Below are 115343 nucleotides of genomic sequence, written 5' to 3'. Positions count from 1 at the left end.
CAGCGCCAGCGAGATTCCGATGCCGAGCGGAAAGATGTCAGAGAGCAACATCTTCATGCCGACGAATGCCAGGACCAGCGCCAGTCCGTACTTGAGCAGGTGAAATTTCGAGATGACGCCCGCCAGGACGAAATACATCGACCGGAGCCCCAGGATGGCGAAGACATTCGACGTGTAGACCAGGAACGGCTTCTGCGTGACACCGAAGATCGCCGGAATGGAATCCACGGCGAACACCACATCCGTCGTTTCCACGAGAGCCAACACCAGGAACAGCGGCGTCGCCACGAGGCGGACTGCTCCGCCCGGGGAAAGCGGCTCCCGCACAAAGAAATGTTCGCCGTGGAAACGGGCGGTGATCGGTACAATCCGCCGCACGAACCGAATGACCGGATTCGCCTCTGGCTCGATGTCCGATTCGCCACCGAATGCCATGCGAAGACCGGTAAACACAAGGAACGCGCCGAAGACGTAGATGATCCAGTGAAAATGGGCAATCAGCGCCGCACCGGCGCCGATCATCAGCCCCCGCATGACGAGCGCACCGAGAATGCCCCAGAACAGCACCCGATGCTGCAGCATCGGGGCGATTTTGAAGTAGCCGAATATCAGGATGAAGACGAACAGGTTGTCCACCGACAACGCCTGTTCGACCACATACCCGGCATAGAACTCCAGCATCGATTGCCGGCCCATGGCGCGGCCAATCCAGAGCCCAAAGAGCACCGCCAGGGATACCCAGAGCGCACTCCAGCCCAGGGCCGCCCGCACGCTGACCGCGTGTGCTTTGCGATTGAAGACGCCCAGGTCGATGGCCAGCAGCACCAGGATCAGGGTATTGAATCCAATCCACCACCAAACGTTCGGCATGCCCATGGGCTAAGGGAAATCGCGACCCGACACGCTGCGAGGAAGCGTTTGCCTTCGCGCGACGGACTTCGTATCTTACATGGCGTGAATTTTGCTGCAACTACGTTCCCATCGACTCGTCGATGCCTGTCCTGGCCGTGATCCCGGCGCGCCTCGGTGCCACGCGGTTGCCGCGCAAGCCTCTCCGCCTTTTGGCCGGGCTTCCGCTGGTCGTCCGAGTCTACCAACGCGTGGTGGCGCTCGGTGTGGCCGACCATAGTGTGGTGGCCACCGACTCCGACGAAGTCGCCGAACAGTGCGTCCTTCACGGGATTCCGGTCGTTCTGACATCGATCGAGCATCCATCGGGCACCGACCGCGTGGCGGAAGTGGCGGCCCGTCCGGAATACCGCGGATTTGACATCATCCTGAACGTACAAGGCGACGAGCCGTTTGTGTCGTTCGCGGCGCTTTCCGGGGCCGTCGCGATTGTTGCAGCGCATCGGGCGTCCATTGGCACGGCGGCCGTTCCCGCCGACGTCGGAGTGCTGGAACGGCCCGACGTCGTGAAAGTCGTGTGCACGGATGACGGGTTGGCGCTCTACTTTTCGCGGGCACCCATTCCCTTTCTGCGTGACGGCAGCGATCGCGCACTGCGGCAGCCGCTGGTCCGCCAGCACGTCGGGGTGTACGCGTACACCCGTGACGCGTTGCAGGCATGGGTGACGTGGCCGCCGCATCCGCTCGAATTGATCGAACGTCTGGAGCAACTCCGGCCGCTCGCCCATGGCGTGGCGATCGGCGTCGCCGATGTGCCCGCCGTTGATGGCGGGATCGACACCGAAGAAGATCTGGCCCACGCCAATGTGCGCTGGGCGCTGCTGAACACGGCGGGAACACCGCTGCATCGTCATCTGACCCCGAGCCAGGAACACGCCTGATGTCCACCAATCACATGGCCAGCAGCCAGACCACCGCGCCGATACATCTTCGTCACCGGCGGAGTGGTGTCGTCGCTGGGCAAGGGTATCGCCGCCGCGTCGCTGGGTCGACTGCTCGTCGAGCGCGGATTCCGCGTGACGATGATGAAGCTCGACCCCTATCTCAACGTCGACCCCGGCACCATGTCGCCGTTCCAGCACGGCGAGGTGTTTGTCACCGACGATGGCGCGGAGACGGACCTCGATCTCGGGCACTACGAACGTTTCCTTGACCGCCCGCTGTCGCAGGCCAACAACATCACCACGGGTCGCATCTACTCGAATGTCATCACCAAGGAACGGCGCGGTGAGTACCTCGGGTCGACGGTGCAGGTCATCCCGCACATCACCGACGAAATCAAGCTCGCGATCAAACGGATCGCGCCCGGCAACGATGTCGTGCTGGTGGAAATTGGCGGGACGGTTGGCGACATCGAATCGCTGCCATTCCTCGAGGCCATCCGACAGTTCCGGCGTGAGGTCGGCAAGGAGAACGCGATGTTCGTGCACCTGACGCTGGTGCCGTACATCGCGGCCGCGGGCGAAGTGAAGACCAAACCCACGCAGCATTCAGTACGGGAATTGATGGAGATCGGTATTCAACCCGACTTCCTCATCTGTCGCACCGAGCGCCCGCTGGGTGACGACGTCAAGCGCAAGATCGCGTTGTTCTGCAACGTGGACTTCGGCGCCGTGATCGAGAGCGCGGATGTCCCCACGATCTACGAGATTCCCCTGTCCTTCGAGGCACAGGGATTTGCCGAGCGCGTCATGGAGCGCCTGCGCCTCACGGCGCCCACGCCGGATCTCGCCGCCTGGCGCGCCATGGTGCAGCGCATCACCAAGCCGCGCGCGCGCGTGAAGATCTGCGTGGTTGGCAAGTACACCGACTACATCGACAGCTATAAGAGCGTGCACGAAGCCTTGATTCACGGGGGCATTGCCAATGACGTCGGCGTGGATCTCGCCTGGACATCGAGTGACGCGTTCACATCGCCAGAGCGTGCGCGCGAAATTCTGGCGGCGTTCGACGGCCTGCTCGTTCCCGGCGGATTCGGCGTACGCGGCGTCGAGGGAATGGTGGAAGCCATTCGGGCCGCCCGCGAAATGCAGCTGCCGTTCTTCGGTATCTGTCTTGGCATGCAGGTGGCCATCATCGAATTCTCGCGCCATGTCCTGGGCCTGGGCGAAAGCCATTCCAGTGAGTTCGCGCCGGAATGCGCCGATCCGGTCATTTCACTCCTGGACTCGCAACGCGAAGTCACCGACAAGGGCGGCACCATGCGATTGGGTGCGTACCCGTGCCGACTGCGTCCGGGCTCGAAGGCGGCGGAGATCTACGGGCAGCCAGAGGTCAGTGAACGCCATCGGCATCGCTACGAGGTCTCCAATCGGTATCGCGAATCGTTTGTCGAACACGGGCTGAAGCTGAGCGGTCTTTCACCGGATGGTTCGTTGGTGGAGATGATCGAACTACCCGCTCACCCGTGGTTCATCGGCTGTCAGTTCCATCCCGAGCTGCAGTCCCGTCCGCTGCGCCCGCATCCGTTGTTCGCCGGATTTGTGGCGGCGGCCGATCGTCATCGCCGCGAGGATGGCCAGGCGGCGGTGTCGGCAGCACAGGCCCAGATGCCGGCACCGTCGCCGGTCGGGGTGAACGCTGAAAGCGCGCGCTGACGTGCGCGGTACAGCCACTGGCGATTCGACCTCCGTCGCGCGGTTCCCCCACGATCAACTGTTCCTGATCGCCGGCCCCTGTCAACTCGAGGATGACACGCTGAATCTGCGCGTGGGCGAGGCACTGGCCCGACTCGCCGAGCACGTGCCGGGCGGCATCATCTACAAGGCCAGCTTCGACAAGGCGAACCGATCGAATGTCGATGGCGTTCGGGGGCCGGGCCTTGAGCAAGGGCTCCGTGCCCTTGAGCGCGTTCGCGCGTCCACGGGGCTGCCTCTCCTGACCGACGTGCACGATGCCGCCCAGTGCGCGCCGGCGGCGGCAGTGGTGGATGTGCTGCAGATCCCCGCCTTCCTGTGCCGACAGACTGACCTCTTGCTGGCGGCGGGCGCCACCGGCAAGCCGGTGAACGTGAAGAAAGGGCAGTGGATGCATCCCGAAGGCATGCGCGGCGCGTTGCGCAAGGTCGAAGCAGGGGCACACCTGGCCGGACTCGCCTGCGGCGAGCTGGCGGTCACCGAGCGCGGCACATTCTTCGGCTATGGGGACCTGGTCGTCGACATGCGCGCGTTTGTGCGTTTGCGCACGAGTTGCGAAGTGCCGGCCATCTTCGATGGCACGCACAGCGTGCAGCGACCGGGCATGGGAGCTGGCGGCACCAGCGGCGGTGCGCGCGAGTTCATTCCACCGCTCGTACTCGGGGCGATCGCCGCCGGTGCGCAGGGACTGTTTCTCGAAACGCATCCCGATCCCGATCGCGCGCCGAGTGATGGCCCGAACATGTTGCCCCTTGGCGTTTTATCAGATCTCCTCGCGCGCGCCGTGGACATCTGGGATCGGGTGCGTCGATGACCGACCACGTGCTGCCGCCGCTCATCATCAATGCGCCGCGCATTGACCCGGAACTCGCCCGCCGCATTCGCGTGGTGGGTCTCGACGTGGATGGCGTGCTCACCGATGGTGGGGTGTATCTGGGCGCGACGCGCGTCGGCGACGGTGACGTCACCGTGCCGTTTGAGCTCAAGCGGTATGACATCCAGGACGGACTGGGCATCTTTCTCCTGCGCGAAGCCGGTGTGCAGATCGTGATCATCACTGGCCGCGTTTCGGAGAGCGTGGCGATGCGCGCGCGCGAGTTGGGTGCGGCGGCCGTCGTGCAGGATCCACACGCCCGAAAGTTGCCGGCGCTGCGACGAGTGCTCGCGGACCTCAAGTGCTCGCTGGATGAGTGCGCGTTTCTGGGTGACGACTTGCCGGACTTGTCCGTGCTGCGGGCCGTGGGGCTGCCGGTCGCGGTGGGGAATGCCGTGGCCGAAGTGCGGCGCAGCGCCACGTTGCAGTTGTCCGCGCGGGGCGGATTTGGCGCCGTGCGGGAGTTTGCAGAAGCGCTGTTGCAGGCGCGCGGACAGTGGATGGACCTGGTCGAGGACTACGTCGCGAAACGCTCCGAGGATCCGGCGGCATGAGTACCGTCGAGGAGATCATTGCCCGCGGACGACGAGTACTCGAACTCGAGGCGCTCGCGCTGACCTCGGCGCACGCATCGCTGAATGAGGCGTTTGCCCGCGCGGTGCGTTTGCTGGCCGAGTGCCGAGGACGCGTCATTGTGGCGGGCGTGGGCAAGTCGGGGCTGGTGGGGCGCAAGATGGCCGCGACATTCACCTCCACCGGCACGCCGGCCATGTTCCTGCATCCGGTGGAAAGCGTGCATGGTGATCTCGGGATGGTCGGGGCGGACGACGTCGCGATTCTCATCTCGAAGAGCGGGGAGAGCGACGAACTCCTTGGGCTCATCGATGCCTTGGCGCGCATGGGGGTCCACATGATCGCCATGACGTCAGAGCCATCGTCGCGGTTGGCACGGGCGGCGGAGGTCACCCTCGACCTGGGCGTTCGCGAGGAGGCCTGTCCACACGACCTCGCGCCAACGACCAGTACGACCGTCACGCTGGCCCTTGGCGACGCGTTGGCCGTCGCGTTACTGCAGGAGAAGGGATTTCGCAAAGAGGACTTTGCCCGATTGCACCCCGGCGGGGCACTCGGGCGCCGGTTGCTGACCCGGGTGACGGACGTCATGGAGACCGATCAGCTGCCGACGTTATCCAGCGCGGCCACCATGCGGGAGGCCGTCGTCCTGCTGGCGGCCCGACGCGGCATCGCCATGGTCGTGGAACAGTCTCGCGTCATCGGGGTCGTCACCGCAGGCGATTTGACGCGCTTGCTGGAGCGGGAGCGGGATGTGCTGACCGTGCCGGTCGCGGCGGTGATGTCCACCGCGCCGCGCATGGCCCATGACTACGAATTGGGGAGTGCGGTCGTGCATCGGATGGAGACACAGGGGATCATGGCGATGCCGGTACTCAATGCGGATGGACAGCTGGTGGGGATCGTCCACCTGCACGACTTGCTGCGCGCGGGCGCGGCATGAGTGTGTGGTCACGCACGAGGTACCGGCGCCGCGGTGTGCTGGGCAGTGCGCTGACGGCGGTCATGGTGCTTGGAGCCGCGCGATGCCCACGCAAGCCCGCCGCCGTGAAGCCGGTGGTGGCGAAGTCGTCGGCGATTCCCGATTCCGCCGACCAGGTCATCTTCGGTCTCCGTACCGTGCTCACGGATCAGAGCGTGGCGAAGGGGCTGCTGCTGAGTGACACGGCCTACACCTACGACGACGGGTCGCGCCTGGAGTTGCGCCGGGTCAACGTCACGTTCTACACGGCGCAAGGACTCAAGGATGGCGTGATGACGTCGCGGACCGGCGTGTACAACTCCCGACTGTCGCGCCTGGAGGCGCGCGGTGATGTGGTGGTGATTCGCGATGACGGGAAGCGACTGACCTCCCCCCAACTCGTGTACGATCAGCAACGCAACCAGATCTTCACTGACAGTGCCTTCGTGCTCAACGAACCCGAACGGACCTTCACCGGCATCGGATTCGAATCCGATCCGCGCATGACGAACTTCCGGTGCCTCCGCGCCTGCAAGATCATCGCGCCGGTGCAGATCCCGGTGAAGTAGGCACAGCGTGCGACGCGCCCTGTTTCGTCCACTGGCCATGCTGGTTGTGCCGGCACTCGTGGCCGGTTGCTTCGGCCCACGACGCGCGCCACGGCCCCCCGCGGGCGAAGCGCGCCGCGACACCGCCGCCGCGAAACCAGCGGCCGATGTGCCGCGCACCACGGCCGACGACGCGTTGCGCGCCGCGCGCGACTCGGCCGTACGCGATTCGACAGCGCGTGTCGCCGCGCTTGATTCCGCCGCCAAGATGGCCGGTGACTCACTGGCGCGCCGCGACAGTGCCGGCAAGAAGACACCGCGCAAGCCCGCGCCGGCGGCCACGAAGCAATGCATCTTCGACACCAATGATTCACCGCCGGAAACGCGCATTCGGTATCAACGCCTTCCCGACAGCACGGGCCTGACCTTCATCGGCGGCGGCTTCGTGGGGCACTGCCAGGGCGAGAAGAACCGGATTCGCGCCGACAGTGCGGAACAGTACGAAGCCTCGGGTATCGTCAACATGTTCGGGAACGTGAACTACGAAGACCCGGGTCGCATGCGCATCGAGGCACAGCATGCCACCTACTTCACCAAAGAAGAGCGGCTGTTCGCCGACGGGAACGTGGTCGCCACGCAGCTGGCGTCGGGCAGCACGTTTCGCGGTTCAAGCATCGAGTACCTGCGGCCCCTGCCTGGTAGTCGGCCCGCATCGAGACTGATCGCCCCCAACCGTCCCACGGTGCAACTCCTCGAGAAGGACAGCACCGGCAAGCCCGGCCCGCCAATCACCGTGTCGGCAAACACGATGGTGGACGAGGCAGACAGCCTGCTGTTTGCCTGGGGCGACGTGCAAATCAATCGCACTACACTGCTGGGCGAGTCAGACTCGGCGAGTTTCGACAAGCTGACCGAACGCGCTCGGCTCATCCGCACGGCGCGCATCGTCAATCGCGACAAGGAACAGCCGTTTCGCTTGTTCGGCGATACCATCGACATCTACAGCAAGGATCGAAAAGTCGAACGCGTGATCGCCCTGCACAATGCCAATTCGTCCAACAACGATGTGGTCATGCAAGCCGAGCAGATCGATCTCCGTTTTGCCGACCAGAAGCTTGATCGCGCGTATGCGTTTGGAAAAGGGAGAGCCAAAGCCACCACATCGTCACAACTGCTGGTCGCCGATTCCATTGCCGTGCGCATGCCGGAGCAACGAGTCCGCCAGGTGATCGCCATCGGGCGCGCCGTGGCGACCGGCACACCGGATACGCTCAAGATCAAGTCCGACGATCGGGACGTGTTGAGCGGCGACACGGTGAGAGCATGGTTCGACTCCACGGAGACCCCTGGAGACACCAGCCAGCGCGCCAAAATCAGCGAAATTCACGCCATCGGGAATGCCAGTTCGCTCTTCCAGATTGCCAACAAGCAGGGGCCGACGGCGCCGGCTTCGCTGAACTACGTCCGCGGCGTCACGATCCTGGTCGTCTTCGATAGCGGGCAGGTCCGGTTCGTCACGGTTGATTCCGCCGCATCGGGACTGTATCAAGAACCGGCCCCCGATAGTCTATCCGACAGCACAAAGGGTCGACCGGCCGGTCCGACGCGACCCAAGGTGCCCCCGCCAGTCCCCAATGGGCCTCGCCAGAGGCCATTGACCCAGAGTCCATTCCTCACTGCCGTTCCCGATCCCCGTCGCCGTTCATGACCGATCCGTCCTCGTTTCAAGCGCCAGATCTCGACCCGACCGCCGCGCTCCTTGAGCGCTTGGCGGTCAGTGATCGCAATTTGACGCTGGCGCTGGGCGCCTTGATCGAAGTCGCCAACAGCCGCGGGGCTACCCCGCTGCATGCCTTGGCGTCACGGTTTCGGGAGGCGCTGCTGGACGTGCTTGTGCACGAGGGCCGCGACCGGGAGACCGAAGCGGCCAGGCTCACCATGGAGGCCGTTCGCGGCCATCTGAGCGGCACCCTGCTGCCCCGACTGGCCAATGAAGACGCGGTGCTGTTACCGGCGACTGGAATGGCCGATCCCGAAGCCGTGATCACGGTGGCCCCGGCCCACTGGGCCCGTATGGCGCACCATCGGTCGGAGGTGTCGCAGCTGATTCGAGACACCGGCGAACATCCCCAGCATGGTCGCACCGCCACGCCTCCACCGGTGGCGGCCATTCCGGCCAATCCCTCGGTACTCTCCGCCGAAGGGCTGGTCAAGGTGTACCGTGGCCGTCGGGTCGTCAACGATGTGGCCCTGCGGGTGGCCCAGGGTGAAATCGTCGGATTGCTGGGCCCCAACGGGGCCGGCAAGACCACCACGTTCTACATGTTGGTCGGGCTGATCTCGCCGCAGGCTGGCGAGATCCAGCTGGAAGGGCAGAACATCACCAACATGCCGATGTATCAGCGGGCACGTCAGGGAATCGGATATCTCTCGCAGGAGCCGTCGATTTTCCGGAAGCTCACGGTGGAGCAGAACATCCTGGCGATTCTGGAAACGCTGCCGCTGTCCGGCGCGGAACGGCGCGAGCGCCTGGAATCGTTGCTGGACGAACTGGGGATCAAGCATCTGCGTCACAGTCGCGCGTATCAGCTGTCGGGCGGTGAGCGGCGACGCCTGGAAATCACCCGGGCACTCGTGACGCAGCCCAAGTTCATGATGCTGGACGAGCCATTTGCCGGGGTGGACCCTATTGCCGTCCACGATATTCAGACCATTGTGGCGAACCTGCGCTATCGTGGCATTGGTGTGCTGATCAGCGATCACAATGTCGAGCAGACCTTGGATATCGTGGATCGCGCGTACATCATGTTTGAAGGGCAGGTGAAGGTGTCGGGAACAGTCCGCGAACTGGTGTTCGACGACACGGTGGCCGAGATCTATCTCGGACCGACTCTGACCGCGCGTTTGCGTGCGAGGTTCGCCGATGCGGATGAAGGGGTGCTGAGCCGATGAGACAGGGGCTGCAGCAGAGCACCGGGCTCCGTCAGGAGCTCAAGATCAATCCACGCCTGTATCAGGCGATGGATCTGCTCTACATGCCCCTGCTCGATCTGCAGCAGCATCTCAAGCAGGAGTTGCTCACCAATCCGTTCCTGGAACTCGTTGAGCCCGAGGATGAGGACGACGACGCGTCGGACACGGACGAGGCGTCCGAAGCGACCGACCTGACCGAGCCGGAAACCACCGCCGAAGCCGAACCGGAAAAGACCGGTGACGATGACGTCGACTGGGAAGCGGTGTTGTTGGACGGCTTCGAGACCGGCGGTCAGCGGGAGGAACATGAGCAGCGGGAATGGTACGAACCCGTCACCGTGGATACGCGTCATCTCTCTGATCATCTGACCGAGCAGTTGTCCTTGCTTGAGCTGTCGGCGCGCCAGGCGTTTCTGGCCGACGAGTTTGTCGGCAACATCTCCGACGATGGATATCTCGCGTGCTCGCTCACGGAAATTCGCGACGGGGTCAACGAGGTCCTGCGGAACGAGGAGGCGGAGCGCGACGACGAGGCGCATGTCGATCCGTTCACCGACACGGAACTGCTGGCGATGCTGCAGGTCATCCAGGAACTGGATCCGCCGGGCGTGGGCGCGCGCGACCTTCGTGAGTGTCTGCTGCTGCAACTGCGCGCTGCGGGACAGCGCGAGTCGATGGCCTATCGGTTGGTCGATGAGGCATTCGACGAGCTCATTGTCCACCGCTGGAGCGAGCTCTCCAAGCGTTTCGGTATCAGTGCGCATGAGGTGCAGACGGCGGCCGATGACATCGCCAAGCTCGACCCGAAGCCAGGCCTGCGTTTCAGTTCGGGGAGTGACAATTACATCATCCCCGATATGGTGGTGGACAAGATCGACGGTCAGTTTCACATCTTTCTGAATGATGGCAATCTGCCGCGCCTGAAGCTGTCACGGGCGTATCAGGATATCGCGCGCGACAAAAAGCAGTTCGATGCGGAAAGCAAGGACTTCATCGCCAGCAAGTTGAATTCGGCCAACTGGATGATCCAGGCCATCGAGCAGCGTCGACAGACGATGCTCAAGGTCATGCACTACATCGTCGATCGCCAGCGGGACTATTTCGAGAAGGGCGTGCAGGGCCTCCGGCCGCTCACCTTGCGCGAGGTGGCGGAGGCGGTGGGCATGCATGAGTCGACGGTCAGCCGCGTGACGAATGAGAAGTTCGTCCAGACGCCACGCGGCGTCCTGCCGCTCAAGTTCTTTTTCTCGTCCGGCTTGTCGACCTCCGATGGCGACGACGTGTCGGCGCGCGGCATCAAGGATCAGATTGAGAAATTGGTGGAGGGCGAGAACACGAAGAGCCCGCTCACCGACCAGGCCATCGTCGAAATCCTGCAACAGACGGGCGTGCAGATCGCCCGTCGCACCGTCGCCAAGTATCGCGATCAACTGGGCGTCCTGCCGGCGCGCATGCGCAAACGCGTCTGACGCCCGCCACGTCTGTGACTGGATCGTCCTTCAGCGCCTACGACGCCCGTACCATGGCGCCGCCCGTCGACGTCAGCGTCCTCGTGCCCGCCAAGGACGAGGCGGAGAATCTCGCGCTGTTTCTTGAGCTGTGTGACGCGACCTTCCAAACGCAGTCCGCGCGCTACGAGGTCATCGTCATCGACGACGGGTCGCGCGACGGCAGCTGGGCGTTGCTGCAGGAGCTCGCCGCGCGCTTTGCGTTTCTGCGCCCCGTGCGACACCGCGCGCAACGGGGCATCGCCGAAGCGCTCCGCACCGGATACCTCCATGCGCGCGGCGACATCCTGGTGTTCTATCCCGCCGACTTGCAGTTCAAGCCTGAGGACATTCCGCGACTGGTTGCCCCGATCCTCGCCGACCAGTCCGACATGGTCACGGGTTTCAAGCAAGGCAAGTACGAAAAAGCCTTTGTGTCGCGGGTATATAATCGGCTGAGTCGCGCGCTGTTCGAGATTCCCGTGCGCGACCTCAACAACGTCAAAGCCTATCGTCGGGAAATCATGGCGTCGCTCCCCATGCGACCGGATTTCCATCGCTACATGATCGTGCTGGCGGCCGCACAGGGATATACCGTCACCGAAGTGCCGGTGCCGTTGTATCCGCGTCACGCGGGGCGATCCAAGTTCGGCTTGTCGCGCATTCCCGTGGGCGTGCTGGACATGCTGGCGGTGTGGTTCGAACTGCGGTTTGGGCAGAAGCCCCTGCTGGCGTTCGGCATGCTCGGCGCGGCGTTGTTTGCCATCGGGGTGTTGGCCGGTCTCTCCGCCATCGGATGGTTGCTGGCCACCGGACAGGGCCAACGCTGGGTCTGGACGCTGATTCAAACGTGTCTGGTGCTTGGCTCGGTGTTTTTCGCGACGGGATTGCTGGGTGAGCAGATTGCGCAGCAGCGTGCCGAAGTCCGTGAATTGCGACGCGAGCTTGACGACAGCGAGCGTCGCCGTGAGCGGGTCGCGCGCGACCAGACCTGACGCGCCACCTGTCGCGTGCGCGTCCTGTTTGTAACGCACAACGTACCGCGCTTCGACGGTGACGCCGCCGGATCATTCGTGTTGCGCCTCGCGGTGGCGCTGCAGGACGCGGGGGCGCGGGTGGAAATCATCGCACCGGGCACCGCCGGACTGGCCGCGCGCGACACCATCGAGGGCGTGATCATTCACCGGGTGCGGTACGCCCCCGACGCCGACATGACGCTGGCCTATACCGGCACGATGGTCGAACAAGTGCGTCGTTCATGGAGTGCCCGACGGGCGTTGCTCGGACTGTTGCGCGCCCTGCGACAGGCCGCACGCACCGCGATCGCCCAGGCGACGCAGGCCGGTGATGCGTTTGATGTGATCCATGCGCACTGGTGGTTTCCCGCCGGGCTCGCATTGTGGCGTGGCCTGCCACGTCCGTCCAACGTCCACCCCATGCCGGCGCGCGTGCTGACCATGCATGGCTCCGATGTGCGCCTCGCGCGCACGATCGCGCCCGCGCGATGGCTCATGCGAACCGTGCTTCGCGAATACCCGGTGCGCACTGCGGTGTCGACATGGCTTGCACAGACGGTGCAGTCCATGACGGACAACCGCCGGGTGCACGTGGCGCCCATGCCGGTCGACATCAGGCACTTTGCGCTCCCCGTGACCGACGCGCGTTCTGGCGTGCTCTTCGTCGGCCGCCTGAATGCGCAGAAGGGTATTGCGGATCTGTTGTCATCCCTCGCGCAACCGGCATTGCAATCGACGACGCTTGACGTCGTGGGCGACGGACCCGATCGCGAGGTGCTCGCCGCGCAATCAGTGGCCTCCGGCATTGCCAACCGTATTCGATGGCACGGCGTGCTGTCGCAGGCCGATCTCGTGCCACTGTATCAGCGCGCGGCGGTCGTGGCGATGCCGTCGCGGGAGGAAGGACTCGGCCTGGTCGCGGTGGAAGCCCAACTGTGCGGCGCACCGGTTGTCGCGTATGCCTCGGGCGGTCTGGTCGACGTGGTGCGGCCTGAGGCCGGTGGCACACTGGTGCCCGTTGGTGACACGGCGGCCCTGGCCTCGGCGATTGCCGCGCTGGTCCGGGATCCAGGAGCTGCGGCGACGCGTGGTCGCCGTGCCCACGCCGACATTCTTGCCCGATTCAGCCCGGCATCCGTGGCCGATCAGTACCTCCAGTATTATCGCGACGCGATTGCCGCGTCGCCCGCCACCGCCATCCGACGCAACGCGTGATGGGCGGCACGCGACGCGTCTGGATCACCGTGCAGGCCGTGCTGCTGATGGCGACGCTCGTCTGGGTTGCCAGGGCCCTGGCGGAACAATGGGACAGCGTCCGCGCGGTGGCCGCCGCCACCCAGGTGCAATGGGGATGGGTGCTCTTTGCCAGTCTGATCGTGCTGGCGACGTATGCCATGCTCATTCAGAGTTGGCGCCTGCTCCTGTCTGGTTGGGGCGGGCACCTTCGCTACGGGTCGGCGGTGCGGATTTGGACAATTGCCAATCTCGGTCGCTATCTGCCTGGCAAGCTGTGGTCGGTGGGCGCATTGGGTGTTCTGGCGAAGAGGGAGGGGGTGTCGGGAGTCACCGCGGCCGGGGCCGCGATTCTCGGAACTTTGCTCAATCTCGGCGCCGGATTTGGGATTCTGGCTTTGAGCGGGACGCGGGCGCTCGGGGCATTCAGCCCGTGGCTCCAAATCATCTCACTCGCCATAAGCGCGGCATTTGTCTTGGGAACGCTGCTCCTCCCTCGGCTGCTGCCGTCGGTCCTTGCCCGAGTCGCCGCGTGGCGCGGCCTGCCGCCGCTCGAAACGCACCTGCCGGCGGGAACCTTGTGGATTGCCACGGGAATCAATGCAGCATCGTGGGTGTGCTACGGTGTGGCGTTCGCGGCGTTTGCCCGCGGCGTGGCTCCGCAGGTGCTGGCCACGCCGTCGCTCTTCATCGTGGTTTGGACCGCCTCGTATCTGATGGGTTATGTTGTGCTGTTCGCACCGGGCGGTATCGGGGTTCGGGACGCCGCCATGACGGGTGGGCTTATCGCGCTTGGATTAGCCAGTAGTCCCGATGCGACATGGATCGCGTTGACCTCGCGGGTTTGGCTGACCGTCTGGGAAATCCTCCCCGGACTGCTGGCGTTATTGTTGGCACCACGGTGGGCGCGCTCGGAAATCGGTCGCGCCGACTGAGCGTCGAAGCGAGTCGATGCCTCACCTTTTCTTTCCGCGCGCTACATGGCCCAGAACGACGCATCAGCCATAACGGACTCCACTCCGCAGCGTCCGCTCCTCTGGGCGGCGCTGCTGTCGGCCCTGGCCACCCTGCTATTGGCGTGGCCGGCGCTTGGCGGCGCGTTCCTGGTCAATCCAAACTCCGACCAATACATCGCCGGATACTCCTTCCGCGAGTTCGCGGCGCGGTCGCTTCGCGAGGGGCACGGCTTCCCGCTGTGGAATCCCTACCAGTTCGGAGGCATGCCGTACGTCGCGGCCATGCACGGCGACATTTTCTATCCGACGTTCCTGCTGCGCATGTTCCTGCCAACCGACATCGCCATGACCTGGGGATTCGTGTTGCACATGATGCTGGCGGGGTTCTTCACGTTTGGCTTCCTGCGGGCGTCTGGCGTGCGGTTCCAGAGCGCGGCCATTGGGGGAGTGGCCTATCTGATGAGCGGCGCCGTGGCGTCGTACGCATCGCCGGGTCATGATGGCAAGCTGTTCGTGAGCGCGCTGCTTCCTGCGGCGCTGTGGGCGCTTGTCCGCGGCGTGCGGGATGGTCGACGCAGCGCCTGGGGCGCATTGGCATTGATTGTCGGCTTGGCCGCGCTTTCGCCACACCCGCAGTTGCTGCAATACATGCTGCTGATGTCGGGTGCCTTTGCGCTGTTTGTCGCGCTGCGCCCGTTGGCGCTGCCGGGCGATGCGCTGAACGCTTCGAACGAGTCGAGCGCGTTGGGTCCACCACCCACCACCGGGGTCACGCTGCGTCGGTTGGGCATCGCGGCAGTGGCGATCCTGATCGGCGGTGCCATCAGCGCGATCCAGTACTTGCCCGTTCGCGAGTACACACCGTGGTCTCCCCGTGCGGGAGGAAAAGGATGGGAACACGCCATCTCGTACTCATTTCCGCTCGAGGAAACGATCAACACGTATTTGCCGCAGTTTTCCGGCATCCTGCAAAACTACTGGGGCCGCAATGGGATTCACTTCCACAGTGAATACATTGGCGCCAGCGTCTTAGTGCTTGCCTTCTTTGCGTTTGGAGGCGGCCTCCTCAACCGGCATCGCAAGCACGCGTGGTTCTGGCTTGGCGCAATGATCGTCTCGCTGTTCTGGGCGTGGGGCGGCAACACGCCGTTCTATCAATTGGTGTACGCGATCGTTCCGGGCACCAAGTTCTTCCGCGCACCCAGCACGATTCTCTACATCGTGGCGTTCTCAACCGCCGTCCTCGCCGCGCTCGGCGCCGAACGCGTGCTCGCGGGACGGGCCACGGTGCGGTACGCCGTCATCTGGGGCGGGTTCGCACTACTGGTTGGGCTCATGGCCTCGGTGGGCGGACTCACGAATGTCGCGATGGGGATCCTCGCCGAGCGGGCCGACCTCATCGAAGCGAACGCCACCAACGTGGTGCTGGGCGCGTGGCGTTCGGCGGCCTTCGTGTTCTTCACGGTGGCCGTCATGATGTTTGTCGCGCGCAGCCGACTGACGGCGTCCCGCGCCGGCTGGCTGTTGCTGACGATTGTAGCGGTCGACTTGTGGAGTGTGGAACGCCACTACTGGACATTCTCGCCGCGCGCGGAACAGCTGTACGCCGAGGATGCCATTGTGAAGTTCCTGAAGGCGCAGCCGCAGCCGGCGCGGGTGATTGCCTTGCCCCTCAGCGACAATATGGCGCCGCATGATCCGTTTGTTGCCGGCGATGCGCTCATGCATCACCGCGTACGCGGAGTACTGGGTTATCACGGCAATGAGTTGGGGCGTTACCAGGAACTCTATGGCAAGGACGATGGCTATCAGTCGCTGGCCAACCCCAACTTCTGGGCGCTGGTCAACGCGCGGTACTTCTACACCAATGCGAACACCGTACCCTTCCAGGGTGCCACGTTGGTGGCCGGACCCGTGCGCAACGCCGCCGGAACCATGACGTACCTGTACGAACTGCCAGGGGCAAACCCGGCGGCCTGGGTCGCCCCCATGATCGTCAAGCTCGACGACGCGACCAGCAGGGCGACCGTACTGAATCCGCTGTTCGATGTGCGCCGCGTGGCGATTTTCGACACGGCGGCCACCGTCCAATCCAAACCCGTCAATTCGCCGCTCCCTGACGCGGTGCCGTTTGGCGTGAAATTCACGCGCTACGAACCCGGCGCCATCGACCTGACACTCGAGGGAACGCCTCCTGCCGGGAGCGCCCTGATGGTGTCGGAAAACTTTTACCCGGGGTGGACGGCCGAAGTGGACGGCAAGCCCGCCGCCACCGGGCGAGCCGACTTCACGCTCATCGGGGTAGAACTGCCGGCTGGCGCCAAGAGCGTCACTTTGCGATTCGACAGCACCCCCCTATCACACCGGCAAACGCATCACGCTTGGCGCGCTGCTCCTGTCGGTGCTGATCCTGATCGGAGGCGCTGTGATGGACCGACGCCGCGCCCCGCTGCCTACGGCCTAAGGAGCCAAGCTTTGTCCCGTATTCCCACACCCGCGCGCGGTGCCCTGGCCATCGGCGAGCGCGGCCTCGTCATTGTTCCGACGTACAACGAAAGCGAAAACATTGCGAAGATCGTGCCCTTGATCCTGGCCCAGGATCCTCGACTCGACGTGCTGGTGGTTGATGACAATTCGCCAGACGGCACCGGTCAGATGGCCGACGACCTCGCCGCGGAAAGCCCGCGAGTTCATGTGCTGCATCGGGAAGGGAAGGAGGGACTGGGCCGTGCCTACCTGGCTGGCTTCCGTTGGGCTCTTGAGCGGCCGTACGACTTCATCTTTGAGATGGATGCCGATTTTTCCCACGACCCGGCGCATCTTCCGGAATTCCTCGCGGCGGTGCAGAACGCAGACATGGTTCTCGGATCGCGCTACCGCGACGGCAAGGTCACCGTGGTCAACTGGCCGATGACCCGTTTGATGTTGTCCTATGGTGCCAATATCTATGCCCGCGCGGTCACCGGGCTGCATCTTGGCGACGCCACTGGCGGCTTCAAGTGCTTTCGCCGCGAAGTACTGGCGGCCTTGCCGCTGGATCAGGTGCGTTCAAACGGCTATGCCTTCCAGATCGAGATCAGCTTTCGAGCGTGGAAACGGGGCTTCCGTATCGCCGAGATCCCCATCGTGTTCCACGATCGCACGGAAGGCGAATCGAAGATGTCGAAAGGCATCGTTCGTGAGGCAATCTGGATGGTCTGGCGGCTTCGGTGGTGGGGACTGATCGGTCGCGCCTGAGTCGCCGCTTCACAAATCTGACAACACACTCGATGTCGACAGACAACCGAAACGGCGGACACCTCAATGGTCTCCCGTTCGCCAAGATGACCGGATCGGGAAACGATTTTGTCTTCTTCGACGGCCGTCAGGTCGACATCTCACGTGTGATATCACCTGAGGCCATTCAGGCCATCTGCAATCGTCACAACGGGATAGGCGCTGACGGGATAGTCATACTGGAGGCGCTGAAACCGCCTGAACTCGGCATGAGCGCATTGACCAGTCAGGCGCGGATACTGTACTTCAACAGCGATGGAACCCCGGCAGATTTGTGCGGTAACGCCACGCTGTGCTCAACCGTGATGGCTGTGGAGCTCGGCCTGGCCACCGTCTCCGGCATGGGACTCGATACGCCTTCCGGTCGCATTGCCAGCCGTGTGGTGGACGGACTGCCGGAGATAGAACTCCAGCCGGTCACGTCGGTACAGGCCGACATGGCCATCGGCATTGGGGACGGAGAGCTGCGGATCGGCTTTGCCGTTGCTGGGATCCCGCATGTGGTGGTCCTGTGCGAGGACGCCGACGCGATCGATCTGGAGACGCGCGGACCGACGCTGCGACACCATCCGGCAACCGGAGCGAAAGGAGCAAATGTCAACTGGGTGTCTCGGCGCAGCGACGACACCTGGCGCTACCGCACATTCGAACGCGGAGTGGAAGGCGAGACACAGGCCTGCGGCACAGGTGCGGTGGCAGCGGCGATTCTGCTGACCACATGGGAATTGGCCAAGTCACCGATTCGCATTCGCAGCAGCTCGGGGCGTGATCTCGAAGTGCGTCTTGAACGAAGTGCTGACGCTTGGCGCCCGACACTGCGCGGTGAAGGCCGAGTGATCTATCGTGGCACCATCGGAGATTTGCCGATCGGGAAATAGAAGTGAGTTTGGCCGTCGTTTCGGTGCGCCAGCGAACTTGTCCGGAGATTCCGGTATTCATGTGGACAGGTGTACAGCTTCGATCTTTCGTGAGCATAGGCCTAATACTCCACGCGAAAGTCAAGGCGTAATCCGTTAATTCAGAATGAGTTAACACCGCCCAGATATCCTTCAACACCCAGAGAGCCAACAGGTTTCCCACAGTTATCCACTAGTATTGGTTTACATAACATGTATTATGCGCACAACTGCCGACAGAAAAACGACGACAGATGTCCTGATATTGCCCCTCTTCCGTCTCCTTACTGGCGGCTTCGCTGGCACGGCGTTCATAAAACGACAGCGGCCCTGAAGTGCGTGTGCACTCAGGGCCGCCATTCAAATTCCACCACCCAGCCGGGAGACCTACTTGCCGGCGCCCGTCAACTCGCCCAGTCGTACTTGAGCTTCCTGGGCGAACGGCAAATCCTCGTTCTTCGTGAGCTCTTCCCAGATCTTCCTGGATTCCGCCGTCTTTCCAGCCAGAGTCAGATTCCTCGCTTGATTGGCATGGTTCGCACCTTTGTCCAATGGGAATTTCGCGGCCGTCGCGGCCTTCCCGTAGTGCTCGGCAGCCACTTCAAATTTGCCCTGGGCCTCGTAGCCAACGGCGACCAGCGCCTCAATTGAGGCCTCGAACGCGCTGCCGGCTGATCCCTTGGCCTTCTCCAGTGCGGCGATTCCCTCCGGATACTTCTGCTGATCGAAGTAGACCTGACCGAGCATCATGGCGGCCTGGGATCCCGAGGGCGTGCCGCCGAAACGCTTCACCACCTTTTCCAGTTCGATCGCTGTTTCCGGTAACTTGCCTTCCTGCAGCGGTGCGGTCGCCTTGTACAGGGCGTCAGACGCGTCGGCACGCTTGCTCGCGTCCATCCACCGATACCCGAAAATGGCGGCCGCCGAAAGAGCCACGACACCAACAACAGTGAGAATGGGCTTCTGGTTGACCTGGAACCAGGCAGCGAGATTCTCGAGCGGATCGTCGGAGAGTCCGGCCGTGGAGGCCGAGGATCGTGAAGCCTGAGACATGCGAGAGGACGTAGTGAAGGAAACGGACCCGACCCCGTGTGTGAACGTATTGGTCGGTGCTACGAGTAGCCGCTAAACATAGCGGATTGGGCGCTTGGTGGCACTGGGGAGGCATCCATCAGCAATCGATTCCTCATTGAATACCCCCGGCCGGAGTCGAACCGGCGACCAACAGTTTAGGAAACTGCTGCTCTATCCAACTGAGCTACGGGGGCCTGTCGAGCGGCTCGTTCGCCGCGCTGAACGAAGCTATTCGACTCCCTCCCCCTCACGCCAGCGTCGGTGGGAGTGCCTCAATAACTCACGATGGCATGGACGGGGATTTCCCGCAAACGCGCCCGCGCCCCGAGAAACGTCAGTTCACTCAATACCGAAAGGCCCACGACCTCTCCACCCAGCCGCGCCACCAGTCGCGCCGCAGCGGCTGCGGTACCACCCGTTGCAAGAATGTCATCGACCAGCAGCACGCGCGCTCCGCGCCCGAGCGCGTCCAGATGCATCTCCAGCGTGTCCGTTCGATACTCCAGCGCGTACCCTTCGCTCGCCGTGCTCCAGGGCAGCTTTCCCGGCTTTCGTGCCGGTGCGAACGCCACGCCCAGTTCAAGGGCCATGGGCATTCCAAACAGGAAACCCCGGCTCTCGATCGCCACCACATGGGAGACTCCGGCGGTACGGAATGGGATCACCATGTCGTGGACGACATCGGCCATCAGCACGGGATCGGCGAGAATCGGCGTGATATCTTTGAAGAGGATTCCCGGCGTCGGGAAATCGGGGATGTCGCGCATGGCGGCGCGAACTCGGAGTGCGACGGAATCGGACATTCGCGACAAGCTACGGTGCGTCGCGATAACGGACTACCTGAAATGGGCTGCTGAGCGCATGTGCCGCGTCCGGCTCTCCGGACGCCGCGGTGTCCTCCACAGGCGCGATGGTCCTTACCTCCAGGCGCTGCACATGGGCACCGGGCGGGCCTTCACGGATCGCGTGCTCCAATTGCCGCAGTTGCGCGGGCGTACCGGCCGCGATCAGCGCCACTGAACCGTCAGCCTCGTTGCGCACCCATCCGGTGAGTCCTGCCACCCTCGCTCTTTCACGAACAAACCAGCGAAATCCCACACCCTGCACACGCCCGAACGCGCGAAACGCTTGAACCACCTGCATCAGGCGATGTTCACTCAGCGGCGAACGCTGAGCAACGCAGCAAGGGCCGTCGCCAGCGCGGCCGCGTCACCCATGTCCGGCGAATAGCCCGGCAGCACGATCTCGCCGTCGCGGATTCGTCGCGCGAGAGCCTCGAGGGCCTGTGCGGCCGCTTCCGGATGTCCGGCCCGCTCGGACTCACGCCGAGCGCTTGCCGCCCAGTGTTCGCCGGCGTCCGCCACTGGTCGACTGGACTTGATCGGCATGATGTCCATCATGTCGTCGTCTCCCCACATGGGCAACGGCGGCGTTGATGCCACGGGAGCTGCCGTGAAGGGCGCGACCTCTGGAGTGGAACGTGGCGGTGTCGGCTCGCGCGTCAGCAGTTCCTCGGCCAGCGCGCGCATCGATGCGCCGGCGTCGTCCAGCGGCCAGATCTCCGTGGCGTCGGGCGTCGGGATCGACTCCACGTTCTCCGTCGCGCGGGACTCGACCATCATATCCGCGGCGTCCCCGACCTTCGCGCTCACGGTGACGAAGGTCGTGATGGCCGCCACCGGCATGGCCTCGACGGCCGCGTCTGGCGGCGAGGCGTCGAGAAACGTATCGATCCACGGCAGCGCCATGGGCATGCCACTCGAGTCGGTCGGCTGGCTGCGCCATGGCAAAGGCACGTAGGGACCGACGGCGGCTCGAATCGCATCGATCAACACGGCGTCAACCGCGTGACCCGCAGACGACGCAGCGGGTCGCGCATAGGGAGCGATATCGGCACCTGCCCGAGCGGTCGCGAAATCGGTTTCGGCGGCAGCGGCGAGTTGCTGGTCAGGCATGGACGTGGATCGAGTGGTCATGACGCGCTCAGGGCGTGGCGGGCGATTCGCAGCGAAGATGCGCCACCGTTCGGTCACTCGCAAACGCGAGGCTCGCTCGGGACGACTAGGGCGGCCAACCACCCGCCCCAATCAAGGGGACGAAGCGGACCGGGGTGATGTCACGGCGATCGAGCTCATCGCCCCGGCGAATGAGCAGGGTCAGCATCTGCTCGTCCCGGTCACCTAGCGGAATCAGGAGCCGTCCACCTTCGGCCAGCTGCTCCTGCAGTGCGGGCGGAACAAACGGTGCGCCGGCGCTCACGACCATGGCGTCATACGGCGCGTACTCCCGCCAACCCAGCGTTCCGTCACCCAGCAACACCGAGACATTCCGGATTTGCAGCTGCGTCAGCAGCAGTCGCGCCCGATCGAGCAGTGCCGGGAAACGCTCAATCGAAAAGACCTGGGCGGCCAGTTCGGACAGCAGCGCCGTCTGGTACGCCGAGCCAGTCCCGATCTCCAGCACCCGCTCGCGTCCGGTCAGCATCAGCTGTTCAAGCGCGCGCGCGTGCACATACGGTTGCGAAATCGTCTGCCCATTGCCGATGGGCAACGCGCTGTCCTCGTAGGCTCGATGACGGACGCTGGGCGGGACGAACAGATGGCGTGGTACCTGATCGATGGCCCGCAGCACGGCAAGGTCCTTGATACCCTTGTCCTGCAGTGCCTCGACCAGGCGCCGGCGCGCGCCGCGGAACTCCGGCTCTACGGAGTTCGCCACCACGCGCTGGCCGTGGTAATGACGTCGCGATGCGTCAGGTCAAGATGGAGCGGCGTTACCGAGACGTACCCATCATGCACGGCGCGAAAATCCGAATCTTCGGGTCCGCTCCACTCAACGGATCCACCGCCGATCCAGAGGATATCGCGTCCCCAGGGATCCTTCATGCGCGTGATCGAGTCGCTGAACACGCGACGCCCCAGCCGCGTCAGTCGGTAGCCCTTCACCTGCTCCGCCGTGATCGCCGGCAAATTGACATTCAGCAGCGTTTCCGGAGGAAAGTCCGGCAGCGTAATCAGTCGCTTCAGCAGCGCGGTCAGCATATCCACCTGCGTATCCAACAGGGCGTCGGCGCGGAGCATGCTGCCAGCAAACGACACCGCGATACTGGGAATACCGAGTGCCAACCCCTCCATCGCCGCGGCCACCGTGCCGGAATACAACACGTCCTCGCCCATGTTCGGACCGTGATTGATGCCGCTGATCACGACGTCCGGGCGTGCGTCCATCAGCGCTTCACACGCCAGCATCACGCAATCGGTCGGCGTTCCATCCACCTGCCATCGCCGATCCCCCAGTTGCACCGGGCGCAGCGGATGATGCAGGGTGAGCGAGTGACTGGTGGCGCTCTGCTCCCGATCGGGCGCCACCACATACAGTTCGCCCAGCGGTTGACAGGCGCGCTCCAGCACGCCCAGTCCCTTTGCCAGAATGCCGTCGTCGTTGCTCAGGAGGATGCGCATGGTGTTGTCAGCGTTCGGGCGAGATCACGGTCGATGCGCGCGGCGTGGCAACGGATCGATCCTCGAGAATCGCTTGCAGTTCCGCCAGCTCGCGTTCCAGCGACTCGATGGACTGTGCCTCGAGCGCGACGCGTGCCGCCGTGCGCAGCGAGCCACCCTTGCGATGTTCATCGAGTTTCTGACGCGCGCCGTCGATGGTGTACTTCTCGGTGTACAGCAGGTGTTTCACCAACAGGATCAGTTCAACTTCACGCCGCGCGTACACGCGATTGCCACTCCGGTTCTTGGCCGGATTCAGCAACTTGAACTGGCTTTCCCAGTACCGCAGCACATGCGGCTTCAACTCGGTGAGGGTACACACTTCCCCAATCGAATAGAACTCCTGCACAGGCTCTCCGCGGGCGGCCATGCGTCAGTCCCGCTCGGCACGCAGTTCGCGCGCCATCAGCTCAGCAATCGCCTCACGCGGTGGCTGCTCCTCAAACAGGATGCGATACGTCGCCTCGACAATCGGCATCTCAACGCCGGCACGCGCCGCCAAAGCGCGCGCACTCTGCGCGTTCAGGACGCCTTCGGCAACACTGTCCTTGCCGGCCAGCGCCTGCGCCAGCGACTGGCCCTGCCCTATCGCCACGCCGACGGCGCGATTGCGCGACAATGCCCCGGTGCACGTGAGCACCAAATCACCGAGTCCGGCGAGTCCGGCAAACGTCTCGTTGCGAGCGCCGAGTGCCACCCCCAGGCGCGTCATCTCGGCCAGCCCGCGCGTCATGAGTGCCGCACGCGGATTGAACCCGAGGCCCAATCCATCGAGAATGCCCGTGGCAACCGCCATCACGTTCTTGAGTGCCCCGCCGAGCTCCACGCCGACGACATCGTCGGTGGTGTAGACGCGGAATGCCGGCGCGCTCATGGCCTGTTGAACCAGTCGCGCCGCCGACAATGACGCGCTCGCGGCCACGATGGCGGTCGGTTGACCGGCGGCAACTTCGGCGGCGAAGCTCGGGCCACTGATGGCAACGACGTCATGTCGTGGCGCCTCCTCAACCACGACATCCGTCATCAACGCCAGGGATTCGCGTTCAATGCCCTTGGTTGCAACAGCCAGGACCACGCCGTCCGCCACCGTGACGTGCGCCGACGCCACCACCGCGCGCAGCACATGTGACGGCGCGGCATAGACCACCAGTGCGGCACCGCGCAATGCCGCAGCCATGTCGCCGGTGGCGCGGAGTTCTCTCGCCAGTGAGGCCCCGGGAAGGAATCGCGGATTCTCGTGGCGCGCGTTCACCGCATCGACCACATCGTGCTCCCGCGCCCACAGCTGCACAGGATGGCCGTTGCGCACCAGGCGGTCGGCGATGGCGGTGCCCCAGGCCCCGCCGCCGATCACGGCACAGGGAATCACGGTGTGTGTCCGCGCGTCACTCATGCGCCGCGCGCTCCGAGCGCCCGATACGACGCTCCGCACCGCGACGCAATCGGCCGATATTGTCGCGATGCGTCCAGAACACAAACGCGGACACCGCGACGCTCACGATCACCAACGGCGTCAGGTGCTGCTCGCGCAACGCCAGCACCGTCGGCAGGACCACCGCACCAATCAGCGAGCCGAGCGAGACATAGCGCGTGGCCGCCACCACGATGATAAACGCCACCAACGCGCACATCGCGGGCACCGGCGTGAGCGCGAGGAAGACGCCGCTGGCGGTCGCCACACCCTTGCCGCCGCCCTTGCCCAGCAGAAACACCGGCCGGACATGTCCGAGGATGGCGAGGACACCGAACACGACGCCCCATGGCCAACCGCCTTCCACCGACGCCGCACCGGGCAGCCACATCACCGGAATCGCGCCCTTCAGCAGGTCGACGGCGTACACGAACAACCCCCACTTCCACCCCAGCGTGCGGAACACATTCGTCGCCCCGAGATTGCCCGAACCCACCGTCCGCAAATCGATACCATTGCCGCGCCCCACCAGATACGCGGTTGGAATCGACCCGATGAGGTAGGCGCCGAGCAACGCCAGCACGATCGCCCCGGTCACTCGTTCTTTCTCCGCATGATGATCCGCAACGGCGACCCGAGGAATCCCCACTTCTCGCGCAGCTGGTTGTGAATGAAGCGGATGTAGTTCTCGGGAATGAGTTCGGGATGATTGCCGAAAAACGCAAACGTGGGCGGTGCCACTTCAACCTGCGTGGCGTAGTTGAGCTTAATTTCCCGACCCGCCGCTTGCGGCGGCTGCAGCCGCGCCACGATTTCGCCCAGCGCATCGTTCACATGCGACGTGGAAATGCGTCGGGTACGCTGCTCTTGCACGGCCAGTGCCATGTCGAGCACCTTCGTGACCCGCTGGCCCGTCTTCGCCGATGTGAACAGGAACGGAACAAACGCCAGGTACGGTGCCTTGTCGATGACGTCCTTCTTGAACTTGTTGGAGCTCTTGTCGGTCTTGTCTTCGTACAGGTCCCACTTGTTCAGCACGAGGATGAGACCTCGTCCCGCTTCCCAGGCCAGCGTGGCGATCTTGAGATCCTGATTCTGCAATCCTTCAGTCGCGTCGATCATCAGCACGCAGACGTCGGAGGAATCGATCGCCCGGCGCGTGCGCAAGGACGCGTAGAACTCGACGCCATCGTCAATTTTCGACTGACGCCGCAGCCCCGCCGTGTCGACGAAGACGAGATCCTGGTCCTTGTAACGCATTGGCGCATCGATGGAATCGCGGGTCGTGCCGGCCACATCGTGCACCACCAGTCGATCTTCCCCGAGCAGCCGGTTTACGAACGACGACTTCCCGACGTTGGGCCGACCGATCACGGCGATGCGAATGGCTTCACTGGTATCTTCCGGTGACTCCGGGATCTTGGCGACGACGGCATCGAGCATGTCGCCCGAGTTCTTGCCGTTCTGCGCCGACACAGGCAACACGTCGCCCGCGCCGAGCCGGTAAAACTCATACCAGTCGGTGCTCTCGGGTGTATCGACTTTGTTGGCGACGACGACGAATGGCTTGCGCGAATTGCGCAGCAGCTCAACCAATCGGGCATCACTCGGATGCACGCCAACCTTGGCATCGACCACCAGCAGCAGCAGGTCGGCCTCGTCGATGGCCTGCATCACCTGCTTGCGGATCTCGGTGTCCATCGGCACACTCGAATCCTCAATCAGGCCGCCGGTATCGACGAGCCAGAAATGCCGTCCGGCCCATTCCGCCTGGGCAAAGTGGCGGTCGCGCGTGGTGCCCGCCTCCTCGCTCACGATCGCACTGGCCTCGCCGATGATGCGATTGAAGAGCTGGGATTTGCCGACGTTCGGGCGCCCGACGAGTGCGACGACAGGAAGGCTCATGCGACTGAACAGGTGGCCGCGTTGCCTTCGGGCACGAGCGCGTCGATGAAATCGTACGAGGGGTACACGGGCATCGGCAGCGACTCACGCAGCGCGATGAACGACTCCTCGTCGAGAAAGAGCCCGTCGTCGTTGATCGTTTCGGCGGGGATGAGGGCTAGGTCCAGATCGTGACGGTCGATGAGTGCGCGCCGGATGTCAGCGCCGACGAGCAGGCCGGCCGTGGTGGTGGTGGGGCCAAACAACGTGTTCTCCATGGGGATCAACACGAAGACCGCGCCGGTGGCCGTCCCCAACTGGTCGAGCAGTTCGGGCATGAGCGGCGCCATGGAGACACCCGTCACGATGCCAATTCGTCGCCCCTCAAGACGCGGCAATTGCGACAGGCCATCGCGCACGCGCTGTCGCAGCGACGTCACGGCACCGACCCCATTCTCGATCTGCGAAACCTCGCCGTAATGCTCGACCTCGGGCAACGGACGCTCCGCCAGCAGATACAGCTCATCCGATCCATAGACCCAGCGATCGCCGCGCTCCGCCACCCCCCGTTCCTCCCATCGAAGCACGGTGTCCAGCAGACGGCGTGCGTTGTCTTGGTCCATCGATTTTCCGGTATAGAGATGCGAAAACTGCGTGACCCCGACCGGGACCAGCGCCACGGACATCATCGCGTCGCCAAGGTTCCACAAATCGGTCAGGGATTGTTCGAGCACGGCGCCGTCATTGACGCCGGGGACGACCACCATCTGCCCGTGGAACTGAATGCCGCCCTCCGCCAAACGCGTCAGTTGATCGACGATGTTCGGTACCCGAGGGTTGTTAAGCAGCACCTTGCGGGCCTCCCACGGCGTCGCGTGCACCGACACGTACAGCGGCGAGAGCCGGTACTCGAGGATGCGCGCAATGTCCTTTTCCTTCACGTTCGACAGCGTGGCGAAGTTCCCATAGGCGAACGACAGCCGATAGTCATCGTCCCGCACGTACAGCGTTTTTCGCAGTCCTTTCGGGAGCCCCTCGATGAAGCAGAACTCGCACCGATTCGCGCATCGGCGCACCGTCGGCGGCGCAAGTTCGATCCCCATCGATTCCCCGTCGATTCGCTCAATGTCGTACTCGATCGTCTCGCCGTCAGGCAGTCGAGCCGCCACGACGAACGACTCGTCGGCCGTCAGAAACTCCCAGTCGAGGAAGTCCTCCAACGGTCGGCCGTTGACCGACAACAGCTCGGTGTCCGGCACAATGCCGATTTGGTCGGCGATTCCGCCGGCGAAAACCCGAGTGACGCGAACCATGCCTCAAGACGAAAGAGGGGACGAGCCTTCTCGGCCCTCCCCCCGGGGACACAGAAGGGCGGCGGCCGAACGCCGTCGCCCACCTGAGAAAATATACGAGGCGGACAGGCCGAAGTCAATGAACCGCATGGACTTCGGCCTGTCGATCACGTCCCCCGTGTGAGGCGCAGAACCTACTTTACGGGGGCGTACCGATACGCCACGATCTTCGGCCCATCGACCTTGAGCGAGAAGGCCGCAGACGCACCAGCGTCCACTGGACCAACCGCGACCTCCTTGGTCGCCACCACGCCGCCGACTTCGTCAAGCAGTTCGAACTTCAGCGTGTACGACCCCGCCTTTTCGCTTTCGTTGCTCAGGTTGCCCTGAACCTGGTAGCTGTTGGCCGACTTGGCCGCCAGAAAAATCGTGATCTTCGGGTTGACCGCGTCACGGGACTTGATCGACGCGATGGTGGAATCCCCAAACGCCTTCTTCTTGGCCGCATCCGTTTCGCTCCGCTGACGCAGTTGCCAATAGCCCGCATGCATGCGCCAGCTGTCGGGATTGTTCGGCTCGATGAGGATCAACCGGTCGGTGACTGGGCCCATGCGCTCCGTATCCTTCATCTGGAACAGCACGTTGGACAGGTTGAGCAACGCCAACCGATGGTTCGGGTTCTTCTTGAGTCCGCTTTCAAACAACGACACAGCATCGTTGTCACGTGCCGCAGCGGCCGCGTTCGATGCCGCCTCAAACAACTGATCAGCGGTAAACTTTTCAGGGCTCTTCAGCATCTCGGCAAACACCGACGCCACGGCGGCGGTATCGCCGGAGAGCCGCATGGCCCGCCCCAGCGCCTGCGTGGCCGCGGCCTCCCCGGGCGCCTCCTTCAGATAGGCCTCCAGCAGCGCGCGAGCCTTCTTGATTTCCCGATCCCTTTCTTCGTCCTTCGCCTGCTCCGCATTTTGCAGGTTGATGACCGCAAGGTTGTAGCGACTCTGCTGCTTGACCTTCTTGTAGGTCGAATCATCACCCGCCATGGCGATCACCTTTTCCATCGCAATCATCGCGCTGTCCATCTTGTTCAATTTCTGGTAGACAGCCGACAGCACATTCCAGGGACGCGGATCGGTGCTGGCCATCTGCAGCGCCAGCTTCGCGTAGTACACCGACGAGTCGTTCTGGTCGGCATTCATCGCGGCGACCGCCTTGTTGTAGATGTCGTTCGAAAACTGATCGCGGTACGGCCGCACCGTCTCTTTGCACTCCGGCAGCATGCGCTCGACCGAGGTGACGGCCGAATCAAGCGCCAGCAGGAGATTCTGGTCGCCGTCCTTGTTGGTTGAAAACCCCAGAGTCCCACGCTTCATCACGTAGGACGCGCCATCGCGCTTGAGCCACTGGGCGTACGTGCGCACCAGCATGTATTGGCGCCCGGACTCGTTATTGATCTTCTCCGGGTTATCCGTCAGCACGCGAATGGCGTTGCTCAGGTGCTTCGGAATCTCGTCGTCCTTGCGCGAACTGGCCGCCATGGTCACGTACTGCTTGGCACCGTTCACCTGAAACGGGCTGCTGTCGTTGATCTTGCACGCTGCCGCTTGCGCCGACAACACCGCAGGAAGCGCCAGCGCCAACGCGGAGGTCCCGACACATATCCGGATCAACTTCGAAGCCTTCATCACCGCTCTCCTGTCAGTTCGTACCGTGATCGTAAGCCGTTCCATCGTCAGGCCCGGCAGCCAATATATGTGCGGCCCTAGGCGCGATAGGAGGCGCCGCTCCCCGTATTAAACACCACGACTTCGGCATTGATCGAAATGGTGCCCTGCATCACCGAATCATGCAGAACAGACAGCGCACAGCCACCCTCAGGTGCGGCGTCGATTCCCGTGGCCGTGGCCAAGCGCAGCGTCCAATCCCGGATCGACCCTTCGCTGGCGGAGCCGGCGACACCCTGTGTTTCGCGCAGGACCCGCAGGAGCAGCCGGTCGCCGAGAGGCGACGGCACCCGCAGACCGGCCGCATAGGTCACCGGGTCCACCCACGGTTCCGCCCGCTCAGCACCAGCGGCGAACGCCCTGACAATGGGTGCGCAACCGGCCGCCTGCGCCACGACATAGCGAGGCTGCGGCGTATGCGCGGGAATCCATCCGGCCGCCGCCATTTCCGCGATCGCCTTCCAGATGCCAATCGTACCTTCGCCTCCACCGGTGGGATATACCACGACATCCGGCACCCGCCAGCCCAACTGCTCCGCCATCTCGAAGCCCATCGTCTTCATGCCCTCCACGCGATACGGCTCGCGGAGGGTGGACACGTTGAAGTACCCGTGCCCGGCCGCGTACGCCATGGCCAGCTTGCCGGCATCACCGATATGGCCGTCGATGCGGACGAGGGTGGCCCCCATGGCCTCGATCGTGTCGAGGATTGGACGCGGCGTGGTTCGCGGCGCGAAAACACGAACCGGTAGCCCGGCAGCGGCGCCGTACGCCGCAAGGGCCGCTCCGGCATTGCCGGCGGTCGGGACCACCAGCCCGGGCACGCCAGCACCGCGGGCTCTGGTGACCGCAGCGGTCATTCCCCGCGCCTTGAACGATCCGGTGGGGTTCTGGCCCTCATCCTTGATCCAGAGTCTCCGCACACCCACCGCAGCCGCCAGCGCAGGCGCTTCGAGTAACGGCGTCAGCCCCTCGCCCAGCGACACGGGAGCTTCCCCGTCGGCAATCGGTAGCAGGGCCCGGTAGCGCCAGGCATCCCAGCGGGGTGCCAACACCCGTTCAGACGCGACCGCGTAGTGCGCGAAGAGCGGCTGGCCGCATTGCGTGCACACAGAGGCACCAGCGAGTGGCGACTCGTGTCCACAGGCCGAGCACGCGAGTGTCCAGGGTGCCGTGTTCGTTATCGGAGCATTCATGGCGGTTCGGTCGGTGTGACTGGGGAATCGTCAGCAGACGCGGTATCGGGAGATGCCGACGACGATGGAACGCCAACGCGATCTGCCTCGGACGCCGCGACTGGCACGCCAAGGGTGGTGAGAATCCGAATTGCGGTCGCCGGTCCAAATCCCGGCAGGGCCGCAATCTCGTCGACGGCTGCCGACTTCACCCCCTGCAGACTGCCGAACGCATGCAGGAGCGCGCGCCGCTTCGTCGGACCGACACCGGGGATGTTCAACAGCTCCGACGTAATCGTACGCGCGGCCCGCTTCGCCCGCTGAAATGTGATCGCGAACCGATGGGCCTCATCGCGCGCCTGCTGCAACATGCGCAGCGCCGGTGAGCGTCGCGGCAGGCGCACCGAATCACTGCGGCCCGGCAGAAAGATCTCCTCTTCGCGCTTGGCCAGACTGATCAGCCCCATCTGCGTGATCCCCAGCGCCTCGAGCGCCGCGCGGGCCGCATTCAGCTGTCCCTTGCCCCCGTCGATAACGGTCAGATCGGGCAGCGGCTTGGCCTCCGCCACGCGTCTGGCGAAGTACCGCGTGACTACCGCATGCATCGATCGAAAGTCGTCGTTGCCGTCCGCCACCGCAATCTTGAACTTCCGGTACTCGCCGCGCTTCGGTCGGGCGTTTTCGAACCAGACGGCACTGGCGACTACATCCGTCCCCTGTGCGTGCGAAATGTCGAAGCACACCAGGGACCGCGGAACATGCGGCAAGCCCAACTCACGTTGCAGTTCGTATACGGGGTCGGCCGCACGTTCGTCGGCCTCCAGCGACGCCAGCTTGAACTCCTCCAGCAAATGCCGCGCATTCTGGTCGGCGAGATCGACGAGCGCGCGCCGCGGACCGCGCTGCGGTATGCGGATGCGGGTCCCGCCCAACGAGGCTTCCAGCCACTCGCGATCGTCGAATTCGAACGGCACCAGCAGATCGGCGGCACGCGCATCGGCCGTGCGATACCACTGGGCCAGGCTGGCCCCGAGGACGGCCCCATCGTCCTCGTCTTCTGCGTGCTCCAGCAGACGATGATCGCGTGCCAGCAACTTCCCTTGTCGGACCCGCATCACCACCACGCACGCATCCTCGCCGTCGCGCGCGTAGCCGACCACGTCCCGGTCGCCGCCCTCGACTTCGAGCACGACGGTCGGCTCTTCCATCCGTTCGAGGTGATGCAGCGCATCGCGCAGCTCGCCGGCCCGTTCGAAATCCAATTGTTCGGCGGCTTCCAGCATCCGCTCGCGCACCCGACGTACGACGTCACTCGTGCGCCCTTCGAGGAACCAGACCACTTCATCGATCATGTGCCGATAGTCGGCGGCCGACTGATAACCCACACACGGCGCCAGGCAGCGCTTGATGAAGTAGTCGAGACACGGGCGTTCCGGCGCTTCCTTGGGCAACGCGTAGTGGCATGAGCGCACGGTGAACAGGCGCTTCACCACATTCAGGGCGCGTCGCATGGCGCCGACATCGGTGTACGGGCCGAAATACCTGGCACCATCTTCCAGCAGGCGTCGTGTGACGAGAACGCGCGGGATCGGCTCCTGCACCGACACCTTGATGTACGGATAGGACTTGTCATCCCGCAACGCGACATTGAACCGCGGATGATGTTCCTTGATGAGCGTCGCTTCGAGAATCAGCGCATGCGCTTCGCTGGGGACGACAATGGTCTCAAGTTCATGCGCCTTGCGCATCAGTCCGCGCGTCTTCGGACTGGCGTCATGATCCTGGCTCCAGTAACTGCGCACGCGCGAACGAAGGCGTTTGGCCTTTCCGACGTACAGCACCGTGCCATCGATGGCCTTCCACAGATATACGCCTGGCGCATCAGGCAGGTGCGGCAACTTCATCGCGATCGCGGGCGGCATGCCACGCGCCAGCGCCTGTCGCGTCCACTCATCGTCCGGCAGCGGGAGAGAGGACAGCAACTGGTGCTGCTGGGCCGGCGCCCCGCCTGCCTCGTCAGTTTCGGAGGTGGCGTCGGAGTGGTCTTCGCGCGTGGATTCGGACATGGGCCTAGGCGCGCGGCGCAAGCCGCAGCAACCGTGATGCTTCGCGAGATCCCATCCACCATGCCGCCGCGAGATAGGCCACGCCGAATACGGCCAGCGTCGGTGGCCCCCCGACCATGGGATGCAGGGAGCGCACCCAGAAGCGGACCGGCAGTGCCGCGAGCACGGCAAGCAGCGCCGCCAAGACGATGCGTCGCGATCCGACCCACATGGGCCCGGTATAGAGCGCGCCGAGACGCGCGCGCAACCCGCGCACCAGAACCGCCAGGTTTACAAACGATCCAAGCGCGCTGCCCAGTGTGATTGCCGCCGCGCCCCACGGTTCATGCCGGAACGGATAGGCCAACGAGGCCGCCACCACGGCGGACACGAGCAGACTGGAGACCGACGCGCGCAATGGCGTCCGATAGTCCTGCAGCGCATAGTACGCCGATGCGAGCAACTTGACGGACGAGAAACTGATCAGGCCGATGGCGGAGCCGGCCAGGACAATCCGCACCGCTTGTTGCTCGTCGGGGCCGAAGCGTCCGTTGCGCAGCAGAATACCGACACAGAGATCACCGAAGACCAGGAAGACGACGGCGCACGGAATGATGTAAAACAGGATTCGCTGCCAGCCACCGCGCAGGCGCTCCAGTAACACACCCTCGCGCGCCGTCCCCGAGTCGCGCGAGAATTCTGGCAGCGACGACGCGGCCACGGAGACGCCAAACAGCGACACGGGCAACAGCGCAATCAAACTGGCGTACGAGATGCTCGACACGGCGCCTTCCGGCAGGAAGGACGCGATCTGCAGGTCGATCAGCGACGAAATCTGCACGACGCCCAACGCCACGATCACCGGACCGATATTGCGAAGCGTCTGCGTCAATCCTTCGGCACGTCGGTCAAGCGTGGGCCGCAGCACGCCCACCAGTCGCACAATCTCGGGGAGTTGTGCGCCGACTTGCAGCACCGAACCGACCAGCGTGGCCCACGCCAACCACCACGCCAGCTGCGAAAGCGATTCCGCGGACTTTCCCCACCACGCCAAGAGCACGATCTGCGCGGCCGACCACAGCGCCGCGCTGGCGTACGACCAGAAGAACCGACGGTGCGAATTCTGCACGCCCAGACACCAGCCACTGACCACCATCAACCCGGTCATCGGGAACAGCACGCGTGTCAGCCGAGTGGTGAGTTCGGCGCGCGCCGGATCGAAACCCGGGGCCAATACCGCGGTCAGCCACGGCGCGGCCACAATACCCAGCAGCGTCAGCACCGAGACACCAGCCAACAGGAATCCCAGGACGGCGGCCGCGAGGGCTCTGGCGCCGGCCGCATCGGACTTCGCGAGCATCCGCGAGTACACGGGCACGAACGACGCCGATAGTGTGCCTTCGCCCAGCAAGTTGCGGACCGCATTCGGAATCTTGAACGCGGTGTTGAACGCGTCGGCGTACGCCCCGTTGCCGAAGTATCGCGCGAACAATGTCGTCCGGACCAACCCGAGTATGCGGCTGATCAGGATGCCCGCGAAGACGACCGACGCGCTCCGTGAGCCGGACGAGTCCGGCAGTGCTTCAGTGGCCTTGGACAAGCCGTTCGACATACGCGTGCGCGTCACCGCGCATCGCGTCGAAAATGGCCGGGCCAAATCGCGCGAGCATCGGCACCAGATTGAGTTTGCGTTCCGGCGAATGCCCGCCGGGGCGCACGGAGGCGCGAACGAAGGCGACATCCCGCATCAGGGTCTCTTCCCGTCGTTTCACTCCCGCCGTCACCCGTCGTTCGAAACGATCAAGACGCAGCATGATGTCCTTGGAGAGTCCCGACACCACATCCGGCGAAACCACTGGCGCGGCCAGCAACACCGCTTCCCGAACCGCACGCACCTGCGTTTCCACGGCCAGTCGGAGTCTTTCGATGGCGTCCTGCAGTTCAGGCTCAACCGCCCGACGCGCCACATGCAATTCCGCCGCGTGCGGATCGCGCAGCGCCGTTTCGTCGATGCCAAGCGATTCCCGCATGAGCTCGGCGCGCACGTCGATGACTTCGCCAGACCAGCGCGGGACCGCGAGCGGAACCTCCAGGCCCAGCACCTCGGCGATTGGCGCGATCTGGGCAAAGTACGCGTACTCACCCGGTCCCGCATGATACGCAATTGTGGGCAGGAGCGCGCGTTCGATGACAGGCCTGAGCAACACGTTGGCACCGAGTGTTCCCGCGTCCGCCTCACGAACGAGTCGAGCGGCGTCGGCGACTGGTATCCGTGTGCGAACGCGGTCACGCTCCCGCCCAGTCGGGCCGGTCTGCGTGCGAAAGACCAACGATAACTCGTCCAACACGTCCACCTGCGGCGCGAATCCCTGCGCCGCGATGGCGCCCCTGCGGGCCGCCAACGCCTCGGACACCGCATGGGACTGTTGCAGCGCACGGCGCAGCAACGGATCGGCCGCCATCCGCACCGATGGATGCGAGGCATCAAGGACCGCAATACCCAGCGGCTCCAGCATCCCGCGCAACAGCTGCACGTAGGCCGCCCCCACCGTGGCGTGCGGCACATATGCCTGCTCGATCACCCGCAGCACGGCGTCATGCGCAGCGGAACCACTCGCGTCGCGCAACGACTGCAGGGCCGACGTCATCGGGCCCAGTGGCACGTCGGCCATGGCCACACCATCCGTGGCGGGGCCCTCCATTGTCAACGTCTCGAGACCGCGTGCCGACGCAACGTACGTGACTGCCGCTTCAAGCCAATCGGCGTCGTCGGTTGCCGCCCAGAAGATTGGTGCGACCGGCACGCCGGTCGCGTCCTCGAGCACGTCGGCCATGGCCAGCGCGCTCAGCGCCTTGCTGAACGTGTATGCCGGTCCCCCAAACAGGCCGGGCTGCTGTCCCGTGGTGACGACGACGCCCTGCGCCGCCGCGCGTCCCAGGCGATCCGCGGCACGTCCGGTCGCCGCAATGGCCGGTGCAAGCGGCGTCAGCCAATCCCTCGTCTGCGCCTGCGACTGCAGGCGCTGCACGCGCGCGCGCCAGTCGTCGAGCGACCCCGGTCGTGTGGTCATCCATCCATGCAGCCCGGGATCCTGCTGCAAGGCCTGCGAGAGTGGCGAGCCACCGAGCGGCACGCGGCGCATGAACCACCCTGCCGGCCGCGCAGACGCCGCGATCGATGCGTTGTCGTCGAGTGGTGGCATCACTTGTGATAGGGTTCACCGCGCACGATGGTGCCGGCGCGATAGAGTTGTTCCGCCAACACGAGGCGTGCGAGTTCGTGCGGCAAGGTCCATGGCGCAAGCGACATTCGACGTGATGCCCGGGCTCGCACCGTCTCGCCCAGGCCGTACGCCCCACCAATCACGAACGCCACACTGAGCGCCGCATCGCGCATCGACGACAACCAGTGCGCGAACGCCGTGGAGTCCAGCGTGTCACCGCCCGGATCGCACGCGATGACCCGGGCCTCCGGGGCCAGTCGTTCCACCAGCCGATCGGCTTCGCGTGCGCGCACGTGCTCCGGTGTCGCACCGCGCGCAGACTCCTCCTTCACTTCGATGACGTCCAGCGGCCAATAGCGCGCGGCGCGCGATTCATAGTCGCGTATCGCCTCGGCCAGCCCCACCTGTCGGGGCTTGCCGACCGTCAGCAGTGACACGCGCACCGTGAGCGCCGATCAGGCGTAGATGCCACGCAGACGATGCACGGTCGCGACACGGCTGATCGACAGCATGTACGCCGCCGTGCGCATATTCACGCGATGCTGCTTGGACATTTGCAGCACCTCCTGAAAGCTGCGCGTCATGATGCCGGCCAACCGCTCGTTCACGTCGGCTTCCGACCAGAAGTAGCCCATGCGATCCTGGACCCACTCGAAGTAGGACACGGTCACGCCGCCCGCATTGGCAAGGATATCCGGTACCACAAAGACACCCTTCTCATCAAGAATGGAGTCGGCGGCAGCCGTGGTGGGTCCGTTGGCGCCTTCGCAGATCATCTTGGCGCGAATCTTTGGCGCGTTCTTGGTGGTGATCACATTTTCCAGCGCGGCCGGCACCAGGACGTCCACGTCCAACGTGAGCAGTTCTTCCGCACCGATGGACTCGGCACCCGTGAATCCCTCCAGCGAACGGTGCTTCTGCACGTACGCAATCGCCAGTTCGACGTCGATTCCCTTGGCGCTGTAGAAAGCGCCGGCGCGATCGCTGATCGCGACGATCTTGCAGCCTTCGTTCGCCAGCAGCTGCGCGGTGATCGATCCCACATTCCCAAAGCCCTGCACTGCGACCGTGGCGCCCTCCATTTTGAGGCCGAGATGCTCCAGCGCCTCACGCGTACACAGCATCACGCCGCGGCCCGTCGCTTCCCGGCGTCCAAGCGATCCACCCATCTCCACCGGCTTTCCGGTCACGACCGCATTCTCGGTCCGTCCGACGTGCATGGAGTACGTGTCCATGACCCACGCCATCACGCGTTCATTGGTGTTGACATCGGGAGCCGGCACGTCGGTGTCAGGTCCCAGCAGCGAAATGATGCCCTTGGTGTACCGGCGCGTGACGCGCTCGAGTTCCCCGACACTCATGCTCAGCGGGTCACACACCACCCCACCCTTGGCACCGCCAAACGGCAGGTTGACCACGGCGCACTTCCACGTCATCCACGCTGCGAGCGCCTTCACTTCCTCAAGCGTGACGTGCTTGTCGAAGCGAATACCTCCCTTCGCCGGGCCACGTGACGTGTTGTACAGCACCCGATATCCGGTAAAGACCTCGACATCCCCGTTGTCCATCGTCACCGGAACCGAAACGATCAACTGCTTTTCCGGATTCCGCAGGATCTTGTAGATGCCGGGTTCCAGGTCGAGCAGTTCTGCTGCGCGGTCGAACCGCGACATCATGCCCTCGAACGGATTGTCTTCGTTGAGAAAGATGTCTTTGTCTGGACGGACAATGCTGTCCGTGGGAAGCCGGAGAAGGTCGATAGCCATGTCGACAGGTCTTTTTTTAAGGCCGGACTCAGCCGGCGGTGAACGTGGTGGTTGCACGGGCCGCCAGAAGCCGAGCCAGTACCTGGTCCAGCGCTTCAGCACCTCGATCAACCACAACTGATTGTGAAAGATACCAGAGGGGCGGCGCTTCGCGAGGCCAACACGCAGCAAGCTTCACGGCGTCCTTCAGTGTGCAAACCACCCCGGACGTACCGGCCGCACCGGCCGCAATCTGGGCGGCATCGCCAGCGCTGTAGTCGTGATGATCGGGGAATCGCCAGGCCTTCCCCGGCACCGCACCAAGATCGCGCAGCTGGGATTCAAACGCCGCCGGATCGCCAATGGCGCTGACGATCGAGACGTCGCGCCCGGCGAGCCATTCGGGGGAATGCGTCAACATCCCGCTCTGCGGTCCGCCATGTCCCGACGACGCGCCAACCGTGACCGCGAGACGCAATGGCCCCGGTTGCAGTCGCACCACGGCCATCGGCACATTCGGCGCGGCAGCGCGCACGGCGGCCATGACGTCGTCAACCCGCGCGGATGCGGCAGCCTTGACGGTGATGACCACGACATGCGCGCGTCGCAGTGCGGACAGCGGTTCACGAAACGGCCCGGCCGGCAACAGGCGGGCCGCCCCGGCCCAACGGTCCGCGCTGACCAACACGAGGTCCCCGATCCGTGACGCCCGGCGATGCTGGAACGCGTCGTCGAGCACGGCACAGTCGGCGCCACGTGTGCGCGCCACCAGCATGCCAGCACCACGATCGGGCGACACAATCACGGGGACATTCGGATTCAACACGCCGTGGACACGCCACTCGTCGTCACCGACACCACGCATCACGATGGACGGACGCGCACCGCGCGCGCGCAGTTGCTGCACACACCACGCGGCGAACGGAGTCTTGCCGGTACCGCCAACCGTCAGGTTCCCCACCGACAGGGCCGGCAGGGCGGCCACGGACATCGTGGCGGAATCATAGTACGCGTTGCGACGCGCGACCACCGCACCGAACGCCCGCGCTGCTGGTGCCAGCAGTCCTCGGGCCACGCGGGCCGGCAGCGTCTCCCCCTGCCACACCGCGTCGACGATGGTCGACATACTCATGGTGGTGCCACGCCCCAACGCGCCAGCCGAGCCGCCTCAGCGGTCACTGCCTCCATCGCTGCGGCGAATTCCCCGGTGCGTGCAGACACCTCGCGAACATCCGCGCCAGCGACGGGTAGCGGGGTACCATACACCATGGTCACGCGCGCGAACGGTTTCGGTATCTCGAACTGATCCCAACTCCGTAGTCGCCACGCGCGATCAACGTGCGCGCCGATCGGCACGATAACCGTCTGCGCCCGGAACGCGACGATCAGCGCGCCTGGCGCAAAACTGTGGCGTGGGCCGCGTGGGCCGTCAGGCGTTATCGCAACGTCCGCGCCGCTGCGCAAGACACGCGCACACTCCAGCAACGCGCGCGCGCCACCACGAGACGACGAGCCGCGAATACTGCCAATACCCATCAGGCCGACAATGTGGGCGATCATTTCACCATCGCGGTGCTCACTGATCATCGCGCGCGTGGGCTGGCGCTGCGCCCAGGACACGGGCAGCAGCTGACCGTGCCACAATGTCACCACCACACGGGCATCCTCCGCGCGGCGCGCCAGAAGCGCCTTGCGCCCATGCACCCGAACGCGCCACGTGCGGGCCAACGCGAAGAGCAGCCAGCCTGTCAGGCGAATCAGGACACGCGTACGAAGGTCGAAGGCCGCGGCGCCCGGTGCGGGCGCTGGAATGCTTCTCGGCTCACGAGGCGGTGTGTTCGCTTCAATCCCCCCCTGCGCATTGACCTCCTTCACGGCCCCCTCACGTCACCATCTCGAGTGCCATGGTCGCCACCCGAACGGATGCCCCCGGCGTCCCCAGTCGGTCACGGACCTCAGCCAGACCCGCTCGCGCCGTCGATGACGCCGTGCTCGACGCGTCCAATAAAGGCTCAAGCGCATCGGCCACGCGATGAGGGACAAAGGCGTCCTGCACGAACTCCTTCGACACCTCACGGCCCGCCACCACATTGACCAGGCCAATGTGCGGGATCTTCACGAGACGGCGTGCGATCGCATAGGTGACGGCGCTGGTGCGATACCCGATCACGTGCGGCAGATCGGCTACCGCCGCTTCGAGCGTCGTGGTCCCACTTTTGAGCAATCCTGCCGTCGCCGCGCGCAGCACGGTGAACGATTGCCCATGCACGAGCGGAAAAGGACAGTCCGCCGGATCGACACGCACGGTGGGGGCCACGCTGACAATCACCTGCATTCCCGGACGCCGCCGCTGCAGTTCTCGGGCCGTGGCGATGAACGGCTTCAGGTGTTGCGCCAGTTCCGCGTGCCGACTGCCGGGAAACACCGCCAGCACTTCGCCGTCGGGGGACAGCCCCAGTGCGGATCGCGCCTCGGCGACCGACGGCAGTGACGACGCGCGATCCAGCAGCGGATGACCGACGAACGTCGCGTCGATCCCGTGTTGGCGCAGTAGCGCTTCCTCGAACGGCAGGATGGGCGCGGCGCGCGTCACCAATCGCGCCAGCGTCGGCAATCGTCCGGCCCCCCACGCCCACACCTGCGGCGTGATGTAGTACAGCACGGGGATACCGGCTCGATGCGCGACTTCCGCCACTTTCAAATTGAATCCGGGATAGTCAATGAGCACGACCAACCCCACGTGCCCGCCCTCAATGCGCGAGCGCAAGGTGCGCAACAACATCCAGTGGCGCGGAATGTGGGCGAGCACCTCGGCGAATCCCATCACGGCCAGCCGCTCAACCGGTTCCAGAATTGAAACGCCGGCAGCACGCATGTACTCACCGCCAATTCCCGCCATCGGCTGATCCGGGCGCGTCGCGCGAATTGCCTCTGCGACTTTTCCCGCGTGCAGGTCGCCGGAGGCCTCACCGACGACAAACAGAATTTCACGCACGGGTGGTCGACTTCGCTCGCGCGGTGGCCGCGGCATCTTCCAGCATCGTGGCGTGCGCCGCCGCGATCGCCGTGACAATTCGCAACGCGGCTTCAAGCGCCTCGCGACCCTCAGCACCGGTCACGGCGATCGGGCGTACGCCCATCACCGCGCCGAGGAACTGCGCCAGTTCGAGCCCCAGCGGTTCGCCCTCGGGAGCGTCCAATACCACCCGTTCGACAAAGTCCTCGAGTGCACGGGGAGCACGCGCGAGCTGGCGCGGGTCGAAATCGGGCCGCAGCCGAAAGAACTCGCCTGTACCAGCCGCCAGGTCCAGCGACAGGTATCCGCTCTGCTGAAAGATCCGCAGCTTTCGCACGCGCTCGCGCGACACACGACTGGCGGTAATGTTCGCCACGGCACCATTGGCGAATGTCAGCCGGGCGTTGGCAATGTCAAGTTGCGGCGTGAGCACCGGGATGCCCATTGCCTGCACATCGACGACAGGTGACCCGACCAGCGTATGCACGAGATCCAGATCGTGAATCATGAGGTCCAGCACCACCGCCACGTCGGATCCACGCGGATTAAACGGCGCCAGTCGATCACTCTCGATGAATCGCGGCCCATCGACATAGGGCATGGCGGCGCGCACCGCGCGATTGAATCGCTCGACGTGTCCCACTTGCAGGACCACGCCGGCCACCCGAGCTTGTGCGATAAGGTCGTCGGCCTCGGCAAGCGTCACCGTGAACGGCTTCTCGATGAAGACATGCTTCCCGGCACGCAATGCCGCCGCGGCGACGCGATGATGGGCGGTGGTCGGCACCACCACCGATACGGCATCCACCTCGCCCAGCAGTGCCTCCAGCGACGGCAGTGCGCGCACGCCCAGCTGCGCCGCGACTTCGGCCGCGCGCGCCGGATTCTCGTCGACAAAGCCGACAAAACGGTCGCCCGCCAGATCGCGCAGAATGCGCACATGGTGCACCCCCAGCCCACCGGCCCCCACGACCCCAACCCGTGGTGCCGTCGCGCCGCTGTAGGCGCGCCGATCCGTCGGGTTACTCATCAGAAACCCACGCCGCGCTGACTCGCTTCGATGAACGCCAGGAAATGGCGGACTTCAAGCACATCGGCAATCTCGGCCCGCGCACGCTCCACGCCCTGCGACAAGTTCAAGTCGGAACGAAAGCAATAGCGGTAGGCGCGCTTGAGTTCGGCCACGATGGCCGCATCGAATCCGCTGCGTTGCAGTCCCACCGAGTTCAGACCAAACAGCTTGATCGGGTTCCCCGCCGCGCGTACGAACGGTGGCACGTCCTTCACCACGCGCGAGCAACCCCCGATGAACGCGTGCCGTCCAATGCGGGCGAACTGATGCACGGCGCAGAGGCCGGAAATCGTTGCGCGATCCTCGATGGTCACATGCCCGGCCAATTGCGTGCCGTTCGAGATGATCACGTGATCGCCCAGATGACAGTCGTGCGCAATGTGGGAGTAACTCATCAGGAAACAGTGCCTGCCCACCGTGGTGGTGATCGAATGCGCGGTGCCCCGGTTCACCGTCGCATACTCCCGCACGGCCGTGTCATCCCCGATATCCACCCACGTCTCTTCGCCGCGATACTTCAAATCCTGCGGATCGCCTCCGATGATGGCACCACTGCCCACCTGGACACGCGCCCCCAGACGCACGTTCTGTTCGAGCGTCGCGCGCGCGGCGATCGTGCAGCCATCACCAACCACGCAGCGCGGTCCGACGATGGCAAACGGGCCCACGCTGACGTCCGCACCGAATTGGGCGGTCGCATCAACCAGCGCCGTTGGATGGATGCGGGTGTTCATCGATCGCGTACAACAGCCGCCATTTCGGCTTCGGCCACGACCAGGCCGTCCACCGTGGCCTTCCCCTTCATGCGACACGTCATGCCACGCTGTTGCACCAATTCAATTTCCAGGCGCAGTTGATCGCCGGGTCGGACCGGTCGCCGGAACTTGATGTTGTCCAGTGACATGAAATACACAACCTTGCTGGACGGATCGGCGATCGTTCCCATGAGCAACATGCCGCCGACCTGTGCCATCGACTCGACGATCAGCACGCCGGGCATGATGGGATGGCCTGGGAAGTGCCCCTGGAAGAACGGTTCGTTGATGGTGACGTTCTTGATGCCGACAATCCGCTTCCCTTCCTCGATTTCGAGAATGCGGTCGACCAGCAGGAAAGGGTAGCGGTGCGGCAGCACCTGCATGATGTCTTCGATGGTATACACGGCGGACTCCCGGACAGCGTGTTGCACCAGGGCGCGCACCAATGCGATCGTCCCTCGGTGGCTTGGTCGGTCGGCAATGATATGCGCTCGCACACGGCAACCAGCAAGGACAAGATCGCCCACGCAATCCAAGGCCTTGTGTCGAACGAATTCATCCGGCCAGCGGAGCGCGGTGTCCACGACACCGACGTCATCCAGCACCACGGCATTCGCCGTGGACGCGCCCTGTGCGAGGCCCTTCGAGTGCAGCCATTCCACCTCGCGGAGGAAGCCAAACGTCCGGGCGCGCGCCAGTTCGTCGGCAAAACGTTCCGGAGTAATCCGATACGATCCGGACTGTCGTCCGATAAGCGGATGCGGGAACTCAATCGCGACGTCGAGCACCAGGCCCTCGCTCGGTCGCGCCTCGTAGGTCGAGTCCCCATCCACCACGTGGATCGTCTTGCGGAGCACCAGCCAATCGGGCCGCCCGCCATTGGGCTCCACGCCGGCCTGCCGCAACGCGTCAAGGAATGGTGCGGCACTCCCATCCATGATCGGCGGTTCAGGTCCGTCCATCACGATGCAGAGGTCGTCAATCGCCAGGGCGCCCACCGCCGCGAGGACATGCTCAACCGTATGCAACGACGCGTCGCCCGTTCCCAGCTGCGTTCGACGTTCCGCATCCACCGCCACTTCGACGCGCGCGGGTACCGGTGGCGCGTCCGGGCGATCGCCGCGGCGAAACGTGATGCCTGCGCCAGTTGGTGCGGGAACGAACGTCAACGTGCAGGGCCGGCCGAGGTGCAGACCGACGCCCTGTACCACGGCGGGACGCGCAATCGTGCGACGCTCTCCCGACAGTGTGGAGCGCGTCGTCTTCACGGCCTCAGGCCGGGCGATCACCGGACATCCTCCCGTTCCAGCAGTTTCTCGAGCGGACGCATGATCTTGGCAAGCCGCGCGAGAGCCGCAAGAGATCGCATCTGCTCCTTGTGCGGTCGCGCCGGATACCCCGACCACAGTTCGCCCGCCGGAACATCACCAAATACACCGGACCGCGCCGCAATTGTCGCGCCGGTGCCAATTGTTTGATGTCCGCGCGTCCCGACCTGTCCACCAATCTGCACGCCATCTTCGATCCGGGTGGAGCCTGACAGGCCCACCTGCGACGCGAGAAAACACATCCGGCCAATGCGCACGTTGTGCGCGACCTGCACCAGATTGTCGATCTTGGTTCCAGCCCCGATAATCGTATCATCGACACTGCCTCGATCGACGCAGCTGTTGGCGCCGATCTCGACATCGGCTTCCAGCACACAACGGCCAACATGCGGAATGCGCACCGGTCCCGTCGCGCCGGGAATGAAGCCGAATCCCTCACGCCCAACACGCGACCCCGCGTGAAGCACGACGCGATCACCCACATCGACATACGGATACAGCACTGCACCCGGGTGAACCCGCACATCGCGACCAAGCGTGCATCCGGCGCCAATGACTGCCGTTGCGCCGATCCAGCTGTTGGCGCCGATCACCGCGCCGTCCTGCACCACGGCATGCGCATCGATCGTTACGCCATCCGCCACACGCGCGGACGCGGCAACCACTGCCGTTGGATGGATACCCGCCAGCCGTGGTTCGCCCCGGTGGAAACGCGCCAACAGCGACACCATGGCGTCGGTCGGTTTCTCGACCACGATGCGCGCGCCCGGAACCCCCGGGAGATCGGCCAACGCGGGTGATATCAGCACGATCCCGGCGCGCGTATGCTCAAACCACGACGCGTACCGGGCATGTGCCAAAAAGCTGAGATCACCGGACTCGGCACGATCCAGCGGGGCCACACCGTATACGACAACGTTCGGGTCGCCTATGAGGCGACCACCGATCTGCGCTGCAACGGCAGCGGCGGTGATGGGCCGCGGCCCATCACCGCCGTCAACGAAAGCGGGAGCCACCGCGCGAGTCACTCCGTCGGCGGCTTCTTGGTCTGGATGCCGGCCGGCGCCGCGGCGGGACCTGCCGCGGGTTTCGCCGGAGCCTTGGGCGCCGACAGTTTCAACTTGGAAATCACGCGATCAGTGATGTCGAGGTTTTTGTCCGCCGAGACGATGAACGAGCCAGCCGCCACATCGAAGATGAACGAGTAGCCGCCATCGGCGCGGATCTCGTCAAGCACTTTTCGCACGCTCTCCAGCACCGGTTGCATCAGCTCGCCCTCGCGCTGCTGCGCCTGATCGTTGAGCTTCTGCACGCGCTCCTGGAATTCCGTCTGCTTCTCACGCAGTGATTTCAGGCGGGCTTCCTTGGCGATCGGCGAGAGCGCGACCTCCTCTTTCTTGTACTGCTCATCCATGGCGGTCAGGGAATCGGTGAGCTTGGCGACTTGTGCGCGCATGCTCTCCAGCTCCTTCTGCAGTTGCATCTGGGCTTCGACCGCGCCTGGCGCGGATTGCAGGATGGCCTGCGAGTTGATGAACGCGAACTTCTGCGCGGCGCCCTGCGCAGACGCGAGTGACGGGGCGCCAAGGAGCAGCGCACACGCGCCGACGAAAACGGGTAGACGCATCAGAAATCCTCTAGAAGAGCTGGCCAAGCCGGAAATGGAACTGCCACCGCGGGTCCGGCTTCGCGCGGAGGGTTACGGGATCGATCGCCACGCGGTCGAAGCCGTACGCCAGGTCGAGCCCGAGTGGGCCGAGCGGCGTTACAGTGGATACCCCGACACCCGCAGAACGGAACAGACGGGTCGGGTTGATCTGTCGCGCTGACGCCCAGTTGTTGCCGGCATCCGTGAACGCGTTGACGTAGAACATCTGGTTGAACCGCATGCCAATCTCACCGGTCACGGTGAGAAACGCATTGCCGAATGAGTTGGGGTCAGACCGATACTGATCGGTCGTCGGGTTGAACCCGTTCGGCGTGATCGAGAATTCCTGATATCCGCGGAGCTGCTGGCCAAACTGGACACCGCCAACGGAGAACTGCTGCTGGAAGAAGAACGGTCCGGAATTGCCAAACAGGGCGCCCGTACGGGCCGTCAGACCCATCACGAACTTGATCGGCTGACCGGCTGCCCCGCCCTTGCCACCGATTTCAGCCAACGGCGCATAGGCGCGGAACTCCCCCGTAATGCGCTGGAAGTTCACGGTACCGCCCAACGGCCCGCCGCTGAAGTCCATGGTGACCGATCGCAGGGACCCGGCACTGGCAAACGGCATGTCGACGCGCGTGTCGTAGGTATACTCGAGACCGATGTTGGAACGGAAGCAATTCTTGGTGCAACCGTTTTGGACGGTGCCCGACGTGAACGTGGCCGACTCGCCGTTGTAGGACACCGCGAACGTGGAGAAGAGCGACCACGGCACCGGCAAGCCGAATCGCAGCTGACTGCCCGTGCGGATGTTCTGCCCCAGATTGCCGACGATGAAGCGCGATTGCGTGCGATAGGCGCTCAATGCGCCGGATACGCGAGAGCCGCGCAGTGCCGGGTCGGAATAGGTCGCCGTGAAATCGTTGTAGTATCGCCCATACTGCCAGTTGAGCTGCCCCTTCTTGCACAGACCAAACAGATTGGGTTGCTCCACGCCGATGAATCCACCAAATCCCACGCCGCCCTGTCCCATGGACGCGCCGAAGTTGATGCTGCCGGTACGCTTTTCCTTGACCCGAAAGATGATGTCGACATCGCCCTGATCATTGATCGGGCGATAGTCCGGAAACGCCATCGGCGCTTCGAAGAAATTCAGGTTGGAGATGCTCTGGTAGCTGCGGACCAGCACCTGCTGATTGAATACGCCGCCGGGCACCAAGTTGATCTGCCGGCGGATGCAGTCATCGACCGTGTAGTCATTGCCGACGATCTCGATGCGATTGACGATGGCGGGATTCTTCTCGTCGATCTCCCAGCGCAGGTTGACCTCAGGCACGGAATCGGCGCCCATGCGCCGCTCCACCACCGGGTTGATGCGCGCGTACAGATACCCGTAATTGCGATACTCGGTGTTCACTTTCTCGACCGCATCATCCCACTTCTTCTGGTCGAAGATACCTTCCGGCGCGGCGGCCTCACGCTTGATCAATCCCTTCACGCGCTGCGTCAGCGTGGGATCGTTTCCCTCGAACGGATAGAGCCGTTTGAGCTCCTCGGTCGAGAATCGCCGGTTGCCCGCGATCTCGAAGCTGCCGATGCGATACCGCGGCCCTTCGTCGACGGTGATCTCCACGAGGCCCTTGCCGCGGTCACGATCGACCACCAACGTGTCCTTCGTGATGCGCATGTCCACATAGCCCAATCGGGAATACAATGCGGGAATGCGCTCGCCAAGGTCGCCAACGTACTTGTCGTCGTTGTACTCGCCTTTGCGAAACCACCAGAACCCTTCCGGACGCGTTTTCATGGCCCCGACAATGGTGCCGTCTCTGACGCGCGCATTCCCGAGCACATCGATGCCGGAAATCGCCAGACGACGCCCTTCATCAATGCGATAGGCGATCGCGATGCGCCCGTCACCCATCACGGTCGAGTCGATGGACACGCGGGCGAGATAATAGCCGGCGGCCTCATACAGCGAGTCGATACGCGCGCGCGCGCGCGCAACCTGCAGCGGATCGATCGGACGCCCGATGAGCAGGTCGACCTTTTCGCGCACCGAGCGCTCCGACACGTTCTTCGGGCCCGACACTTTCAGGTCGCCCAGCAGCAGGCGCTCCGTGACGGAAACAACCACCAAGGACTTGCCAGGCACCGACTCCAGGTCACAGCGAACTTCAACGTCGTCGAACTCATTCAACGCGTAGAGCGCCTTGATGGCCCGTTGAATGGTGGGGAAGTTCAAATCGCTTCCAACCGACAGACCGGCTTCGGTACGGATTTTTTGGTCGGCAATTCGGCTGTTCCCGCGGATCGCGATGGAGTCGGGCGTCGTACAGCGGCCGATGACGTCCTGCGCGGAGACGGGGCGCGACAGGACCGCCATGGCCAGGACAGCGGCCACGGCGGCACAGACGGCTGAGCTCGCCGCCCTCCAAAAATCGCGATTCTGCATAGCTTGGGAATATATACCGAAAGGCCGAGCGGCCGGACCTGTACGGGTCCGGCCGCCTTCGGTCAGGAGCGTCACGCCTGAGGGGTTGGCGACAACACGCGAAACTCCAGCTTGTCCTTCTCGGTCGACGAGACGTCCACCTCGATCTCGTCGCCCTTCGCGAACTCAGCGGTCAGGATCTTCTCGGACAGCGGGTCCTCGATGTATCGCTGGATCGCCCGCTTGAGTGGCCGGGCCCCGAAGTGCTCATCGTGACCGTGATCGACCAGAAACGCCGTCGTCGCGTCGGTCAGGCGAATCGTCAGTTCTTCGTCCGCCAGTCGTTTCTGCACCTCGGCAAAGACGATCGACACGATCTGCGCGATGTGCTCCTTCCCGAGCGGATGAAACACAATCACGTCGTCGAGTCGATTGAGGAACTCGGGGTTGAACACCCGCCCCATCTCCTCCTTCACTTTCTCGGAGATGCGTTCAAAATCTCCGCGCGAGTCAGACCCGGCAAATCCGAGCGACTTGCCTTTCGTGATGTCCTTCGCGCCCACGTTCGACGTCATGATCACGACGGTATTCTTGAAGTCGATGACGCGACCGTAGTTGTCGGTCAAGTGGCCCTCGTCGAGCACCTGCAACAGGATGTTGAAGACGTCCGGATGGGCCTTCTCGATTTCATCGAGCAGCACGACGCTATACGGCTTGCGACGGACGGCCTTGGTCAACGAACCCGAATCTTCGTACCCGACGTAGCCCGGCGGCGCGCCGATCAAGCGCGACACCGAGAACTTTTCCATGTACTCGCTCATATCGACGCGGATGAGGGCGGACGCATCGGCAAACAGGAACTTGGCCAACGATCGCGCCAGTTCCGTCTTGCCGACGCCGGTCGGTCCGGAGAAGATGAACGACCCGATGGGACGTCGCGGATCCTTGAGTCCCGCACGACTGCGCCGAATGGACCGCGACAACGCCTTGATGGCCTCGTCCTGGCCCACCACCGACCGATGCAACTCATCTTCCATGCGCAGCAGGCGTGACGTTTCCGCCTCTTGGAGTCGCGTCACGGGAATACCGGTCCAGCGACTGACGATGAAGGCGATCTCCTCCTCACCCAACGTCGGCCGATGCGATTGCCGGCGCTGCTCCCACTCTTCCTGCGTGCGCCGGATCTCCGCCTGCACTTCGCGCTCACTGTCGCGCAGCGAGGCGGCCCGCTCGAAATTCTGATCGCGCACCGCCGCTTCCTTCTCGGCGTTGATCCCTTCCAGCTGCTCCTTGAGCGCGGCGACTTCCAGCGGCGGTACCTGCGCCGCGAGCCGCGCCCGCGCACCCGCCTCGTCGATCACATCAATCGCCTTGTCGGGCAGGAACCGGTCGGTGATGTAGCGCTCCGAGAGCTTGGCGGCCGCCAGCAACGTCTCATCGGGAATGTTCACCCGATGATGATCCTCGTATTTCTTGCGCAGCCCCTGTAGAATCTGCACGGTCTCGTCGATCGATGGCGGATCGACCACGACCGTCTGGAATCGACGCTCAAGAGCACCGTCTTTCTCGATGTACTTGCGATACTCGTTGAGCGTCGAGGCGCCGACACACTGCAATTCGCCGCGCGCGAGCGCCGGCTTGAGCATGTTGCTGGCGTCAATCGCGCCTTCGGCGGCACCGGCACCGACCAGCGTGTGCAGTTCGTCGATGAACAGGATGACCTGCTTGTTCTGGGCGATCTCGTTCATCACGGCCTTGAGCCGCTCTTCGAACTGCCCACGGTACTTCGTGCCGGCAATGACGGCCGCCATATCCAACGACAGCACGCGATGCTCGCGCAAGGAGTCCGGGCAGTCGCCATTCGCGATGAGTTGCGCCAGCCCCTCGACAATCGCCGTCTTGCCGACACCGGGCTCGCCGATCAACACGGGGTTGTTCTTCTTGCGGCGCGTCAGGACCTCCATCACCCGTTCGATCTCCTTGGCCCGGCCGATCGTTGGATCGAGCTGCCCTTCGGCGGCCAATTGGGTGAGGTCCCGACAGAAATGATCGAGCGCCGGCGTCTTGGACTTCTTCTCGCCCTTGGCAGGAGCAGCCGACGGCGGAACGGCGCCCGACTTTTCGGGCGCGGCGGACGCACCGGTTTGCGGTACGTCGGTGCCCAGCAGCCGCAGCGTCTCCGCGCGGGCGGCTTCGAGATTCACACCCGCGTCGGTCAGGACCTGCGCGGCAATGCCTTTTTCCTCGCGCAGCAGGCCAAGCAGCAGGTGCTCCGTGCCGACATAGCTGTGGCTCAGATCCCGCGCTTCGGCCATTGCCAGCTCCAGGACCTTCTTCGCCCGCGAGGTATACGGCAGATCCGGGCCGGTGGCTTGCGCCGCCTTCCCCTTCTTGACCGTCTCCTCGATTTTCTGGGTGACATCGTCGAGGTCGACGTTGAGGTTCTGCAGCACCGCTGCCGCGACCCCCTCGCCCTCCCGAATCAGTCCCAGCAGGATATGCTCCGTTCCCACGTATTCGTGGTGGAGCCGCGCCGCTTCCTCGCGGGCCATCGCCAGAACTTTTCGCACCCGCTCGGTGAAGTTGTAGCCGTTCATCGTCCCCTCTGGGCCCTAGTCAGAGCGGGTCATTCGACGCCGCCCCCTTCGCTCACCAACGCCTGCCGCACGTACCGGGCACGCGCCAAATTCGCCTCAGCCTCGTTCAGCGCCTTCCCCTCGATATGGGACAGGTGCGCTGATTGGGCAAAAATCAGGAGCTTGTTGAGGGTGTATACACTGAGACCGGAGATCAGTTTCAGGCCGACCGCCAGTCGAACACCGCTCAGGTAGTTCATGGCTTCGTCGAACGTGAGGCTGCGGGCGTACCGCAGCGTCCCGTAGGCGCGCCACAATTTGTCCTCGATAATATAGCCAGCGTCGCGGACCAGTACACGGCGCGCTTCCTCTTCGCGCGCTATGACGTGGCGTACCACACGCACCAGCAGCTCCTGCAACTCCTCTTCGGAACGCCCCAGCGTGGTCTGATTCGACAGCTGGAAGAAATTGCCCACGACCTCGCTGCCCTCACCGTACAGCCCGCGATAGGTAAGCCCCATCTGTTGCAGCCCGGCCAGCACTTTGCCGATCTCCTTGGTGAGCACCAGCCCCGGCAGATGGATCAGCACCGATGCCCGGAGCCCCGTACCCACGTTCGTCGGGCAGGCCGTGAGGAAGCCGAACTCCCGATGAAACGCGTACGGCACGTGCGCCCCAAGCTCCCGATCGAGCTGTTGCGCCGCCTCAAAGGCCTGCGAGACCGCGAATCCGGAGCGCAGGGCCTGCAGGCGGAGATGGTCCTCCTCGTTGACCAGCAGACCCACCGCCTCGCCGAGGAATACCGCCGCACCGCTGCGCAGCGGATGCTGCTGATCGAGCCCCGCCAACTCCTTGCTGACCAGATGTCGCTCGTGCAGGAGCTGCCGGTCCTGCGCCGCCAGTTCGTCCAGACGCACCAGCACACTGCGAGTCAATGACGGAACGGCCCCGAGGGCATCTCGCACCTGCGCCAGCATGCGCAGCCGCTCGCCCTCCCTGGCGCGACCGGTGAACGCGTAGCCCGACACATTGCGGGCCAGACGCATGCGGGTTGAGATCACGATATCGGCGTGAGGACCGGACGCATCGAGCCAGCGCACGCCGCCATCGGGCAGCAGCGACAGGTCGAGGCCCGAACGCGGGGTGTTCATGCGATCGTCCTCATTCCAGCACCCGCAAGCGGTCGCGCAGTTCGGCAGCCAGTTCGAAATGTTCGGTTTCCACGGCTCGACGCAGTCGATCGCGAAGGTCATGCACGGAATCGGGCTTTTGCAGGACATGCGCGGCCGGCGTGTCGTATTGCCGACCGACATGTTTCGAACTGCCATGCAGGCGCCGCAACAATTCCCGCAAGCTGCGCTCCATGGCGTCGTAGCAATGCGGGCAGCCCAGCCGTCCCGTGGCGCGGAAATCGCGCGCCGTGGCTCCACAGAATGCGCACGCCGCCGCATCGTCCGATGCGGCCGATTCCTGCGCCTGCACCGCCTGCAGGATGTCTCCCAGCGGATGTTGTGTCACCGCGACCGTGGTCTCCACGCCCTTGTCCGCCGCACACTTCTCACAGAGGTGCAACTGGTTGACGGCGTTTTCCACGACCCGCGTCACATGGACGACTGCGTCGCGCTCCTGGCAGTGGTCGCAGAGCATCAGGCCTCCGTCCTACGTCCATCGGTGACTGCCAAACTGCCCCCCTCCAACAATAACGTTCGATCGGCACGCGCGGGCGAGCGGATTGTGCGTCACGTCGATCAGCCCGAGTGAGAGATCACGCGCCAACTCCGAGAACAAGTCGTGCAGCGCTCCGCGTTATGATGATCGAGATTGCCACTGGGTTCATCGGCCAGCAACAGTGCCGGTTCGGCCGCCAGCGCGCGCGCCACCGCCGTCCGCTGCTGCTCACCGCCGGACATCTCCGACGGCCGATGGTGCTGCCGTGCCGACAACCCGACCCGATCCAACAGCGCCGCCGCACGCGCTGTGGCGACCCGTTCGTCGGTTCCGGCAATTCGTAACGGCATCATGACGTTCTCGAGCGCCGAGAACTCCCGCAACAGGTGATGAAACTGAAACACAAATCCGACCGTGCGGTTCCTGAGCGCCGCCAGGGCGTCATCATCCATCGCCGCGATCGGGTGCCCTCCCAGCTCGATGGTGCCGGCCGAAGGACGCTCAAGGGCGCCCAATACGTGGAGCAGCGTGCTCTTACCGGCGCCGCTGTACCCCATGATGGCCACCATCTCGCCACGCTGCACCGTCAACGACACATCGTCGAGGACCCGGATGATGCCACCATCACCGCCTCGGAATTCTTTCACCAATCCCTCGGCGCGGACCACGACCGGCTGATCACTCATGCCGAATGGCCTCCACCGGATACAGCTTCGCGGCCTGCGAGGCCGGATACATCGTCGCCACGGCGGCAATCGCCAGACTGGCACCCACGATCATCACGACATCCCAGAACTGCGTGTAGACCGGCAGGTGATCGATGAAGTACACCGACGGATCCAGCGCGATCAGCTGGTAGCGCTCGAGCATGACGGAAACGGCGAGTCCGAGCAACAGGCCACCGGCCGTCCCGACCGCACCCACCACTACCCCCTGCAGCAGGAAAATGCGCCGGATCGAACGCGCCGGCATGCCCATGGCGCGCAGAATGCCGATCTCCCGCGTCTTGTCGCGCACCACCATCGTGAGCGTGCTCACGATGTTGAACGCGGCGACGATCACGATCAGCAACAGAATGACGCTCATGCCCAGCTTCTCGAGCTTGAGGGCCTTGAACAGCTGACTGTTCTGTTCCTGCCAGTCCATGGCGCGCACCGGCGACTTGAGGGTCGCCCGAATGGTGTCCGCAATCGCCGAGGCCTCGTCGCGATCACGCGTGCGCACTTCGATACCGGTCACATCCTCGCCCAACGCCGCGAACCGTTGTGCGGTCCGCAGATCGAGGTAGATGTAGGCATCGTCGTATTCGTACATGCCAGTCTCGAAGATTCCCGACACGACCACGCTGTCGAACTTGGGAATAATGGCGCCCGTGGCAGCATTCATTTCCGCCGTGCCTTCACCCAACAGCACGATGGTGTCACCCGGAAACGCGCTCAGCTTGGCGGCCAGCAACTTGCCGAGGACCGCGCCAGGCAGCGAGACGCTGTCCCGTCGAAACCGGAAATCGCCAAGAATGGCGTGCGATCGAATGGATGTGACATCGAGTGTGTTCACGCCGACCGGCTCGATGCCAACCACCTGCGCCCCCGTGCGATACGTGCCGCCCAGATTGCGCACCATCCCCTGCGTCGTCACGAACGGCGCCGCGGCCATCACGCCCTTCACCGCGCGAACCTCATCGCGCACCGTCGGCCAGCCGGTCAGTCGCATGTCCGATCCGTAGGGCAACACCCGCAAATCGGGACTCCCCACCAGAATCTTGTCGCGGAGATCCCGCTGCAATCCGTTCATCACGCCCATGATCACGATCAGCGCGCTCACGCCCACCAGCACGCCGCCAATGGCGATGACGCTGATCAGCGACAGCAGGCGCGAACCGCGACGGCTGCGCAGGTAGCGCCAGGCAATGGAGAGCTCGAGACCGCGCATGCGTGGCCCTATTCCGGCCGCATGGTCGGGAACAGAATCACATCGCGAATATTGGCCGTGTCCGTGAGATACATGAACAGACGATCGATGCCGATGCCGACGCCGCCCGTGGGCGGCATGCCGTACTCCATCGCCCGCAGGTAGTCCTCGTCCACGCCCGAAGCTTCGTCGTCGCCGGCCTCACGCAATCGCGCCTGCGCCTCGAAGCGCTCGCGTTGATCGATTGGATCGTTCAATTCCGAAAAGGCGTTCGCCAATTCCCGTCCGCGCGCGAACAGCTCGAACCGCTCGGTCAACCCGGGCTTGCCGCGCTTGGGCTTGGCCAGCGGCGAGAGTTCGATCGGATAGTCCACCACGAACGTGGGGGTGTCGATCCGGGATTCCACCAACGCCTGGAACATCTCATCCAGCACCTTGGGGCGACTGAGTGACGCCACCTTGGGAACTCCCACGCGTTCGGCCATCTGACGCAACGTCGCGTCGTCGACCGACATCACATCGGCACCCGCAGCGGATGACAACGAGCCCGACCAGTCCATCCGCGGAAACGGCGGCGTCAGGACCGGGACGTGCTCGCCGATGACCGGTAACGCGCGCAAGGCCGACGCGGCCGCGGCCATGATGGTCTCCACACGGTCCATCATCGTCGTGTAATCGGCGAACGCTTCGTAGAACTCCAGCATCGTGAATTCCGGATTGTGCGTCCGATCAATGCCCTCATTCCGGAAGTCGTGACCGATTTCATACACCCGCTCGAAACCGCCGACGATCAGCCGCTTGAGATACAGCTCATCGGCGATCCGCAGGTACAGCGGCATGTCCAGCGTATTATGATGCGTGATGAACGGTCGCGCTGACGCACCGCCGTACAGCGGCTGCAGCACCGGCGTCTCCACCTCGAGATACCCCAGGGCGTCGAGATGCGTGCGGATGGTGCGGGTGAGCACCGATCGCGCACGAAACAGCGCGCGCACTTCGGGATGCACCGCCAGGTCGGCATAGCGTTGCCGCGCCCGCTGCTCGGTGTCCGCAAAGGCGGAATAGCGCACGACCTGCCCGTCCACCACCTGCTCCTTCCCCAGCGGCAGCGGACGCAAGGCTTTCGAGAGCAATTCAACTGTCTGTACGCGCACCGTGGCCTCGCCGGTCTTGGTGCGCATCATGGTGCCCTGCGCACCGACCCAATCGCCCAGGTCGTAGTCGCCCAGCTGCGCGAACGCAGCATCGCCCAGATCATCCCGGCGCAGGTACAGCTGGACCCGACCGTCCATGTCGGCCACGTGCGCGAACGCGGTCCTGCCCTGACTCCGCCATGACACCAGGCGTCCGGCCACCCGCACCGAGGGACCCTCGTCGCCGTCTCCCAGCACTGCAATCGCCTCACGCGAGGTGTGCGTGCGATCGTAGGCATAGGCAAACGGCTCGACGCCCGCCGCACGCAACCGGTTCAGTTTGTCGCGGCGCGCCTGCATCAGAAAATTCAGGTCGTCGCTCATAGCGGACGCTCGACGCTGTCTTCACCTTCCGCCTTGAGATACGCCTGAATGAACGGGTCGATGTCGCCGTCCATGACCTTCTGGACGTCGGGAATCTTCAGTTCGGTGCGGTGGTCGTTGACCATCGTATAGGGCTGAAAGACGTAGCTGCGAATCTGGCTGCCAAACGACACGTCCTGCTTGTTCGCGTCGAACGCCGCCTTGACGGCCAACTGCTTCTCCACCTCGACCTGATACAGCCGGTTCTTGAGCTGCTTCATGGCCGTTTCCTTGTTCTTGAACTGCGAGCGTTGCGCCTGTGACGCCGTGATGATTCCCGACGGCAAATGCGTGATGCGCACGGCCGACGACGTCTTGTTGACGTGCTGTCCGCCCGCCCCCGACGCCCGATACACATCAATCTTGAGATCCTCGTCGCGAATCTCGATGTTGATCTCTTCGTTCACGACGGGATATACGAACACCGAAGCGAAGCTGGTGTGCCGCCGCGCCTGGGAATCGTACGGCGAAATACGCACGAGCCGATGGACGCCCGATTCGGGTCGAAGAAACCCGTAGGCGAACTGGCCCTTGATTTCGATGACGGAGCCCTTGATCCCCGCCTCCTCACCTTCGCTGCGATCAAGCAATTCCAGTTCGAAGCCCTTCCGTTCGGCCCATCGGATATACATGCGCTCGAGCATCTCGGCCCAGTCCTGCGCCTCGGTGCCACCAGCGCCAGCCGAGATTTCGATTTGCGCGTCCCGGAAATCGTCTTTCCCGCGCAACAAGGACTTCAACTCGAACGCGTCGAGCTCCTCGGCGATGCGTTCCACCTCGGCATCCAGGTCCTTGCCCATGGCGGCGTCCGGCTCCATCGCCAGCAATTCATCGAGTTCGCGCGCCGACGCCACGCGGGCAGTGAGACTGTCGAACGGCTCGATCCATCCCTTGAACGACTTGACCTGCTGCACGATGTCACGCGCGTGCTCCTGGTCGTTCCAGAAGGCACTCTCGGACATCTCGTTCTCGTACGAACTCAGTGTGGCGCGCTTGGATTCGATGTCAAAGATACCTCCGCATGTCCGCAAGCCGTTCGTCGGCTCCGGTCAGCACTTTCAGTCGTTCGCCGTCCTGCATGCCCGCCTCCACGAAAAACGCGAGCCGCTCTCCGCGCTGGAGAGCGGCCCGAGAAATGGTCATCGCTCGATGTACTTGGAAGCTACCCGAGACACCCGCTGGCATCCAGCGGGTCCCTCGAATGCGCCGATGTCAGAAGAGCTTTCGCCCTGACCCGAGGATCTCGTTGAGGGCTTCCTGGAAGTGCGGCGAGTTTTCGGCCGTTTCCCGTCCGACTTGCTCGACATACTCCTCGTAGCTCTTCTTGATGTCTTCGCGAAAGAGCTGACGCAGCGTTCCGTCGCGGAGCCCTTCTTCGCGCTTCTGCGGATGGTAGGCGACCAGGTCAGACACCAGCGCCCGCGCCAGACGACGGGAGCGCTGCCCCGGGTCCGCGTTGAGGAACGGATTGATTGATCGCCGTGGAGTAGGAGTCGCCGACGGGGTCGGCATCGACACCGGCAATGCGACGGCCGGAGATGGCGGGGTTGAGATGGCGACCGAATGGGGCGTTGGAGACGCGACCGGATTGAACGCCGGCGTTGCCGTTGGCAGTCGCGCTGGAGCGGGCGGCGTCATGATTGAAGGCGCTACCCCGGACGCAACCGGCGGCACTGGCATCGCCGCGGGCGTATACGGTCGTTGCGGCGTCGGATAGGCCGGGCGAGTCGATCCGGCCGTCGTCGATGAAACCGCGCTGAGTGAGGCGGGTGTCACGGAGACCGGAAGGGTTCCTCCGGCAATGGCGATCACGCCACCGCACACCGAACATCTGGCGCGTACGCCGGTGGCCGGCACTTTGGCCGGGTCCACGCGAAAGACCGATCGGCAATCCGGGCATGAGACGGTCATTGGCCCACTCCCCCGCTGCGGAGTCCGTTGCGGTCGCGGAGCAGCTCGACGCCAGGCGCACTCGCCATGGGGGTCGACGGCTCATCTCGGCGACGATCCACCGCCCATACTGATCCCGGTAGCGTTTTTGCGTAGCTCTTCATTTCCGTAGCCAACTCGCTGACCTCGACCGCTCGCGTGAAGCGGCGGCGCTGATTGGTGACGACGCCAACTGATAGGGTCATCAGCGGCACCCGATGCAGCTGACCCCGGCGATCCTTGCCGAAGAAATATCCCACGCGTCGGTCCTGCTCGGAATACTGCAACGGGATCAATTCGTCAAACACCCGGATGATCTCGTCGCAGACCCGCGGCATGGCCGCGATGGGGACCGCACAGAGGAAGTCATCACCGCCGATGTGCCCGACGAAGCCGCTTTCTTCGCACAGACCCTTCACCACGTCGTGGAGGATTCTGGCGAGGAGTCTGATGACCTGGTCGCCATTGTGGTAGCCATAGCGATCATTGAATTCCTTGAAATAGTCAAGATCGGCGTAGCACGCCGCAAACCGTTCACCAGACGCCACGCGGCGAGCCAATTCCGCCTCGATTTCCCGGGTGCCCGGCAGCCGGGTGGACGGATGGACATCGGTGTCACGGTCGCTGCGCCGAATCATGGTTGCCAAACGGGCCAACGCCTCGAAGTCGTCCACGTCCGCCCGCAGGACTTCGTCCGCGCCTGCCTCAAAGCCTTCGCCGAAGCGATGCGCCGGCACAATCATGACGACCGGGACGATCGCCGAGTATGAATCGCGCTTGAGCTGACGGCAGGTCGCCAGTACGGTATTCTGCCACTCTTCGGGCCCTCGCCCGTCCAGCACGATGGCTCGTGGACGCGTGCGCAACGCCACCGCCAACACCGCTCCGGCATCCGGAAGCTCCAGCACTCGTACATCGAATGTTTCCCACCATGCCGCCAACCAGGCAGGTGCCGGCTGACCGATGGTCAGCAGCACCGCTGTCTGCTCGTTGATTGCGCGGTCAGTCATGAGGAGATGGCGGGTGCGGCGTCGCAGGCTCGCGTACGCGACCGAAACGGACGCGCGCGAATAGACCCCTGTCTCCAGACGATCATGCAGGGGCCGACGCCACGATGTAACGGCGGTCACCTTCGGCAACGCATCGAGCCTCGGGCCGATCAGTCCGGCGACGGGACGAAGCGGAGAATGCTCACGATCTGACCGTGAGCGCCAGCCGGGTCCCCAGTCAGGGCGATTGAGCTGTGGACCCCCTCGAACTGGAGACCGGCCACCCGAACCCCACCAAAGCGGCGGACGCGAACCGTGACATAGGCGTCGATCAGGCTGGCCAGGTGATTGGCACCGACCAGGCCAAGCATGTTCACCGCGCGCTGGTAACTGCGATTGGCGCTCCGGATGGTCTGCACATAGACATCGCGCTGCAACTGGGCGTCCCGCCAGCTCCAGCGGAACTCATCGCGCACCGCCTCGGCCGTGTACACCGCAAGCGCCCGCTGATACTCAGGACTGGACGTCGGTGGCGCTGCGTCCGGATCCCGCCAATAGGTTTCGCGCGCCAGTCTCCATCGGGATCCATTATACGTGTTCTGATCGGTTTCCGGGTCCACTGCTCCGCCGGGCGCTCTGTCGAACACGCCACTTTCGTTGAACTTCTCCATCGACTCGTAGTATTCCCATGTGCCGATCGGCCGAGACGTAGCGAACGCCCGTCTCGCCACATCCGACGCCAGCACACGATATTCGTCGCGGTCACGATTCCCGTCGCGCTGCGCCGCGTGTGCCTGTAACACCAGATATCCCTCGGCGACCAGATACGCCACGCTACGCTGCTGACCCAACGCGAACTGCCCAGAGCCCGGCACGATCGCAGATGAAACCGGCGCCCACCACGGCGCCGCGCTGGTGCGACCCCCCACTGCGGTCCGTCGGGTTGCGATCGATGAGAAGGGCTCGACCGAGGTGACCGCAGCGTCCGCCTCGGTCGCGCCGCCCCACGGGACGGACGGCGTGACGGACGGCGTGACGGGCCATCGACGGGGGGCGAGCGCCACCGGCGCGGCAATCGACTGCGCCCCGGTCTTCCCAGCAACGCCCAGGATCAGGGCGAAAGCCAGCACCCTTAAGCGGGCGCCCCGCATTAGAAGCGCCCCCGTAACGTGATGTAGGTAGGCGTCTCACCAAGCTGCGCGGAGAGTCGATCGAAACGGCGAGATAAATCGATTCCCAGTGCGCCGCGCTGCAATCCGATGCCGATGGATGGCCCGCTGCCGTCGCCCTGTTGCCGCTTGTAGCCGGCGCGGAGGAAGTACTGGTCTTGATAGCCCAGCGACGCGCCAATTCCGATATTGGTCCCGCCGAGGGCGTCGGCCTTCAGGATGTCGGCGCTCACGTCCAGTGAGGCACCGGCAGCTTTTAGCGACGCAATCGGCAGTCGGCTCATGACTCCGCCCTGAATGACCAAGGGCAGCGGATCGGCCTGCGGCTTGTCCTTGATCTGCAACGCCGGGCCGATGTTTCTTGCCGAGAACCCGAGGGTCAGTGGGAATGCAGTAGGTACCACATACTGGACCCCCATGTCGAGTGCACTCGTCTTGCCCGAAAGTACCGGAGTGTTGCCACATGCACCACTGCAGGCGAATCGTAGCACCAGGAATTTGTAGGACACGCCAAGGCTGAGCCTCTTGCCTACCGGTGTCGCATACGAGGCCGCCAACAGGTAGTTGTGATTGCTGATCACGCCTATCGGCTGCCCATTGAACGGATCGGTCGCCTGCTGATCGCCATAGTTGACGTCGTAGCCGCTCAGCGCCAGCGTCCCGAAGATGCGGGACGGCACGGCGACGCTGACCATTACGCTGTTGGCGAGCAACGTCTGCGAATAGTGCAAGGCGACCTCCTTGCTCGGCAGTCGTGCAAGCGCAGCCGCATTCCACCAGATGCCCTCTGAGCCCAGCGTCGTGTCGGCGCTGATCGCCTCGCCCATGGACACCGCGCGCGCGCCGAACGGCACAAGAAGGAACAGTGCGCCGGATTGGGCGGACAGTACCGGCGCGCTACCCAGTAGCAGCGCCAGCAACGCAACCAGGAGCCGTGAGATCACGAGCGACCAGTGGGGTCGCCGTACCCCAGGCGTCGCACGGCGCCTGGATTCTTACGCCAATTCGCGAGCACTTTCACCCAGAGATCGAGATAGACGGGTTGTCCAACGAGCCGCTCGATTTTCTCACGAGCGGCTTTGCCAAGTTTCTTGATCTGCTGTCCATTGGCTCCGATCACGATTCGTTTCTGGCTGTCGCGTTCCACATGCAAGACCGCCCGAATGTACAGTGGTGACGCATTCTCGCGATACTCTTCGATCTCACACGCGAGTGCGTGCGGCAATTCATCACCGAGTTGCTCCAAGGCCGTCTCGCGCACCAACTCGGCACAGAAGAACCGCACGGGCTGAGTGGAGAGTTCGTCGTCGGGATAGAGATAGGGACTCTCCGGCAAGCTACTGGTGATGCGAGTCACCAACGCATCGACGCCCTCGCCACTCACGGCCGAGAGCAATACGGCATTGGGATGCCAAGTAAGCAGGCGAGACCGGGTTTCCTCGTCAAGCAGATCGGATTTGTTAAGCGCCAGCACGATCGGCGCGCGCGGAGCGCGGTCCAGTCCGGCGGCGATCTGAAACGATTCGGGAATGGTTGACGAGGCATCGACCACGTGCACGAGGACATCGGCATCGCGCACGGCGCCGAGTGCCGCGTGCCGCATGGCGGTGTGCAGGGTATCGCGCGGTTCCAGCAGCCCGGGCGTGTCGAGAATCACCATCTGGGCATTGTCCGCAGTGCGAATGCCAACGACGCGATGCCTGGTGGACTGGGCTTTGGGCGAGGTGATCGCGAGCTTCTCGCCGACGAGGCGATTGAGGAGCGTGGACTTGCCGGCATTGGGGAATCCGGCGACGGTGACAATCCCGGCCTTGGTCATCTGACGCACATGAGCAGTTCTGGCTATCGGATCGATTCGGCGTGAGCGCGAGAAGCCGCGCGAGCAAGACGCCCTGAGAATCGGCGGGGAAGGTACGGAAACGACGAAGCCCCCGCCACTAGGTGACGGGGGCTTCGAAAAGGTGCCGGCAACGGCCTACTCTCCCGCGGTCTCTCGACCGGAGTACCATTGGCGCTGCTTGGCTTAACGACCGTGTTCGGGATGGGAACGGGTGTGGCCCAAGCGCTCTAGTTGCCAGCGATTTTTCCGAAGGAAAAATCGCTGGGATTGAATCGGTGAAGCCGATTCAATCTTCCATGACAACGCTCCGCTGACGCGTCGCTATTGCTCTGGTGCGATTCTTCCGTTGTGCGACAAACTGCAAAAGTGATTGCAATCTGACAAACGGATGGGAGTGATCATGGGGCTTCGTCGTCTTTCGGACGATCGAAGCATGACTTCGCATATTTTGCGGAATTCTTGTGCCCCATGGAAAAACCATGGGGGAGTCAAGCCGCACGGGCGATTAGGACAGCTGCGCTCGGAACACCTCGCGGTGCTTCCACGTGCTGCCTATCGACGGAGTAGTCTCCTCCGGCCCTTAAGAGAGCTCAAGGCTCTAGGGAGAATTCATCTTGGGGGGCGCTTCCCACTTAGATGCTTTCAGCGGTTATCTGTGCCGATCTTCGCTACCCGGCGGTGCCATTGGCATGACAGCCGGGACACGAGCGGATCGTCCGACTCGGTCCTCTCGTACTAAAGTCCGCACCCCTCAACTCTCCAACGCCCACAGCGGATACAGACCGAACTGTCTCACGACGTTCTGAACCCAGCTCATGTGCCACTTTAACCGGCGAACAGCCGGACCCTTGGGACCTTCTCCAGCCCCAGGATGTGATAAGCCGACATCGAGGTGCCAAACCGCGCCGTCGATGTGAACTCTCGGGCGCGATAAGCCTGTTATCCCCAGCGTACCTTTTATCCGTTGCGCGATAGCCGATCCACACCGGGCTACCGGATCACTACGGCCGACTTTCGTCTCGGTTCGACCCGTCGGTCTCACCGTCAGGCTGGCTTCTGCCGTTACACTCTATAGGCGCGATTACCGACCGCGCTGAGCCAACCTTCGCGCGCCTCCGTTACTCTTTCGGAGGCGACCGCCCCAGTCAAACTGCCCACCTGCCACGGTCCCGGATAGGGTTTGCCTACCGCGGTGAGGCGATCATACAGCACAGGGTGGTATTTCACTGTTGCCTCCACGAGAGCTAGCGCCCCCGTCTCAACGGCTCCCACCTATGCTACACAGTCCTATGCAAACGCCAATGACAAGCTGCAGTAAAGGTGCATGGGGTCTTTTTGTCCTGTCGCGGGGACTCGGAATCCTCACCGAGACTGCTATTTCGCCGAGCGCGTGGTCGAGACAGTGTCCAAGTCGTTACGCCATTCGTGCAGGTCGGAACTTACCCGACAAGGAATTTCGCTACCTTAGGACCGTTATAGTTACGGCCGCCGTTTACCGGGGCTTCGGCTCAAAGCTTCGCCTTGCGGCTAACCTCTCCCCTTAACCTTCCGGCACCGGGCAGGCGTCAGTGCGTATACGGCGCCTTACGCGGCTTGGCACGCACCTGTGTTTTTGCTAAACAGTCGCTTGGACCGATTCTCTGCGGCCTCCTCGAGCGACCAGAGCAAGTCTGGCAACAAGAGGGGGCATCCCTTCTTCCGAAGTTACGGGATCATTATGCCGAGTTCCTTGACCACGTTTCACTCGTTCACCTTAGGCTACTCGCCTTGCCCACCTGTGTCGGTTTACGGTACGGACGTCTCTTATCCTCCACAACCAGCTTTTCTTGCCTGCTGACTCCACACGACTCGGATTAGGGTTGCCCCGCCTCCTCGTACTCGGGTCTCGATTGCTCTACGCCCTTGAACGGTCAATCCACAAGACCGCCCGCGCTTTGTTCCAGGGTCCCTGGTTGCTTCAACGAATAAAAGACGGGGCCGGAATTTTGACCGGCTGTCCATCGACTACGCCTTTGGGGCCTCGCCTTAGGGTCCGCCTCACCCTGCGCTGATTGCCATGGCGCAGGAATCCTTGGGCTTACGGTGTGCGGGGTTCTCACCCGCATTTGCGCGTACTTAATCCGGCATCCTCACTTCCCTTCGCTCCACGGGTTCGTTTCCACGCCCGCTTCAACGCACAGGGAACGCTCCCCTACCCCTGCAGCAAAGCTGCAAGACCAAGCTTCGGCGGGCCGCTTAATCCCGACCATTCTCGGCGCCATCACGCTGGACTGGTGAGCTATTACGCACTCTTTCAAGGAATGGCTGCTTCTAAGCCAACCTCCCAGTTGTCTCTGCACGACGACATCCTTCGCTATACTCAGCGGCCACTTCGGGGCCTTAGCTGTGGTTCTGGGTTCTTTCCCTCTCGCCGCTGGACATTATCGCTCAGCGACTGCCTCCCGAGGTCCATTAGACAGGTATTCGGAGTTTGGTAGGGGTTGGTAGGGACTACGTCCCCCCGCGCCCTTCCAGTCGCTCTACCCCCTGCTAACACGCCTCGAGGCTCTACCTCAATAGATTTCGGGGAGAACCAGCTATCTCCAGGCTTGATTGGCCTTTCACCCCTACCCACAAGTCATCCGAATGGTTTTCAACCCATACCGGTTCGGGCCTCCACTAAGTGTTACCTCAGCTTCACCCTGCTCATGGGTAGATCGCCCTGGTTTCGGGTCGTACCCCCAGATACTCATTCGCCCTCGTTACAGGACTCGCTTTCGCTGTGGCTCCGCTGCTGAGCAGCTTAGCCTCGCATCTGAGGAGTAACTCGCCGGATCATAATGCAAAAGGCACGCAGTCAGCCGTGAACCGGTTGCCCGGTCCCAGCCTCCTACCGCTTGTAAGTATGTGGTTTCAGGATCTCTTTCACTCCCCGCACTGGGGTGCTTTTCACCTGTCCCTCACGGTACTCGTCCACTATCGGTCACATAGGAGTCTTTAGGCTTGGAGGGTGGTCCCCCCGGATTCACGCCCGATTACTCGGGTCGGGCGTTACTCAGGAAATCCACTACGCACACCACATCGTCTTCGTCTACCGGGCTATCACCGTCTTCGGCGCCCCGTTCCAGGGGACTTCGACTGACTTCGATGTACGCGTCCGTGGCTCCTACAACCCCGCCCCCACAAGGAGGACGGTTTGGCCTGTACCCGTTTCGCTCGCCACTACTCGGGGCATCTCGTTTGATTTCTCTTCCTCAGGGTACTTAGATGTTTCAGTTCCCCTGGTTTGCTCCGCTTGCGCGGTGACGAGGCTCGCGCCTCGCCGGGTTTCCCCATTCGGCCATCTCGGGATCAATGCGTGTGTGCCGCTCCCCCGAGCTTATCGCAGCTTACCGCGGCCTTCATCGCCTCTATGTGCCCAGGCATCCCCCACATACTTTCTTTCGCTTGACCCTTTCCCAACTTTTCAAGCAAAATACGCGCTTCTAAAAACTTTTCGTGTTGCGTCAGCAATAGACACCACCGGACACGTCCGTTGGCATCCACTTCTAGCGCCTCACTGAGGTTCTTTGTCCTATCAGCTGTCGCATAACATTCAGGTTGCCCCGAACGCCATACGGCATCTGTAGTACCCACGATCACTTCCCAATTCCGTTGTCAAATAGCGAAGAACCACCCCAAGGAGTGGTTCAACAATCGAATCGAGATCGAGGATATGCAAAGCGGGCGACAAATCCGGGACTTTCGAACCGCACCCCGAAGGGCCGTTCTACTCGTCGCTCCGGAAAGGAGGTGATCCAGCCGCAGGTTCCCCTACGGCTACCTTGTTACGACTTCGCCCCAGTCACTGCGCTCGCCTTAGGCGGCTTGGCCCCTTGCGGGTTCCGACACCGACTTTGGGCGCTCACAGCTTCCATGGCGTGACGGGCGGTGTGTACAAGGCCCGGGAACGTATTCACCGTGGCGTAGCTGATCCACGATTACTAGCGATTCCAGCTTCATGCCGTCGAGTTGCAGACGACAATCCGAACTGAGGCAGGCTTTGGGGATTGGCTCCAGGTTGCCCTTTCGCAGCCCTCTGTACCTGCCATTGTAGCACGTGTGTAGCCCCAGACGTAAGGACCATGATGACTTGACGTCGTCCCCACCTTCCTCCGGTTTGGCACCGGCAGTCCCCCTAGAGTCCCCGGCATTATCCGCTGGTAACTAAGGGCAAGGGTTGCGCTCGTTGCGGGACTTAACCCAACATCTCACGACACGAGCTGACGACAGCCATGCAGCACCTGTGCATGAGCTCCGAAGAGGGGCCCCTGTTTCCAGAGGCTTTCTCATACATGTCAAGTCTGGGTAAGGTTCTTCGCGTTGCGTCGAATTAAACCACATGCTCCACCGCTTGTGCGGGCCCCCGTCAATTCCTTTGAGTTTCAACCTTGCGGTCGTACTCCCCAGGCGGGGCACTTAATGCGTTAGCGCCGGCACTCGGGGGGTCGCTCCCCCAAGCACCTAGTGCCCATCGTTTACGGCGTGGACTACCAGGGTATCTAATCCTGTTTGCTCCCCACGCTGTCGCGCCTCAGCGTCAGCAACTGCCCAGCAGGCCGCCTTCGCCACCGGTGTTCTTCCGGATCTCTACGCATTCCACCGCTACACCCGGAATTCCACCTGCCTCTACAGTGCTCAAGTCCACCAGTTCGCACGGCAGACCTGGGGTTGAGCCCCAGGCTTTCACCGCACGCTTAACAGACCGCCTACGCGCCCTTTACGCCCAGTGATTCCGGACAACGCTCGCACCCTCCGTATTACCGCGGCTGCTGGCACGGAGTTAGCCGGTGCTTCCTCACCCGGTACCGTCAGACTGGTCGAAACCAGTTGTTCGTCCCGGGCAACAGGGGTTTACACACCGAAATGCTTCATCCCCCACGCGGCGTCGCTGCGTCAGCCTTTCGGCCATTGCGCAATATTCCCCACTGCTGCCTCCCGTAGGAGTCTGGGCCGTATCTCAGTCCCAGTGTGGCTGGCCATCCTCTCAGACCAGCTACCCGTCAATGCCTTGGTAGGCCGTTACCCCACCAACTAGCTGATAGGCCGCGAGCTCCTCTAGATGCCAAAAATGTTTCCTCACCAGGTGATGCCACCCGGGGAGCGTATGCGGTATTACCCGGCCGTTGGGCCGGCTATCCCCCACATCTAGGCAGATTGCTCACGTGTTACGCACCCGTTCGCCGGTTACCCTTGCGGGCCCCCTTGACTTGCATGTGTTAAGCACGCCGCCAGCGTTCGTCCTGAGCCAGGATCAAACTCTCCAATGGATTGTTCGAAAGGCTCTTCAACGCGACTCCCGAAAGAGTCAAGCGCCGAATCACATAATTACATCATCAGATATTCTTTCTCGCTGCAACCCTGATGGAGCCGCAGGTCATAGAAACCGCCTCGCATATCCTTCGATCTCGACTTCGATTGTCAAAAAGCGTTGCTGCTGCCCTTCTAAAGACCTCGCAACCGCTTGCGGCTGCGCGACTTAGCTTCTTATGTTTTGCCGCCGTTTGACCGGCAGACTTACTATTTAACCTGCTGTCTCCGCCGAGTCAAGGCCTCGTCACGACTTCCTGTGAAGTTCGTGAAAGCACCTCATCCGGTCTGCAGCTCGCTCGCAATCATCGTTGCGGGGCTACCCGTCCGGCGAAGGGGTGGCGAAGTTATCCGGCGCGCCCCATCCGCGCAAGACCCCTTTCCACCACACATCGCGATAGCCTCACCGCGACGCGCTTACTCCAGGATCCCGATTCCTCCCCACTCACCGCGATCCCCTCGGCCCCTCGATAGCGGCCGGTAGTGCACCCTGATGGACTTGAACCATCAACCTACTGATTAAGAGTCAGCTGCTCTACCATTGAGCTAAGGGTGCTAACTAAGTACCAAGTACCAAGTACCAAGTACCAAGTACCAAGTACCAAGTACCAAGTACCAAGTACCAAGTACCAAGTACCAAGTACCAAGTACCAAGTACCAAGTACTGTCGTACGCGCCAGGAGGGACTCGAACCCCCGACCCGCAGCTTAGAAGGCTGCCGCTCTATCCACCTGAGCTACTGGCGCCTACCTCCGCCGCTGGCCCTTCCCAACGGGAAGCCCCACGGTCACCTGCTTCACCTGCCCTACACGAGCTCATCGGGGCGGCCGGATTCGAACCGGCGACCTCCTGCTCCCAAAGCAGGCGCGATACCGGGCTACGCTACGCCCCGCTGGTCGCCGACGGCGTACCAGTCCCGCAACTGCGTCCCACTACAGCCGCGTATTGTATCGCCGACGGCCCCGTGGGTCAACCGCCATCAAGGGCCAGTCACAGGAATTCCGCGCGCAATGCACGCGCCTGCATCTCCTGCACCAGCAGCGCGAATGCCCGGCCACGATGACTGACCGCTGACTTCGCTTGCGTCGTCGCCTCAGCAAACGTCGCTCCAAGGTCATCCGAGAGAAAGTACGGATCGTACCCGAATCCACCCGCGCCCCGACGCGCGCGCAATCACGCCGTCTGTCGATCCGCGCACCACCAACTCCCCGCCCGACCACACGCATGCCGCCGCACACACAAAGCGCGCGCGACGACTGGGACGGCCCGCGCGCTCCGCCGCCGACAACATCTGTAGCAGGTACTCGTTGTTCGCATCATCAAGCGCCGCGCCCTCGAGATCGCAACGGGCCGCCCAGCGTTTGCTGCGCACCCCCGGCGCTCCATCGAGCGCCTCCACCTCGAGACCGGAATCATCGGCCACCACGACACGACCGCCACTCCGCCGATGAAACCACCGCGCCTTGGCCAGCGCATTCGCCTCGAACGTATCACCACTTTCCACTGCGTCCTCATCATCCGTCTCAGCCAGTTCCGCGTCCTCCAGTGTCTCCGCATCGAGGCCGACCGCCGCCAGCAACGGCACCAACTCGCGCCGCTTGCCGACATTGCGCGTGGCCAGCAGGACCGTCGGACGATCGCTCACCATCACCGCACCGCGTCAAGAACGAAGCGTTGTGCCGCATCGAGCGACGTGATGCCGCGCACCGCGATGTCGAGTAACGCATTCAGTTCGTCGCGATCGAACGTGCCGTTCTCGCCAGTCCCCTGCACCTCCACGAAACGTCCTTCACTGCTCATCACGACGTTCATGTCCACATCAGCGCGCACGTCCTCCTCATAGTCGAGGTCAAGGCGCGGCGCGCCGTCAATGACTCCGACGCTGACGGCCGCCACGCGCCGCTTCACCGGCGATGCGGCGACCCGACCCGACGCGACCATCCAGTCGAACGCATCGATCACGGCCACGCAGGCCCCGGTAATGGCCGCTGTGCGCGTGCCGCCGTCCGCTTCGAGCACGTCGCAATCAATCTTCACGGTGAATTCGCCGAAACGGAAATCATCCAGCATGGCGCGGACGCTGCGGCCGATGAGTCGTTGAATCTCCTGCGTGCGCCTCCCACTTGTTGTCGCTCGCGATTCGTTCGCGTGCGCGTGGCGCGCGGCAGCATCGCATACTCGGCCGTCATCCATCCTTCGCCGCGACCACGGCGCCACCCGGGCACACCATCCTCCACCGAGGCGGCGCACAGCACGCGCGTGCCACCGAAACTCACCAGGCAGGAGCCCTCGGCGTTGTGCACGGCGCCGCGCTCGAGTGACACCGGCCGCATGGCATCGGCCGCACGGCCCGCTCGGGGTTGCACGACGAGCGGAATATTGGGAACGTCAGCCACGCAGTCTCTCGATGATGGAAGTGGTGGATTGTCCTTCGGTGAGCGGAATAACCACGACCCGTCCGCCGCGCGCCATCACGTGTGCCGCGCCCACGATGGTGTCGGGCGCATAGTCGCCGCCTTTGACGATGACGTCGGGATCAAGTGCGGCGACGAGTTCCCGAGGCGTGTCCTCGTCGAAGACCACCACCGCATCGACCATTTCCAACGCGGCCAGCACGTACGCGCGCGCGGCGGTGGCACGCACGGGACGCGTGGGCCCCTTGAGGCGACGCACGGAGGCGTCGCTGTTGATGCCGACGATGAGCGCGGCCCCCTCACGCCGTGCGCCATACAGCACATCCACGTGACCGGGATGCAACAGATCGAATACGCCATTGGTAAAGACCACCGGGCCCTCTACCAGCAAACGCCATTCGCGCGCGGTGGCCCAGTCCATCACCTTCGTCGCTGGCGCGCGGGGTTGCCCGGACGTCACCATTGCGACTGCATGCCTTCGACCACTTGCGTGACCAAGGTCTCGATGGCGCTGCGCCGCCCGGTCGCTTCACCGCCCTCCGGATACTGGCCCTCGCTGGACACCCCCTTCCGCGTGTACAGCGAACGCCCGGTGGTCTGGTCGAGAATCTCGATATCGATCACGAGCTGCAGCCGCCGACGCGTCGAGGTTGTTTGCCGAGGATCGGCGCTGACGCCCGCCGGCAGATCAACTTCGTACCGCACGATGGTGCCCTTCACCACGATATCGGCCTTGTCTTCCCGCGCCTCGCGCAGACTCAGGCGATCGCGCATCCCCTTGCGCACCTCGTCCAGCAGTTCGCGCTGCACATCGGACGATGCCGTTTGATTGTCGAATGGCTGCACGGCCACCGACCGCAAATTGCGCGGCAATCCACCGCCGCCGGAAAATCCGTAGAGGCAACCGGACACCAACAGCGGGGTCACCAGCAACAGGCGACGCAGACTACGGACGGCGCCAGATGGCGTCATCGAATCCCTCGACGGTAAGCGTATCGTTGACCGCAATGCGGAGGCTGCGATGCGCCCGCTCATGAACATATCGCAGTTCCCACAGCCCCGTGGGTCCCTTCTGCCGCGTCACCCATTCGAGGATCTTGCCGCCCTCGATGCGGTCCACCCGCACCAGCTCCTTGCCGGCGAAGGTGGTGCGCCACGCGCGACCGTCGGCTTTCGAGGCGTCGCCACCGCGCAGGATCCCGAGATCGGCGCGCAGCGAGTCGCCGTCAACCCGCACGATCGTGTCGCGGGTGCCGGCTACAGCGAGTCGACCCAACGTGGCCCAGAGCAATGGCACCGGCGGCAGAAAACGACGCACAAGGTCGATGCCGGGAACGGTCAGTGAATCGCCCACAAGAATGGCATACCCGCCCGCCATGCCATTGCGCAGGAAGAAATCGAGTCGTGCACGATCCGGCGACATGACCCGCACAACGCCTTCGCCGTTCGCGTCGAACGTTTCATCCTTGTAGCTCCAGGTGAATCGTAGCTGCTGCGGCTTCTCCGGCAACGCCGTCGGCGGCAGCGCGGATGCCGACGGCGTGCCTCGGAGTGGACGCACGGTTGGCGCGCAGGCGAGCATGCCCGTTGTCAGCGCCAGTGGCAGCGCATACGCCCGCGCATATGCCAGCGCGCGCCAGGTCTCCCGCGATGATCCGAACGGCACAACCACGCGTGGGGTCATCGCACCTCGATGCGCTGCATGCGATCGCCCTGCACAATGCGATCGAGCACCTCGAAGCCGTCGACGATACGACCAAACACCGTGTAGCCGCCGTCGAGATGCGGCTGTGACGAGTGGCACAGGTAGTACTGACTCCCGCCGGTGTCCGGGCCCGAGGTCGCCAGCCCCAGTGCTCCCCGATCATGACGCCGTCGAGAGTAGCTCTCGCGCAGCGCGAAGCCCGGGCCGCCACTGCCGTCACCACGCCCGTCGCCGTCCTGTGCGACGAAATTGGGCACCACACGGTGGAACATCGTGTTGCGGTAGTATCCGCTTGACGCGAGCCGCAGGAAGGCCTCAACCACGAGCGGCGCATCGGCGCCGAACAGTTCGAGCGTGATGTCACCCCGCTCGGTGTGGATCACCGCGCGTGGCTGACGCGCACCGGGAACAAGCCATTGCCGCACCAGGCGCTCGTAGTCGCCAATCGGACGGGACGCGACGGCGGGCTCGGCGCGGGCCCACGTTGCCATCGGCGTCACGCCGGACACCACGCGTCGTTCTGCCGTCGATCCCGCTCCCGAAAATGCCGACAGCCGCTGTCGCTGCGCCGCATCGATGCGGAGGCTATCACGACCCCACACAACGGCGATCACCCGCAGCGCGGCCACGCGGGCATCGCTGTCGGGGTCGTTCACGGCGCGCGAGTGCGCCGTGAACGCCAGATCCAGATCGTCGATGCGTGCGCGACGCGCCAGCACGCCGAGCGCCGCCGCCCGGACTTGCATGTCGGCGTCGGCGAGCGCCGTCACGATCAGCCCGCGGACCGCGCTGTCGCCGCCGGTGGCCGGAATGACGGCCAGTGCGCTCGCGCGCACCCGCGCGTCAGCATCTCGCGCAAATTCCCGGGCAAGCGCGAGGCGATCGGCTTTCTCATCCGCCGCACGCGCATCAAGCGCCGCCGCACGCCGACGCCAATCGGGATGCCGTGTCCACTCGGCTTCATTTGTTGCCAGCGCGGTCACTCCGGCCGCGCGCGCGCCCGACAGCACCTGCTGTCGGACGCGGTATGTGGTATCGCGATTCCACGCGCGACGCCAAGCGGCGGTATCCCGCAGGAAGACGGCCGAAACTCCCTCTGACGCAGCCACTCGAACATTCGCGTCCGCATCGCCCATGGCGCGCTCCACTTCGCGTGCAGACGCGGGGCCATACGACGCGACGCTACGGACGGCGTTCATGCGGACCCGGGCACTGGGATCCGCAAGCAGCGTCGTGAGCGCACCGCGCGCCAGCACCGCCAGGGAGTCCCCCGCTGCCGTCTTCGCGAGTCCGCGCGCCACATGTTGCCGCGTCTCGTCATCGGCGGCAGCGCGAACCGCGACCAGCGCCCGCACGCCAGCCGCCAGTCGCTGGCGCCCGATCACATACGCGGCAGCGCGCACCGATTCCGTCGCGCCATCGGCAAGCCACGGCACAATCGTGGCGACCGGAACAGGGCGGAGCTTCACGGTCGCCAGCACCAGCGCCGCACGCACGGCCGCCCCCCGCTGCGCGGCGGTGCTGGTCGACAACGGTTTCGAGACACCCTCGCCCAAGGCGATGGTGACCACCGCCCGCGCGGGCTCACCGATTTCCCCCAGCGCCCACGCGGCCTCGCGCGCCACGGCCTCAGGTGCACCCGCGACGGCCCGAGCGAGCGCGGAGACCCCTCCCGTGTCCCTGGCGATGCCGAGTGCATAAGCGGCATTGGCAGCGACCAGCGTATCCGCGTCAACCAAGAGGCGCCGCACGCTTTCGTAGCGACTCCGGAGTTTGAGCTGACCCACCGCGAGCACACCGCGGGCGCGACGTGCCCCGTCCACGTCACGCAGCGCCGCATCGACCACCGTGGTATCACCAACACGGGTGTCCAGCGTCTGCAGCAATCGCGCGTCCAGCGCGGTCCCCTGATCCGCAGCCGGTCGGCCGACGACGCCACGTGACGAACACGCCGCGAAAATCCACGCCGTCAACAGGACGACCGACGCGACTCGGCGCCGTGCATAGACCTCGTGTAGTCGCCCCGTCATGCCGTCACTCCGGTCAGGTCAGTCGTGAGGACCGCTTCAAGCATGCGGCGCATTGTTGCCGGCAACGCCACCAGCCGTCCGCTCGCATCGAGCGACACAAGTCCCGTGGTACCGGACACCAGCAGCGCATCGGTGTCGGCCCGAACAATGCGATAGGAAAACGTCAGCGCCCGAGAGCGCGCGTCCGTCAATCGGGTGTACACGCGTATGGGGTCATCATAGCGAGCGGAAGCATGAAAGCGCAGCGCGGCGTCCGAGACCGCCAGCAGCACCCCGTCACGCTCCAGTTGGGCGTACGTCGTCCCGAGGGCGCGGATGAAGTCCGTGCGACCGATTTCACACCAGATCAGATAGTTGGCGTGATACACCACACCCATCTGATCGGTCTCCGCATAACGCACGCGGAACTCGGATACGGATTCCAGAGGCATGGTGGAAGATGTCGGACCTACCGGGTCCACTCAAGGCACGCGGGGGAGTTTGTCGCCCGAAGCGCCACACGTTAGACTGCCGACGTGCTTCCCACTCCGTGCTACGTGATCGGCGACGCCCACCTTGGCGTCGCCACGCCCGAGGCCGAACGCGCGCTGCTGGACTTCCTGCGAGCGCTGCCGGCCAGGGCCCGTTCGCTCGTCATCATGGGCGATCTCTTCGACTTCTGGTTCGCATGGCGCGAGGCCATGCCTCGTCGCGGATTCCGGGTACTGGCGGCCATTGCCGATCTGCGTGATGCCGGCGTGGAGGTCCTCTGGATTGGCGGCAATCACGACTGTTGGGGTGGGGATGCCCTGATGGCCGAGACCGGTGTGCACTACACCCTCGAACCGTGGCGTGATCAGATTGGCGAATGGCCCGTGCTGCTGGCCCACGGGGACGGGTTGCGTCTCAAGGAAGATGCGCCCTATCGCCGACTTCGCACCGTGCTGCGCCATCCGTTGTCGATCAGGGCATTTGGCTGGCTTCATCCAGACTTCGCGACACGGGTCGCTGTGTCGTCGTCGGATACCAGTCGTCATCGGCGCGCCGGTGACGAAGGGCGCGGACTGCTGGCGATCGCGACCCCTTCGCTCGAATCCGTGGATGGACCGCAACTCGTGATTCACGGCCATTCGCACGTCCCGACACTGCAACCGGTTGGACGCGGCTGGTACGCCAATGCCGGCGCCTGGTATCTGGACCGCCAATTCCTGCGAATCGACGACCGTTCAATCACGCGCGCGGTCTGGACCGGTTCAGGGGAAGGAGACGTGCTCAACGTGGGCCATCGTGTCGTCGAGAAACCGTCGTCCGAGCGCGAGGAATCGGTCCGCGGCGTCTGATGCCACAAACCGAACCTGTGGTTCAGCAGGCGCCCGGTTCAGCAGTCGTGCAGAGGCGAGGACCCGATGGATTTCCAGCGCAGTTTCCTCGGCGCTGTCAATGAGTCGGACGCCAGGTCCGACCGCCTCAGCGATGACGGGTGCCAGCAGCGGATAGTGGGTGCACCCCAGCACCAGCGTGTCAATGTGCGAGTCGGCCAGCGGGGCCAAATACTCGCGCACAATCAGCCGCGTCGCCGGATGATCCATCCATCCTTCTTCCACCAGCGGAACGAACAACGGGCAGGCCCTGCCGACCACGACCATGGCCGGCGCGATGGCACGGATGGCCTGCTCGTACGCACCCGAGTTGATGGTGCCGGTCGTGCCGATCACACCGATCGGTCCACCCCTCGTGGCCGACACCGCGGCGCGCGCACCCGGAGCGACGACACCGATCACCGGCACTGTCATGACCGATTGCAGATGCGTCAAGGCATGCGCCGTGGCCGTGTTGCACGCGACCACAATCGCCTTCACACCCTCACCGGACAGCCATTGCGCGATTTGCGTCGCATACTGGCGCACGGTGTCAGGGCTCTTGGGTCCATAGGGCACGCGCGCGGTGTCACCCACGTAAATGAGCGACTCATGCGGGAGGCGCGCGCGCAAGGCGCGCACTACCGTCAGCCCACCAAGGCCGGAGTCAAATACTCCGATGGGGGCATCGGCACCCGTTATGTCCACGGTACCGCTGATCGCGACCTCACCAATGCAGCGTCGCGATGACGGTGGCGCCACCGGCGCGCGGTATCGCCGACAGCGACACGGGCACGTCCCATAGTTGTGCCGCGACGAACGCGTCCGCGCCAGCAAACAGATGGTTGAAGGCAACGACGGCCAGCCAATCCTCGACATGCAACTGTCGTGTCTTCTCAAGATCGGCCGAGTAGCGATTCGTGAAGATCCCGGATTTCGTAAGCGTTTCACCCGTTACGGTGAAATCGGAGGGGAGGGTGTCAACGCGATACCGGCGCACCTCGCGAAGATCAGAGGAACTGCGGCGCACCATCGCAATCGCGGCCAGTTCTACGCTGGCAAACAGTGCACCCGACGTCCCGCGATCGAGCCGCGATTGCCCGAACCCCGGCAGCATGAACGAGTACAGGAATGCGCGGCGCGGGGTGAGGGGTGGTGACAGCCGTGTTACGCCACGCGGCGCCGGACGGGCCGCGGCGCGCGGCTTGGGGGGGGCGACGGTGGTGTCGCCGGCCCCTTGTGCGCGGGCTGGAGCACTGGCCACGGCGCCACACAGGCTTACCAGAGCCAGTCGCGTCAGAAAGGTCCGCATGCGACGCACATACCCCGCGTGGCGTGAAAAGGCGCGCCCCCCCCTCCTGGTCACGGAATTGACGCGACGGCTTCGATCTCGACGCGCACATCCCGCGGCAGTCCGAACACGGCGACGGTCGAACGGGCAGGCCGGGCGTCACCGAGCACCCGTGCGTACACCGCATTGACCGCCGTGAAGTCGGCCATGTCGCGAAGGAACACCGTCGTCTTCACCACGTGCGCCCATCCGGTGCCGGCGGCTTCGAGCACGGCCGTCAAATTCGAGAGTACTTGCTCGGTCTGTGCCGCCACGTCGCCCGGCACCACTTCCATCGTCTGGGGATCGAGGGCGATCTGCCCGGCCGTGAAGAGGAATCCGTTGGCCCGTACCGCCTGTGCGTAGGGGCCGATCGCCTTGGGCGCGTGGTCGGTGTGAATGGTCTGAACGGACATGGAATCAGCGTGGGGAGTCGGAGTCGAGAAGGGGGACCGTCGCGAGCACGGGGAGACCGAACAACTGGCGCGTGTTCTCAACCGTCTGCGCGCCAAGCCGTGTCGGTTCAGTGTCGCGCACGGCCGCAATCCGAGCAAGGGTCATCGCGACATAGGCCGACTCGTTCCGCTTCCCGCGATACGGAACCGGCGCCAAATATGGCGCGTCGGACTCGATAAGCAGGCGGTCGTCGGGTACGAGCCGCAACTCGGCATCACCTGTCCACGACTTGAAGGTGACGATGCCGCTGAATGAGATGTACCATCCGGCGGCGAGTGCGTCTTCGGCCAGCGCCCGGGTTCCCGTGAAGCAGTGCAGTACGCCGCACACACCTGCCGAGTGGGCGTCGCGCAACACCGCGCGCGTGTCCTCTTCGGCCTCGCGCGTGTGCAGCACCAACGGACGTGAGAGTTCGGCCGCCAGCGCGATCTGCCCAGCCAACACCAGTCGCTGCTGCGTTGGCGTGACATGATCGTAGTGGTAGTCGAGTCCGCACTCCCCCACCGCCACGGCCCCCGCGCTGACCGCGGCCCGGATTGCCGCGTTGTCCCTGGCAGCGTCATAGGTGTTGGCGTCGTAGGGATGCACCCCACAGGTGTGAAACACGAAGTCGGGGAACCGCGCGGCGATGGCCTGCGCGCGCAGGGCGGCGGCCGGCGACTCCCCGATACACACGAGGGCCCGCGCACCAGCAGCGCGGGCCCGGTCGATCACTGCCGACGCATCGTCAGCGAACGCGACGTCCGCCAAGTGCACGTGACTATCGACGAACGCCGTCATGACGACGCGCGCGGAACGTGGCCGTTGACGTGTTTCCTTATCGCGCCTTGGCGCGATCGGCGCGCGCTGTCGACGGCGCGGGGGCCGAAGCGGCATCCGTTCCCGCCCGAATGGCCCGACTCTGCGCTTCCGCGGCGCCACGCGGATAGCGCGACTCGATGTACATCAGAATGGGTCCCGCCACGTAGATCGACGAGAAGGTGGCGACAAACACACCGAACGCCATCACCCACGCGAACGGGCGAATCACCTCACCGGCCACCAGCAACAGCGCCAACGTGGCCGCCAGGGTCGTGGCATGCGTCATGATGGATCGCGGCAAGGTTTCGTTGATGGAGCGATCGAGCACCTCGGGCAGCGATTCACCCTTTCGCATCTTGCGCAGGTTTTCGCGCACGCGGTCGAAGATGATGATGGTGTCGTTCGCCGAATACCCCAGCAACGTCAGGATGGCGGCCACCACCGTCAGCGAAACTTCGATGTTGAGCAACTTGATGAACGCGAGCGTCACCAGGATGTCGTGGGCCGTGGAGAGCACCGCCGCAAGCCCGAATCGCCAATCGAACCGAATCGCGAGGTAGATCAGCGTGAACAGCGAGGCGAGCAACATGGCCTTGAACGCGCCGGAGCGCAGTTCACTGCCCACCTTGGGCCCCACCGCTTCGGTACGCACCATACTGACCGCTCCCGCACCGTACTTCTGCGTCAATGCCGAGACGATCTTCTTGGAGATGCCTTCAGCACCGGCCGCTTGCGCCTCCACCTGCTTTTCGTCACGGGCCCGAATGGTGTAATCCAGCTCCGTGCCGAACTGCTGAATCTCGGCCCCGGTAATGCCAGCCTGATCGAGTGTCGAACGGATCACGGCCACATCAGGCTTCTGCTTGAACTGCACCTGCATCAGCGTGCCGCCGGTGAACTCAATGCTGTAATTCGGCCCGCCGGTAGTCACGTACGTCACCAGACCCGCGGCGATGAAGGCCGCCGTGAGTCCGGCCGCCAGGCGACAGTGCTTGAGGAAGTGATACGTGGTGTTGTGAAAGATGCGAATCATGGCGTTCTCAGATGCTCAGGGTCTGGACACCGCGGGAGCGGTTGAGCCACACCAAGAAGAAGGTCTTGCTGACGAAGATCGCCGTGAACAGCGACGCGACCAGGCCGGCGACAAGTGTCACGGCAAAGCCGCGCACTGGCCCCGTGCCGTACTGGTACAGCACCATGCCAGAGAGAATCGTGGTCGCCGACGTGTCGATGATCGCGCTGAGCGCGTGCCGGAAACCTTCATCAATCGAGAGGCGCACGGACTTTCCGTGGTCAAGCTCTTCGCGAATACGCTCGAAGATCAGCACGTTGGCATCGACCGCGATACCGACCGACAACACGAACCCGGCCAATCCCGGCAGGGTCAGTACGGCATGGAATCCCGCCAGCATGGCGAGGGTGTAGATGAGGTACAGCAGCAGTGCGGAGACCGCGAGGATTCCGGCAAAACGATAGTAGCCAATCAGGATGACGACGATCAGCAGCATCGCGATGCCCAGCGCGAGCACGCCCTTGTTGATGGAATCCGCGCCAAGACTGGCGCCAATGGTGCCGTACTGCGCCACCTTCAGCGGCACGGGCAGCGCGCCCGCGCGCAGCACGAGCGCCAGATCCTGCGCGGCCTGCAGCGATCCGCCGCCCAGCGTGATCTGTCCATTGCGTCCGATGGCACTATTGAGCACCGGTGCCGTGACCACGCGCTGATCGAGCACGATGGCCATGTTGTCCTTCACATGCTTGCCCGTCTCGCTCTTGAACCGTCGCGCGCCTTCGTTGTTCAGCGTGAACTGCACCACGTTGCCTTCGACCGGATCGGTATTGGGACGCGCATCGGTGAGGGCGTCGCCTTGGATGATCGGTCGCGAATCGAGGACATAGAACGCGAAGAAGCGTTGCGCACCATTCACGAGCGAGTCGACACCCCACCGAATGGTCTTGCCCGGTGGCATGGCATCCTGAATGGCGGGCAGTGCCAGCGCCTGCGAAATGGCCGCGTACGCGGCTTCCGGCACGACGTACATCCCGGGCATCTGCCCCGGCTGCACGTTGGTCGAGAAGAGTCCGCCCGCCACCGCCTTCGCGGCGGTGCTGTCCTTGCCCGCGCTGTCCTTCCCGACCGCCGCCACGGCTTTCCCTGTGCTGTCCTTGGTCGAGTCGGTCTTCTGCGTGAGCAACGACGTCACGCCCACCGACTTCGCGGTATCGCCGCCCGCGATTTTCGCCGAGGACACCATGATGTTGGCGTTCTTCGCGATCTCGTCGAACCGTGGCGCGACGCGCTCGAATGCCTGCGACTTGTCGACAATCTGGAATTCCAGAAACGCCGACTTCTGCACCAGTTCGAGCGCGCGTTCGGGATCGTCAATACCGGGCAGTTCGACAATGATGCGGTTGTCGCCGGCCTTCTGCACGACGGGCTCGGAAACGCCGAACTCGTCGATACGCTGACGAACCACCTTCAGCGCCCGATCAAGGGCTTCAGACTTGTTGGCGACCGCCTGCTTGGATTCGTCGATCTCGAGTTCCAGGTGCATGCCACCCTGAAGGTCGAGACCGCGCTTGAGCGGAACCCGGTTGACGGTGTCGTACACGAACACGCCGTTACGCTTGACGCGTTCGACGACGGTACGCGGAAAGAGAGACCACGCGGAAGCCGCGAGGAGTCCCACAATGAGCGCGAGGCGGTACTTCAGGTTCGCCATCGATGCCGGTGGCCAGGGGTGGATGGTGGATGGTGTTCGCAACGAGCGGACACGCCATCCGGTGAACTCGGTCGCACACCCAGCGACGTCATGGGCGCGACCGGGAAGAACGGGAACAGCAACAGCGTCGACGCATACGGGGACGGTCCCCCGAAGTACGCCAAGCCTCGTAACTTAGGGCGTATTCGCTCCTTCCGGTAGCCAGCCACGCATCCTGGTTGGCGGTTCAGTCGCGAATGGAGGGCATCAGTACCTCGCGGGCGGCCGTTTCGTCGTGCCTGAGCTGATCCTGTAGAGCCGCTGCGTCGGCAAACGACCTCGTGTCACGGAGGCGCCGGATGAGGTCAATGCGCACGGAGGCGCCGTACCAGTCGTGCGACGCGTCAAATACGTGCGTCTCGATGCGTCGGGCAGGATCCCCAAATGTGGGGCGTGCCCCGAGGTTCAACATGCCTTGGAATTCGCCCTGCGGAGTCTGGACGCGCACCGCGTAGACGCCGTCCGGTGGCAACAGCTTGTTCGGCGGAGGCGGATCGAGATTCAGGGTGGGGTACCCCAGCAAACGGCCTCGCCGATCTCCGCCGATCACTCGTCCGCTCAGGCAGTAGGGTCGACCGAGGCCCTCGGCCGCTCTCGCCAGATCGGCATCGGCGATGGCCTGTCGGATCGTCGTCGACGAAACGGCCTTCCCGTCGGGACCGGCCACGGGTTCCAGCAGCGTCACCCCGAACCCGCGCTGGCGGCCGAGTGCACGCAGCACCTCACTGTCTCCCGTTCGCCCGCGGCCAAATCCGTGGTCGTGTCCGATCAGCAACTCCGTCATGGAAAATCGCCCGCGCAACACGGCATCCACAAACTGCTCGGCACCGAGGGCGGCCAGTCCCGGCGTGAATGGCAGGACGGCGACGTACGACACCCCGGTCTGCACGATGACCTCGAGCTTTTCCCGAAAGGTCGTCAGCAGCGGTGGCGCGGCGGCGGGATTGACCACTTCCAGTGGGTGCGGGTCGAACGTGATGACCACACTGGGTCGACCAGTGGCCTCGCCGCGGGCGGCGAGGCGCCGCAAGACGTCCTGATGTCCACGGTGCATCCCGTCAAACGTTCCCACCGTAACGACGGCGCCGGTGGCACCGATCGGCAGGTTCATCGGCTCCGACCGCGCCGCCTCACTCACGCGTCGACGCCCTGAAGGACCACGCGCGGCTGCCAGCGATCCCCCAGCACCGGATCCACCACGCGATCGGCGATGCCCACCACCTGGCCGCCAGACAGTAACGCGGCGCGAGGTCCCGGGTGATGCGCCGGTACCGCACGACCGTGTGACAGCGCGAGCAGGGCCGCCTCGTCAAGCGGCTCATGGGCCATTGGCTCCAGCAGTCCGAGCGGCGAACGCAGCCCAATCGTCCCGTCAGCGATCGCCCCGGGCGTCAGCGCATCGAATCGAACCGCCTCGGTCACCAGCGACGGTCCACTGGCCACGCGACGCAGTTCAGCACAGTGCGCGGCACTCTGCAACGCACGACCCAGATCGCGCGCCAGTGCACGCACATACGTGCCACCGGCGCACGTGATGCGCACACGGATACACGCGAGTTGCTGTTCGAGCGTCTCCCACCGGTGCACGGTCACCGGCACGGGCGCGAGATCGACGTTTCCTCCACGCCGGGCGACGGCGTAGGCCCGTTGACCATCCACATGCTTGGCCGAAAATACCGGTGGCACCTGATCGAACGTCCCTGTCAGTGCGGACATCGCTGCCGCGACGGCCGCTGGCGGTGGTGGCGCAGCGCACCGCACCACGCGGCCTGTGGCATCATCCGTGTCCGTTTCGCTGCCGAATTGGACCAGTGCATCGTAGACTTTCGGTTCGCCCGCCACATAGGGGAGCAATCGCGTGCACGCCCCGACGGCCACGACCAGCAAACCGGTCGCGAACGGATCGAGCGTCCCGGCGTGTCCGACGCGCCGGGTGCGCGCGGCGCGACGCACCGTGCTCACGACATCGTGCGAGCTGATGCCCGCCGGTTTGTCGACGAACAGCACCCCCCTCACACGCCGATCACTCGGGGTTGCCCGACTCCCGCTCATTGCGCACCTGCGCGAGCAGTTGCTCGATCCGGGACGCCCGCGCGATGCTCTCGTCGGCCTTGAAGTGAATCTCCGGCGCATTGCGCAATCGCAACGACTTGCCCAGCAACGAACGCAAATGCAGCGCGGCGCTGGCCAGCCCTTCGAACGTCGCCTTCACCGCCGCGTCACCACCCATCACGCTGACAAACACCGTCGCGTGTCGAAGGTCGCGGGTCACGTCCACGGCCGTGACCGTGACAAACCCGCGAATACGCGGATCCTTCGCCCCATCCGCGAGGAAGGTCGCCACCCCCTCGCGAATGGCTTCGGCCACGCGGTCAGGCCGCCGCGGTTCGCCCATGTGTGCTCCTCAGGACTTTGCAGCCTGATCGAGAGTGCGGGCGACTTCCTCAGTCCGATAGCACTCGAAGACGTCGCCAATCTTGACGTCGTTGAAGTTCTCGATCCCGATACCGCACTCGTAACCTTCCTTGACTTCGTTGACATCGTCCTTGAAGCGGCGCAGCGACGCAATGGTGCCATCGTACATCTCGACGCCATCGCGAATGACCCGGATGCGGCCTTTTCGGTTGATGTTGCCGCTGCGCACGATGCAACCCGCGATCACGCCAACGCGCGCCACCTTGAACGTCTCGCGCACCTGCGCTTCGCCAAAGACGACTTCGCGCGATTCGGGACGCAGCATCCCTTCCAGCGCCAACTTCACATCGGCGACCGCCTCGTAGATGATCTTGTACAACTTGATGTCGACGCCTTCGCGCTCCGCCGCTGCCCGCGCGTTGTTGTCGGGCCGCACATGGAAGCCAATGATGATGGCGCCAGATGCCTTGGCCAGCAGGATATCGCTCTCGGCAATGGCGCCCACACCCCGGTGGAGGATCTCCACCTGGACTTCGGGATTCGACAACTGACCGAGCGCATCGGCGAGCGCTTCGGCCGGACCACCCTGGTCGGCCTTGATGATCAGCCGCAGCTGCCGCTTCTGGCCTGCCGCCGCGTGCGACATGAAATCTTCCAGCGACACCACGCCACGCGTCGTGCGACGGCTCTTCGATTCGCGATCGAGACGTTCCCGTCGCTGCGCAATCTCGCGCGCGGCGGAGGCATCTTCGACGACCAGCAGTTGATCGCCCGCCATCGGCACGCCTGTCAGACCGAGAATCTGCACCGGAATCGCCGGTCCGGCCTCCTTCACCGGCTTGCCACGCTCGTCAAGCAGCGCGCGCACCCGACCGGAGTAGATGCCACAGATGTAGTCGTCGCCAACCCGGAGCGTGCCGTTCTGCACGAGCACCGTCGCGACCGGTCCCTTGCCCTGATCCAACTGCGCTTCCACCACCGACCCGATGGCCCGTCGTGACGGATTGGCCGTCAGTTCGAGGATATCCGCCTGCAGCAGGATCTGGGCGAGCAACTCATCCACACCCGTTCCCTTTTTGGCGGAAATCTCCGAGTGCAACACGGTGCCGCCGAACTGCTCGAGGACGACATCATGCTGCAGCAGGTCCTGCTTCACCTTGGCGATATCCGCCGTCGGCAGATCCACCTTGTTGATCGCGATGATGATCGGCACGCCCGCGCTCTTGGCGTGGGAAATCGCCTCGACCGTCTGCGGCATCACTTGATCATCCGCCGCGATGACGATGACCACGATATCGGTGACATGTGCGCCACGGGCGCGCATCGCCGTGAACGCTTCGTGACCCGGTGTATCGAGGAACGTGATCTGGCGGTCGTTGCCCACCTGCACATGGTAGGCACCGATGTGCTGCGTAATGCCGCCAGCCTCACCGGCCACCACATTGGCCTTCCGGATGTAGTCGAGCAATGACGTCTTGCCGTGATCGACGTGACCCATGATGGTCACGACCGGCGGCCGGGGTCGCAGATCCTCCTTGGCATCCGCTTCCACCGTCTCCAGCAGATCCGCCGCGTAATCGCTTTCCTTGACCGCCTGGAAACCGAACTCGCTGGCGATCAGTTCGATCTGATCAAAATCCAATCGCTGATTGATGGTGACCATCAACGCGAGCGTCTTGAACGCAAATCCGACAATCTGGGTGGCCGAGATGCCCAGCGTCTGCGCCAGTTCGGAAACGGTGATGAACTCGTTGACGCGCACCGTCTTGCGCTCGCGCTCCACGGCCGCCACGCGCTGCGACTCCATCTCTTCGCGCATTTCCGTGCCGAAGCGTCGACCACTGCGCCCGCGCTGCACGGGACCGCGCATCGCCGTCATCGTCTTCGAGATGTTCGCCGTTACCGCTTCCTGATCCACCGAGCCGCGCTTGCCCTTCTTGCCGCGACGCGCCGACTGACTGCTCGCCGCTGCGGCGCTGGCGCCTTGACCCCCAGGTTGAGCACCTGGTGCTCCACCCTGTCCACCCTGCTGACCGCCAGCGCCCGGCATCCCGGGTCGGCGGTCATCGCGACGCTGACCTTGGCCCAGACCACCACCGGGTGCTGCCGACGCGATCGGGCGTGCCGTTCCGAAGTTCGGTGTTCCGCTTGATCCGGCGCGCGGGCGCGGAGCGCCAGGAACGACCGGACGAGGACGCGGCCGATCGGGCGACAGCGGCGGCGCCGCTGGCGACACAACCGCCGCCGCGTCTGCCGTGGGGATCACCGGTGACACCGGCGGCACCTTCGCGGACTCGATGACCGGGGCCGACGTTGGCGGAGTGTCCGCGACCGGAGGTGTCGTCGCCACTACTGGCGCCGCTGCCTTGGGCTCTTCGCTGACGTTGGTTGCCGATGCGGATGGTTCGACGGCGGTCGCTTCCCGCGCGGGAGCCACGACGGCAGGCTTCGCCGGCGTCGCGGGTTCCGCGACCGTCTCAATCGAAGACTGGTCCGACTCGGCTGACGTGTCGCGATCGGGCACGGCGGCGGAGCGCCGCACTGGTGCGCTTGTCGGCGGCGCACTGGGCGGTGGCGACTGCTCCACGACCGTTGCGGTGGGTGCTTCCTCCACTGCCTCGGCGACCGCATCCGCACCATCCAGCGCGCCATCCGTTTCCGAACGGCGACGACGGCGAACCGAATGCGCGACCGGCTCGGGCTGCACTTCCGCGACGACGGGCGCCTCGGGCGCTGCGCCCGTCCGACGTCGACGTGGCGTCGCGACGGGTGCCGGCTGCGCCTTTTCAGCGCGCACGCGTTTTTCGCGCTCCCAACGAGCACGAATACGGGAAACCTGATCGTCAGTCAGCAGCGACAAATGGCTGCGAACCGGAACGTCCATCTGGCGCAGCAGCGCGATCACCTCGTCTGCCGAGATGCCGAACTCACCTGCCATGTCATGCACACGAAGCTTGCTCAACCCGTCCTCCTACCGCGAAACGCGCGTCGCGTCGCCCGCCGGGGCTGCCCCGGCCACGGCGCCACGGATACCGCGCGCCAGCGCCTGATCTACGATACCGACAGCGGCAGTCGTGTCCCGACCCACCGCGCCGCCCAACTCGGCCGAACTCGGCCACTCGATCACTTCGATGCTACGGGCCCGGAGCACCGGGGTCACCTTGTCGAGACTGTGTCGCGAGACATCCATCGCCACCACTGCCAACTGCACGGTGCCCTTCAATGCCTCCAGACGCACCCGCTCCGCCCCCACCACCACCAATCGGCCGCGAACACCGAGCCCGAGCAAGCCAAGCACCTTGCGGCGCGCGGCCTCATCGAGTGCAGCGCCGCTGACCGCGTTCACCCCGGTTCCGTACCCGTCGACGGTCCACTGTCAGCGTCATCTTCCATCGTCAGCTCGTCGATGATCGCCATGATTCGATCGGCTTCGACCGGCGCAATGCCGGGCAACCGCAGCAAATCATCGCGATCGAGGTCGAGAATATCGTTGAGCGTCTGATACCCAGCTTCCGCGAGCACCGCGACCGTGGACGTTTCCAGTCCCTCGATCTCGTTCAGCGGCACATCGGCATCCGCATCGCCTTCTTCCGGCAGCGGCGCGAACAGTGGCGCCTCACCACCCTTCTCCATCCACTCGCGACTCGAATACAGATCGATCTTCCAGCCTGTCAGCTCGGACGCGAGACGGACATTCTGCCCGTTGCGGCCAATGGCGAGCGACAGCTGATCCTCGTCCACGACCGCTTGGATCGTTCGCGTGACCGTATCGCTGAACACGCGCGCGACGCGCGCCGGTGCCAAGGCCAGCTTGGCAAAGCGCTCAGGATCGGGCGACCACGGGACGATGTCGATGCGTTCACCGCCGAGTTCGTTCACCACGGCCTGCACGCGGGACCCCTTCAGGCCCACGCACGCCCCAACGGGATCCACCGCTTCATCGCGCGACGTCACGGCAATCTTGGTGCGGCTGCCGACTTCACGTGCGGCGGCCTTGATCTCGACGATGCCCTGCTGAATCTCGGGAACTTCCAGCTTGAACAACGCCTGCACAAAGAGCGCATCGGACCGACTCAGAATCAGGCGCGGCCCCTTGGGGGTGTCCTCGACACGCTTGAGCACCGCGCGCACCGGTTCACCCTGATGGTAATGCTCGCGATGATTCTGTTCCCGATACGGAATGATGGCTTCCGCCTCGCGGAACTTGTTGAGCATCACCACAAGCTTTCCCCGCTCGATTTGCTGCACTTCGCCCGACAGGAGATCGCCGACCCGCCCCGAGAATTCGTCACGGATGCGCGAGCGCTCGCCCTCGCGGACACGCTGGATGATCCGTTGCTTCGCGGCTTGCACGGCCGTACGGCCGAACTCCGCGAAATCCACCGGGATCTCCATCACGTCCCCGACCTGAAACTCCGTATCCTCGAACCGCGCCTCTTCTAGCAGTACTTCACGCGAAGGGTCGGTGACCTCCTCGACCACCGTCTTCAGCAGGACGATGCGGATGGAGCCCTTGTCTTCGTTGATCTCGACCTCGGCCTGCACATTGGCACCATGCTTCTTGGCCAGAGCGGCGTGAATGCCGTCCTGGAGGAGCCCATGCAATTCCGTTCGATCGAGCTGCTTCGAATTGGACAGTTCGCGGAACGCTGCCAGTATCTCCGCCGATCCGACCATCCGCTCTCCCCTATCGTTTCCAGTGGAACGCCAGCCGCGCCTGCGTAACGTCCGCGAGCGGAACGTGCGTCTCCCGCCCCTTCGGATCCCGCACATGTGCGACTGCCGCGTTTCCCTCGCCCTCGAGGCCGAGAATTTCGACCTCCTGTTTGCCACCAGCCAATGCTGCGCACGTCACCGTGGCCTGGCGTCCAATGAACCGGCGCCAGTCCGCCGCAGACCGAAGAGGCCGATCGGCCCCCGGCGACGACACTTCGAGTACATACTGCTCACTCACCAGCGCGCCCGCTTCCAACCGCGCCTCAAGGGCACGAGAGGCGCGGGCGCAGTCTTCGATCGTTACCTTCGTGCCGTCTCGCCGATCGATCCGGATCTCCAGCACCGGCCGCGAACGGGAGCCGCCGCGTCGGAGTTCAACCAGATCGAATCCCAACGCGTCAAGCTCTTCAACGACAATGGGTTCGCTACTCTCGCCCATCTGCCGACCTCAACTGCTGAAAAAACCACCCCAGAATAAAAAAGTGTGGGGACCTTCCCCACACTTCAGCCACCCGCGCGATCCGGGTGAAGCACGTCACCTTCTTTGTGGAGGTTCCGCCGTAGATCCGGAACCTAGGGTACGTGCGGCACAAGGTCAAGATGACTCATTGGACGGCAGGCGACATTATCAAAGAATCAGCGGTCTGGTGTGCCTCGAGCGCGATCACGCCCAGCTGGCGCCCGGTGTCACGGCCGCGATGGCTGAAGAAGCGCGCCTGGTCACAGCGCGTGCAGCGTGCGCTGACGGTGAGGTGGCGGACTCCCTGGCGGGTGGCCTGCTCCCCCAGAATCGCGCGGACGTCGAGAAGCCCCCTGGCCCGGCGCACTCCGAGGGTCGCCTCGAATACTTCCGGCCCGACCTCGTAGCAGTCCCCGCATATCGCAGGACCGAGATGTACGTGGCACTCATCCGCCGGGCAACCGAGGCCGGACATCGCGTCCAGCCCCACGCGGAGGATCCCGCCGGCGGTTCCGCGCCAACCCGCGTGCAGCGCCGCAATCACGCCGCGCGGATGCGAGATGAAGACGGGCGTGCAGTCGGCCACGGTCACCACGAGCGCGGTCCCCGGTTCCTCCGACACGTGACCATCGACGCCGCGCACACGAAGCCACCCGCGCCACCCGCCGACGTGACGGACGACGTCGGCTCCATGTACCTGCACCGCACTTACCACCCGGTGAATCCCGCGCGCCGACAAGGCGTCGAGCAGTCCGTTCCAGCGCGTCATTGCCGCACTGACCGACTCGTCAGATCCGAGCCCGAACGAGCCGGCCTGCCGTGTGGTCGTGCACGCAAGGATTCCTGTTGGCACATCCGGAACCGGCTCGGCCGACTCCAGGGGCGGCGCGTCGTCCGTCAACATTGAGTACCCTCAGCGCGGACTGAATTCCACGCGGGTGATATGCGCGCCAAGTGCCCCCAGTCGCTCTTCCACGCGTTCATAGCCGCGTTCGATCTGCTGCGCATTGTTGATGCGACTGGTCCCCTCGGCGCAGAGCGCTGCGAGCAGCATCGCCATGCCCGCACGGATATCCGGGGACTCCACCGTGCTGCCGCGCAAACGGGTGGGGCCCGACACGATCGCGCGATGCGGATCACAGAGCACGATTCGCGCGCCCATGCCGACGAGCTTGTCCACAAAGAACATGCGGGACTCGAACATCTTCTCGTGCATGAGAATCATGCCCTCGCATTGCGTCGCCGTCACGATGGCAATCGACATGAGATCAGCCGGGAACGATGGCCACGGCTGATCCTCCAGCTTCGGCACGTGGCCACCGAGGTCGCTCTGGATTACGCGCGACTGGTCCGCCGCGACCAGCAAGTCATCGCCTTCGATCTGGCAGTGAATACCCAGGCGTTCGAACCCCATGAGGGTGCTTCGCAGGTGCTCGACCCCGGCGCCCGCAATGCGCAGGGCGGAACGCGTCACCGCCGCGAGTCCGATGAATGATCCCACTTCGATGTGGTCAGGGCCGATGGCATATGTCGTGCCACCGAGCGAACGGCCACCGTCAATCGTGTAGACATTTGAACCGATCCCGTCGATGCGCGCGCCGAGTGCCACGAGGAATCGCGCGAGGTCCTGCACATGCGGTTCACTGGCGGCGTTGCGCAGCACGGTCCGCCCGGACGCCGCCACCGCCGCTACCAGTGCATTCTCCGTCGCCGTCACACTCGGTTCATCGAGAAACACATCGGCGCCCTTGAGCCCCTTGGTGGTGAAGCGAAACCGTTCGCCCAACTCGTATTCGGCCCCCAGGGCTTGCAGCACGTGGAAATGGGTATCGAGGCGTCGGCGCCCGATCACGTCCCCGCCGGGCGGCGACAGTGTGACATCACCGCACCGAGCCAGGAGCGGGGCGGCCAGCAGGATCGACGCCCTTATGCGGGCGCACATGACGGGATCGAGATCGCCCGCATGCACCGATCGCGCGTGAATGCGCAGCGCGTTGGGGCCCGTCCACTCGCATTCCGCCCCCGTCGTGCGAATCAACTCGACCAACGTCTCGATGTCGCGGATCCGCGGCACGTTGTCCAGCTGCACGGGCTGATCGGTGAGCAGCGCCGCAGCGACGATCGGCAGGGCGGCATTCTTGTTGCCGGCCGGACGAATGGTTCCCGAGAGGCGGTGGCCTCCCTTGACAATATACTGGATCGCTGGCATGCGAGCGGGCTTGGAGAGCAAACATTGCACGTGCGGCGGAACGCGGCAGGCGCGTCTGGAAGGATCACCGAACGGAGTCGTCATCGTCAAGCGGTTGCTTGCCCCACATCCCGAGAACGCTTAGATCACTACCAATGGGTTTCGGCAATATGGTCTCACTTCCCCTGCTGGACGCCATCGCCCCGTCGGATACGATCATTGCACGAATGGTCTCCGAACGCGGAGTGCTGGATTGGACGAGCGGAATCCTCCAGCTCGTCGTCTTGCTGCTGGAGCGTCGCCACGCTCGCCACCATGGTGTGGCTCCTGATCACGGTGCGCCGCGGCGTGAATCAGGTCAACGGAATCCTCACGGACTTTGCCACGGAAACCCGACCGCTCATTGTCGCCGCGACGGCCGTGGTGACCGATGCACGGGAAGTCGTTGCCATGCTCCGTACGGATGCCGAGCGCATTACCGATGCGGCCAGCGAGATCAGTGAACGCCTCCTGGACGCGGCCGACACGACCGCCCAGCGCGTCGACGACGTCAATGCCGTCCTGGACGTGCTGCAAGGCGAATTGGAGGACACCGCGCTGGCTACGGTTGCCGCGGTCCGCGGTGTGCGTGTCGGTGCCCGCGCGCTGACCAAGCGGCACCGACATCGTCCGGATGACGCGCCTGACGCCTAGGGCCGTGCCCCTTGCGGCGATCCTGGCAGCAGCGCTTCTGGCACTGCTGGTCCCAACGCCGTTGTTCGCCTGGACACCAGGCACGCACGTCTTTCTCGGTGATGCACTCCTGCGGAATCTCACGGTGTTGCCAGGACACATCGCCGAACTGCTCGCCGCGTTTCCCAGCGACTTCCTCTACGGCTCCATCGCGGCCGACACGAGTATCGCCAAGAAATACGCCGAGGTCGGGCGTCACTGTCATTCGTGGCACATCGGCATGGAAATCCACGAGGACGCGCGCCACCCTGCGCTGCGCGCGTTTGCGCTCGGTTACCTCGCCCATCTCGCAGCGGATGTCGTGGCGCACAACTTCTACGTGCCGCGCCAGTTGGCCGTGACGTCGAGCACCGCCGCCGTGGGCCACAGTTACTGGGAATCGCGTATCGACACGCACATTGGTGATCCCTGGCCTCGGCGCGCGCGCGAGTTGCTGATGCTGGACCACAGCGGGTCCGACCAACACCTCGACCGTATCCTGAGTCCCACGTTGTTCGGGACCGCCACCAATCGACGCATCTTTCGCGGCATGGTGTACGTGACGGATACGGACTCGTGGCAGCGGATCTTCCAATTGGTGTCGGAAAACAGCCGTTGGGATCTGACCGACGCCGATGTGTCCCGATATCTGGTGCGATCCTTCGACTATGTCGTGGATCTGCTGTCTCGCTGGGACGCGAGTGAGCCGTTCAACTACGATCCTTCCGGTGACGGGCCGCTGCGGGAAGCCAAGAAGGTGCGACGATTGGCGCGGCGACAGGGCGGCGATGTGCGGGCCGCGCTCAAGGCCGATCGGATGTTCGGGCTTCCCGTCTCGACGCTACACCATGCGGCCGACTTGCCGGAACCGTTGTTTCAACCGACGCGGCCAGCCAAGATCTGACCGAGACGCCGCGGATCGGCGGCGCCCTTCGATTTTCGCATCACGACGCCAAGCAGTACACCCTGCAGCTTCGCTTCCCCGTTCAGGAACCGACGAGCCTCATTTGGCATCTCGGCAAATACCTCGTCAATCCACGCGATGAGGGCGGCATCATCAGACACCTTGAGCAAACCTTCGCGCTCCGCCAGTTGGGCCGGCTCGGCGTCTTCGTCAAGGAGCATGCTGAAGAGCTGACGCGCCGCCGTATTGGAGATGGTGCCATCCGCCTCGAGGCGAATGAGGGCACCGACGCGCTCGGCGGACACCGGAGGGACCGCGATGGATCCCCCTCGGGCATTCACGGCCGCCAACACCACGCCCAGCACCCAGTTGGCGGCGCGCTTGGCGTCCCGCGACGTCGCCACCACCTGTTCGTAGTAATCGGCCAACACCGAGGACGCTGTCAGTTGTTCGGCGTCGGCCGCGGGCGGGCCACCGGCCGAGACGAATCGCTCGCGGCGGGCGCGCGGCAACTCGGGCACACTGGCACGTTGCGCATCGATGAACGCCTGGGTGAGAACCAACGGCGGCAGATCGGGATCCGGGAAATACCGATAGTCGTGACTTCCCTCTTTGCTGCGCGCCGGGCGAATCTCGTTGCGCACGCCATCCCAGAGCATCGTTTGCTGCACAATCTCCCGGCCGGCATCGATCGCGGTGCACTGTCGCGCATACTCGATTTCGATCGACCGTTCAACGCCGGAAAACGTGTTGAGATTCTTGATCTCGGTCTTCGTCCCCAACTGTCGGTCGCCGAATCGCCGCACGGAGATGTTGACATCCACGCGCAACGAGCCCTCTTCCATGTTGGCGTCTGACACGGCGGTATATTCGAGGATCTGCTTGAGCTGCCGCAGATACCGGCCCGCATCCTGGGCCGAACGCATGTCAGGCTCCGATACGATCTCGATCAATGGCGTGCCGGCGCGGTTGAGATCAATCGCGGTGTAGCCTGGGAACCGATCATGCACGGACTTGCCGGCATCCTCCTCCATATGCACGCGTGTGATGCCGATTGGTCTCGTGCCTGTCGCGTCATCACCGACATCGATCACCCCCGCAGTCGCCAGCGGTCGATCAAACTGCGAGATTTGATAGCCCTTCGGCAAATCGGGATAGAAATAATTCTTGCGCGCGAATACGGACGTGGCGTGCACCTCGCATCCGAGCGCGAGCGCCGCTCGTGTCGCCAACAGGACTGCGTGAGCGTTCAAGACGGGGAGCGCGCCAGGCAACCCGAGGCACACAGGACACGTGTTGCGATTGGGCGAATCGCCGAAGGAGGTCCGACACCCGCAGAAGATCTTTGTGGCGGTCGCCAGCTGGCAATGCACTTCGAGACCGACCACCAGTTCATAGTCGGTGGTCATCGGTGCGCCGCCTCGCCGAGCGCGTCCTCAAGCACGTGTGCCACGCGAAACATGGTCGCCTCATCAAAGTGCGCGGCCATCAGCTGTCCGCCTACCGGCAAGCCGTCGATACGGCCAATCGGCTGCGACATCGCCGGCACACCGGCAAGATTGGCGGTCGCCGTGAAGATGTCACTCAGATACATCTCGTACGGATCGGAGACAGCGCCGAGCGCAAAGGCCGTGGTGGGCGTGGTGGGTGTGAACAACGCATGTACTCCGGACGCGAACACCCGCGAGAAATCCTGCGTGATCAAGTCGCGCACGGCCTGCGCGCGCCGGTAGTACGCGTCGTAGTACCCGGCGCTCAGGACATACGTACCGAGGAGGATTCGTCGCGTCACCTCGGCGCCGAAACCGCCTGAACGCGTCGCCTCGTACATGGATCGCAATCCCTCCCCCCCGATGCGCGCCCCGTACCGTACCCCATCAAATCGTGCGAGGTTGCTGGAGGCCTCAGCCGGCGCGAGGATGTAGTACACGGGGATGGCCAGGGCCGTATTGGGCAGGCTGACGTCCCGCACCTCGGCACCACGCGCGCGCAGTCGCTCCAGCGCCGCATCGCACAAGGTCCGAATGCGAGGGTCGAGTGATTCGGGGAAGTACTCCAGGGGTCGACCAATCACCACGCCCGCCAACGACGAGTCCGCACGGTCCGGGATCGTCGGCACTGGCACGTCGACCGAGGTGGCGTCGTGCCGATCCACGCCGGCCATGACCGTGAAGACACGCGCGGCATCACTGACACGACGTCCGAACACGCCCACATGATCCAGAGACGATGCAAAGGCGACAAGACCGTAGCGACTGACGCGCCCATAGGTCGGTTTCACGCCGACAATGCCGCAGAACGCCGCGGGTTGGCGCACGGAGCCGCCCGTCTCCGAGCCCAGTGCAACCGGTGTCACGCCCGCTGCCACTGCCGCCGCGGACCCGCCGGACGACCCCCCTGGAACCCGCGTGGGATCGATCGGGTTTCGCGTTGGTCCGAATGCACTGTTCTCCGTTGATGAGCCCATCGCGAACTCATCCATGTTGGTCTTGCCAATCACGATCGCGCCTGCTGCACGCAGGCGCTGCACAACCGTCGCCTCAAACGGACTGATGTATCCGGCGAGGATCCGCGATCCGCATGACGTCGGCAGGTGATGGGTCGCAATGTTGTCCTTGACCAGCAGCGGTACCCCGGCCAGTGCCATCGCGGTGCCGCGCATCACGTGCGACTGCACGACGTCCGCGTCGTGCGCCGAGCCCAGTTCATCCACGGCGAGCACCGCGTTGAGTCCATCAGGCCCGGCGGCGCGCGACTGGATGCGGGCCAGGGCGGCGTTCGTAAGGTCACCCGGCGCGCACAGGCCATCATTGACCGCGTCGGCCATCGCGCCGACGCCCCGGTCCAACAGCGCATCGGCCAGCGGCGTGTCAGGCGAATGTGTCATGACGTCGGTGATGGGTCGTCGATGGCATCCGCCACTCCGGCACCCGGCGCAGGGACTCCGGCGGCACCGTGGGTATCCAGTCGCGGGACCAGGAAGAACCCGTCACGCATTGCCGGTGCAAACGCCGTCCGCGCGGCCTCGGTCACGCCAGGCATCGGCACGTCGTCGCGCAGTGGCATCGCCCGCGCGGCCGTCTCGCCCGCATGGGGCACCGGCAGCTCGACTCGCTGCAGGACATCCATGTGGTCGAGAATGCCATTGAGTTCCTCAACCAACGACGGAATGCGTGCCGCGCTCAGCCCCAGTCGTGCGAGCGTCGCCACGTGCCGGACATCGGACTCGGAGATACTCACCTACTCCCACCCGCGTTCAAGTTTGGCTTGCGCCACGACCAGGGTCTTGCGACCAACCTCGTCGTCGTCAAAGTCGATACGCACTTTCGCATCGCGCCCCGCGCCGGTCAACTCGGCAATCGTCCCCGTGCCGAACTTCGCGTGGCGCACCCGTTCGCCAACGGCGAACCGTGGCGCGTCCTGCGATTCATCCTCGGGCTCCGGTGCCCGCGGACGTGCGGCACGATCACTCCACTGCACGGGCGCCTTGCCAAAGGGAATCTCGCCATTCGACGAGGTGCCGCGATAGGACGCACTCCCGTATGGACCCGCAGCACGCTTCACGCCCCCCGCGGCGGCCCCGCGATTGTAGCTGCTACGTCCCCAGCCGTCGTCGCCAGACGTCGGGCGACTCTGGTATCCTCCCCGTCCTTCCGAGCGCGCACGTGCGGACTTCTGTCGTTCCGCGAGGGATGCTGTAATCGCGCGAAGGAAACGGGATGGCACCGAGAACATCATTTCCCCGTTGCGGCGGCGCTGCTCCGCGCAGGTCAGATACAGCTTTCGTTCAGCCCGGGTAATGCCGACATAAAACAGGCGACGTTCCTCTTCCAACTGCTTCGGATCTTCCGCCGCGCGAGCCAGCGGGAAGAGGCCATCCTCCAGGCCGGACACCACCACAAGCGGGAACTCCAGGCCCTTCGCGTTGTGCATGGTCATCATGGTCACGGCATCCGCGTCGGGATCAAGCCGGTCGATACCGGTCACCAGCGTCGCTTTCTGCAGGAAATGATCCAGCGGCGTAAGGCCCACTTCCCCGCCGTCATCCGCCACGACTTCGGCGGCGCCGGCAATCATCTCGCGGACATTCTCGATGCGTTCGAGGCCCTCCTGTCCTTCGGCCCGCAGGTGATCGGCGTACCCGATCTGATCAACCAACAGGCGCAGCAGTTCGTCGACCGACGCGTCCGCGGCGAGCAGTCGGAAACGCTGCACGACCGACACGAATGCCTCGAGCGACGTGCGGGCCGCCGGTCGCAGGGCGTTCAGGACATCCGACTGCGAGGCCATCGCCAGCAACGAAAGTCCGGCGATGGACGCGCGTTCCGCCAACAACGCCACCGTCGCATCACCCAGTCCACGACGCGGTACGTTGATCGCGCGCCGAAACGCTTCGTCGTCCGCCGGATTGGCGATCAACTTGAGATACGCCATCAAGTCGCGAATCTCCTGGCGATCGTAGAATCGGACGGCGCCGACCAATCGGTAGGCGATCATCCGTCGACGAAACGCATCCTCCAGGGCTCGGCTCTGCGCGTTGGTACGATAGAGGATGGCGCAATCGCGCCGCGCCCAACTGCCACGCGCCGTCCGCTCGAGCACGATGTCCGCAATGACCTCCGCCTCATCGCGCTCATCCAGCGTCTCAATCAGCGTCACCGGTTCTCCGGGCGCTCGCGTTGCGCGCAGGGTCTTGCCGCGTCGCTCCGTGTTCTCAGCAATCACCGCATTGGCCAGTGCCAGCACATTCGGCGTCGAACGGTAGTTGTCCTCCAGGCGCACAATTCGCGCACCGGGAAAGTCGCGTTCGAAGTTCAGGATGTTGCGAATGTCCGCACCACGCCAGCCGTAGATGGACTGATCGTCATCGCCCACCACCATCACGTTCCGATAGCCACCACCCATGAGGGCGACGAACTGGTACTGCGCCGCGTTGGTATCCTGATATTCGTCCACCAGGACGTAGCGAAAGCGATGCTGATAGTGCGTCCGCAGGGCCGCGTCCCGTTGCAGGGCGCGCACCGGCAGCACCAGCAGGTCGTCGAACGTCACGGCGTTTGCCCGTTCCAGCGCCGATTCCAGGTCGCTGTACACGCCGGCCACGACCTGTGAAAACGGATCGCGCGCGGTGGTGGCGTATTCACTGGCGGACACCAACGCGTTCTTGGCGTCGGAGATCGCCGCCAGGACGGCATTCGGACTCCACTGCTTCACACTCACCTGCCGCCGCTCCATGACGCGCTTGCACGCGGTGAGGGAATCCCCCTCGTCATAGATCGTGAAATTCGGCTCGCGGCCCACGAGCGGCGCGACTCCGCGCAGCATCCGCGCGCCGAGGGCATGGAACGTCCCGCACCACATGCCGCGTGGCTCGCGCCCAAGCTGCGCAGTGATCCGCGCCCGCATCTCCCCGGCGGCCTTGTTGGTGAATGTCACCGCGAGGATTTCATGCGGCGCCACGCCGCGCTCGGACATCAGACGAACGATCCGTGAGGTCAGGACGCGAGTCTTTCCGGAACCGGCACCAGCCAGTACCAGCATCGGACCCTCGTCGTGCGCCACAGCCTCCCGCTGCGCCGGATTCAGTCCGCGCACCAGTTCCTCCTGGTTCCGCGTTGGTGGCGCAATGTCAAACAGTGAACCGGTCCAGCCCGTCGTTGTCATCCGGGCAAGATAACGTCGAACGCCGCCCCCCGATCAGTCTCGGCGAGCAGAAGTTTTCCGCCGTGATTCTCTTCAACGATTCGTCGGGCCAACGACAACCCGATGCCCCATCCACGATCCTTGGTGGTGAAACCGGCATCGAAGATTCGCTTGCGCAACGCGCGTGGAACGCCGGGGCCATCGTCGGCCACCCGAATGCGCACGCCGCCCTCCGGCAGCGGATTGGCCGACACCACCACTTCCCCATCACGACCGCCGAGGGCATCAATGGCATTCTTGATGAGCACTTCGAGCACCCATTCCAGCAGGACACCGTCACCCTGCCGCACGAGCGCCCCTTCAGGATGTTCGCTGCGAATGTGCACCTGACGGGCAAGCGTCGGCGCACGCGCGGCGAAATACGCCGCCAGACGGTCCACCAGGGCGGCGCAATCGACGGCATCGTTCCGCGTGGGCCGGCCAATACGCTCGAATCGGTGCGAGACCCGTTCCAACCGGGTGAGATCCTGCGTCATCGCCTCCACCGCGCGTCGAGCGGTCGGCGCGGTGGCCTGCTCACCCAGCAGCTCGAGCCACCCCGCCATCGCCGACAGCGGCGTGCCCAGTTGATGCGCGGCCTCTCGCGCCATGCCGGCCCAGACTTTTTCGCGTTCCGCGCGTCCGCGCTCAACCAGCGCGTACAGGCCGAAGGCGAGCAACAGTCCGATACCGGCGGCCTGCAGCAACGGGATGACCCGCAAGCCGCGCACAATCGGGCTATCGCCATAGTGCACGCCGCCAAACCCCGGCTCCAGAATCGGCGCGTTCCGACGATCGAGCTCTTTCACGAACGCCATTGTATCGAACACACGATCTACGGGAAGATTCGCGGCGGCCGAGACCCGTCCGTCGGCATCGGTCACGATCAGCGGCAACCCCGACTCCCGAACCTGCTTCGCCAGCTCGAACAATACCGGCGTCTTGTCCTCTCCCGCGGCACTCGTGTCCAGCAGCGCACGATAAATGAGCGAATACATGCGACCCTGTGTCGCGGCATCCACGCGCAATTGCGTCACCACATGCTGGGTATATCCCACGTACCAGGCGAGCAGGGCCAGCACGCCCAGCACCACGAGCACCACCGGCCAGCGACGACGACGCATCCGTTCGCGGTCAGCCGACGTCGACTACGCGGATTCGCATCGACGGCAATCTCATCGCAGTTCGGCCCGACCAAGATATGATTGCAGGGCATCCGGAATGCGCACCGAGCCATCGGGTTGCTGCCAGTGCTCCAGCAGGCTCGCGATGATGCGCGAAAACGCCAACGCCGACCCATTGAGGGTGTGCACAAGCCGCGGCGATTCACCCGGCGCGGGACGATACCGGATGTTGGCGCGTCGCGCCTGAAAATCGGTGAACACACTGCAGCTCGAGACTTCAAGCCATTTGCCAACGCCGGGTGCGAACACCTCTAGGTCATACGTTTTGGCGCTGGCGAATCCCGTGTCGCCGGCGGCCAGGAGCACCACGCGATACGGCAGGCCGAGACGCTGCAGAATGACTTCGGCGTGTCCGGTCAGCGTCTCGAGTTCCTGCAGTGACGTCTCCGGCGTCGCATAGCGCACCAATTCGACCTTGTCGAATTCATGCACCCGCAACAGTCCCCGCGTGTCCTTGCCGGCCGCCCCCGCTTCCTGACGGAAACAGGCGCTGAACGCGCAGAAACGCTTGGGCAGATCGGCGGCCTCAAGGATCTCGTCGCGATACAGATTGGTGACCGGCACCTCGGCCGTGGGGATGAGGAACATGTCCTGATCGCGCAGCGCATACATGTCGTCTTCAAACTTCGGCAACTGCGCCGTCGCCGTCATGGAGGCGCGATTGACGACCAACGGCACCCAGCATTCTTCGTAGCCGTGTTCCTGCGTGTGGATATCGAGCATCATGTTCATCAGCGATCGCACCAGGCGGGCGCCGGCACCGCGATAGACGATGAAGCCCGACCCGCTGATCTTTGCGCCGCGCGGCAGGTCGAGGACGCCCAAGGTCTCGCCGATTTCCCAGTGCGGCTTGATCGCCGCACCATCCGTGCGCGGCGTACCCCAGCTACGCACGACCACGTTGGCGGACTCGTCGCCCTCCGGTACCTCGGGCAGCGTGATGTTCGGCAATTCGAACAACAGCTTCTGCACCGCCGCTTCGGCGTCCAGACGTCGCTGATTCAGCGTGGCAATCGTCTCGCCAATAGTGCGACCCTCGGCGATCTGTGCCGACGCGTCCTCGCCGGCCTTGCGGCGCTGGGCGACGTCTTGTGTCACCTTGTTTCGGCGCGCCTGCTGTGACTCAAGCTCGGTAATCGCACCGCGCCGTTCGCGCTCGAGCAGTTCGGCCTGATCCAACAGGGGCGCCAACTCGGCGAGTTTGCCGCGACGGCGCATCCCGTCGCGCAGGAGGTCAAGCTGATCTCGCAGCAGGCGAATATCGTGCATGTCAGAAACGAAGTGTCGAATTCAGTGGAACGAGGAGACTCCTCAGTCCTTGGGAACGCCGGCCACCAGCGACCGATAGCCGCAATTCCGATTGACCAGCGTGCGCATGAGCAAGCGGCGTTCCGTCACGTTGATTTCGTCGATGGTGAGCTTGGCGTAGAAGGGCTCTCCGTAGACGCATCCCGAGTTGGCGAGCCGAATGGTGATCGTCTCTCCCACGGCCAACGTGGTTGAGCTGTCGGTCACATAGCCCTTGTCCGTCGCGCGCTGAATCTGCTCGTAGGCCCCCGGTTGCCGCACGAAGCCAAGCGATGGCGCGCCCGCGGGCGGCAACGGCACAATAAGGCGTGCCGGCAGCACCAGCACTTTCCCCGCCGGCGTGATGTCGAAGGCGACGTCGAAGTTGAGCGAGCCATTCGCCAGCACCTGTGGACGCACCAACGATTCCGAGGTGAACTGGTAGCCCGCGGGGAGCGCCGACGAGGAACCACTGAGCGCCCACACGTCGTACTGCCGGTCGACGTTTTCGTAGTTTGCCGGCGTGAGGAAGCTGTCGCTTCCACCACAACGAACCAGCATGGCGGCGGCGGCGATCAGGGCGGGCAATGACATGGCGCGCCGCGAGAATGGGCGCGCGCCGAACAGACGAAGTATCAGGGTAGTCCCCATGGCAGAAGCGAGGTTGGAGGTTACCGCCCAACTCGTGTCCGGGCAAGCGGTTCGGATGCTTGACTTCACCCCGCAGTGCGGCCAGCGTTCCACCATGGCGACCATCCGGGATCTGGTCAGCGCGCTTCGGCGTCGCGACGGCGTTGATGCAGCAATCGTGTTGGGACGCGACGGCCTGCTTATCGACGGAGCAACAGAGGGGGCACTCGACCCGGAAGGGTTGGCGGCGCACGTGCCGCCCATGGTAGTGGCCGCTGTCGACATGGGCCTGGCCTCAGGGCGTGGCGACTTCGGGCTGATGGTGCTCGAGTACTCCGGAGGCACGGCGGTGGTGACATCAGTCTCGCCTGATGCCTTGCTGCTTGTGTTGCTCCGCCCTTCGGCGAATCTGGCCGCCATGTTGTTCGACTTGCGCCGACACCGCGCGCAGATCGCGGCGTTGGCCTGAGCACGACCCACTCGCCCAAGGCCGAGGAACGCGTCGAGATCCTCGTCGTGGACGATGAGCCGCACATTGGACTCATCCTCCGCACGCGCCTCGAGCAGGGGCCATTCCGTGTGTTGTTGGCGAGTGACGGATCCGGAGCATTTGCCCAGCTCGCCGCTCATCCCCAAATGGCCCTGATCATCCTCGACCTGATGTTGCCGGGCATGAGTGGCCAGGAGATCCTGACCGTGCTGCGTTCGGATGCCCGGTGGCGCGAGGTACCCTGCCTGATTCTGACCGCCGCCGGACAAGACGCGCAACTGCGCGCGGTGGAAGCCCTTGGCGTGTCGGGGGTGATGACCAAGCCATTCAGTCCTCGCCGGCTCTACGAGCGGGTGGTGACACTCACGCTGGCCGAAACGTCCTCGTTGCAGGAAACCGCCCCCGCTGCGCTCGTCGATATGTCCTCGCTCTCTTCATGACCAACGCATGATTCGCTGGAATGTGGTGCTCGCTGGTGGCGTGGGGTCGCGGTTCTGGCCGCTCTCCACCCCGGACAGACCCAAGCAATTGCTGCCGCTGATCTCGTCGGCCCCCATGCTGCGTGATTCCATCGATCGGCTGCTGACGCTGGCGCCGCTCGAACGCACCTTGGTGCTCACCAACGCGTCGCTGCGCGATGCGGTGCTGGTCATGGAGCCGGGCTTGCCGGCCGAGAACGTGATTGCCGAACCGCGACCGGCAGGAACATGCGCGGCACTGGCGTGGGCGGCACGGACCATCGCGGCGCGCACCGGTCCGGAATCGGTGATGGTGTGCGTACACGCCGACTGGGCGATTGGTGATGTGGATGGCTTTCAACGGACCCTGGCCGAGGCTGCCGAGATTGCCTCGCGCGAACACGCCTTGGTCACGGTGGGCATCGTGCCGACCCGACCAGACCCGGGATTCGGCTATATCCAGCCGGGCGAGTTGCTGCGAGACCAGATCCGTCGCGTCGCGCGTTTTGTCGAGAAGCCGGATCGAGAACGCGCCACCACGATGGTCGCCGACGGATACTTCTGGAATTCCGGCATCTTCGCGTGGCGCGTTGGCGATCTGCTGGACGAAATCCGGGCGCACACCCCCGAAGTGCAACCGGCACTGGATGCCGCCGGCGATGACCTGAACGCGTTCTTCCAGCAGGTGAAGTCCATTGCCATCGATGTGGGAGTGCTTGAACGCAGTCATCGCGTGCTGGTCATTCCCGGCCGGTTCGGATGGGACGATGTCGGTACTTGGGCCGCGCTGCATCGCGTACGGGCACTCGATGAGGCCGGCAATGCCTCCAATGGTCCGTCGTTCCTGCTCAAGGCCCGCGACAACGTCGTGCACGCCGAAGGCACGACGGTCGTGCTGTATGGGGTGAACGATCTGGTGGTGGTGGCCCGTGAGGGCGTGGTCATGGTGACGACCCGCGAACGAGCGGCCGATCTGAAGGTGTTGCTGGATGCGCTGCCACCGGAGCTCCGCGGGCCGTGATCGTTCTCTATGACGACGCGCAGGCGCGCGAGTTCGAACCGTTTGCCACCACTCGACCGATCAGCGAACTGCGCGCTGGCGCTTTGCTCGGCCGCGAGCGGTGGGCATTGTGGTTCGGTCGGCGCGTCGATGCGTGCATCGCAGCGCCACATCTCGCGCATTTCGCGGAGTTCGATGCCCCGCCGATGGCCAGCCTGCCGTTGCCGGCGGAGACGTGGCTGGTGAATGCCCGCGCCCTTCCCGTCCTGGGAACGGCGACGGCCGACGCCGCCGACGCGATCTACGTCGGCTCTCGGGTGGCGGCGGTGCGATTGCGGGCGCCACTCTCGACCGCGGCATTGCGCGATGGCACACTGGCGCTCGAGTCATTGGTGCCGATCGACGCGGTGGTCAGGTCGGTGGATGGTGTGTGGCTGGACGCCGTGTGGGATATCGTCCGGCATCTGTCAACGCAATTGGTGCAGGATGTGCCGGCATTCGCGGCGGCGCTCGGCGCCACGCCGCTGCCCGTCTCCCTGCTCCCGCACAGTCCGCAGATCATCGGCGAGGCGCCGGTGTATGTCGAAGCCGGCGCGAACGTCGAGCCGTTCACTGTGTTTGACACGCGCAGCGGTCCGGTACTCCTGCGGCGCGGGGCGACGGTACAGGCGTTCACCCGTATCGTCGGCCTTTGCTATATCGGGTGCGACACAAATGTCTCGGGCGATCGCATTGCGGCGTCGTCCATTGGCGATACCTGTCGCGTGCATGGGGAGCTGTCCATGTCCGTATTCATCGGACATGCCAACAAGGGCCATGACGGATTCGTCGGTCATTCGATTCTGGGGCGCTGGGTCAACCTCGGCGCCGGGACGATTACCAGCAACCTGAAGAACACCTATGGGACCGTCGCCATGTGGACTACGGCTGGTGCGGGCAACACCGGATTGCAGTTTGCCGGTACGTTCTTCGGTGACCACGTGAAGACGGGAATCGGGATGCGACTGACCACGGGCTGCGTTCTGGGCGCCGGTACCAACGTGATGGATGCCATGCCACCCAAAGCCGTTGCACCATTCTCCTGGGGCACGCGCGCGCCGTACGCCCTGTTCGAACGGGACAAGTTTCTGGAGACGGCGACGCGCATGATGGCCCGTCGCCAGATCGAACTCGACGCACGTCAGCGCGCCCATTGGGAATCCGTTTACGCGCACGCCATCGCCGACCATCGGTGGCCGACACGCTGATGGCCGACGTGGCGCGTGCGTAAGGATCGGGCGGGCTCGTGTTGCGCGTAACGGTGCTTGGCAGCGGCAGTCGAGGCAACGCGATCCTCATCGATGGCACGGAAAGCTCCGTGCTGGTAGACGTGGGGTTCGGGCCTCGCCTGCTCGCGCGGCGCTTCGCGCTGGCGGATCGTCGTCCGGACCACGTGGCCGCCTTGCTGCTGACGCATGAGCACGTCGACCACGCCAGCGGCGCGAGAGCTGCCAGCACCCGATGGCGATGGCCCGTTCATGCGGTTCCCGAGACACTCCAGGCCCTCGCCGATTCCCCGGACGGCGGTCCATCGCAGACCCGGGCGCTTTCCTTCGCCGTCTCGACGTCGGTGTGCGGCTTTGATGTCGTCGCGATCGCCGTCCCGCACGACGCTCGGGCCTGCGCTGCACTCGTACTGACGGATCGCGCCAGTGGCGCCCGCGTTGGCGTCGCCCTCGATCTGGGGCATGTGCCGGCAGCGTTGCCGGCGGCGATCGCCGATTGCGACCTTCTGGTGATTGAATCGAATCACGATGAGCGGATGTTGGCCGAGGGGCCCTATCCGTGGCCACTCAAGCAACGCATCGGTGGGCCGCTCGGCCATCTCTCAAACGGCGCCACGGCGTCCCTGCTGGCCAGCGTCTCGCATCGCGGCCTGAGGGGCGTCATCCTGGCCCATCTGAGCCAGACCAATAACACTCCCCTCGCGGCCATCAGCCGCTCGCGCGAAGCGCTCCGCCGGGCTGGATGGCGACGAGACGGCGTGTGGGCGGCCTCTCAATCGGTACCCTGCGGACCGATCGGTGCCGACGGCGCGATACACGGCGCGGGCATGTCGCAGTTGTCGCTGGGGCTGTAACGGCGATTGATTGCAGGGATGCAGAACTACCTTCGCCTCTTCGCGCAGAATCATCTCTGGGCCGACCGGATGCGGGCCGCCGATGCCGACTTCTTCGAGCGTCGCGCGATCAGCCAGGAACCCCACTTCCTCTTCATCGGGTGTTGTGATTCGCGTGTTCCCGCGGAATTGCTGACTGGCGCTCATCCCGGGGAGATCTTTGTCCATCGCAACATCGCCAACCAAGCCGATCCCACCGACATGAACATGTTGTCGGCGCTCGAGTATGCGGTCGAGGTGCTGGACGTGAAACATGTCCTGGTGTGCGGCCACTATGAGTGCGGCGGCGTGCGTGCCGCCATGGAGCCGATGGGTCATCGGCTGGTGGATCACTGGTTGCAGGTGGTGCGTGACCTGCAGCTGCGGCATCAGTCGGAGCTTGCCGAGCTGCCCGACGCGGAAGCGCGCTTTCGTCGGCTCGTGGAACTCAACGTCCTTGAACAGGTCTTTCAGCTTTCGCGGACCCCGATCGTGCGCCATGCCTGGGCCCGCGGCCGGCGACCACTGCTTCATGGTCTGGTGTACGACGTGCACGACGGACGATTGCGTGAATTGGTGAGCGGGGTGGACGGTGAGGACCGTGCCCTGGAACTGCGCGAAGCCGTCATGCGCGAACGCGTGACGGTACCGCCCTCCCTGCACGTTGCCAACGACGGTTGAACCTCCACTGCCGACATCACCAACGCCAACAGGGGCGCCACACTGTGGCGCCCCTGTTTTCACATCGACTTGTACAACGGGCCCTAGTACATCCCGCCCATGCCGCCACCGCCACCGCCGCCATGTCCGCCGGCCGGTGCCTGCGCTTCCTTCTTCTCGACGATCAACGCTTCGGTCGTGAGCAGCAAACCGGCGATGGACGCCGCATTCTGCAGCGCCGTGCGCGTGACCTTCGTCGGATCGATCACACCGGCCTGCACGAGATCCTCGTACACATCGGTCAACGCGTTGTAGCCGAAGTTCTTCTCCTTCGCGTTGCGGATCTTTTCGACGACGATGGAACCTTCACCACCCGCGTTCTGCACGATGATGCGGAGCGGCTCTTCGATCGCGCGACGCACGATGTCCACACCGATCTGCTCATCACGCTCGGCGACTTTCACGTCCTTGAGCGCATGCTGGGCGCGAATCAGCGCCACACCACCACCGGGGACGATGCCTTCCTCGACGGCGGCACGCGTGGCGTGCAGCGCGTCTTCGACACGGGCCTTCTTCTCCTTCATCTCGGCTTCGGTCGCGGCGCCGACATTGATGACGGCCACGCCACCGGCCAACTTCGCCAGACGCTCCTGGAGCTTCTCACGATCGTAGTCCGAGGTGCTCTTGTCGATGGCCGAGCGGATTTCCTTCACGCGGCCTTCGATATCCTTGCTGTCGCCGGCGCCGTCGATGATCGTCGTGTTGTCCTTGTCGATCACGAGACGCTTGGCCGAGCCGAGGTCCGTCACGACCGCGTTCTCCAGCTTGAATCCGACTTCGTCGGAGATGACCTGACCCTTGGTCAGCGTCGCAATATCCTGCAGCATCGCCTTGCGACGATCGCCGAAGCCGGGCGCCTTCACGGCGCAAATGCGCAGTGTGCCGCGCAGCTTGTTCACGACCAGCGTCGCGAGGGCCTCGCCTTCGATGTCTTCCGCGATGATGAGCAACGGCTTGCCAAGCTGCGCCACCTTCTCGAGGATAGGCAGCAGGTCCTTCATGGCCGAGATCTTCTTGTCGTGGATCAGGATGAGGGCGCCTTCGAGCACGGCCTCCATCTTCTCCGGATCGGTCACGAAATACGGCGAGAGGTAGCCGCGGTCGAACTGCATGCCGTCCACGGTCTCCAGCGTCGTCTCCAGGCCCTTCGCCTCCTCAACCGTGATCACGCCGTCCTTGCCGACCTTCTCCATCGCTTCCGCGATCAGGTTGCCGATTTCGGGGTCGTTGTTGGCCGAGATCGTTCCCACCTGCGCAATTTCCTTCCGGCCCGTGGTCGGCACGGAGAGCTTCTTGAGTTCTTCCACGATACCGGCGACGGCCTTGTCGATGCCGCGCTTGAGCGCCATCGGGTTGGAGCCGGCGGTGACGTTCTTGAGTCCCTCGCGGAAGATCGCCTGCGCGAGCACGGTGGCCGTGGTCGTGCCGTCGCCCGCCAGATCGGAGGTCTTGGTCGCGACTTCCTTCACCATCTGCGCGCCCATGTTCTCAATGGGATCGGCCAGCTCGATTTCCTTGGCGACCGTCACACCGTCCTTGGTGACCGTCGGCGCGCCAAACTTCTTGTCGATGACCACGTTGCGGCCCTTGGGGCCGAGCGTGACCTTCACCGCTTCCGCGAGTTGATCGACGCCGCGCTTGAGTGCGGCGCGCGCCTCGACGTTGAAATGCAGTTCTTTAGCAGCCATGGTTGCGTTCCGTTTTCGGTTGGTTCGACTTAGTTGATGATCGCGAGCACATCGGACTCGCGGAGGATGAGCAGCTGCTCACCTTCGATCGTCACCTCGGTTCCACTGTACTTCCCGTACAGCACCTTATCGCCGACCTTCACATCCATCGGCACGCGCGTGTCCTTCTCGAAGCGACCCGGTCCAACCGCCACGACGGCACCTTGCTGCGGCTTTTCCTTGGCGGTATCGGGGATGTACAGCCCACCACGCATCTGCTCGGTTTCTTCGAGCGGCTTGACGACGACGCGATCGGCGAGCGGCGCTACTTTCGCGGCACTCTTAGTTGCCATGAGTCCTGGTCTCCTGCGTATGTGTCAGGGGATCGAACGAGTTACTTGCTCGATGTTAGCACTCGCGATAGTTGAGTGCTAACGTGAGTGAATGCTAAACGGGCCAGAAGGCGACGTCAAGCCGCATCTCGGTCGCAAAATATTGCATAAGTGATTGAAATTTAACGGCTTACAGACTCAACAGTACGCCGAAACGGCGTGCCGCGTATGGCGAATGCGCATGAGGTGAGTCGAATTGGCTGCGGCCATGCCTTTTTGGCCGATCCCCCGGAATGAGCACCACGACACAGCCCGGCTCGGTCCGGCATTACGCCATCAGCAGTTCGTGCGCCATGCGCAGTCCGACAAGTGTCAGGAACGGCTCGACGCGATCGAATTCCCGGCAGTACGGCTGGAGGACATCCGCCAGTCCGCCCGTGGCGACCACGAGCGGCGTCCCGGGGCGTGGCCATTCGGCTTTGATGCGCCGCACGATGCCGTCAATGGCGTCCGCCGCTCCGAACAACACACCGGCTCGGATGCATTCCTCGGTCCGTTTCCCAATCACTTGTCTCGGCGGCCGGAGTTCGGTCGCCGGCAGTTTCGATGTGCGGCGCGTCAACGTCTCGGCCGACGACCGTACGCCCGGCATGATCACGCCACCGAGAAAGACTCCATCGGCGGTGATGCAGTCGAACGTCGTGGCCGTGCCGAGATCAACGCAAATCGTGTCACGGGCAAAGAGTCGACTGGCGGCCAGTGTGTTGATCAGGCGATCGGCACCCACGGTCATCGGCTCATCGACCTCCAAGCGAATGGGCAACGCCGCTTTCGCATCCACTACCACCGGTGTCACGCGCAGGTATTCGTTGCATGCGCGGACCAGCGGGTCGGTGATCGGTGGAACCACAGAGCCGATGGCCGCCGCCGTCACGCGACCGATCGACACATCGGCCGCCGACAGCAGTCCGCGAAGCACCAATCCAAACTCATCGGCGGTGCGCGACACGGCGGTCATGATGCGCCAGTGATTCGTCAGCGCGACCCCATCAAACAGGCCGATGGTGGTTTCGGTGTTCCCCACATCGAAGACAATCAGCACCGTCGCTCCGGCTCCTGGTGACACCTCGTGAATCGCTCGGGCGGCGTGTCATGGGTCAGGCCTCGTCGTCAAACACCAGGGGAGCCGGCGTGCACGGCCTCGACGGCAGCGCCGGTGGCATCGGCCACCAACAGGGCCCCATCCGCCGCGATGCCGACAACCCGGCCGGCGCGCGGCGCAGCAATACGGCGACCACGCGCGAAGTCGCGCGCATGCCAGGCGCGAGCTCGTGTCTGAGAGCTGGCCCTGAACGGACACCGCAGCGCGCAACCTCGGCACCACGGCCTCCAACAGCCTGGCGCGCGAGACCCCTTCGCGAACCGCAGCGGCGGACTTGATCTCCGGTGGGACGCGACGGTTGATGCCGATCCCAACGGCGACCCAATCTACGGACGCGTTGCGCCACCGCGCCTCCACCAGAATTCCCGCAACCTTCCCGCGCCCTGTCATCACGTCGTTGGGCCACTTGAGCTGTATGCGGTCCTCAACCAGCGGATCCAGCGCGTCGGCAATCGCCAGTCCGAGGCGCAGGGCGAGCACGCCGATGACGCGCTGGTCGACGGGTCGTTCGATCAGCGTCATCCACAGTCCGGCCCCATCGCGCGACTCCCAGCGGTTGCCGCCACGACCTCGACCTTGATGCTGGCGGTCGGCCACCACCAGCAGGCCGGCGGGTGCCCCGTCCGCGGCCAATGCGTGCGCCACGTCCATGGTGGATGCCGTTCGCGTTCGTGCACCAACTGCACCAGCCCCAACGCCGATGCCGACTGCGCTGCTCGTCGTCGGGCGCATGCAGCGCGCCCCCTCATCACGCCATGCAGCTACCCTCGAGCTGCAATGGTGGCGAACACGGCCGCCGCCAGCAGCAATCGATACGCGGCAAAGACGCCGAAACTGTGTTTACTCATGTAGCGCAACAGGACGGTGATCGCGACCCAACTACTCACGGCCGCCACGACAACACCGACTATCAGCGGTGCTGACAGCCCCTCGGCGCGCACGGCCTCTGGCATCTTGAGGACCACGGCGGCGAGCGTGATCGGCATGCTATCAAGGAAACTGAAACGCGCCGCGCTGGCGCGATCGAAGTGCAGGGCGCGGCCGCCGTAATCGTGGAACCCGATCGCGAAACGCCGGGCACCAGCGCCAACACCTGGGCAAGCCCAATGAGAATCGCGTCACGCAACGTGACGTCCTCGATCGCCCGCGCCCGCACGCTCCAGCGATCCACGGCCCAGAGCACCACCCCCATCACCGCGAGCGTGGTGGCGATCAATGCCAGGAGCGGAAGGTGGTTTTCCGCGTAGTCATTCAGCAGCAGCCCACCGATGCCGCCCGGGATCGTGGCCACCACGAGATAGAGCGCGCGTTTCTCATGGATGGTCACGACTCGACAGGTACGCACAATCTGCCCCACGCTGGCCAGCATTTCCATCCACTCTCGACGGAAATACCAGATCAACGCCAGCAACGTCCCGAAGTGCAAGGCAACATCAAATGCCAGCCCCGGGATCGGTGAAGTTCAGGAAGTAGGGCGCGAGCGCGAGATGCGCGGAACTCGAAATGGGCAGGAGTTCTCCAAACCCCTGCACCAGTCCGAGGATGACGGCTTGCGTAATGGTCACGGGCGCGGGGGTGGTGTGGCAGCTCGCGGTGCTGCGAGCGTCCGCGCATATCACGGCTTCGTACTGCGCCACCACCGCCCCCTGCGAGAAACGGCGACGCGCCTCCGCCGCCGCCGCGTCACTCATCACTTGCCAGCGCGCCGGAGTCGTGACCAGCGCGACACTCGCGTGCGCCATCGCGTCCACGCCGCCGACCGCACACAGATGACCGGTTACGCCCTGCGTCACCACTTCAGGGAGCCCGCCAGCGTCCGCGCCAATGACCGGCACGCCGGACGCCAGCGCTTCGAGGGCACTCAAGCCGAACGATTCCTTGTCACTGGTCAGCAAGAACAGGTCCGCGCCGGCCAGCAGTGGTGCGATCGCATCGATCTTGCCGAGGAATAACACCGAATCGGCGACCCCGAGTTCCCGCGCTTCTGCCTCGGCTTCCAACCCGATCGGGACCATCGCCGACCATCAGCAACATCGCCGGCACGGACCGCATTGACTGCGCAAATACGCGCACGATGTCCCCGCACGCGCTTGACGGGTCGGAAGTTGGAGATGTGCATGAGCACCTTTCGGCCCTTCACGACGTCATCCGAAATCGGGAAGACATGCCGCGACCGATCGAACAGATTCGGATCAATGAAGGTATGGATGACCTCGACGTCGCAGCCGACACAACCGAACGCGCGGTACGTCTCGTCACGCAGATAGTCCGAGACGGCGGTCACGGCGTCAGACTTCTCGATGGAGAATCTCGTAATGGTATAGAACGACCGCTCCTGTCCGACAATGGTGATGTCGGTGCCGTGCAACGTGGTGACCACCTTGACGTCGCCCGCGCCCTCGCGGAGCACTCGCGCGCGATCCAGGCGCTGGTCGCATGCGGGATGGCGTAGTGGCAGTCAGAATGTCCAGTTGATGATCGCGCACGACCTCGTGCATGCGGACGGCCAGCGCGAGATCGTACGGTGGATACTCGGAACAGGGGATATCGGCCCACGTCGACTTCGATGAAACCACACGCGGGCAGGAAGTTTGGCAGGCGAAACGGTTGCTGGTAGGTGATGAAGGCACCATGCCCGCGCGCCGCCAGCGCGATCCCCAGTTCCGTAGTTACAGCGCCAGAGCCCACCATGGGTGGGATAGCAGGTGATGCCGATCTTCATGTCGCACTCCCGTCGTCGGATTCACCATGCGCGCGTTACAACGCCAGCGCGTCCGGCACTGCTATCCACTCGTGTCACCTGGGCCTCGGGCAACTGATGTCGACACCAGGTTCGTTGTCGTTTGGCGTATTGCCGTAACTCAATGATGACGCGTTCCACGGCGTCGGCTGGCGGTATCACGCCGGCGACCGGATCACGTACCCGGCGCGTACCCGCTGAGTTTAGCCATGCCGGCGCGTCGGCCGGCACGTAGTCCATCAGCGCCTGCACTTCGTCAAACCATCCGTCGGCCACCATCGCTGCCACGCGACCAGCAATGCGCGTGGCCAGCGACGGCCCAGGATCAACCACAAGATAGCGCGCCTGACGCGCCAGGGGGCGCGACGACGCTGCGGTCGCCTCAACGTCGGTATTGCCAACGGACCATTCGCTGATCCGGCGTCCCGCCAACAGCGCGGTCTCGACCGCCCGTAGTCGCTGCGTGCGGCCCAGGCTGCGCGCGCGGGATCGAGTCGTCGACACCAGCGCTCCAGCGTTTCCGCATCGAGTGCCGCGAGCCATGATCCCAACGCGGCCCGACGAGACGGCTCCAACGACGGCGTGTCGTCGAGGGGATCGACCAGCGCCCGTACTGGAATCCGGTGCCTCCGACCACCACGGCATGCGGCCCTGTGCGCGGACTCCGTGCCCCACTGCTCCGCATCGCGCCCCACTCGTGGGCGGAGTACCGGGATGGGCGCCAGCACATCGATGCCGTAGTGCGGTATCAATCTCGTTCATCAGCGCTGGGCTTGCCGTCCCGATGTTGAAACCGGCGTACACCTGTCGCGAGTCGGCACTGATGATCGACAACCCGTAGCGTCTGATGCCAGATGCAGGGCGATGGCCGACTTCCTGCCGCCGTCGGCCCGATGATGACGGGCGTGATCAGGCTGGCACCGTCAACGTCTGTCATCTTGCCGAAACGCTGGTCAAGTTCGTCCCAGGACAACCGCACGATCGTCGACCGTCCGTGCACGTCGTGCGCGGGCAGTCTGGTGTCCGCAAGCGCGACATACAGGGCGCGCATTTCGCCCGGCGACAACACGTCTCCTGCCTTGACCGCCGCCTTTGCAGGCGAACGTGGCGGCCAGACGTTCGTGGCGCTTGGCATCACCCGGTGCCCGGTCACCGGTGAGCGCGGCCAACGTTTCGCGCAGACAGCGTTCGGCATCGAAACGCGGTGCGGCGTGGGACCGCTTGCACGGCAATGAATGACCACCGAAGTGACTGATCTCGAAACCCAGTGCCCTCGAAGGCCGCGCGGTTGGTATCGAATGCCTCCGCCTCATCCGGCCCAAGGTGCAGCGTCAGCGGAGTCAACAGGCGCTGCGCTGGTGACTCGCCGCGCTCGAGTGTGCCAATGAACTGCTCGTACAACACGCGCTCATGCGCCGAATGTTGATCGATCAACACGACGACTCCTCTTCGTGCTCGGAACAGCAGGTACGTTCGGCGCAACTGCAGGAGCGGCGGGACCTGCCGCACGGACGGCGTGTCGTCGGCCGCCGAGAACCCGGCCGCCGTTGCCCGGTCCCAATCGTTCCCGGCGACCTCAGTCGACGGCGCGACCGATCGCCGCCGCGGCCGGTCGCGTCGGAGAACGATGGTGCGAACAGGCCTCGCCGGTGGACGCGCCCGCAGATCCGCCGGCTCGCGTGTGGATGTCCTGGCGCTAATCGGCCACCGGCGCCGGTGTCCAGGTGCGCCACCCGATACCGGCGCTCGCCTCGCGATTACCCAGCGCGTCGGACGGCATGCTCCACCGCGCGTTCAACCGGCCACTGCTCGCGCAGGCGCACCTCCGACTTTGCCGGGTGCACGTTGGACGTCGACGCCGTCTCCCGGCAGATGCAATTGCAGGATCAGCGACGGGCGCACACCCGCCGGCAACGTCGACCGGTACGCCGCTTCCGCGGCCCGCACGATGCCGTGATCGCGGATCACCCGGCCGTTGATCATCAGCAGCACGCGACGGGTGCCGGTACCCACGTCGGCCGGTCGCTCTACCAGTCCCGTGACATGCATCGGTCCGGTCACGTCGTCCACGGCAATGAACCGCTCGATATCCTGATGGCCCCACAGCGCGGCCAGACGCGCGCGCAAATCACGCGCGGCCGGTAGTTCAAGCACCACCTTTGCCGTCATGACGCACGGTGAAAGTGCACATCGCGACGCAACGCCGCGATGGCCTGTACCGTCCGGAGAATGCCCCGCCATTCGGACCTCGCGGATCGCAGGAATTTCTGGCGCGCTGGCGTGTTGTAAAGAGTCCCGTCACGGTCACCGTCGTGCCGGCGACGTCGCGCTGGCCTCGCGCGTGTCGATCACCGGTGCCGCCGGCCACGCGCACCAGGGTCCCCGCCCCATCTTCCGTGGCGGTTTCCATCCGAGTTCGATACCGACGCTATGGCCGGCAGTGCTTCACCGCGAAAACCGTAGCTGCGGACACCAACCAGCTGCTCAGCTGACGTGATCTTCGACGTCGCGTGTCGTGCCAGCGAAAGCACGGCATCGGCGCGATCCATTCCGACGCCATCGTCCGCGATGCGCACCAGTGCGCGGCCGCCTTCCTCGACCGTCACCTCCACCATCGTCGCGCCCGCGTCGAGCGCATTCTACCAGTCCCTTGACGACGGACGCCGGGCGCTCGACCACTTCGCTTACCGCAATCTGATCGGCGACCCTGCTGGACAGGATGGCACCGTGGCATGGTCACGGTACCGAAACCGGACGCCCACTCGGTACTCTGATCCGGGGCCGCCTCGAGCACCGTCACGTTCGTCGATTCCTCAATCGCAAGCAGTCGCATAGCGGGCAACCAGCCGCGCCCGCCGTCCGCGTGCACGACGCGTCGCCACCCGTCTCGCGACTCCATCACGCGCACCACATCGCCTGTCGTCACGCCCCCATGGCATCCGCATCATTACCGGGTGCAATGCGTATCGTCTCTGGTCGCAGCACTTCCCAGCGCCGACGCGTCGAGTGCGCGTGCTCCTCACCATGCGGCGCCCAGGCGGACAAGGGGCCAGCAGGCGGACAGGATTGCGCCATGCCCCGCAGCTGGGCAGCGACATGCGCGTGGCGACCATCCTGACCGTCGGCGTTGCCACGCCAGCCACGTCAACACCAGCCATCCGGCGAACCACAGCACCACGGGCCACTGCGCCAGCCACGACACCGGCACCATCGGGATGTCCGCGACGCCTCCTCGCGCACCGGCAGGCAGTGCACTGATGCCCTGCAGATCCACCGCGAGTGGTTCCAGACGCGCCGCGCGCTGCCACGCAATGACCGGGTCAACCGTGTCACCGGCCGCCCACGCGGCCGTTCCCACCACGCAAACAGATTCGATTCACGCGGATGTCGCGCGACCAATGCCTGGAAACGCTGTGCCGCTTCCGTGAACGCCCGCCGATGGTACGCGTCTCGCGCCAAGCCGACCGCAGCGACCGGATCGCGCGGTGTTTCGAGGCTCGGAGCGCGACCCGATTGAGGCGACGTTCGCCGCAGCGCGGAGCGGCGCAACGAGGAACGCCGCACTGGTCAGTCCCGCCAGCATCCACAGGGCGCCCATCGACGTCATGTTCAGCTGGCGACCCCGGGGCACGGCTTCAGACTCGACGCGCCGCAAGAGCTTCTGTCGCCCGACGCGCCGCGTCGGTTTCGGTGGCGGCGCTGGAGATCTCGGCACTCGCTGGCTGATGCCGACGGCGCGAACCCCACTTCATCGAGCTGTTCGAGCAGGACCAGCAATCGCGCGTCGTCTGCCGCGTCACGCCGGCTCGCCGCAACACGCGCCGCACATGGCGCCGTGACAGACCAGCGCCCGCGGACTTCGCTCGAATCGGGGCGAGCGATGAGCAACGTGCGACGCGTCACGCGTGCCGCACCGCGCGCTCAGCTCCTCCACGTACTGGTGCGTTTGAGGAAGTGGTGTCTCCCCGGCCCGGAACACGGGCGACGGCTACCGCGCGTGGAGCGCGTCACCAACAGGAACGGCAATGGCAGCAGCAGCGCACACACCAACCAGAACAGCCAACTGGCGGGCGGGCGACCGGCACCTGACCAGGTCCTGAACGGGTGACGTCCTCGACGGTCCGTAACGGCATCGGCACTGATTCCCTTCGTCCGATGACGCCGAGTAACGCCGGATTGACAATGGCCACGGGCGCCGACCGGGCTAGCGGCGTACCGCGCGGCATATGGATCGGGAAGTAGGCGGTAGCGAGCGCTCTCGGCACGATCACGCGGCCGTCGCGGTCCGGCGTCAGAATCCAGTCGAAACTTGGTCCCGCGGACGAGCGCTCCAATGTTGTCCACTCCAGCGTGTTCGGTCCCCGTACGCCCGACCGACGCCCAATCCAGTTCGATGGTCGGGCGATGCAAGAGCTCCACGTTGCCCGTCCCCTCTGTACACGGAGCGTCAGCACCAGGGATCACCGACACGCGCCACGGTGGTATCGATGCGCACCGATGACTTGGCGACGCCCACCGCGCCGTTGAAATCGTCAGGGACTTTCCGCGGGAGGGCCTTCACGATGAACGCCGCGCTTTCGGCGCGCACTCACAAAGCGCCTTTCGCGACTGAAATAGCTGGACGATTGCGGAAGCGTAGGTCAATTGGTGGTGCGGCACCAACGGCGCCGGAGGTCACCGGAAAAGGGCCTGCCGAAAACACATGCGCCTTCGAAATGCGCCGCTTTGCTGCAATTGGTGTCGCCGGTACACGCGTCGGTGTGCCCAACTCGTATGCCAACAAACCGTGCAATTCGGGCGGAGAAACCCGGATTGCGACGCAATCGAACGCGCATCCGCACTGAGCATCACCGCCACTTGATACGTGGCTTGCTGCCCGACGTACACGGTCTCCGGCAGCACTATCGCGTGAAAATCGATCGGTTGCCGGGCATTCATCTCCACGCGATCAAGAATGGCCGTGGCACTGGTTTGTGCGCCCGCGACAC

Annotated in this window: 103 protein-coding genes, 4 tRNA genes, 3 rRNA genes and 4 pseudogenes (1 of these 114 running past the window's edge); 23 read left to right on the top strand and 91 right to left on the bottom strand. The window is 64.3% G+C overall.

Features of this window, described 5'->3' with window-relative positions; translation table 11 throughout:
* Positions 1-870, bottom strand: partial view of a TerC family protein gene (locus IPP90_17130; protein ID MBL0172402.1) — the 5' portion only. Its footprint begins 90 nt before the window's first position; the window shows 870 of its 960 coding nt (coding positions 1-870); its start codon is at positions 868-870; its stop codon lies beyond the left edge, outside the window.
* Positions 871-992: 122 nt separating this feature from the next.
* Between IPP90_17130 and kdsB the strand changes: the two genes are divergently transcribed.
* From kdsB to dapF, 14 genes are all read left to right on the top strand, one after another.
* A complete protein-coding gene (gene kdsB, locus IPP90_17125; GenBank protein ID MBL0172401.1) occupies positions 993-1790 on the top strand; it encodes a 3-deoxy-manno-octulosonate cytidylyltransferase in 798 nt (265 codons plus the stop codon).
* A gap of 9 nt (positions 1791-1799) precedes the next feature.
* A complete protein-coding gene (locus IPP90_17120) occupies positions 1800-3506 on the top strand; it encodes a CTP synthase (GenBank protein MBL0172400.1) in 1707 nt (568 codons plus the stop codon).
* Position 3507: 1 nt separating this feature from the next.
* Complete coding sequence (gene kdsA / locus IPP90_17115) at positions 3508-4359, top strand: 3-deoxy-8-phosphooctulonate synthase (GenBank protein MBL0172399.1); 852 nt, start codon at positions 3508-3510, stop codon at positions 4357-4359.
* Positions 4356-4973 carry an HAD hydrolase family protein gene (locus IPP90_17110; protein MBL0172398.1) on the top strand — a complete coding sequence of 206 codons (618 nt, stop codon included), beginning with the start codon at positions 4356-4358 and terminating at the stop codon, positions 4971-4973. The genes kdsA and IPP90_17110 overlap by 4 nt, the downstream gene beginning before the upstream one ends.
* Entirely contained in the window at positions 4970-5935 is a 966-nt protein-coding gene (locus IPP90_17105) for a KpsF/GutQ family sugar-phosphate isomerase (GenBank protein ID MBL0172397.1), read from the top strand. The genes IPP90_17110 and IPP90_17105 overlap by 4 nt, the downstream gene beginning before the upstream one ends.
* Positions 5932-6522, top strand: coding sequence for an LPS export ABC transporter periplasmic protein LptC (lptC, locus tag IPP90_17100; GenBank protein MBL0172396.1), 591 nt, complete (start codon positions 5932-5934; stop codon positions 6520-6522). The genes IPP90_17105 and lptC overlap by 4 nt, the downstream gene beginning before the upstream one ends.
* Positions 6523-6529: 7 nt before the next feature.
* The gene (locus IPP90_17095; GenBank protein ID MBL0172395.1) at positions 6530-8209 is read left to right on the top strand and encodes a hypothetical protein; all 1680 of its coding nucleotides are present in this window, start codon (positions 6530-6532) and stop codon (positions 8207-8209) included.
* A 365-nt stretch (positions 8210-8574) separates the two neighbouring features.
* On the top strand, positions 8575-9453 hold the full coding sequence (lptB, locus tag IPP90_17090; GenBank protein ID MBL0172394.1) for an LPS export ABC transporter ATP-binding protein: 879 nt from the start codon (positions 8575-8577) through the stop codon (positions 9451-9453).
* Entirely contained in the window at positions 9450-10943 is a 1494-nt protein-coding gene (rpoN, locus tag IPP90_17085; protein MBL0172393.1) for an RNA polymerase factor sigma-54, read from the top strand. Before lptB ends, rpoN begins: the two co-directional genes overlap by 4 nt.
* A 14-nt stretch (positions 10944-10957) precedes the next feature.
* Entirely contained in the window at positions 10958-11956 is a 999-nt protein-coding gene (locus IPP90_17080) for a glycosyltransferase (protein MBL0172392.1), read from the top strand.
* 15 nt (positions 11957-11971) lie between these two features.
* Positions 11972-13192: a glycosyltransferase family 4 protein gene (locus tag IPP90_17075; GenBank protein MBL0172391.1), complete on the top strand. Its 1221-nt coding sequence runs from the start codon at positions 11972-11974 to the stop codon at positions 13190-13192.
* The gene (locus tag IPP90_17070) at positions 13192-14145 is read left to right on the top strand and encodes a flippase-like domain-containing protein (protein ID MBL0172390.1); all 954 of its coding nucleotides are present in this window, start codon (positions 13192-13194) and stop codon (positions 14143-14145) included. Before IPP90_17075 ends, IPP90_17070 begins: the two co-directional genes overlap by 1 nt.
* 2505 nt (positions 14146-16650) lie before the next feature.
* A complete protein-coding gene (locus IPP90_17065) occupies positions 16651-17403 on the top strand; it encodes a polyprenol monophosphomannose synthase (protein MBL0172389.1) in 753 nt (250 codons plus the stop codon).
* A 32-nt stretch (positions 17404-17435) separates the two neighbouring features.
* Complete coding sequence (dapF, locus tag IPP90_17060; GenBank protein MBL0172388.1) at positions 17436-18320, top strand: diaminopimelate epimerase; 885 nt, start codon at positions 17436-17438, stop codon at positions 18318-18320.
* 405 nt (positions 18321-18725) lie between these two features.
* On the opposite strand, the gene IPP90_17055 is transcribed toward dapF, so the two are convergent.
* From IPP90_17055 to IPP90_16790, 54 genes and pseudogenes are all read right to left on the bottom strand, one after another.
* Positions 18726-19391 (bottom strand): tetratricopeptide repeat protein, encoded by a 666-nt coding sequence (locus tag IPP90_17055; protein ID MBL0172387.1) that lies wholly within the window; start codon positions 19389-19391, stop codon positions 18726-18728.
* A gap of 141 nt (positions 19392-19532) precedes the next feature.
* A tRNA-Arg gene (locus IPP90_17050) sits at positions 19533-19606 on the bottom strand.
* A 78-nt stretch (positions 19607-19684) separates the two neighbouring features.
* Positions 19685-20215 (bottom strand): adenine phosphoribosyltransferase, encoded by a 531-nt coding sequence (locus IPP90_17045; protein ID MBL0172386.1) that lies wholly within the window; start codon positions 20213-20215, stop codon positions 19685-19687.
* 10 nt (positions 20216-20225) lie between these two features.
* On the bottom strand, positions 20226-20555 hold the full coding sequence (locus IPP90_17040; GenBank protein MBL0172385.1) for an acylphosphatase: 330 nt from the start codon (positions 20553-20555) through the stop codon (positions 20226-20228).
* Between the two features lie 14 nt (positions 20556-20569).
* Positions 20570-21388 (bottom strand): hypothetical protein, encoded by an 819-nt coding sequence (locus IPP90_17035; GenBank protein MBL0172384.1) that lies wholly within the window; start codon positions 21386-21388, stop codon positions 20570-20572.
* Between the two features lie 85 nt (positions 21389-21473).
* Positions 21474-22133, bottom strand: coding sequence for a protein-L-isoaspartate(D-aspartate) O-methyltransferase (locus tag IPP90_17030; GenBank protein MBL0172383.1), 660 nt, complete (start codon positions 22131-22133; stop codon positions 21474-21476).
* Positions 22115-22873 (bottom strand): 5'/3'-nucleotidase SurE, encoded by a 759-nt coding sequence (gene surE / locus IPP90_17025; protein ID MBL0172382.1) that lies wholly within the window; start codon positions 22871-22873, stop codon positions 22115-22117. Before surE ends, IPP90_17030 begins: the two co-directional genes overlap by 19 nt.
* A gap of 7 nt (positions 22874-22880) precedes the next feature.
* Entirely contained in the window at positions 22881-23282 is a 402-nt protein-coding gene (locus IPP90_17020) for a MerR family transcriptional regulator (GenBank protein ID MBL0172381.1), read from the bottom strand.
* A gap of 3 nt (positions 23283-23285) precedes the next feature.
* Positions 23286-24305: an NAD(P)-dependent glycerol-3-phosphate dehydrogenase gene (locus IPP90_17015; protein MBL0172380.1), complete on the bottom strand. Its 1020-nt coding sequence runs from the start codon at positions 24303-24305 to the stop codon at positions 23286-23288.
* Positions 24298-24909, bottom strand: coding sequence for a glycerol-3-phosphate 1-O-acyltransferase PlsY (gene plsY, locus IPP90_17010; GenBank protein ID MBL0172379.1), 612 nt, complete (start codon positions 24907-24909; stop codon positions 24298-24300). The genes IPP90_17015 and plsY overlap by 8 nt, the downstream gene beginning before the upstream one ends.
* 8 nt (positions 24910-24917) lie before the next feature.
* Positions 24918-26228, bottom strand: coding sequence for a ribosome biogenesis GTPase Der (gene der / locus IPP90_17005; protein MBL0172378.1), 1311 nt, complete (start codon positions 26226-26228; stop codon positions 24918-24920).
* A complete protein-coding gene (locus tag IPP90_17000; protein ID MBL0172377.1) occupies positions 26225-27520 on the bottom strand; it encodes a DUF512 domain-containing protein in 1296 nt (431 codons plus the stop codon). Before IPP90_17000 ends, der begins: the two co-directional genes overlap by 4 nt.
* A gap of 173 nt (positions 27521-27693) precedes the next feature.
* Positions 27694-29184 (bottom strand): hypothetical protein, encoded by a 1491-nt coding sequence (locus IPP90_16995; GenBank protein MBL0172376.1) that lies wholly within the window; start codon positions 29182-29184, stop codon positions 27694-27696.
* 77 nt (positions 29185-29261) lie between these two features.
* Positions 29262-30419: a threonine synthase gene (locus IPP90_16990; protein MBL0172375.1), complete on the bottom strand. Its 1158-nt coding sequence runs from the start codon at positions 30417-30419 to the stop codon at positions 29262-29264.
* The gene (gene uvrC, locus IPP90_16985) at positions 30416-32464 is read right to left on the bottom strand and encodes an excinuclease ABC subunit UvrC (protein ID MBL0172374.1); all 2049 of its coding nucleotides are present in this window, start codon (positions 32462-32464) and stop codon (positions 30416-30418) included. The genes IPP90_16990 and uvrC overlap by 4 nt, the downstream gene beginning before the upstream one ends.
* A 4-nt stretch (positions 32465-32468) precedes the next feature.
* Positions 32469-34070, bottom strand: a complete 1602-nt coding sequence (gene murJ, locus IPP90_16980) for a murein biosynthesis integral membrane protein MurJ (GenBank protein MBL0172373.1) — start codon at positions 34068-34070, stop codon at positions 32469-32471.
* Entirely contained in the window at positions 34027-35646 is a 1620-nt protein-coding gene (bshC, locus tag IPP90_16975; GenBank protein ID MBL0172372.1) for a bacillithiol biosynthesis BshC, read from the bottom strand. Before bshC ends, murJ begins: the two co-directional genes overlap by 44 nt.
* Entirely contained in the window at positions 35646-36110 is a 465-nt protein-coding gene (locus tag IPP90_16970) for a 23S rRNA (pseudouridine(1915)-N(3))-methyltransferase RlmH (GenBank protein MBL0172371.1), read from the bottom strand. The genes bshC and IPP90_16970 overlap by 1 nt, the downstream gene beginning before the upstream one ends.
* Positions 36111-36122: 12 nt before the next feature.
* Positions 36123-37433, bottom strand: a complete 1311-nt coding sequence (locus IPP90_16965; GenBank protein MBL0172370.1) for a Glu/Leu/Phe/Val dehydrogenase — start codon at positions 37431-37433, stop codon at positions 36123-36125.
* A 28-nt stretch (positions 37434-37461) separates the two neighbouring features.
* On the bottom strand, positions 37462-38544 hold the full coding sequence (locus IPP90_16960; protein ID MBL0172369.1) for a tetraacyldisaccharide 4'-kinase: 1083 nt from the start codon (positions 38542-38544) through the stop codon (positions 37462-37464).
* A complete protein-coding gene (locus IPP90_16955; GenBank protein MBL0172368.1) occupies positions 38541-39287 on the bottom strand; it encodes a lysophospholipid acyltransferase family protein in 747 nt (248 codons plus the stop codon). Before IPP90_16955 ends, IPP90_16960 begins: the two co-directional genes overlap by 4 nt.
* 7 nt (positions 39288-39294) lie before the next feature.
* Positions 39295-40407: a lipid-A-disaccharide synthase gene (gene lpxB, locus IPP90_16950; GenBank protein MBL0172367.1), complete on the bottom strand. Its 1113-nt coding sequence runs from the start codon at positions 40405-40407 to the stop codon at positions 39295-39297.
* A complete protein-coding gene (locus IPP90_16945) occupies positions 40400-41458 on the bottom strand; it encodes a Gfo/Idh/MocA family oxidoreductase (GenBank protein ID MBL0172366.1) in 1059 nt (352 codons plus the stop codon). Before IPP90_16945 ends, lpxB begins: the two co-directional genes overlap by 8 nt.
* Entirely contained in the window at positions 41458-42234 is a 777-nt protein-coding gene (gene lpxA / locus IPP90_16940; protein MBL0172365.1) for an acyl-ACP--UDP-N-acetylglucosamine O-acyltransferase, read from the bottom strand. The genes IPP90_16945 and lpxA overlap by 1 nt, the downstream gene beginning before the upstream one ends.
* Positions 42231-43547 (bottom strand): bifunctional UDP-3-O-[3-hydroxymyristoyl] N-acetylglucosamine deacetylase/3-hydroxyacyl-ACP dehydratase, encoded by a 1317-nt coding sequence (locus IPP90_16935; protein ID MBL0172364.1) that lies wholly within the window; start codon positions 43545-43547, stop codon positions 42231-42233. The genes lpxA and IPP90_16935 overlap by 4 nt, the downstream gene beginning before the upstream one ends.
* A complete protein-coding gene (gene lpxD, locus IPP90_16930) occupies positions 43544-44602 on the bottom strand; it encodes a UDP-3-O-(3-hydroxymyristoyl)glucosamine N-acyltransferase (protein ID MBL0172363.1) in 1059 nt (352 codons plus the stop codon). Before lpxD ends, IPP90_16935 begins: the two co-directional genes overlap by 4 nt.
* 8 nt (positions 44603-44610) lie before the next feature.
* Positions 44611-45213, bottom strand: coding sequence for an OmpH family outer membrane protein (locus tag IPP90_16925; GenBank protein ID MBL0172362.1), 603 nt, complete (start codon positions 45211-45213; stop codon positions 44611-44613).
* A 10-nt stretch (positions 45214-45223) separates the two neighbouring features.
* Complete coding sequence (gene bamA, locus IPP90_16920; protein MBL0172361.1) at positions 45224-47641, bottom strand: outer membrane protein assembly factor BamA; 2418 nt, start codon at positions 47639-47641, stop codon at positions 45224-45226.
* A gap of 122 nt (positions 47642-47763) precedes the next feature.
* Positions 47764-50268: an ATP-dependent Clp protease ATP-binding subunit gene (locus IPP90_16915; protein MBL0172360.1), complete on the bottom strand. Its 2505-nt coding sequence runs from the start codon at positions 50266-50268 to the stop codon at positions 47764-47766.
* A gap of 29 nt (positions 50269-50297) precedes the next feature.
* A complete protein-coding gene (locus tag IPP90_16910; protein MBL0172359.1) occupies positions 50298-51398 on the bottom strand; it encodes a protein arginine kinase in 1101 nt (366 codons plus the stop codon).
* A gap of 10 nt (positions 51399-51408) precedes the next feature.
* Positions 51409-51894: a UvrB/UvrC motif-containing protein gene (locus IPP90_16905; GenBank protein MBL0172358.1), complete on the bottom strand. Its 486-nt coding sequence runs from the start codon at positions 51892-51894 to the stop codon at positions 51409-51411.
* 12 nt (positions 51895-51906) lie between these two features.
* Positions 51907-52601 (bottom strand): annotated as a pseudogene (locus IPP90_16900) (ABC transporter ATP-binding protein).
* Positions 52594-53847 carry an ABC transporter permease gene (locus tag IPP90_16895; protein MBL0172357.1) on the bottom strand — a complete coding sequence of 418 codons (1254 nt, stop codon included), beginning with the start codon at positions 53845-53847 and terminating at the stop codon, positions 52594-52596. The pseudogene IPP90_16900 and the gene IPP90_16895 overlap by 8 nt, the downstream one beginning before the upstream one ends.
* Before the next feature lie 8 nt (positions 53848-53855).
* The gene (gene lysS, locus IPP90_16890) at positions 53856-55343 is read right to left on the bottom strand and encodes a lysine--tRNA ligase (protein MBL0172356.1); all 1488 of its coding nucleotides are present in this window, start codon (positions 55341-55343) and stop codon (positions 53856-53858) included.
* The gene (gene prfB, locus IPP90_16885; protein ID MBL0172355.1) at positions 55340-56413 is read right to left on the bottom strand and encodes a peptide chain release factor 2; all 1074 of its coding nucleotides are present in this window, start codon (positions 56411-56413) and stop codon (positions 55340-55342) included. The genes lysS and prfB overlap by 4 nt, the downstream gene beginning before the upstream one ends.
* Positions 56388-56525: a hypothetical protein gene (locus IPP90_16880; protein MBL0172354.1), complete on the bottom strand. Its 138-nt coding sequence runs from the start codon at positions 56523-56525 to the stop codon at positions 56388-56390. The genes prfB and IPP90_16880 overlap by 26 nt, the downstream gene beginning before the upstream one ends.
* A gap of 69 nt (positions 56526-56594) precedes the next feature.
* On the bottom strand, positions 56595-57293 hold the full coding sequence (locus IPP90_16875) for a zinc-ribbon domain-containing protein (GenBank protein MBL0172353.1): 699 nt from the start codon (positions 57291-57293) through the stop codon (positions 56595-56597).
* The gene (locus IPP90_16870) at positions 57290-58321 is read right to left on the bottom strand and encodes a diguanylate cyclase (protein ID MBL0172352.1); all 1032 of its coding nucleotides are present in this window, start codon (positions 58319-58321) and stop codon (positions 57290-57292) included. The genes IPP90_16875 and IPP90_16870 overlap by 4 nt, the downstream gene beginning before the upstream one ends.
* Positions 58322-58470: 149 nt before the next feature.
* On the bottom strand, positions 58471-59430 hold the full coding sequence (locus tag IPP90_16865; protein MBL0172351.1) for a hypothetical protein: 960 nt from the start codon (positions 59428-59430) through the stop codon (positions 58471-58473).
* Positions 59431-59450: 20 nt separating this feature from the next.
* Positions 59451-60413, bottom strand: a complete 963-nt coding sequence (locus IPP90_16860) for a PorV/PorQ family protein (GenBank protein MBL0172350.1) — start codon at positions 60411-60413, stop codon at positions 59451-59453.
* On the bottom strand, positions 60410-61288 hold the full coding sequence (era, locus tag IPP90_16855; GenBank protein ID MBL0172349.1) for a GTPase Era: 879 nt from the start codon (positions 61286-61288) through the stop codon (positions 60410-60412). The genes IPP90_16860 and era overlap by 4 nt, the downstream gene beginning before the upstream one ends.
* Before the next feature lie 143 nt (positions 61289-61431).
* Positions 61432-61548, bottom strand: a 5S ribosomal RNA gene (rrf, locus tag IPP90_16850).
* A 245-nt stretch (positions 61549-61793) separates the two neighbouring features.
* Positions 61794-64741, bottom strand: a 23S ribosomal RNA gene (locus IPP90_16845).
* 332 nt (positions 64742-65073) lie between these two features.
* Positions 65074-66597: ribosomal RNA gene (locus IPP90_16840) — 16S ribosomal RNA — on the bottom strand.
* Together the 16S, 23S and 5S rRNA genes form the textbook arrangement of a ribosomal RNA operon.
* Before the next feature lie 524 nt (positions 66598-67121).
* A tRNA-Lys gene (locus tag IPP90_16835) sits at positions 67122-67193 on the bottom strand.
* 116 nt (positions 67194-67309) lie between these two features.
* Positions 67310-67383: transfer RNA gene (locus tag IPP90_16830), tRNA-Arg, on the bottom strand.
* Positions 67384-67455: 72 nt separating this feature from the next.
* Positions 67456-67529, bottom strand: a tRNA-Pro gene (locus IPP90_16825).
* 98 nt (positions 67530-67627) lie between these two features.
* A pseudogene (locus IPP90_16820) lies at positions 67628-68285 on the bottom strand (non-canonical purine NTP pyrophosphatase).
* Positions 68285-68970: pseudogene (rph, locus tag IPP90_16815) on the bottom strand (ribonuclease PH). Before rph ends, IPP90_16820 begins: the two co-directional pseudogenes overlap by 1 nt.
* A gap of 55 nt (positions 68971-69025) precedes the next feature.
* On the bottom strand, positions 69026-69514 hold the full coding sequence (gene rfaE2 / locus IPP90_16810) for a D-glycero-beta-D-manno-heptose 1-phosphate adenylyltransferase (protein MBL0172348.1): 489 nt from the start codon (positions 69512-69514) through the stop codon (positions 69026-69028).
* Positions 69508-70023, bottom strand: coding sequence for a hypothetical protein (locus IPP90_16805; GenBank protein ID MBL0172347.1), 516 nt, complete (start codon positions 70021-70023; stop codon positions 69508-69510). The genes rfaE2 and IPP90_16805 overlap by 7 nt, the downstream gene beginning before the upstream one ends.
* Positions 69998-70735: a hypothetical protein gene (locus IPP90_16800; GenBank protein ID MBL0172346.1), complete on the bottom strand. Its 738-nt coding sequence runs from the start codon at positions 70733-70735 to the stop codon at positions 69998-70000. The genes IPP90_16805 and IPP90_16800 overlap by 26 nt, the downstream gene beginning before the upstream one ends.
* Positions 70732-71247: a peptidylprolyl isomerase gene (locus tag IPP90_16795; GenBank protein ID MBL0172345.1), complete on the bottom strand. Its 516-nt coding sequence runs from the start codon at positions 71245-71247 to the stop codon at positions 70732-70734. The genes IPP90_16800 and IPP90_16795 overlap by 4 nt, the downstream gene beginning before the upstream one ends.
* Positions 71248-72782: 1535 nt before the next feature.
* Positions 72783-73217, bottom strand: coding sequence for an acyl-CoA thioesterase (locus tag IPP90_16790; protein MBL0172344.1), 435 nt, complete (start codon positions 73215-73217; stop codon positions 72783-72785).
* Between the two features lie 84 nt (positions 73218-73301).
* Between IPP90_16790 and IPP90_16785 the strand changes: the two genes are divergently transcribed.
* Complete coding sequence (locus IPP90_16785) at positions 73302-74105, top strand: UDP-2,3-diacylglucosamine diphosphatase (protein ID MBL0172343.1); 804 nt, start codon at positions 73302-73304, stop codon at positions 74103-74105.
* Here IPP90_16785 and IPP90_16780 read toward each other — a convergent pair.
* From IPP90_16780 to murA, 14 genes are all read right to left on the bottom strand, one after another.
* A complete protein-coding gene (locus IPP90_16780) occupies positions 74019-75002 on the bottom strand; it encodes a glutamate racemase (GenBank protein MBL0172342.1) in 984 nt (327 codons plus the stop codon). The two genes, IPP90_16785 and IPP90_16780, sit on opposite strands and share 87 nt — an antisense overlap.
* A 483-nt stretch (positions 75003-75485) precedes the next feature.
* Positions 75486-75869 carry a RidA family protein gene (locus IPP90_16775; protein MBL0172341.1) on the bottom strand — a complete coding sequence of 128 codons (384 nt, stop codon included), beginning with the start codon at positions 75867-75869 and terminating at the stop codon, positions 75486-75488.
* A 4-nt stretch (positions 75870-75873) separates the two neighbouring features.
* Complete coding sequence (locus IPP90_16770; protein MBL0172340.1) at positions 75874-76689, bottom strand: TatD family hydrolase; 816 nt, start codon at positions 76687-76689, stop codon at positions 75874-75876.
* Positions 76690-76726: 37 nt separating this feature from the next.
* Positions 76727-77743: a protein translocase subunit SecF gene (gene secF, locus IPP90_16765; GenBank protein ID MBL0172339.1), complete on the bottom strand. Its 1017-nt coding sequence runs from the start codon at positions 77741-77743 to the stop codon at positions 76727-76729.
* Between the two features lie 7 nt (positions 77744-77750).
* Positions 77751-79433 carry a protein translocase subunit SecD gene (gene secD, locus IPP90_16760; GenBank protein MBL0172338.1) on the bottom strand — a complete coding sequence of 561 codons (1683 nt, stop codon included), beginning with the start codon at positions 79431-79433 and terminating at the stop codon, positions 77751-77753.
* A gap of 226 nt (positions 79434-79659) precedes the next feature.
* Positions 79660-80610: a bifunctional riboflavin kinase/FAD synthetase gene (locus IPP90_16755; GenBank protein ID MBL0172337.1), complete on the bottom strand. Its 951-nt coding sequence runs from the start codon at positions 80608-80610 to the stop codon at positions 79660-79662.
* Positions 80607-81479 (bottom strand): tRNA pseudouridine(55) synthase TruB, encoded by an 873-nt coding sequence (gene truB / locus IPP90_16750; GenBank protein ID MBL0172336.1) that lies wholly within the window; start codon positions 81477-81479, stop codon positions 80607-80609. Before truB ends, IPP90_16755 begins: the two co-directional genes overlap by 4 nt.
* 16 nt (positions 81480-81495) lie before the next feature.
* Positions 81496-81867 carry a 30S ribosome-binding factor RbfA gene (gene rbfA / locus IPP90_16745; protein MBL0172335.1) on the bottom strand — a complete coding sequence of 124 codons (372 nt, stop codon included), beginning with the start codon at positions 81865-81867 and terminating at the stop codon, positions 81496-81498.
* A gap of 9 nt (positions 81868-81876) precedes the next feature.
* Entirely contained in the window at positions 81877-84849 is a 2973-nt protein-coding gene (gene infB / locus IPP90_16740) for a translation initiation factor IF-2 (protein ID MBL0172334.1), read from the bottom strand.
* Between the two features lie 9 nt (positions 84850-84858).
* The gene (locus tag IPP90_16735) at positions 84859-85233 is read right to left on the bottom strand and encodes a ribosomal L7Ae/L30e/S12e/Gadd45 family protein (protein MBL0172333.1); all 375 of its coding nucleotides are present in this window, start codon (positions 85231-85233) and stop codon (positions 84859-84861) included.
* Complete coding sequence (gene nusA, locus IPP90_16730) at positions 85230-86564, bottom strand: transcription termination factor NusA (protein ID MBL0172332.1); 1335 nt, start codon at positions 86562-86564, stop codon at positions 85230-85232. The genes IPP90_16735 and nusA overlap by 4 nt, the downstream gene beginning before the upstream one ends.
* A 10-nt stretch (positions 86565-86574) precedes the next feature.
* Positions 86575-87042, bottom strand: a complete 468-nt coding sequence (locus IPP90_16725; GenBank protein ID MBL0172331.1) for a ribosome maturation factor RimP — start codon at positions 87040-87042, stop codon at positions 86575-86577.
* Positions 87043-87208: 166 nt separating this feature from the next.
* Positions 87209-87832 carry a polyphenol oxidase family protein gene (locus IPP90_16720; GenBank protein MBL0172330.1) on the bottom strand — a complete coding sequence of 208 codons (624 nt, stop codon included), beginning with the start codon at positions 87830-87832 and terminating at the stop codon, positions 87209-87211.
* Positions 87833-87976: 144 nt separating this feature from the next.
* Positions 87977-89272 carry a UDP-N-acetylglucosamine 1-carboxyvinyltransferase gene (murA, locus tag IPP90_16715; protein ID MBL0172329.1) on the bottom strand — a complete coding sequence of 432 codons (1296 nt, stop codon included), beginning with the start codon at positions 89270-89272 and terminating at the stop codon, positions 87977-87979.
* A gap of 294 nt (positions 89273-89566) precedes the next feature.
* Here murA and IPP90_16710 point away from each other — a divergent pair, with 294 nt between their 5' ends.
* The gene (locus tag IPP90_16710) at positions 89567-89944 is read left to right on the top strand and encodes a hypothetical protein (protein MBL0172328.1); all 378 of its coding nucleotides are present in this window, start codon (positions 89567-89569) and stop codon (positions 89942-89944) included.
* The gene (locus IPP90_16705; protein MBL0172327.1) at positions 89925-90866 is read left to right on the top strand and encodes a zinc dependent phospholipase C family protein; all 942 of its coding nucleotides are present in this window, start codon (positions 89925-89927) and stop codon (positions 90864-90866) included. The genes IPP90_16710 and IPP90_16705 overlap by 20 nt, the downstream gene beginning before the upstream one ends.
* Here the strand turns inward: IPP90_16705 and gatB are convergent.
* From gatB to IPP90_16670, 7 genes are read right to left on the bottom strand one after another with little or no spacing between them, the layout of a single operon-like run.
* Positions 90839-92275: an Asp-tRNA(Asn)/Glu-tRNA(Gln) amidotransferase subunit GatB gene (gene gatB / locus IPP90_16700; GenBank protein MBL0172326.1), complete on the bottom strand. Its 1437-nt coding sequence runs from the start codon at positions 92273-92275 to the stop codon at positions 90839-90841. The two genes, IPP90_16705 and gatB, sit on opposite strands and share 28 nt — an antisense overlap.
* Positions 92272-93693: an Asp-tRNA(Asn)/Glu-tRNA(Gln) amidotransferase subunit GatA gene (gatA, locus tag IPP90_16695; GenBank protein ID MBL0172325.1), complete on the bottom strand. Its 1422-nt coding sequence runs from the start codon at positions 93691-93693 to the stop codon at positions 92272-92274. Before gatA ends, gatB begins: the two co-directional genes overlap by 4 nt.
* 56 nt (positions 93694-93749) lie before the next feature.
* The gene (gatC, locus tag IPP90_16690; GenBank protein MBL0172324.1) at positions 93750-94106 is read right to left on the bottom strand and encodes an Asp-tRNA(Asn)/Glu-tRNA(Gln) amidotransferase subunit GatC; all 357 of its coding nucleotides are present in this window, start codon (positions 94104-94106) and stop codon (positions 93750-93752) included.
* The gene (locus IPP90_16685) at positions 94107-96530 is read right to left on the bottom strand and encodes a UvrD-helicase domain-containing protein (GenBank protein ID MBL0172323.1); all 2424 of its coding nucleotides are present in this window, start codon (positions 96528-96530) and stop codon (positions 94107-94109) included.
* The gene (locus IPP90_16680) at positions 96527-97672 is read right to left on the bottom strand and encodes a HAMP domain-containing histidine kinase (protein MBL0172322.1); all 1146 of its coding nucleotides are present in this window, start codon (positions 97670-97672) and stop codon (positions 96527-96529) included. Before IPP90_16680 ends, IPP90_16685 begins: the two co-directional genes overlap by 4 nt.
* Positions 97673-97723: 51 nt before the next feature.
* Entirely contained in the window at positions 97724-99001 is a 1278-nt protein-coding gene (gene serS, locus IPP90_16675) for a serine--tRNA ligase (GenBank protein ID MBL0172321.1), read from the bottom strand.
* Positions 99002-99043: 42 nt separating this feature from the next.
* The gene (locus tag IPP90_16670; GenBank protein MBL0172320.1) at positions 99044-99670 is read right to left on the bottom strand and encodes a hypothetical protein; all 627 of its coding nucleotides are present in this window, start codon (positions 99668-99670) and stop codon (positions 99044-99046) included.
* Positions 99671-99725: 55 nt separating this feature from the next.
* On the opposite strand from IPP90_16670, the gene IPP90_16665 reads away from it, so the two are divergent.
* From IPP90_16665 to IPP90_16640, 6 genes are all read left to right on the top strand, one after another.
* Complete coding sequence (locus IPP90_16665; protein MBL0172319.1) at positions 99726-100118, top strand: roadblock/LC7 domain-containing protein; 393 nt, start codon at positions 99726-99728, stop codon at positions 100116-100118.
* Between the two features lie 47 nt (positions 100119-100165).
* On the top strand, positions 100166-100579 hold the full coding sequence (locus IPP90_16660; GenBank protein ID MBL0172318.1) for a response regulator: 414 nt from the start codon (positions 100166-100168) through the stop codon (positions 100577-100579).
* Positions 100580-100586: 7 nt separating this feature from the next.
* Positions 100587-101618 (top strand): mannose-1-phosphate guanylyltransferase, encoded by a 1032-nt coding sequence (locus IPP90_16655; protein ID MBL0172317.1) that lies wholly within the window; start codon positions 100587-100589, stop codon positions 101616-101618.
* Positions 101615-102844 (top strand): hypothetical protein, encoded by a 1230-nt coding sequence (locus IPP90_16650; protein MBL0172316.1) that lies wholly within the window; start codon positions 101615-101617, stop codon positions 102842-102844. The genes IPP90_16655 and IPP90_16650 overlap by 4 nt, the downstream gene beginning before the upstream one ends.
* Positions 102845-102882: 38 nt before the next feature.
* Positions 102883-103716: an MBL fold metallo-hydrolase gene (locus IPP90_16645; GenBank protein ID MBL0172315.1), complete on the top strand. Its 834-nt coding sequence runs from the start codon at positions 102883-102885 to the stop codon at positions 103714-103716.
* Between the two features lie 69 nt (positions 103717-103785).
* Positions 103786-104415, top strand: coding sequence for a carbonic anhydrase (locus tag IPP90_16640; GenBank protein MBL0172314.1), 630 nt, complete (start codon positions 103786-103788; stop codon positions 104413-104415).
* 83 nt (positions 104416-104498) lie between these two features.
* Here IPP90_16640 and groL read toward each other — a convergent pair whose 3' ends face one another.
* From groL to IPP90_16565, 15 genes and pseudogenes are all read right to left on the bottom strand, one after another.
* Positions 104499-106142, bottom strand: a complete 1644-nt coding sequence (gene groL, locus IPP90_16635) for a chaperonin GroEL (protein ID MBL0172313.1) — start codon at positions 106140-106142, stop codon at positions 104499-104501.
* A gap of 29 nt (positions 106143-106171) precedes the next feature.
* Positions 106172-106474, bottom strand: a complete 303-nt coding sequence (locus tag IPP90_16630; GenBank protein MBL0172312.1) for a co-chaperone GroES — start codon at positions 106472-106474, stop codon at positions 106172-106174.
* Positions 106475-106781: 307 nt separating this feature from the next.
* A complete protein-coding gene (locus IPP90_16625) occupies positions 106782-107555 on the bottom strand; it encodes a type III pantothenate kinase (GenBank protein MBL0172311.1) in 774 nt (257 codons plus the stop codon).
* 48 nt (positions 107556-107603) lie between these two features.
* Entirely contained in the window at positions 107604-108347 is a 744-nt protein-coding gene (locus tag IPP90_16620; protein MBL0172310.1) for a biotin--[acetyl-CoA-carboxylase] ligase, read from the bottom strand.
* Positions 108348-108376: 29 nt separating this feature from the next.
* Positions 108377-108568 carry a hypothetical protein gene (locus IPP90_16615; GenBank protein MBL0172309.1) on the bottom strand — a complete coding sequence of 64 codons (192 nt, stop codon included), beginning with the start codon at positions 108566-108568 and terminating at the stop codon, positions 108377-108379.
* Positions 108526-109041, bottom strand: coding sequence for an undecaprenyl-diphosphate phosphatase (locus IPP90_16610; protein ID MBL0172308.1), 516 nt, complete (start codon positions 109039-109041; stop codon positions 108526-108528). Before IPP90_16610 ends, IPP90_16615 begins: the two co-directional genes overlap by 43 nt.
* A gap of 190 nt (positions 109042-109231) precedes the next feature.
* Positions 109232-110337, bottom strand: a pseudogene (gene bshA / locus IPP90_16605) (N-acetyl-alpha-D-glucosaminyl L-malate synthase BshA).
* A gap of 21 nt (positions 110338-110358) precedes the next feature.
* Positions 110359-110859 carry a hypothetical protein gene (locus tag IPP90_16600; protein MBL0172307.1) on the bottom strand — a complete coding sequence of 167 codons (501 nt, stop codon included), beginning with the start codon at positions 110857-110859 and terminating at the stop codon, positions 110359-110361.
* Positions 110860-111103: 244 nt separating this feature from the next.
* A complete protein-coding gene (locus IPP90_16595; protein MBL0172306.1) occupies positions 111104-111490 on the bottom strand; it encodes a hypothetical protein in 387 nt (128 codons plus the stop codon).
* Positions 111491-111504: 14 nt separating this feature from the next.
* On the bottom strand, positions 111505-111864 hold the full coding sequence (locus IPP90_16590) for a hypothetical protein (GenBank protein MBL0172305.1): 360 nt from the start codon (positions 111862-111864) through the stop codon (positions 111505-111507).
* A 285-nt stretch (positions 111865-112149) separates the two neighbouring features.
* Positions 112150-112524 (bottom strand): hypothetical protein, encoded by a 375-nt coding sequence (locus tag IPP90_16585; GenBank protein MBL0172304.1) that lies wholly within the window; start codon positions 112522-112524, stop codon positions 112150-112152.
* A gap of 179 nt (positions 112525-112703) precedes the next feature.
* Positions 112704-112970: a hypothetical protein gene (locus tag IPP90_16580; protein ID MBL0172303.1), complete on the bottom strand. Its 267-nt coding sequence runs from the start codon at positions 112968-112970 to the stop codon at positions 112704-112706.
* Positions 112958-113281, bottom strand: a complete 324-nt coding sequence (locus tag IPP90_16575) for a hypothetical protein (GenBank protein MBL0172302.1) — start codon at positions 113279-113281, stop codon at positions 112958-112960. Before IPP90_16575 ends, IPP90_16580 begins: the two co-directional genes overlap by 13 nt.
* A 93-nt stretch (positions 113282-113374) precedes the next feature.
* Positions 113375-113716 (bottom strand): hypothetical protein, encoded by a 342-nt coding sequence (locus IPP90_16570; GenBank protein MBL0172301.1) that lies wholly within the window; start codon positions 113714-113716, stop codon positions 113375-113377.
* Positions 113717-114802: 1086 nt separating this feature from the next.
* A complete protein-coding gene (locus IPP90_16565) occupies positions 114803-114943 on the bottom strand; it encodes a hypothetical protein (GenBank protein ID MBL0172300.1) in 141 nt (46 codons plus the stop codon).
* Positions 114944-115343: the final 400 nt, after the last annotated feature.

Source organism: Gemmatimonadaceae bacterium, assembly GCA_016720905.1.
GTDB lineage: Bacteria > Gemmatimonadota > Gemmatimonadetes > Gemmatimonadales > Gemmatimonadaceae > Gemmatimonas.
This window is presented reverse-complemented; position numbering and strand designations above follow the sequence as displayed.

Excerpts from the sequence above, each read along its gene's own strand:
- IPP90_16780 (MBL0172342.1), bottom strand. The coding sequence starts at position 75,002 with ATGTCGAGGATTGGCTGGCCGTCGTTGCCTTCAACCATCTGTTTGCTG.
- IPP90_16805 (MBL0172347.1), bottom strand. The coding sequence starts at position 70,023 with ATGACGCCATCTGGCGCCGTCCGTAGTCTGCGTCGCCTGTTGCTGGTG.
- IPP90_16720 (MBL0172330.1), bottom strand. The coding sequence starts at position 87,832 with ATGACGCGCTGGAACGGACTGCTCGACGCCTTGTCGGCGCGCGGGATT.
- IPP90_16705 (MBL0172327.1), top strand. The coding sequence starts at position 89,925 with ATGACGCGCCTGACGCCTAGGGCCGTGCCCCTTGCGGCGATCCTGGCA.
- serS (MBL0172321.1), bottom strand. The coding sequence starts at position 99,001 with ATGCACGATATTCGCCTGCTGCGAGATCAGCTTGACCTCCTGCGCGAC.
- IPP90_17000 (MBL0172377.1), bottom strand. The coding sequence starts at position 27,520 with ATGGTTCGCGTCACTCGGGTTTTCGCCGGCGGAATCGCCGACCAAATC.
- IPP90_16875 (MBL0172353.1), bottom strand. The coding sequence starts at position 57,293 with ATGACCGTCTCATGCCCGGATTGCCGATCGGTCTTTCGCGTGGACCCG.
- IPP90_17045 (MBL0172386.1), bottom strand. The coding sequence starts at position 20,215 with ATGTCCGATTCCGTCGCACTCCGAGTTCGCGCCGCCATGCGCGACATC.
- IPP90_16795 (MBL0172345.1), bottom strand. The coding sequence starts at position 71,247 with ATGGCAACGTGGGCCCGCGCCGAGCCCGCCGTCGCGTCCCGTCCGATT.
- IPP90_16915 (MBL0172360.1), bottom strand. The coding sequence starts at position 50,268 with ATGAACGGCTACAACTTCACCGAGCGGGTGCGAAAAGTTCTGGCGATG.
- gatB (MBL0172326.1), bottom strand. The coding sequence starts at position 92,275 with ATGACCACCGACTATGAACTGGTGGTCGGTCTCGAAGTGCATTGCCAG.
- der (MBL0172378.1), bottom strand. The coding sequence starts at position 26,228 with ATGAGCCTTCCTGTCGTCGCACTCGTCGGGCGCCCGAACGTCGGCAAA.
- lptC (MBL0172396.1), top strand. The coding sequence starts at position 5,932 with ATGAGTGTGTGGTCACGCACGAGGTACCGGCGCCGCGGTGTGCTGGGC.
- IPP90_17070 (MBL0172390.1), top strand. The coding sequence starts at position 13,192 with ATGGGCGGCACGCGACGCGTCTGGATCACCGTGCAGGCCGTGCTGCTG.
- IPP90_17015 (MBL0172380.1), bottom strand. The coding sequence starts at position 24,305 with ATGAGTGACGCGCGGACACACACCGTGATTCCCTGTGCCGTGATCGGC.
- lpxA (MBL0172365.1), bottom strand. The coding sequence starts at position 42,234 with ATGAACACCCGCATCCATCCAACGGCGCTGGTTGATGCGACCGCCCAA.
- IPP90_17055 (MBL0172387.1), bottom strand. The coding sequence starts at position 19,391 with ATGTCTCAGGCTTCACGATCCTCGGCCTCCACGGCCGGACTCTCCGAC.
- secD (MBL0172338.1), bottom strand. The coding sequence starts at position 79,433 with ATGGCGAACCTGAAGTACCGCCTCGCGCTCATTGTGGGACTCCTCGCG.
- kdsB (MBL0172401.1), top strand. The coding sequence starts at position 993 with ATGCCTGTCCTGGCCGTGATCCCGGCGCGCCTCGGTGCCACGCGGTTG.
- IPP90_16790 (MBL0172344.1), bottom strand. The coding sequence starts at position 73,217 with ATGCCTCTGGAATCCGTATCCGAGTTCCGCGTGCGTTATGCGGAGACC.
- dapF (MBL0172388.1), top strand. The coding sequence starts at position 17,436 with ATGTCGACAGACAACCGAAACGGCGGACACCTCAATGGTCTCCCGTTC.
- lysS (MBL0172356.1), bottom strand. The coding sequence starts at position 55,343 with ATGAGCGACGACCTGAATTTTCTGATGCAGGCGCGCCGCGACAAACTG.
- IPP90_17020 (MBL0172381.1), bottom strand. The coding sequence starts at position 23,282 with ATGGCCGCCCGCGGAGAGCCTGTGCAGGAGTTCTATTCGATTGGGGAA.
- rbfA (MBL0172335.1), bottom strand. The coding sequence starts at position 81,867 with ATGGGCGAACCGCGGCGGCCTGACCGCGTGGCCGAAGCCATTCGCGAG.
- IPP90_16640 (MBL0172314.1), top strand. The coding sequence starts at position 103,786 with ATGCGGGCCGCCGATGCCGACTTCTTCGAGCGTCGCGCGATCAGCCAG.
- bshC (MBL0172372.1), bottom strand. The coding sequence starts at position 35,646 with ATGCCACCACTCGACGACAACGCATCGATCGCGGCGTCTGCGCGGCCG.
- IPP90_16870 (MBL0172352.1), bottom strand. The coding sequence starts at position 58,321 with ATGACTGACCGCGCAATCAACGAGCAGACAGCGGTGCTGCTGACCATC.
- IPP90_17035 (MBL0172384.1), bottom strand. The coding sequence starts at position 21,388 with ATGACCACTCGATCCACGTCCATGCCTGACCAGCAACTCGCCGCTGCC.
- IPP90_17040 (MBL0172385.1), bottom strand. The coding sequence starts at position 20,555 with ATGCAGGTGGTTCAAGCGTTTCGCGCGTTCGGGCGTGTGCAGGGTGTG.
- surE (MBL0172382.1), bottom strand. The coding sequence starts at position 22,873 with ATGCGCATCCTCCTGAGCAACGACGACGGCATTCTGGCAAAGGGACTG.
- IPP90_16770 (MBL0172340.1), bottom strand. The coding sequence starts at position 76,689 with ATGACGGCGTTCGTCGATAGTCACGTGCACTTGGCGGACGTCGCGTTC.
- IPP90_16725 (MBL0172331.1), bottom strand. The coding sequence starts at position 87,042 with ATGGGCGAGAGTAGCGAACCCATTGTCGTTGAAGAGCTTGACGCGTTG.
- IPP90_16895 (MBL0172357.1), bottom strand. The coding sequence starts at position 53,847 with ATGCGCGGTCTCGAGCTCTCCATTGCCTGGCGCTACCTGCGCAGCCGT.
- era (MBL0172349.1), bottom strand. The coding sequence starts at position 61,288 with ATGACCAAGGCCGGGATTGTCACCGTCGCCGGATTCCCCAATGCCGGC.
- uvrC (MBL0172374.1), bottom strand. The coding sequence starts at position 32,464 with ATGTCCGAATCCACGCGCGAAGACCACTCCGACGCCACCTCCGAAACT.
- IPP90_16925 (MBL0172362.1), bottom strand. The coding sequence starts at position 45,213 with ATGCGTCTACCCGTTTTCGTCGGCGCGTGTGCGCTGCTCCTTGGCGCC.
- rpoN (MBL0172393.1), top strand. The coding sequence starts at position 9,450 with ATGAGACAGGGGCTGCAGCAGAGCACCGGGCTCCGTCAGGAGCTCAAG.
- IPP90_16685 (MBL0172323.1), bottom strand. The coding sequence starts at position 96,530 with ATGACAACGACGGGCTGGACCGGTTCACTGTTTGACATTGCGCCACCA.
- IPP90_16910 (MBL0172359.1), bottom strand. The coding sequence starts at position 51,398 with ATGAACACCCCGCGTTCGGGCCTCGACCTGTCGCTGCTGCCCGATGGC.
- IPP90_16680 (MBL0172322.1), bottom strand. The coding sequence starts at position 97,672 with ATGCGTCGTCGTCGCTGGCCGGTGGTGCTCGTGGTGCTGGGCGTGCTG.
- IPP90_16670 (MBL0172320.1), bottom strand. The coding sequence starts at position 99,670 with ATGGGGACTACCCTGATACTTCGTCTGTTCGGCGCGCGCCCATTCTCG.
- IPP90_16655 (MBL0172317.1), top strand. The coding sequence starts at position 100,587 with ATGATTCGCTGGAATGTGGTGCTCGCTGGTGGCGTGGGGTCGCGGTTC.
- IPP90_16990 (MBL0172375.1), bottom strand. The coding sequence starts at position 30,419 with ATGAATGCTCCGATAACGAACACGGCACCCTGGACACTCGCGTGCTCG.
- IPP90_16665 (MBL0172319.1), top strand. The coding sequence starts at position 99,726 with ATGCTTGACTTCACCCCGCAGTGCGGCCAGCGTTCCACCATGGCGACC.
- secF (MBL0172339.1), bottom strand. The coding sequence starts at position 77,743 with ATGATTCGCATCTTTCACAACACCACGTATCACTTCCTCAAGCACTGT.
- IPP90_17110 (MBL0172398.1), top strand. The coding sequence starts at position 4,356 with ATGACCGACCACGTGCTGCCGCCGCTCATCATCAATGCGCCGCGCATT.
- rfaE2 (MBL0172348.1), bottom strand. The coding sequence starts at position 69,514 with ATGGTGACGTCCGGGCAACCCCGCGCGCCAGCGACGAAGGTGATGGAC.
- murA (MBL0172329.1), bottom strand. The coding sequence starts at position 89,272 with ATGCCAGCGATCCAGTATATTGTCAAGGGAGGCCACCGCCTCTCGGGA.
- IPP90_16880 (MBL0172354.1), bottom strand. The coding sequence starts at position 56,525 with ATGACCATTTCTCGGGCCGCTCTCCAGCGCGGAGAGCGGCTCGCGTTT.
- IPP90_16585 (MBL0172304.1), bottom strand. The coding sequence starts at position 112,524 with ATGACGGCAAAGGTGGTGCTTGAACTACCGGCCGCGCGTGATTTGCGC.
- IPP90_16595 (MBL0172306.1), bottom strand. The coding sequence starts at position 111,490 with ATGCCAAGCGCCACGAACGTCTGGCCGCCACGTTCGCCTGCAAAGGCG.
- IPP90_16995 (MBL0172376.1), bottom strand. The coding sequence starts at position 29,184 with ATGAAGGCTTCGAAGTTGATCCGGATATGTGTCGGGACCTCCGCGTTG.
- IPP90_16945 (MBL0172366.1), bottom strand. The coding sequence starts at position 41,458 with ATGAGTAACCCGACGGATCGGCGCGCCTACAGCGGCGCGACGGCACCA.
- IPP90_16960 (MBL0172369.1), bottom strand. The coding sequence starts at position 38,544 with ATGAGTATGTCGACCATCGTCGACGCGGTGTGGCAGGGGGAGACGCTG.
- IPP90_16710 (MBL0172328.1), top strand. The coding sequence starts at position 89,567 with ATGGTGTGGCTCCTGATCACGGTGCGCCGCGGCGTGAATCAGGTCAAC.
- lptB (MBL0172394.1), top strand. The coding sequence starts at position 8,575 with ATGGCGCACCATCGGTCGGAGGTGTCGCAGCTGATTCGAGACACCGGC.
- IPP90_16615 (MBL0172309.1), bottom strand. The coding sequence starts at position 108,568 with ATGCCAGAGGCCGTGCGCGCCGAGGGGCTGTCAGCACCGCTGATAGTC.
- gatA (MBL0172325.1), bottom strand. The coding sequence starts at position 93,693 with ATGGCCGACGCGGTCAATGATGGCCTGTGCGCGCCGGGTGACCTTACG.
- IPP90_17105 (MBL0172397.1), top strand. The coding sequence starts at position 4,970 with ATGAGTACCGTCGAGGAGATCATTGCCCGCGGACGACGAGTACTCGAA.
- IPP90_16965 (MBL0172370.1), bottom strand. The coding sequence starts at position 37,433 with ATGGCTATCGACCTTCTCCGGCTTCCCACGGACAGCATTGTCCGTCCA.
- IPP90_16620 (MBL0172310.1), bottom strand. The coding sequence starts at position 108,347 with ATGCGCCCGACGACGAGCAGCGCAGTCGGCATCGGCGTTGGGGCTGGT.
- IPP90_16630 (MBL0172312.1), bottom strand. The coding sequence starts at position 106,474 with ATGGCAACTAAGAGTGCCGCGAAAGTAGCGCCGCTCGCCGATCGCGTC.
- IPP90_16905 (MBL0172358.1), bottom strand. The coding sequence starts at position 51,894 with ATGCTCTGCGACCACTGCCAGGAGCGCGACGCAGTCGTCCATGTGACG.
- groL (MBL0172313.1), bottom strand. The coding sequence starts at position 106,142 with ATGGCTGCTAAAGAACTGCATTTCAACGTCGAGGCGCGCGCCGCACTC.
- nusA (MBL0172332.1), bottom strand. The coding sequence starts at position 86,564 with ATGGTCGGATCGGCGGAGATACTGGCAGCGTTCCGCGAACTGTCCAAT.
- IPP90_16580 (MBL0172303.1), bottom strand. The coding sequence starts at position 112,970 with ATGGTGGAGGTGACGGTCGAGGAAGGCGGCCGCGCACTGGTGCGCATC.
- IPP90_16800 (MBL0172346.1), bottom strand. The coding sequence starts at position 70,735 with ATGACCCCACGCGTGGTTGTGCCGTTCGGATCATCGCGGGAGACCTGG.
- IPP90_16775 (MBL0172341.1), bottom strand. The coding sequence starts at position 75,869 with ATGTCCGTTCAGACCATTCACACCGACCACGCGCCCAAGGCGATCGGC.